At 38.0% G+C, this 97938-nt stretch carries 87 protein-coding genes; 33 read left to right on the top strand and 54 right to left on the bottom strand.

Going from position 1 to position 97938, the window contains the following annotated elements; genetic code table 11:
* Positions 1-888 precede the first annotated feature (888 nt).
* The 3 genes from secDF to ACVWYG_RS14875 all read left to right on the top strand — a co-directional run bounded on the left by secDF (position 889) and on the right by ACVWYG_RS14875 (position 6415).
* Complete coding sequence (gene secDF, locus ACVWYG_RS14885) at positions 889-3879, top strand: protein translocase subunit SecDF (RefSeq protein WP_457271084.1); 2991 nt, start codon at positions 889-891, stop codon at positions 3877-3879.
* 327 nt (positions 3880-4206) lie between these two features.
* A complete protein-coding gene (locus tag ACVWYG_RS14880) occupies positions 4207-5574 on the top strand; it encodes an NAD(P)/FAD-dependent oxidoreductase (protein ID WP_457271082.1) in 1368 nt (455 codons plus the stop codon).
* Positions 5552-6415, top strand: coding sequence for a hydroxymethylglutaryl-CoA lyase (locus ACVWYG_RS14875; protein ID WP_457271081.1), 864 nt, complete (start codon positions 5552-5554; stop codon positions 6413-6415). The genes ACVWYG_RS14880 and ACVWYG_RS14875 overlap by 23 nt, the downstream gene beginning before the upstream one ends.
* Positions 6416-6476: 61 nt before the next feature.
* On the opposite strand, the gene ACVWYG_RS14870 is transcribed toward ACVWYG_RS14875, so the two are convergent.
* The 3 genes from ACVWYG_RS14870 to fbaA all read right to left on the bottom strand — a co-directional run bounded on the left by ACVWYG_RS14870 (position 6477) and on the right by fbaA (position 8578).
* Positions 6477-6899: a GNAT family N-acetyltransferase gene (locus ACVWYG_RS14870; RefSeq protein WP_457271080.1), complete on the bottom strand. Its 423-nt coding sequence runs from the start codon at positions 6897-6899 to the stop codon at positions 6477-6479.
* Positions 6896-7366: a low affinity iron permease family protein gene (locus ACVWYG_RS14865; RefSeq protein ID WP_457271078.1), complete on the bottom strand. Its 471-nt coding sequence runs from the start codon at positions 7364-7366 to the stop codon at positions 6896-6898. The genes ACVWYG_RS14870 and ACVWYG_RS14865 overlap by 4 nt, the downstream gene beginning before the upstream one ends.
* A 132-nt stretch (positions 7367-7498) precedes the next feature.
* On the bottom strand, positions 7499-8578 hold the full coding sequence (gene fbaA / locus ACVWYG_RS14860) for a class II fructose-bisphosphate aldolase (protein WP_457271076.1): 1080 nt from the start codon (positions 8576-8578) through the stop codon (positions 7499-7501).
* 179 nt (positions 8579-8757) lie between these two features.
* Here fbaA and accD point away from each other — a divergent pair, with 179 nt between their 5' ends.
* A complete protein-coding gene (accD, locus tag ACVWYG_RS14855) occupies positions 8758-9603 on the top strand; it encodes an acetyl-CoA carboxylase, carboxyltransferase subunit beta (protein ID WP_457271074.1) in 846 nt (281 codons plus the stop codon).
* Positions 9604-9973: 370 nt separating this feature from the next.
* Positions 9974-11521: a M20/M25/M40 family metallo-hydrolase gene (locus tag ACVWYG_RS14850; RefSeq protein WP_457271072.1), complete on the top strand. Its 1548-nt coding sequence runs from the start codon at positions 9974-9976 to the stop codon at positions 11519-11521.
* Between the two features lie 99 nt (positions 11522-11620).
* Here the strand turns inward: ACVWYG_RS14850 and ACVWYG_RS14845 are convergent, their stop codons facing one another.
* The 3 genes from ACVWYG_RS14845 to ACVWYG_RS14835 are packed head-to-tail and all read right to left on the bottom strand — an operon-like array spanning position 11621 to position 13466.
* Positions 11621-11857, bottom strand: a complete 237-nt coding sequence (locus ACVWYG_RS14845) for a DUF1456 family protein (protein ID WP_457271070.1) — start codon at positions 11855-11857, stop codon at positions 11621-11623.
* Between the two features lie 52 nt (positions 11858-11909).
* A complete protein-coding gene (locus ACVWYG_RS14840; RefSeq protein ID WP_457271068.1) occupies positions 11910-13214 on the bottom strand; it encodes a DEAD/DEAH box helicase in 1305 nt (434 codons plus the stop codon).
* Between the two features lie 54 nt (positions 13215-13268).
* The gene (locus tag ACVWYG_RS14835) at positions 13269-13466 is read right to left on the bottom strand and encodes a hypothetical protein (RefSeq protein ID WP_457271066.1); all 198 of its coding nucleotides are present in this window, start codon (positions 13464-13466) and stop codon (positions 13269-13271) included.
* 224 nt (positions 13467-13690) lie between these two features.
* Here ACVWYG_RS14835 and ACVWYG_RS14830 point away from each other — a divergent pair, with 224 nt between their 5' ends.
* The 3 genes from ACVWYG_RS14830 to ACVWYG_RS14820 are packed head-to-tail and all read left to right on the top strand — an operon-like array spanning position 13691 to position 15207.
* Positions 13691-14164, top strand: a complete 474-nt coding sequence (locus ACVWYG_RS14830; RefSeq protein ID WP_457271064.1) for a ribonuclease H-like YkuK family protein — start codon at positions 13691-13693, stop codon at positions 14162-14164.
* A 12-nt stretch (positions 14165-14176) separates the two neighbouring features.
* Positions 14177-14704: a TlpA family protein disulfide reductase gene (locus tag ACVWYG_RS14825; RefSeq protein WP_457271062.1), complete on the top strand. Its 528-nt coding sequence runs from the start codon at positions 14177-14179 to the stop codon at positions 14702-14704.
* A gap of 32 nt (positions 14705-14736) precedes the next feature.
* Positions 14737-15207: an SRPBCC family protein gene (locus ACVWYG_RS14820; RefSeq protein ID WP_457271061.1), complete on the top strand. Its 471-nt coding sequence runs from the start codon at positions 14737-14739 to the stop codon at positions 15205-15207.
* Positions 15208-15244: 37 nt separating this feature from the next.
* Here ACVWYG_RS14820 and ACVWYG_RS14815 read toward each other — a convergent pair whose 3' ends face one another.
* The 6 genes from ACVWYG_RS14815 to ACVWYG_RS14790 all read right to left on the bottom strand — a co-directional run bounded on the left by ACVWYG_RS14815 (position 15245) and on the right by ACVWYG_RS14790 (position 22670).
* Positions 15245-15823 carry a DUF4468 domain-containing protein gene (locus ACVWYG_RS14815; RefSeq protein ID WP_457271060.1) on the bottom strand — a complete coding sequence of 193 codons (579 nt, stop codon included), beginning with the start codon at positions 15821-15823 and terminating at the stop codon, positions 15245-15247.
* A gap of 84 nt (positions 15824-15907) precedes the next feature.
* The gene (locus ACVWYG_RS14810; RefSeq protein WP_457271059.1) at positions 15908-16930 is read right to left on the bottom strand and encodes a porin; all 1023 of its coding nucleotides are present in this window, start codon (positions 16928-16930) and stop codon (positions 15908-15910) included.
* A gap of 47 nt (positions 16931-16977) precedes the next feature.
* On the bottom strand, positions 16978-18351 hold the full coding sequence (locus tag ACVWYG_RS14805) for an ammonium transporter (RefSeq protein WP_457271058.1): 1374 nt from the start codon (positions 18349-18351) through the stop codon (positions 16978-16980).
* 233 nt (positions 18352-18584) lie between these two features.
* Positions 18585-19805 carry a Na+/H+ antiporter NhaA gene (gene nhaA / locus ACVWYG_RS14800; RefSeq protein ID WP_457271056.1) on the bottom strand — a complete coding sequence of 407 codons (1221 nt, stop codon included), beginning with the start codon at positions 19803-19805 and terminating at the stop codon, positions 18585-18587.
* A gap of 57 nt (positions 19806-19862) precedes the next feature.
* Entirely contained in the window at positions 19863-21392 is a 1530-nt protein-coding gene (locus ACVWYG_RS14795; protein WP_457271055.1) for an ammonium transporter, read from the bottom strand.
* 333 nt (positions 21393-21725) lie between these two features.
* Positions 21726-22670: a TIGR01212 family radical SAM protein gene (locus ACVWYG_RS14790; RefSeq protein ID WP_457271053.1), complete on the bottom strand. Its 945-nt coding sequence runs from the start codon at positions 22668-22670 to the stop codon at positions 21726-21728.
* Positions 22671-22927: 257 nt separating this feature from the next.
* On the opposite strand from ACVWYG_RS14790, the gene ACVWYG_RS14785 reads away from it, so the two are divergent.
* Entirely contained in the window at positions 22928-24520 is a 1593-nt protein-coding gene (locus tag ACVWYG_RS14785; protein WP_457271051.1) for an alanine/glycine:cation symporter family protein, read from the top strand.
* 27 nt (positions 24521-24547) lie between these two features.
* Here ACVWYG_RS14785 and ACVWYG_RS14780 read toward each other — a convergent pair whose 3' ends face one another.
* A complete protein-coding gene (locus tag ACVWYG_RS14780; protein WP_457271050.1) occupies positions 24548-25966 on the bottom strand; it encodes an APC family permease in 1419 nt (472 codons plus the stop codon).
* A 248-nt stretch (positions 25967-26214) separates the two neighbouring features.
* Between ACVWYG_RS14780 and ACVWYG_RS14775 the strand changes: the two genes are divergently transcribed.
* On the top strand, positions 26215-28470 hold the full coding sequence (locus ACVWYG_RS14775; RefSeq protein ID WP_457271048.1) for a sodium-translocating pyrophosphatase: 2256 nt from the start codon (positions 26215-26217) through the stop codon (positions 28468-28470).
* A 148-nt stretch (positions 28471-28618) separates the two neighbouring features.
* Positions 28619-30142 (top strand): amino acid permease, encoded by a 1524-nt coding sequence (locus ACVWYG_RS14770; RefSeq protein WP_457271046.1) that lies wholly within the window; start codon positions 28619-28621, stop codon positions 30140-30142.
* Positions 30143-30176: 34 nt separating this feature from the next.
* On the opposite strand, the gene ACVWYG_RS14765 is transcribed toward ACVWYG_RS14770, so the two are convergent.
* Complete coding sequence (locus ACVWYG_RS14765) at positions 30177-30491, bottom strand: hypothetical protein (protein WP_457271044.1); 315 nt, start codon at positions 30489-30491, stop codon at positions 30177-30179.
* 48 nt (positions 30492-30539) lie between these two features.
* Here ACVWYG_RS14765 and ACVWYG_RS14760 point away from each other — a divergent pair, with 48 nt between their 5' ends.
* A complete protein-coding gene (locus ACVWYG_RS14760; protein WP_457271042.1) occupies positions 30540-31871 on the top strand; it encodes an APC family permease in 1332 nt (443 codons plus the stop codon).
* A gap of 41 nt (positions 31872-31912) precedes the next feature.
* On the opposite strand, the gene ACVWYG_RS14755 is transcribed toward ACVWYG_RS14760, so the two are convergent.
* The 5 genes from ACVWYG_RS14755 to ACVWYG_RS14735 all read right to left on the bottom strand — a co-directional run bounded on the left by ACVWYG_RS14755 (position 31913) and on the right by ACVWYG_RS14735 (position 38078).
* Entirely contained in the window at positions 31913-33079 is a 1167-nt protein-coding gene (locus ACVWYG_RS14755) for an RsmB/NOP family class I SAM-dependent RNA methyltransferase (RefSeq protein ID WP_457271040.1), read from the bottom strand.
* A gap of 36 nt (positions 33080-33115) precedes the next feature.
* A complete protein-coding gene (locus ACVWYG_RS14750; protein WP_457271038.1) occupies positions 33116-34357 on the bottom strand; it encodes an ABC transporter substrate-binding protein in 1242 nt (413 codons plus the stop codon).
* Between the two features lie 54 nt (positions 34358-34411).
* Positions 34412-35941, bottom strand: a complete 1530-nt coding sequence (gene guaA, locus ACVWYG_RS14745) for a glutamine-hydrolyzing GMP synthase (RefSeq protein ID WP_457271036.1) — start codon at positions 35939-35941, stop codon at positions 34412-34414.
* 192 nt (positions 35942-36133) lie between these two features.
* Positions 36134-36589, bottom strand: coding sequence for a deoxycytidylate deaminase (locus ACVWYG_RS14740; protein WP_457271034.1), 456 nt, complete (start codon positions 36587-36589; stop codon positions 36134-36136).
* A gap of 55 nt (positions 36590-36644) precedes the next feature.
* Positions 36645-38078 (bottom strand): MFS transporter, encoded by a 1434-nt coding sequence (locus ACVWYG_RS14735; protein WP_457271032.1) that lies wholly within the window; start codon positions 38076-38078, stop codon positions 36645-36647.
* Positions 38079-38218: 140 nt separating this feature from the next.
* Here ACVWYG_RS14735 and ACVWYG_RS14730 point away from each other — a divergent pair, with 140 nt between their 5' ends.
* Complete coding sequence (locus ACVWYG_RS14730; RefSeq protein WP_457271031.1) at positions 38219-38839, top strand: LysE family translocator; 621 nt, start codon at positions 38219-38221, stop codon at positions 38837-38839.
* 217 nt (positions 38840-39056) lie between these two features.
* On the opposite strand, the gene ACVWYG_RS14725 is transcribed toward ACVWYG_RS14730, so the two are convergent.
* The 14 genes from ACVWYG_RS14725 to ubiE form a co-directional block, all read right to left on the bottom strand.
* Positions 39057-40958, bottom strand: a complete 1902-nt coding sequence (locus ACVWYG_RS14725) for an amidophosphoribosyltransferase (protein WP_457271030.1) — start codon at positions 40956-40958, stop codon at positions 39057-39059.
* A gap of 149 nt (positions 40959-41107) precedes the next feature.
* Positions 41108-41935, bottom strand: a complete 828-nt coding sequence (murI, locus tag ACVWYG_RS14720) for a glutamate racemase (protein WP_457271029.1) — start codon at positions 41933-41935, stop codon at positions 41108-41110.
* A 137-nt stretch (positions 41936-42072) separates the two neighbouring features.
* Positions 42073-42645 carry an OmpH family outer membrane protein gene (locus tag ACVWYG_RS14715; RefSeq protein ID WP_457271028.1) on the bottom strand — a complete coding sequence of 191 codons (573 nt, stop codon included), beginning with the start codon at positions 42643-42645 and terminating at the stop codon, positions 42073-42075.
* Between the two features lie 55 nt (positions 42646-42700).
* Positions 42701-43228, bottom strand: coding sequence for an OmpH family outer membrane protein (locus ACVWYG_RS14710; protein WP_457271027.1), 528 nt, complete (start codon positions 43226-43228; stop codon positions 42701-42703).
* Between the two features lie 91 nt (positions 43229-43319).
* A complete protein-coding gene (bamA, locus tag ACVWYG_RS14705; RefSeq protein WP_457271026.1) occupies positions 43320-45875 on the bottom strand; it encodes an outer membrane protein assembly factor BamA in 2556 nt (851 codons plus the stop codon).
* A gap of 154 nt (positions 45876-46029) precedes the next feature.
* The gene (locus ACVWYG_RS14700) at positions 46030-46770 is read right to left on the bottom strand and encodes an isoprenyl transferase (protein ID WP_457271025.1); all 741 of its coding nucleotides are present in this window, start codon (positions 46768-46770) and stop codon (positions 46030-46032) included.
* A gap of 21 nt (positions 46771-46791) precedes the next feature.
* Positions 46792-47595 carry a type IX secretion system protein PorG gene (gene porG / locus ACVWYG_RS14695; protein WP_457271023.1) on the bottom strand — a complete coding sequence of 268 codons (804 nt, stop codon included), beginning with the start codon at positions 47593-47595 and terminating at the stop codon, positions 46792-46794.
* A 1-nt stretch (position 47596) separates the two neighbouring features.
* Positions 47597-48478, bottom strand: coding sequence for an NAD kinase (locus ACVWYG_RS14690; RefSeq protein WP_457271021.1), 882 nt, complete (start codon positions 48476-48478; stop codon positions 47597-47599).
* A 9-nt stretch (positions 48479-48487) separates the two neighbouring features.
* Positions 48488-49150 (bottom strand): CBS domain-containing protein, encoded by a 663-nt coding sequence (locus ACVWYG_RS14685; protein ID WP_457271019.1) that lies wholly within the window; start codon positions 49148-49150, stop codon positions 48488-48490.
* Positions 49150-49914, bottom strand: a complete 765-nt coding sequence (locus ACVWYG_RS14680) for an alpha/beta fold hydrolase (RefSeq protein ID WP_457271017.1) — start codon at positions 49912-49914, stop codon at positions 49150-49152. The genes ACVWYG_RS14685 and ACVWYG_RS14680 overlap by 1 nt, the downstream gene beginning before the upstream one ends.
* Before the next feature lie 164 nt (positions 49915-50078).
* Positions 50079-50522: a GatB/YqeY domain-containing protein gene (locus ACVWYG_RS14675; RefSeq protein ID WP_457271015.1), complete on the bottom strand. Its 444-nt coding sequence runs from the start codon at positions 50520-50522 to the stop codon at positions 50079-50081.
* Between the two features lie 29 nt (positions 50523-50551).
* Positions 50552-51316: an SDR family NAD(P)-dependent oxidoreductase gene (locus ACVWYG_RS14670; protein WP_457271014.1), complete on the bottom strand. Its 765-nt coding sequence runs from the start codon at positions 51314-51316 to the stop codon at positions 50552-50554.
* A gap of 69 nt (positions 51317-51385) precedes the next feature.
* A complete protein-coding gene (porT, locus tag ACVWYG_RS14665; protein ID WP_457271013.1) occupies positions 51386-52165 on the bottom strand; it encodes a type IX secretion/gliding motility protein PorT/SprT in 780 nt (259 codons plus the stop codon).
* Positions 52162-52893 (bottom strand): bifunctional demethylmenaquinone methyltransferase/2-methoxy-6-polyprenyl-1,4-benzoquinol methylase UbiE, encoded by a 732-nt coding sequence (ubiE, locus tag ACVWYG_RS14660; protein ID WP_457271012.1) that lies wholly within the window; start codon positions 52891-52893, stop codon positions 52162-52164. Before ubiE ends, porT begins: the two co-directional genes overlap by 4 nt.
* Before the next feature lie 134 nt (positions 52894-53027).
* On the opposite strand from ubiE, the gene yihA reads away from it, so the two are divergent.
* Genes yihA through ACVWYG_RS14645 form a run of 3 tightly spaced genes read left to right on the top strand, consistent with a single transcriptional unit; the run spans position 53028 to position 56282 of the window.
* Positions 53028-53642: a ribosome biogenesis GTP-binding protein YihA/YsxC gene (yihA, locus tag ACVWYG_RS14655; protein WP_457271011.1), complete on the top strand. Its 615-nt coding sequence runs from the start codon at positions 53028-53030 to the stop codon at positions 53640-53642.
* 43 nt (positions 53643-53685) lie between these two features.
* A complete protein-coding gene (locus ACVWYG_RS14650; RefSeq protein ID WP_457271009.1) occupies positions 53686-54552 on the top strand; it encodes a 4-hydroxybenzoate octaprenyltransferase in 867 nt (288 codons plus the stop codon).
* Positions 54553-54575: 23 nt separating this feature from the next.
* Positions 54576-56282 (top strand): M3 family oligoendopeptidase, encoded by a 1707-nt coding sequence (locus ACVWYG_RS14645; protein WP_457271007.1) that lies wholly within the window; start codon positions 54576-54578, stop codon positions 56280-56282.
* Positions 56283-56670: 388 nt separating this feature from the next.
* Here ACVWYG_RS14645 and ACVWYG_RS14640 read toward each other — a convergent pair whose 3' ends face one another.
* A complete protein-coding gene (locus ACVWYG_RS14640) occupies positions 56671-57885 on the bottom strand; it encodes an MFS transporter (RefSeq protein ID WP_457271006.1) in 1215 nt (404 codons plus the stop codon).
* Positions 57886-58134: 249 nt separating this feature from the next.
* On the opposite strand from ACVWYG_RS14640, the gene ACVWYG_RS14635 reads away from it, so the two are divergent.
* Entirely contained in the window at positions 58135-60096 is a 1962-nt protein-coding gene (locus ACVWYG_RS14635; protein WP_457271004.1) for an amino acid permease, read from the top strand.
* 310 nt (positions 60097-60406) lie between these two features.
* Here the strand turns inward: ACVWYG_RS14635 and ACVWYG_RS14630 are convergent, their stop codons facing one another.
* The 3 genes from ACVWYG_RS14630 to ACVWYG_RS14620 form a co-directional block, all read right to left on the bottom strand.
* Positions 60407-60811 carry a GxxExxY protein gene (locus ACVWYG_RS14630; protein WP_457271002.1) on the bottom strand — a complete coding sequence of 135 codons (405 nt, stop codon included), beginning with the start codon at positions 60809-60811 and terminating at the stop codon, positions 60407-60409.
* A gap of 56 nt (positions 60812-60867) precedes the next feature.
* Positions 60868-64527, bottom strand: a complete 3660-nt coding sequence (locus ACVWYG_RS14625) for a leucine--tRNA ligase (RefSeq protein WP_457271086.1) — start codon at positions 64525-64527, stop codon at positions 60868-60870.
* A gap of 288 nt (positions 64528-64815) precedes the next feature.
* On the bottom strand, positions 64816-65199 hold the full coding sequence (locus ACVWYG_RS14620) for a hypothetical protein (protein WP_457271000.1): 384 nt from the start codon (positions 65197-65199) through the stop codon (positions 64816-64818).
* 182 nt (positions 65200-65381) lie between these two features.
* Here ACVWYG_RS14620 and ACVWYG_RS14615 point away from each other — a divergent pair, with 182 nt between their 5' ends.
* The 6 genes from ACVWYG_RS14615 (at position 65382) to ACVWYG_RS14590 (ending at position 71865) form a co-directional block, all read left to right on the top strand.
* Positions 65382-66260 (top strand): cell division protein FtsX, encoded by an 879-nt coding sequence (locus ACVWYG_RS14615; protein WP_457270999.1) that lies wholly within the window; start codon positions 65382-65384, stop codon positions 66258-66260.
* Positions 66260-66487, top strand: coding sequence for a DUF3098 domain-containing protein (locus ACVWYG_RS14610; protein ID WP_457270997.1), 228 nt, complete (start codon positions 66260-66262; stop codon positions 66485-66487). Before ACVWYG_RS14615 ends, ACVWYG_RS14610 begins: the two co-directional genes overlap by 1 nt.
* A gap of 135 nt (positions 66488-66622) precedes the next feature.
* Positions 66623-67417 (top strand): undecaprenyl-diphosphate phosphatase, encoded by a 795-nt coding sequence (locus ACVWYG_RS14605; RefSeq protein ID WP_457270995.1) that lies wholly within the window; start codon positions 66623-66625, stop codon positions 67415-67417.
* Between the two features lie 159 nt (positions 67418-67576).
* On the top strand, positions 67577-68302 hold the full coding sequence (truB, locus tag ACVWYG_RS14600; RefSeq protein WP_457270993.1) for a tRNA pseudouridine(55) synthase TruB: 726 nt from the start codon (positions 67577-67579) through the stop codon (positions 68300-68302).
* Between the two features lie 75 nt (positions 68303-68377).
* Positions 68378-69388 (top strand): bifunctional riboflavin kinase/FAD synthetase, encoded by a 1011-nt coding sequence (locus ACVWYG_RS14595; RefSeq protein WP_457270992.1) that lies wholly within the window; start codon positions 68378-68380, stop codon positions 69386-69388.
* 263 nt (positions 69389-69651) lie between these two features.
* The gene (locus ACVWYG_RS14590) at positions 69652-71865 is read left to right on the top strand and encodes a cation:proton antiporter domain-containing protein (RefSeq protein WP_457270991.1); all 2214 of its coding nucleotides are present in this window, start codon (positions 69652-69654) and stop codon (positions 71863-71865) included.
* A gap of 62 nt (positions 71866-71927) precedes the next feature.
* Here ACVWYG_RS14590 and ACVWYG_RS14585 read toward each other — a convergent pair whose 3' ends face one another.
* A complete protein-coding gene (locus ACVWYG_RS14585; RefSeq protein WP_457270989.1) occupies positions 71928-74501 on the bottom strand; it encodes an ATP-dependent Clp protease ATP-binding subunit in 2574 nt (857 codons plus the stop codon).
* Positions 74502-75219: 718 nt separating this feature from the next.
* Between ACVWYG_RS14585 and ACVWYG_RS14580 the strand changes: the two genes are divergently transcribed.
* Positions 75220-75390 (top strand): hypothetical protein, encoded by a 171-nt coding sequence (locus ACVWYG_RS14580; RefSeq protein WP_457270987.1) that lies wholly within the window; start codon positions 75220-75222, stop codon positions 75388-75390.
* 436 nt (positions 75391-75826) lie between these two features.
* Positions 75827-77506: an energy-dependent translational throttle protein EttA gene (ettA, locus tag ACVWYG_RS14575; protein ID WP_457270986.1), complete on the top strand. Its 1680-nt coding sequence runs from the start codon at positions 75827-75829 to the stop codon at positions 77504-77506.
* Between the two features lie 73 nt (positions 77507-77579).
* On the opposite strand, the gene ACVWYG_RS14570 is transcribed toward ettA, so the two are convergent.
* From ACVWYG_RS14570 to glmM, 4 genes are all read right to left on the bottom strand, one after another.
* Positions 77580-78482, bottom strand: a complete 903-nt coding sequence (locus ACVWYG_RS14570; RefSeq protein ID WP_457270984.1) for an MBL fold metallo-hydrolase — start codon at positions 78480-78482, stop codon at positions 77580-77582.
* An 88-nt stretch (positions 78483-78570) separates the two neighbouring features.
* Positions 78571-78771: a hypothetical protein gene (locus ACVWYG_RS14565; RefSeq protein ID WP_457270982.1), complete on the bottom strand. Its 201-nt coding sequence runs from the start codon at positions 78769-78771 to the stop codon at positions 78571-78573.
* Positions 78772-78893: 122 nt separating this feature from the next.
* A complete protein-coding gene (locus ACVWYG_RS14560) occupies positions 78894-80042 on the bottom strand; it encodes a cysteine desulfurase family protein (protein ID WP_457270981.1) in 1149 nt (382 codons plus the stop codon).
* A 32-nt stretch (positions 80043-80074) separates the two neighbouring features.
* Positions 80075-81460: a phosphoglucosamine mutase gene (gene glmM, locus ACVWYG_RS14555; RefSeq protein ID WP_457270979.1), complete on the bottom strand. Its 1386-nt coding sequence runs from the start codon at positions 81458-81460 to the stop codon at positions 80075-80077.
* Positions 81461-81659: 199 nt separating this feature from the next.
* Here glmM and ACVWYG_RS14550 point away from each other — a divergent pair, with 199 nt between their 5' ends.
* The 4 genes from ACVWYG_RS14550 (at position 81660) to ACVWYG_RS14535 (ending at position 84374) form a co-directional block, all read left to right on the top strand.
* Positions 81660-82391, top strand: a complete 732-nt coding sequence (locus ACVWYG_RS14550; RefSeq protein ID WP_457270977.1) for a class I SAM-dependent methyltransferase — start codon at positions 81660-81662, stop codon at positions 82389-82391.
* Entirely contained in the window at positions 82388-82981 is a 594-nt protein-coding gene (locus ACVWYG_RS14545) for a phosphatase PAP2 family protein (RefSeq protein WP_457270975.1), read from the top strand. Before ACVWYG_RS14550 ends, ACVWYG_RS14545 begins: the two co-directional genes overlap by 4 nt.
* Positions 82982-83698 (top strand): ZIP family metal transporter, encoded by a 717-nt coding sequence (locus ACVWYG_RS14540; RefSeq protein WP_457270973.1) that lies wholly within the window; start codon positions 82982-82984, stop codon positions 83696-83698.
* A gap of 70 nt (positions 83699-83768) precedes the next feature.
* On the top strand, positions 83769-84374 hold the full coding sequence (locus tag ACVWYG_RS14535) for a Uma2 family endonuclease (RefSeq protein WP_457270971.1): 606 nt from the start codon (positions 83769-83771) through the stop codon (positions 84372-84374).
* Between the two features lie 208 nt (positions 84375-84582).
* Here the strand turns inward: ACVWYG_RS14535 and ACVWYG_RS14530 are convergent, their stop codons facing one another.
* The 8 genes from ACVWYG_RS14530 to ACVWYG_RS14495 all read right to left on the bottom strand — a co-directional run bounded on the left by ACVWYG_RS14530 (position 84583) and on the right by ACVWYG_RS14495 (position 90339).
* A complete protein-coding gene (locus ACVWYG_RS14530) occupies positions 84583-84738 on the bottom strand; it encodes a DUF5522 domain-containing protein (RefSeq protein WP_457270969.1) in 156 nt (51 codons plus the stop codon).
* A gap of 26 nt (positions 84739-84764) precedes the next feature.
* Positions 84765-85709 (bottom strand): exonuclease, encoded by a 945-nt coding sequence (locus tag ACVWYG_RS14525; RefSeq protein WP_457270968.1) that lies wholly within the window; start codon positions 85707-85709, stop codon positions 84765-84767.
* A gap of 23 nt (positions 85710-85732) precedes the next feature.
* Positions 85733-86338, bottom strand: a complete 606-nt coding sequence (gene coaE / locus ACVWYG_RS14520) for a dephospho-CoA kinase (RefSeq protein ID WP_457270966.1) — start codon at positions 86336-86338, stop codon at positions 85733-85735.
* A complete protein-coding gene (locus ACVWYG_RS14515; protein WP_457270964.1) occupies positions 86338-87285 on the bottom strand; it encodes a CdaR family protein in 948 nt (315 codons plus the stop codon). The genes coaE and ACVWYG_RS14515 overlap by 1 nt, the downstream gene beginning before the upstream one ends.
* 149 nt (positions 87286-87434) lie before the next feature.
* Complete coding sequence (yajC, locus tag ACVWYG_RS14510) at positions 87435-87749, bottom strand: preprotein translocase subunit YajC (RefSeq protein WP_457270963.1); 315 nt, start codon at positions 87747-87749, stop codon at positions 87435-87437.
* A 62-nt stretch (positions 87750-87811) separates the two neighbouring features.
* A complete protein-coding gene (locus ACVWYG_RS14505) occupies positions 87812-88249 on the bottom strand; it encodes a DUF1573 domain-containing protein (protein WP_457270962.1) in 438 nt (145 codons plus the stop codon).
* A gap of 17 nt (positions 88250-88266) precedes the next feature.
* The gene (gene nusB / locus ACVWYG_RS14500; RefSeq protein WP_457270960.1) at positions 88267-89214 is read right to left on the bottom strand and encodes a transcription antitermination factor NusB; all 948 of its coding nucleotides are present in this window, start codon (positions 89212-89214) and stop codon (positions 88267-88269) included.
* Positions 89215-89259: 45 nt separating this feature from the next.
* Complete coding sequence (locus ACVWYG_RS14495) at positions 89260-90339, bottom strand: Glu/Leu/Phe/Val family dehydrogenase (protein WP_457270958.1); 1080 nt, start codon at positions 90337-90339, stop codon at positions 89260-89262.
* Positions 90340-90446: 107 nt separating this feature from the next.
* Here ACVWYG_RS14495 and ACVWYG_RS14490 point away from each other — a divergent pair, with 107 nt between their 5' ends.
* The 3 genes from ACVWYG_RS14490 (at position 90447) to ACVWYG_RS14480 (ending at position 93617) form a co-directional block, all read left to right on the top strand.
* Positions 90447-92237, top strand: a complete 1791-nt coding sequence (locus ACVWYG_RS14490) for an ABC transporter ATP-binding protein (RefSeq protein WP_457270957.1) — start codon at positions 90447-90449, stop codon at positions 92235-92237.
* 68 nt (positions 92238-92305) lie between these two features.
* Positions 92306-92629, top strand: coding sequence for a DUF3276 family protein (locus ACVWYG_RS14485; protein ID WP_457270955.1), 324 nt, complete (start codon positions 92306-92308; stop codon positions 92627-92629).
* Positions 92630-92702: 73 nt separating this feature from the next.
* On the top strand, positions 92703-93617 hold the full coding sequence (locus ACVWYG_RS14480) for a serine hydrolase (protein ID WP_457270953.1): 915 nt from the start codon (positions 92703-92705) through the stop codon (positions 93615-93617).
* A gap of 17 nt (positions 93618-93634) precedes the next feature.
* On the opposite strand, the gene ACVWYG_RS14475 is transcribed toward ACVWYG_RS14480, so the two are convergent.
* Positions 93635-94093, bottom strand: coding sequence for a hypothetical protein (locus ACVWYG_RS14475; RefSeq protein WP_457270951.1), 459 nt, complete (start codon positions 94091-94093; stop codon positions 93635-93637).
* A gap of 192 nt (positions 94094-94285) precedes the next feature.
* On the opposite strand from ACVWYG_RS14475, the gene ychF reads away from it, so the two are divergent.
* Positions 94286-95386, top strand: coding sequence for a redox-regulated ATPase YchF (ychF, locus tag ACVWYG_RS14470; RefSeq protein ID WP_457270950.1), 1101 nt, complete (start codon positions 94286-94288; stop codon positions 95384-95386).
* Positions 95387-95396: 10 nt separating this feature from the next.
* Here the strand turns inward: ychF and ACVWYG_RS14465 are convergent, their stop codons facing one another.
* The 3 genes from ACVWYG_RS14465 to ACVWYG_RS14455 form a co-directional block, all read right to left on the bottom strand.
* Positions 95397-96011, bottom strand: coding sequence for an HAD hydrolase-like protein (locus ACVWYG_RS14465; protein ID WP_457270949.1), 615 nt, complete (start codon positions 96009-96011; stop codon positions 95397-95399).
* 10 nt (positions 96012-96021) lie between these two features.
* Positions 96022-97101 (bottom strand): class I fructose-bisphosphate aldolase, encoded by a 1080-nt coding sequence (locus ACVWYG_RS14460; protein ID WP_457270948.1) that lies wholly within the window; start codon positions 97099-97101, stop codon positions 96022-96024.
* Positions 97102-97712: 611 nt separating this feature from the next.
* Positions 97713-97938: hypothetical protein (locus tag ACVWYG_RS14455; protein WP_457270947.1), on the bottom strand; the 226-nt coding region annotated here is incomplete at its 5' end.

The raw sequence follows: 97938 nt of genomic DNA, 5'->3' as shown, positions 1-97938 counted from the left end.
CCGGCCATGTACTGCGGCCGGTGCCCCCTTATACTCGCTTGCGCTACTTTGACATCTCTTGTAAGAACTTTTATTCGCTTAACCTCACGGCAGCTTTAATATATCTTCAACAGTTGTTAAACTGCTTAAATCTTCTGTTTTTCAACCCTTCCCGACATCCGCCGTTCCGGTCTCTTTTCCCTTCCCTTTCGGTTGGGAGTGCAAAGGTAGACAAGTTTTCCGATTCTGCAAGTCTTTTCTTGATTTTTCCGAAACTTTTTTCGGTTCCGGATGTCCTATACCAAAAAAACCTCCACTCACCTTTTCTTATCCTTTGTAATGCTCCCCCCAGATCCCCAAGCGGGATGCAAAGATAGAAAAAATAACCGCACACAGTCAAAACAACATCCAAAATAACAGGCATCTCCCGCAAAACCCTCTGACATAGCACCTTCTTTTTCACCGCCGCCCGTAAGGAACCCGAAAAGCCGCCCCCGGGAGAATTAAATTAATCCTTTTCCAGCCTTTAAAGGCAAAAAAAACAACAGTGAAAGACCCGGAAAACCATAGCAATAACCATAATGCGTACCTTATATAGGTATGATTGGGATAAAATCTTCAAAAATTTTTGATCATTTAATTCTATCATTGTAAAGCTTTAGCGCTCCAGAAGCATATATCGTACGCTCATAATGGTAAATAAAACGGAGACCTATATATATGTATACCTATTTAACTTTTGGTCTAAACCCATAAACTTGAAAAAAAATAATGGATTATAAAGCTGTTAAACAACAGCTGACTAAATCTTTTGAAATTAATATCCTATCGGCTACTAAAAATTAAAAATTTGGTTAGATTTGCCGAATTGTTCAAAACCAAAGAAAGAAAATTATTTTACAACAAACTATGCAAGGAAAAGGTTTTATTAAGTTTATAGCGATAGTATTGGCTATAGTTTGTGCCTACGCACTGTCATTTACACTTGTATCTAAAAGTGTAGAAAAAGACGCCAAAAATTTCTCGAAAGGCGATTTATTAAAGGAGAAAGCGTATTTGGATTCTATGAGTGGCGAAAAAGTTTACCCTTTGCTGGGTTTCACTTACCAAGAAGTAAAATCTAAGGAGATTAATCTTGGCCTCGATTTAAAAGGCGGGATGAATGTAACCATGGAAATTTCGCTAGCGGAATTGGTTAAATCCCTTGGAGATAATTCTACAGACCCAAATTTTAACAAAGCAATTCAACAGGCACAAGTGCAGTTAAATGCTGGTGGCAAAGATTTCATCAAGCTATTTGTTGACGATTTCGAAAAATTGAGCCCAGGCGTAAAGCTTGCTGAGTTTTTCTCAAATCAAGACAATGCCACTCAACTTAAATTGAATGCGAGCAATTCTGACGTTGAAAAATTCCTTTCTACAGAGGCAAAAAGCGCCATTGATAGGTCATTTATAATTCTTAGATCGAGAATTGATGGGTTCGGAGTGGTAAGCCCAAACATGCAGAAGCAAGAAGGAAGCAATAGAATTCTTATTGAAATGCCAGGGGTACAAGATAAGGAACGCGTGTACAAACTTTTGCAAGGGTCTGCAGAACTGCAGTTTTGGCAAGTATTCCAAATCCAAGAGGTGACTCCAGTGCTAGAGAATATTAACAAAGTAATAGCTGCAAACGAAAAAAACACCAACCCCATTAAAAGTGATACTGCTACTGTAGTTCCTGCAGCAGGAGGAAAATTAGCAGGTTTGGAGAAAACTGCGAAAGACACAAGTAAAACAGATAGTAAAATTGCAGGTTTAGGCAAGAAAGATTCGACTGCCATGCTTGCCCAGCAATCTAAAGCAAATCCTTTATTTTCTATATTAAGTGTCCCTACTTATCAAGGAGAAAATGGTCAACAACAACTTAGACCAGGTCCTATTGTTGGTTGGGTACAGCAAAAAGATACTGCAAAGGTAAATGCTTATTTTAAAATGCCATTGGTATCTGCCACTATTCCTTCTAACATGAAGTTTATGTGGAGCGTTAAACCGATGGAGAAAAGTAAGGTATTTGAGCTTTACGCCATTAAGGTAACAAATGCAGATGGTAAGCCAGATTTAAGTGGTGATGCAGTTAGCGACTCTAGGGCAGATTTTGATCAAAAAAATCAGCCTGAAGTAACCATGTACATGACAAGCGAGGGTGCTGCAAAGTGGAAAAAAATCACCGCGGATGCTTCTGCCGATGCTCAAAATAAGAAAGCGATTGCAATTGTGCTAGATAATGCAGTATATTCAGCGCCAACTGTTCAGAATGAAATCCCTAATGGTGTATCCTCCATTACAGGAAACTTTACACAAGATGACACAAAAGATTTAGCAAACATTTTAAAAGCTGGTAAACTACCTGCACCTGCACGTATTGCGGGTAGCTTTATTGTAGGACCAACTTTAGGCGCACAAGCCATACACGATGGCTTGATTTCATTCATCATTGCGTTCGTTGTAATTCTGGTTTTCATGTCGCTCTACTATCATAGAGCAGGTTGGGTTGCGAACTTTGCCCTCCTAATCAATTTGTTTTTCATTATGGGTATTTTGGTGTCGCTCGGTGCGGTGCTTACTTTACCTGGTATTGCGGGTATTGTACTGGTCATTGGATTATCAGTAGATGCCAATATTTTGATCTTCGAGCGAGTCCGAGAGGAGTTGGCCCATGGAAAAACAACTAATATTGCCATTAAAGAAGGCTTTAAACATGCAATGCCATCTATTATAGATAGTAATGCAACTTTATTTATTTTGGGCGCCATCTTATATGCATTTGGTAGCGGTCCGGTTCAGGGTTTTGCAACCACACTGTGTATCGGTATATTATCGTCTCTTTTTGCAGCAGTTGCCATCTCTAGGGTTATATTCGATTCATTGATAAACCGAAAGATTGAGGTAAGTTTCGATAACAAATTTACACATGATGCTTTTAGACATATTGCTTTTAATTTTGTTGGCCGAAGAAAGATTTATTATATGATCTCTACCGTGATCATCATCATGGGTACCATATTCTATTTTAAAAATGGCGGACTAAACTTAGGTGTAGATTTTAAAGGGGGACGAACTTATCTTGTTCACTTCGATAAAAACGTAAATACTGAAGACGTTAAAGCAAAACTAACACCTGTATTTGACAATGAAACCCCAGAGGTTAAAACAGCAGGTGGCGATGATCAAGTTAAAATTACAACTACTTACCACATTGCAGATCAAAGTACAAAAACAGACAAGCTGGTTGAAGACGCTTTAAAGAAGGGTTTAGTTAGTTTAGAGAACAAGTATGAGATTGTAAGTTCGCAGAAAGTGACCCCTATTATTGCAAGTGATATTGTAAACGGAGCATTTTATGCGGTACTCATTTCGGCGCTATTTATGTTTCTATATATTGTGGTAAGGTTTAAAAAGTGGCAATATGGACTTGGTGCTGTAATTGCGCTCTTTCACGATGTGCTGCTTGTACTTTCCTTTTATACCATTTTGGATGGCGTTATGCCATTCTCGTTAGAAATTGGACAGGATTTTATCGCCGCGATTTTAACGGTAATGGGTTATACCATGACAGAAACTGTGGTTGTGTTTGATAGAATTCGAGAGAAGCTGAAAGAAGCCGGCAAGGTTGATTTGCATGGTAAGGAACGAGAACACCTTATTAACTTTGCGTTAAACAGTACTTTAAGTCGTACGATCTTAACCTCATTAACGGTATTCTTTGTATTGTTGGTAATCTTCATTTTCGGTGGGGACAGCATTCGCGGATTTATTTTTGCCTTATTAATTGGTAGGATTATTGGAACTTATTCCTCACTTTGTATTTCTACCCCTATCGTGATCGATTTAGGTAGCTCTGCAGAAAAGAGAGCTTAAGACTCTTGAGATTAAAATTTGAGGCATCCTAATTTAGGATGCCTTTTTTATTGGCTTCCAGTCGTATTCCACATCATTTAATCCCGCTTTCAACAATCATGTCCCTGAAGCGATTTTTAAACCCAAAAAACGCTCTGCAACAAGCGACCGAAAAAATAGACGCGTCTTTTTTTTTGATTTACGAAAAAATCTTTACCAAGTGTAACTTGTAAATGCGAATCGACTCGCTCAAAAAAAAATCAATTTTTGTCTATTTAACAGAAGCGCAGTTTTTATGATCTTTAAACTTTTTATGCGTTCATTTGTTACGCAATTAAACAAAAATACATGGATTTAATTTTTCCAAAAACAGAAAACCCTAGAGTAGTTATTGTTGGTGGAGGGTTTGGCGGCGTTGCGTTAGCAAAAAAACTAGATAAAAAGAAATTTCAGGTAATCATGTTAGATAAACACAATTACCATACCTTTCAACCATTGCTTTATCAAGTGTCTACCGGTGGCTTGGAGGCAGACTCGATTGCCTTTCCCATTAGAAAAATATTTAAAGGACAGAAGAACTACATCTTTAGGGTAACTAAAGTAACCGAAGTAATGGCACAAGAAAAGCGGCTTATTACAGATATAGGCCTAATAAACTACGATTATTTAGTAATTGCTACAGGATCTGACACCAACTTTTTTGGAAACAAAGAAATAGAAGCAAATGCTGTACCGATGAAATCTGTGCCTGAAGCGCTCGATTTAAGGAGCATGATTTTACAGAATTTCGAAAAATCGCTGATAGAAAAAGATCCCGAGAAGAAAGATGCCCTGTTAAATTTTGTAGTTGTTGGAGGTGGTCCTACTGGTGTAGAACTTTCTGGCGCAATCTCTGAGTTGAAAAAACATGTTGTGCCGCAAGATTATCCAGAATTAGATTTAGATAAAGTAAACATTTATTTAGTAGAAAATTCTCCAGAACTACTTGGCCAAATGTCTACACAGTCGCAAGAAAAGGCAAAGAAATTTCTTGAGCAAATGGGTGTTACCGTCATGAATAATACTCGGGTTTTGGCTTATGATGGTTATAAACTAACCATAGCAGATAAAATGCCAATAAATACTTATACCGTCATCTGGAGTGCAGGTGTTAAGGGTGAAATTATACCTGGTTTAGACAAAGCAGAAGTGGTTAAAGGCGGTAAATTTATGTGCGACGAATACAATAAAGTTGTGGGTTACGATAACATTTATGCGATCGGCGATGTGTCTTCTATCGTTACAGAACAGCATCCGCACGGCTATCCTGGTGTTGCGCCAACAGCAATACAACAAGGAAAACATTTAGCTAAAAATTTGATTAAATTGCAAGCGCAGCAACCCATGGACAAATTTAGCTATTTTGATAAGGGCACCATGGCTACAGTTGGTAGAAATAAAGCAGTAGTTGACATTAAAAAAATTCATTTTCAGGGCATATTTGCATGGTATACATGGATGTTTGTTCATTTGATGACTCTCGTGGGTTTCAGAAATAAAATTATTGTTTTCGTAAATTGGGCTTGGAGCTACTTCAGCTATGATAGGGGGACAAGACTGATAATTCGTACTTTTGCCAAAGATAGAAGTATAGATTATCGAGGAAAACAGCCGCAGGAGGGTGAAACAAAACTGGAAGAAGAAAAAGAAGAACATGCATCAGCAGGACAGATATAAACTTATAGAGTGCCCAAGAGATGCCATGCAAGGCATTAAAACTTTTATACCAACCCAGACTAAGATTGAGTATATAAATCTTTTATTAAAAGTAGGTTTTGATACACTTGATTTTGGTAGTTTTGTTTCGCCGAAATCAATTCCACAAATGGCAGATACTTCCGAAGTGTTGGCCAGTTTGGATTTAACTCACAATAAAACAAAGTTATTGGCCATTGTGGCTAATATTCGCGGAGCGGAGGAAGCCTGTAAACACATCGAAATCGATTGTTTAGGTTACCCGTTTTCCATTTCAGAAACTTTTCAATACAGAAATACAAATGCAAGCATAGCCAAATCAGCGCAAACCGTAGACGCACTTTTAAATTTGTGCGATAAATTCAATAAAAATGCTGTAATTTATATTTCTATGGGATTTGGCAATCCTTATGGAGATGTTTGGAATTATGAAATTCTTGAAGAGTGGGCTGCAGCGCTTATCGAAAAAGGGGTGAAGACGATCTCTTTGGCAGATACTGTAGGTTCCTCGACGCCATCGCAAATAATGGAAATTATGCCTAAGCTCATAAACCGATTCAATAAAACTGAAATTGGCATCCATTTACATAGTACCGCAGATAATTCAGCCGATAAGATCGAAGCGGCTTACAATAGCGGCTGCTACCGGATAGACAGCGCATTAAAGGGCTTTGGTGGCTGCCCTATGGCAGAAGATCAATTAACCGGCAACTTAGCCACCGAGCAAGTCATTGCGTTTTTAGAAAAAATGGGGAAACCACTGTCGCTAAATGTCGATTACTGGAACAAAGCAATGGCTTTTTCATCCAACGTGTTTGTATGACAAAAGCGTTTTTGTGTAACAGTAATTTCTGTCGCGATTTTAATGACTCATCAAAGCATTTTTAACCTTTCTTGACCATTTTATAATGCATTATTCCAGCCTCTTCAAAAGAGCTGCCTTCAGAGATAAATCCAAATTTTGCATACAAGCTAGTTGCATCGAGTTGAGAATGTAAGTAAATGTACTTTGCATCTTTTGGTAGATCAGATAATGCTTCTGCAATAAGCGCTCTCCCAACACCATGCTTTCTAAACTCCTTTAACACTGCAAATCTTTCCAATTTATACCCTTTCTCTGTTTTACGCCAACGGCAAGCCCCTACAGGCCTACCATTTATGGTTGCTAAAAAATGCGTTGATTCGTCTTCATGCTCCCACTCCAACTCAGGCGGACAGCTTTGTTCTTGAACGAAAACCACATTTCGAATTGCAAAAACCTGATCTAATTCATCTACTTGGCTAACTTTTTGAACTTGTAAACTCATTTCTTCTGTCTGTATTTTTTATATAACGTAGCTTTCTTCTCATGTATATCTTGTGCGGCATCTATCGAATGAGAACAGAGAATATCACCATCTTTTTTAGCAAATTTCGCAAGCGCTGAATAAAATTTATGCAAATTATTCAGTTCGTCCTCGGTTAAATCTTCTATGTTTACCATACGATTACTAGCCCCATCAATCGCAGCAATTAATTCATTTAACTTTAATTGAATGGCTTTTCCATCTTTATTTTGCGATTTCTGAATGAGGAAAACCATTAAAAACGTAATGATGGTTGTCCCTGTATTGATCACCAGCTGCCACGTCTCAGAATATTTGAAAATTGGTCCGGTAATGCCCCAAATTATTACAATGGCTAGTGCAGATAAAAATGCTACTGAACTGCCTGTAAACTTTGTTGCCGCGTTTGCAAACTGTTCAAACAATCCGTTTTTTTTTAATTTGCTCATCACTTATTGGGATCAAGTCAATAATTCAACAAAGAAAAACGCCATAAGTTTTATAATCTTATGGCGCCTTAAAGTTAAATTTTGTTAAGCTGAATCCAAACTATTAATGGAATCATTTTTAAAAATTTTTCGTTACAACTTACTGTTTACATCGATACAATTTAAGTCTTCGAAAGCAGCTTTTAACCGAATTACAAATGTGTCTTCTGCTTTTCTCAACCATACGCGGGGATCATAGTATTTCTTGTTTGGCTTATCGTCGCCATCAGGATTTCCAATTTGTGCCTGTAAAAAAGCCTCATTTTTTTGATAATACCCTAAAATACCTTCCCAAAATGCCCATTGCATGTCGGTATCGATGTTCATTTTTACTGCACCATAAGAAATTGCTTCTCTTATTTCTTCTTGTGAAGAACCGGAACCGCCATGAAATACAAAATTTATAGGTTTTTCGGGCGAAAGATTTAACTTTTCCTTCACATAGTCTTGTGAGTTTTTTAGAATAACAGGCTGCAATTTAACATTGCCGGGCTTATACACTCCGTGCACATTGCCAAAAGCAGCAGCAATGGTAAACCTAGGAGATACTTCACTGAGTTTTTCATAGGCATAAGCAACCTCACTAGGTTGCGTATATAATTTAGAACTATCTACATCACTATTGTCTACGCCATCCTCCTCACCACCTGTAACGCCTAATTCTATCTCGATGGTCATATTCATTTTAGCCATCCTTGCTAGGTATTTCGCAGAAATTTCCATATTTTCTTCAATAGACTCTTCTGATAGATCTAACATATGAGAAGAAAATAACGGCTTTCCTGTTTCGGCAAAGAATTTTTCACCATGATCTAAAAGACCATCGATCCAAGGCAATAATTTTTTTGCAGCATGATCAGTATGTAAAACTACCGCAACACCGTAGTGCTCTGCAAGTAAGTGGACATGTTTGGCAGCAGAGACTGCTCCCAAAATACATGCTTGTAAATTATCGTTATTTAAAGATTTTCCAGCATAAAATTGCGCACCCCCATTCGATAACTGTATCATTACAGGAGAATTAACTGCTTTAGCAGTTTCCATAACCGCATTAACTGTATTTGTACCAGTTACATTTACTGCTGGTAAAGCGAATTGATGTTTTTTTGCTTCCTCGAACAATTCTTGGAGCGCATCTCCATACACAACACCTTTATAATCTTTTAAACTCATTTTTTTGTTTTTTGTTGAGCCCGAAGTTAAAAAAAAAAACAATAATCTATATATTACAGCACCTCGATCACAAAATTATCTATTTAAAATTTAGGATATGAAAGTACAGTGGAATGTTAACAAATGGTTATGTTAAAATAATTTTTCGTTTCTTTGTAGTCCAATTTTTGCAGAATACTATGACTTGGTTCAAGAGAGAAAATAAAGGCATTATTACCACTACCCAAGAAAAAAAAGAAGCTCCAGACGGCTTGTGGAACAAATGTCCAAATTGTAAAAAGGCACTTCATCTTGGCGAGTTACAAGAAAATAAATATGTTTGTCATTATTGCGATTATCATTTAAGAGTAGGTTCAAAAGAATATTTTGAAGTCCTTTTCGACGACAATGCATATACAGAATTATTTGAAAATTTAACTTCTGGAGACCCGCTTAAGTTTAACGACAATAAGCCATACACGGAGCGTATTGCCGAAAGTCAGAAAAAGACTGGCTTAAAAGATGCCTTACGCGTTGCTACCGGTAAAATAGAACATCAAGATTTAATTATCGCGTGTATGGATTTTACTTTTATTGGAGGATCTATGGGTTCTGTTGTTGGTGAAAAAATTGCCAGAGCGATAGATTATAGCATTAAAAATAGGGTTCCTTTTTTGATGATTTCTAAATCTGGTGGGGCACGGATGATGGAAGCAGCTTTCTCATTGATGCAAATGGCAAAAACATCTGCAAAACTAGCTTTGCTAGCCCAATCTAAAATTCCTTATATTTCTTTACTTACAGATCCTACAACAGGCGGTGTTACCGCATCTTACGCAATGCTTGGCGACATCAATATTGCAGAACCAGGAGCGCTGATAGGCTTTGCTGGACCTCGCGTGATCAAGGAAACGATTAAAAAGGATTTACCAAAAGGTTTTCAAACTTCAGAATTCGTTTTGGAACATGGCTTTTTAGATTTCATTGTAGATAGAAGGGCATTAAAATCGAAGTTGGCTTCTTTTATTAAAATGATGAATAACTAGCATTAGTTTGAATTTTGATCTTGAAAATACGGCGGCTTCTTCTACCAACCTTTCTATACATTCCAAAGATGAAAACCTTGTTTTTATCAAGCTGTTCGCTTTCCTATTTTGCTCGGCCGCTTTGTTTTGAGCCGCACATTTGCTGTAGATAAACCTTCATTTAACAAAACTGGCACTTCATCCTTTTTTCTCGAGAAAACTGTTTAAATCTCGGGTCGCGTTTTCATGTCTATCAACAAAAACATTGGAGTCTTAAGTACTGTTTGTAGTAATCCGATGTTTTCCCCAAGTTTTCGTTGCATAGACAAGTTTGTTGCCAAATTTCTCCACGAACAATCCCTATATTAGCAAGTCAGATAAACTAATTGTTATGAACAAAAAACTATGCTTAGCTGCATTTTTCTTGCTGCCGTCTACCCTTTTATTCGCCCAAAGTGATAAAGTTATCAATCAAATGGCAAAAGAAGCTCAGGAAAACTCCCAATTAGAGGGAATGGCGCACCAACTTCTTGATGTAGTAGGCCCCAGATTGGTAGGTACACCACAAATGAAATTGGCAAATGATTGGGCATTGAAAAAATATGCCAGCTGGGGGGTTTTTGCCAAAAATGAAAAGTGGGGCGAATGGAAGGCTTGGGAACGAGGCATCACACACATTGATTTAATAAGTCCGAGAGTTAGAAGTTTAGAAGGCACACAATTGGCTTGGAGTCCATCTACCAATGGAAAAGCAATAAACGCTGAAGCAATTGTATTGCCAGAAATTAAAGACAGCTTAGACTTTGTAAAATGGTTGCCGACAGTAAAAAACAAAGTGATCCTTATCTCCATGAGTCAAATTTCTGGTAGGCCAGAAAGCAATTGGCAAGAACATGCGACGAAAGAATTGTTTGAAAAATATAAAAAGGAAAAACAGGATTCCATGAAATCGTTTTACGGCAACATAGCAAAATCTGGTTTAAGCAATTCTAAACTAATTGGCGCCTTAGAATCTGCAGGCGCTGCTGCCATCGTGATAAACAATTGGTCGCAAGGATGGGGCGTAGATAAAATATTTGGCGCCAATACCAAAAAAATCCCAACCTTGGATTTATCGGTAGAAGATTATGGCCTCGTTTATCGCCTCGCAAAAAGTGGAGAAAAGCCGATGCTTAGAATAGATGCCGATTCAAAAGATTTGGGAACCGCGCCTACCTACAATACTATTGCAGAAATTAAAAGTAAGGAGAAGCCTAACGAATATGTGATGCTTTCTGCACATTTCGATTCTTGGGATGGCGCCAGTGGCGCAACAGACAATGGATCTGGAACAATTATGATGATGGAAACTATGCGGATTTTGAAAAAATTCTACCCAAATCCTAAAAGAACGATATTGGTTGGACATTGGGGTAGCGAAGAGCAGGGCTTAAACGGATCACGCGCCTTTGTTGAAGATCATCCAGAGATTGTAAACAACCTTCAAGCACTATTTAACCAAGACAACGGAACCGGAAGAGTGGTAAATATTGGTGGACAAGGTTTTGCGAAGTCAAAAGATTATTTGACGAGGTGGCTTGCAAAAGTACCTGATTCTATCAGAAATCAAATTAAAACTGACTTCCCCGGTGTTCCGGGCGCAGGCGGCTCGGATTTTGCTTCTTTTGTAGCAGTTGGTGCTCCAGGATTTTCTTTAAGTTCGACAAGTTGGGATTATGGAACTTATACCTGGCACACAAACCGAGACAGCTACGACAAGTTAGTTTTTGATGAAATTAAGAGTAATGTAGTATTGGCTGCGATTTTAGTCTACATGGCTTGTGAAGATCCAGAAAAAACTTCAAATGAGAAATCAACAGATTTGCCAATGAACAATAGAACCGGAAAACCAACAACGTGGCCCGAACAGCGAAAATCGACTAGAAAGGGAGGATTCTAATTCTACATTTTACAGATAAATCAAAAAGGAGTTTGCAATGCAAACTCCTTTTTGATTGGCAGTTTTATGTTTAACAAAATGACCGTATGATTTTGTTGTTTATTTATCCTCCGGTGCATCTTTCCGACCACGTTTGTAAATAACCAAACCATTTAGAAAGTTCCGTAAAATCTGATCGCCACAAAGCTTGTAATTTGGGTGATCCTCATTTCTAAAAATATCCCCTAATTCTGCTTTGGTTACTTTAAACCCTACCAAATTGCAAATTTCCATAATCTGATCTGTTCTTAAGGATAGCGCGACCCTAAGCTTCTTTAAAATATCATTGTTGCTCATAATTATTTGATTTCTTTTATCAAAAAGTTAAATAGTTACTTTCGAAATCACTCTAACTAGCAATTTCTATCTTAACTTTCTTTCCTTTAATCTTTTCTCCGCTCAACAGCGCTAATGTTTTCTCCACCTTCTTCTTTTTAATCGCAAGATAACTGGCTTTGTCTTTAACGTCTATTAAGCCCAAGTCTGATTTATCTAACTTTCCTTTCTGTAGAAACAGTCCTACAATATCAACTTTGTTAACTTTATCCTTTTTTCCAAACGATAGGTAAAGCGTTTGCCATTCCGTTTGCTCAAAAGGTTTTAAATTTTTTGGAAGTGAAAATTTCTTCATATCATTTGGTAAGAAATCGGCTTCCTCGCTTTGCGTAACAAACACAAATACGTTTCCATCGGCATGCATTCTAGCTGTTCGTCCGTTTCTATGCTCAAAAATATTTTTTGAGTGTGGCATTTGATAATGTATAATATTTTCAATTTCTGGAATATCTAAACCCCTAGATGCCAGATCTGTAGTGACGAGGACATTAACGGTGCCATTTTTAAATTTGAACAACGATTTCTCTCGCTCAATTTGCTCCATTTTACCATGAAAAATTTCATGCTCTACGTTTTTATCGAACAGAAAATCACTTAAATAAAAAATCGTTTCTCGTTCGTTACAAAATATAAGCGTTGGTTTTTCAGCTTTATGTGCAAGCAACTTTAAGAGTAATTCGTCCTTTGAAAGCGTGTTTGCATCAAGCGCATAAAAATTTATTTGAGGCACATAATCTTCAACTTTAGAAAAATCGAGCGTTTTTGGATTTGTCAACTTAATAAAGGAAGGCAATTTCCCCATTTTTGTAGCCGAAGTAAGTAGCCGTTGATTAAGTGTTATTAACCGGCTTACTATGTAAGCCATATCTTCCTCAAAACCAAACTCCAAAGACTTATCAAATTCATCCAACACTAATAGCGTTACGGCTCTAGGATCGAAGTTTTTTCGTTCTAAATGGAAAGCTATTTTACCTGGCGTACCGATAAGTACTGCAGGTGGAACTGTAAAGTTATTTTCTTCGATGCGAACAGAATGCCCGCCGTAACAGCAGCTTATTTTAAAATCGCTACCTAATTTTTTAAATACTTCTTCTATCTGCAAAGCAAGCTCTCTTGATGGAACAAGAATTATCGCCTGTATCTTGTTAATTTTTATGTCTAGCCGCTCCAAAAGGGGCAGCAAAAACGCCAAAGTCTTCCCAGACCCTGTAGGCGCGTTAAGAATTAAATCTCGTTTTTGATTTATTAGCTCTGCCGCAGCTATTTGTATATTGTTTAAAGAAGATATGTTTAACTTTGCAAGGGAGAATTGATTCATTTCAACTCAAAGGTAAACAATAATTAATTTTTGCGCCTAATTAAAAGATTGGGTTTATTTTTTCAACACAAAAAATTTTAATTTTTTTTCTAGCATCTCCATCATTTGTCCTTCCTTAGCAATACCGTTTGTAAGTCTTTTTTGCACAGATTTTACAGATTTCAAAAGTTTTCCTGTCCATTCGTCTGAAACTCTATAACACCTACTTCTCTGAAGTAACATTAGTTCTGCAATCATTTCGCTCTTCATCATAATTCTCAATTTTTTTACCTTCCCTCTAATCTAGGTATAATTATTATATATCAAAAGTAATCGAGACGCAAACATACGGCCACAGAAATTTACCGTTGCTCCTAACTAACCTGTTGACAATTAAATAATTGTTAGAAAAAAAAGACATTCAGCATTTCTATATTGCTAAACAAATAGCTTAAATTTAGCAAGAGGTTAGACAAACTACTTAGAAAATACATGGTATGATCTGGAAAAAATTTAGTGGAGAAACAATTAAAACTCCGATTTTGGAGGAAGTGGAACGCGCAATTGTTAGAGAAACCCGTAACGGCTATAAATTAAAAGTTTGCATCGGAACGGATTCCCAAGTTAAAGGAAACATTATAGATTTTGCTACCGTGATTGTGTTGGTACGTGAACATCATGGCGGTTTTATGTACATTAACCAGGATAAAAGTTCATTGCACATGACTATTAAAGAACGCATGCTTATGGAAGTCCAAAAATCTATTGAAACAGCTTATGCCGTGTGCAATTTATTAGATTTGTACGACGTAGCATTAGAAGTACACGCAGACATCAATACAAATCCATCATTTAAATCAAATAAAGCTTTAAATGATGCTATGGGATACATTTTAAGTATGGGGTTTATCTTTAAGGCCAAACCCGAAGCATTTGCCAGTTCTACATGTGCCGACAAAATGGTGCATTGATAAAAATATCAAATGATAAAAAAAATAATATTAGTTGCGATATGCACTTATTTTAGCATTGGAGCGATCGCTCAAACCGACCAAGATACTTATACAAAAGTTGGCGACCAAGTTCCGGCCTTTACCTTTCAAATTGACAAAGCAACAACCACCTCTATAGCTGCTTACAAAGGTAAATTAGTCCTTATAAATCTGTTTGCCACTTGGTGTCCGCCATGCAACACAGAACTGCCAAGGGCACAGAAAGAGATTTGGGAGAAATATAAGGACAATAACAATTTTTCTTTTTTAGTATTTGGTAGGGCCCAGAATTGGGATGTACTTTTGCCATATAAGGAAAAGAAAGGTTTTACTTTTTCGATTTTACCAGATGCCGATCGGACAATTTTTAGCAAGTTTGCCAAGCAATCTATTCCTAGAAACATTTTAGTGGACGCCCGTGGAAAAATCATCTATCAGTCTATCGGTTATAGCGCTGATGAATTTGATAGGTTATTAGATTTAATTGGGCAAAATCTAGACAAACCATCAACAAAATGAGCATTTATCTGTTATAGCGTAAAACCACTATTTTGAAGACATACCGTTTAGAATTCAGCCAAAAAGTCCCGATTGATATTGATAAAGCTTGGGATTTTTTTTCTTCGCCTTTAAATTTATCAAAAGTTACGCCAGCATCTATGGCTTTTGATGTAACTACGCCAAACATGGAACATACTAAAATGTATCCTGGTTTAATTATAACATATAAAGTTTCGCCCTTATTGGGCATTAAATTAGATTGGGTTACTGAAATAACCCATGTTAAAGAAAAGGAATATTTTATAGATGAGCAACGTTTTGGTCCATTTGCTTTTTGGAATCACAATCATCGTTTCGAACAAATTGAAGGTGGAACAATTATTCATGATTTATTACACTACAGCGTTGGTTTCGGCCCTATTGGGCGACTTGCAAACGCAATATCAGTGCACCACAAAGTTCAAGAGATATTTGATTTTCGATTTAAAAAGGTGGAAGAACTTTTTGGACTAATGAAATAATGCAATTATTTAAAGCGATTAGTGTTAATACATTCATTTACCAGTCAGACTTAATAACAACTTTTGGCGGAACAGATGCCGAAGAAGTAGACCGCTTTGCTGCCATAAATTTCTTTAATTCCTCGCCCAGTTGCTTAGCTTTTATGAAGGTTGCAGCTAAAATACCCTTCCACTCTGCAGCTTTTAGGTTGCTTGGATGGCTTTCTAACGGCTTTCCAAAATTTGTTTTTGGAACAAAGCTCCCATATCTGTCTCTAATGTAAGGCGTGTAAATAAAATCATCAAGCCAGAAACGATAACGACCGTCTTTGGCATTAAAATAAAATTTAAATGCTACTTCCCCACTCGGATGACTCGCAACCAAAATTGTTTTATCAATAATAATTTTACCTTCTGCGGCAAGCTTGTCGTTATCAATAGACGTAATTTTTAATTTTTGGTCATCACTTTTTTTTAAAAAAGTTTCTGCTTTCTGCATCAATTTGTCTTTGACCGCGCTAGTGTCTTTCACTACTTCATAATAAATATATTTATGATCATTGCTCATGGTGAGTAGCTCTTGCGAAGAGCCCGGTTGGGCAAGTAATAGGAAACAGATAAGTCCAAGTAATTTCATTTTTATTTAATAAAGCAAATACAAAGTTAATAGAAAAGCCGCCGAATTTCCGGCGGCTCTCTTATTCAATCCTCGAGACAAAGATTAAAATGCATAGACTGCAGCAAGCGAAAATTGACCTGCATTAGGTACTGACATCCCTCCTTTATCGAGAAACGGCTTTTCGCCACTATGGTCTAGTCTAACTTCCGGAATAAAAGTTAGTCCACCAGATTTTAGATTAGCAGTTAGCGTAACGGCTGTATAAGAAGACCCAGTCACATTGCCGTTATCTTTGGTTTTAAAATATTCTCCTCGCAAACCTACTGCTAGTGCATCAGTAAGAGCATATTGAGGATAAAGTGCAACTCCAGCATAACCACCTGCATCGTTGTTTGCATCATAATTGGCGGCATTTAACCCCAATTTAAATTTAGGATTGATTTGATAGGCTGTAGTTAAATCTTCGATTGTTCCATAGCCGTTTGGATCTGCACCAGAAAGTACGTTCAAGTAAGCTGTCCAACCCTCAACCGGAGAAACTGTTAATTGACCTCCAATACTAGACACTCCACGCGTTGCTTTATACACATTCCAATCATTAAACAACCCAGCCATTAGGCTTATTTTATCAGAAAATTTATAAGTGCCTTTAATTCCTGCGTTTTGAAATGGGCCACTGGTAAAAAGATAGGAAGTAGAGTAATTAAAATTGCCTACCGGCGATATTACTTCGTAACCGATAAAAGTTCCCATATAGCCCGCTGTCATTGAAAATTTATCGGTAAAATCATAGTTTACATATAAATTTTGAATGTGAAAGGATGAGTTTCCGTTTGCAGCATCAGGTATCGATTGTGATTGCCCCCTCGGGCCAAAAGAAAGTTCCCCAACAAAAGATGCTTTACCAGTTTTCTTTTTCAATGCTAAATCTAGCATTCCAAGCGAAACTGAGTTATGATCATTTGCAAAAGATGTATTAATGTTTGCTCCGCGCTGCGCAAAATCATATTTATAATACGTATCTACTGAGCCGGAAAATTCTAAGGGCGACGGCGTAGACTCTTGCGCCTGGGCTGCACAGGTAGCTATAAAAGCGGGAATAATAAGTAGAGATTTCAGTTTCATAAAAGCTTGGTTTAGTTTCTAATTGATTGAGTTTGTACTAATTTGATTTAATTAAAATTTTCGATTTCCTGACCGTTCGTTACGACCAGGGTTCCCTGAGAGTACTTTTCATTATGCTGTGTTGCATCTAGACCTTCTTCCTCATCTTCAGAACTTACTCTTATCGGCTGAATTAGGTTAATAAACTTAAAAATCGCGAAGGAAACAACGAAACTGAACAACACCACTATAACTACCCCTTTCAATTGAGTGAAAAAGAATTCAGGGTTTCCATAAAACCAACCGTCAACACCGCCACTATTCACAGTTTTGGTGGCAAAAATTCCGGTTAGCAACATCCCAACTATCCCACCGATTCCGTGGCAGGGAAAAACATCTAAAGCATCATCTAAACGTGTTTTTTGTTTCCAAGAAACGGCAAGGTTTGAAATGACCGATGCAATAACCCCAATAAATATAGAAGAAGGAATACTTACAAAGCCTGCCCCGGGAGTAATTGCCACGAGACCAACTACGGCGCCAATACAAAATCCTAACACAGACGGCTTTTTCCCTCTCGCAGCATCGAAGAACATCCAACCCAATCCTCCTGCACCCGCAGCGGTGTTTGTGGTTAAAAATGCCGAAACAGCTAAACTGTTAGCGCCAAGAGCAGAACCCGCATTAAATCCAAACCAGCCAAACCATAGTAAGCCAGTTCCGATTAATACATAAGGAATATTTGCGGGTGGAATTTCCCTATGTTCGATATGAGTTTTTCTACGTTTAAGTACAATTGCACCTGCAAGTGCTGCCATACCCGCTGAAATATGTACAACCGTTCCTCCTGCAAAGTCCAAAACACCCATTTTGAAAAGCATTCCCTCTGGATGCCATGTCCAATGTGCAAGTGGAGAATAAACAAATAGGGCAAAAAGAACAATAAATAAAATATAAGAGGTAAATCTAATCCGCTCGGCCACTGCACCAACTACCAATCCAGGAGTAATAATGGCAAACATTAATTGGAAAACTGCAAATAAAGATAGTGGAATGGTGGCTGCTAAAGGCCATGACGGACTAGAATTAACGCCATGGAAAAACAGATATGTCATTGGGTTCCCGATTAGACCATGAATGGAATCGCCAAAAGCGAGACTAAAACCCACAACTACCCACAATACGGTAATTACCCCAGCTGCAACCACGCTCTTTATCATGGTTGATAAAATATTCTTGCGATGAACCATGCCTCCATAAAAAAAGGCGAGCCCAGGAGTCATTATAAAAACTAGGGCCGTGGCAATAAGTACGAAAGCGATGTCTGGGCCGCTATATTTACCTTCATCAAAATTAGGCAACAAAGGAACAAAGAGCGCTGCAATTGCGAAAGCAGAGAGGATAGCAAAAGGACCCCATTGATTGAATAATTTTTTAGCCATAATTTTTAGTCTATCTAGTTGTTTATTTAAATTTCTGCTAAACTATAAATTAATTTTAATAAAAAATGGTAAATATTTGAATAAGCATCTGAAAAAAGAACAAATAACAGGTTTTTCATATAGTTATTGCCAAAAGCTGAATAAAAAGGAATATTTTAACCTTATAAAATGGATTATTTTTTAAAAAAACGGTTTTGTAAAATGAATAATTAATAAAGCACAAGAAATAAAAGCTAATTATATCTAGAAACAGAAATTTGAGAGAATATTGATTGCCAAACCTTAAAAATATTGCCTTTTATAGCTGTTTTCCTAATTCCCATCGCAAAAAAGTAAACGACGCTAATTACAAGAGACGCCGCAACGGAAACAATAATTGCAACCTTGGCAACACTTTGGAACTGCTCATTTTTAAACGCCAACATCCCTGTAAAAATAGACATGGTAAAACCGATACCAGCTAAGACTCCCATCCCTAAAATCTGTTTCCAGGAAGTGTTCTTAGGCAAGCTGGCCACTTTTAACGCAACCATAAGTCTGCTGAACAGGAAAATACCCAAAGGCTTACCTATCACCAAGCCCGCAACAACTCCCATAGCTAATGGACTTTCTAATGCTTTGCCAAATTCTTGCGGCATTAGTATCGCCGTGTTTGCTAAAGCGAATAAAGGAAGTATTAAAAAATTTACGTAGCCATGAATGGCTCGCTCTATTTGCGGCAAAATATTTATAGGAAGTGCAAAAGCGACTAATACCCCAGCGATGCTTGCCTCAACACCAGAGTTGAATATTGCAAACCATAACAGCAAGGACAAAACAATATGAATGGCGCCAAATTTTACTTTTGAATAATTTAGCATCAATAGACTGCCAAATAATAAACCTGCAACAGAAAGAAATATTAGGTTTAAATGCCCCCCATAAAACAAGGCTATAACCAAAATCGCTCCTAAATCATCGATAATTGCTAACGCCATAAGCAAGACTTTTAAAGCAATGGGCACCCGTTTCCCCAATAGAGAAGCAATTCCAAGAGAGAAAGCAATGTCTGTTGCTGTCGGTATTCCCCAACCCCTGGCATATCCCGTATGCACGTTTAAGGCAAGAAAAATAAGCGCGGGAACGATCATACCTCCTAAAGCTGCTCCGAAAGGTAATGAAGCCTTTTTAAACGTAGACAACTCTCCACTAATTACCTCACGCCTAATTTCCATCCCGGCCATCAGGAAAAAGAAAGCCATCAAAAAGTTATTAATCACACTTTTAAAATTTTCCGGTAGACTAACTATAGAATGTTCTGGATTCCAAGAAGAAGACCAAATAATTTTGTAAACGGATTGGAAGCTGGTGCTATTGGCTAAAAACAACGAAAGGATGGTGCAGGCAATTAACATCAGACCGGTAAATCGCGTATCGTTAATTAATAGTTTTAAGGGATTTAGTAACTTATCCATCGAAATTTATTTATCTGAAAACATCTGGATACCTAAAGTACCCAGATGCATAATTATCTAATCTACGTAGCCTCTAACACCCATTTCAGGAATATCCAATCCGCCAATTTCATCTTCTGGCTTTACCCTGATCGGGGTGATTTTATTTGATATTTTAAAGAAAAAGTACATCACAACAAAAACGAAAATACAGCAGGTAACAACACCTATCAATTCTGCAACAAACTGACCCGAATCCCCGTAAAACCAGCCAGTCACATTTCCTTTTACTCCGTTCCAACCGTCGCCATACGAACCATCTGCAAATAAACCTAGTGCCAAACAACCCCAGGCACCGTTTGCGCCGTGAACAGCAACAGCTCCAACGGGATCGTCGATTTTAAGCTTTACGTCAAGAAAGTTATAGACATATACTACTAAAATCCCAGCTATGGCACCAATTATTACAGACGATAACGAGTTTACAAAAGCACAGGGAGCGGTAATCGCTACAAGGCCGGCGAGCAGCCCATTACAAAGCATACCTGGATCTGGTTTTTTACCTTGAATATACAATACAATAAGAGTAGCCAATGTTGCCGCGGTTCCTGCCATCATGGTGTTTACAGCTACTATAGAAATCCTAAAGTCGTTGCCTGCTAGCGTAGATCCGGCATTAAAGCCGAACCAACCTAAAGCCAAAATGAATGTACCCAATAAAGCCATTGGTATATTGTGCCCCGGTATAGTATTAACAGAACCATCCTTGCCGTATTTGCCAATTCTTGGCCCAATAACTATTGCGCCAGCAAGTGCAGCAACACCACCAACCAAATGCACCACAGAAGATCCTGCAAAATCTACATGTCCATGGCCTAAACCGAAGTTAGTTCCTAAAGAAGCCAACCAGCCGCCTCCCCACACCCAATTGCCGTAAATCGGATATACAAACATTGAGATAAAGAAACCAAAGATTAGAAAAGATTTAAAAGACCATCTTTCTGCCATTGAGCCAGTTGGAATAGTTGCTGTTGTATCCATAAATACCATTTGGAACAAGAATAAAGCATATACGCCTACATCATAAACCTTACTATTTAAGAAAAAACCTGCATAACCTATAATCCCAAAATCATGCCCCAAAATTGACACTACATATTCGTGGGGAATAACTCCGGGAGCGCCACCCAGACTTGCGGCATTTAAACCCCCTCCAAACATGAAGGCGAACCCACATATCCAAAAACCCATCATTCCTACGGCGTATACTAAAAAATTCATGCCCATGGTATGTGCAACATTTTTCTTTTGGGTAAATCCAGTTTCAACAAGGGCAAAACCCGCCTGCATAAACATTACCAAAAACCCTGCAATTAGCGTCCACATAATATTCGTGGCAATTTTATTGTGCCCTACAGCGGCAGCCACTTCGGCTGAAGTAGGAGATCCGGGCTTAGCTGCTGCAATATCTGTTATACCACCAGTATGAGCACCGGTTGGATCTTGAGCAAACACACTACTAAAACTAAAAACAAAGATAATTAGCACTAAAAACATACCGTAGTATAGGTATGAAGGAATTTTTTTTGGTAAATTTCTTAATTTCATAACGATTTTTTAGGTTAAATGATATTATATTTAAAATACTAGTTTATTTAATTACTATTTTCTATAAAAATACAATTTATTGTAAATAATAATGAAATAAAAAATCAAATTTAACAAAATAATATTTTTTAACTAAAAAAATAATTAAAAATCACTAATAAATAGATAAAAATAGCTTTATAATAACTTATTTTTATAAAAATTATCGAATAATTAGATAAATATAATTTAAACTGATTATTTAATTTAGAAAGATCAATAAAAATGGATATAAAAAAGAAAATCCCATAAAAATATGGGATTTAAGGGCAATATTAAATTTTTTATACGTTTTTATTCAAATTCAGAACCTTGAATAATACCTTTTTTTTCTAAAGCTTTATCTATATAACTCTGAATGGCAGATTTATTTAATCCCCAATTGGGCGCAATAAGTAGATCCCAATCAGAAATACCGAAAAGCCGCTGAATTACAATGTCGGGTCGCAATTTTGGAATTAACTTAGATAGCAAGTCAGTATACTCCTCGAGCGAGAACAGTTTGAAGGGGTGTTTTTTATACTTTGCTCCCATTATCGAACCTTCTACAATATGTAAATGATGAAATTTAACAAATTTAATTTGCGGAAATCGGTTAATTTCATCAATATAGGCCAACATCATTTCTTCGGTTTCCCAAGGAAACCCAAAAATGGTGTGTACACAAAGATCCAACTTAGAATTGTCCAACAACTTTACTGCCGCAATAAATTCTCCATGGCTACAACCTCTATTTATTTGATTTAATGTCTCATCGTATATAGACTCCATGCCCATTTCAATATCGACATCAAATCTATCAGAATAACTTTCTAAAAGCGCTACTTTTTCCGCATCAATACAATCTGGTCTGGTTCCTACAGAAAACCCAACAACATCTTCAGTGTTTATGGAAAGTGCTTCATCATACATCATTTTTAAATAATGTACCGGCGCATAGGTATTGGTATTAGGCTGGAAATAAACGATAAACTTATCTGCTCGGTAAAAACTTTTGCCGCGCGCCATTCCCTGCTCTAGTTGTTCTCGTATTGTTGGTAATTTTCTAGAAAGCTCGGGAGTAAAAGAATCGACATTACAGTAAGTACATCCGCCGTAACCTTTGCTTCCATCTCTATTTGGACAAGTAAAACCTCCGTCAACAATTACTTTGAATACGCGTTGACCTTTGTATTTCTCGCGCAGATGCAACCCATAATTGTTATATCCTTTTATACCTAAATCTACTTGTGTGCCCATTTCATGCAAAAGTAAGCAAAAAAGACGACCTCGTCGAATGGCCATAAATAGGAACTTCTCAAAAACGTATAAGCAGGATATTTTAACTAAAAGCCCTTCAAAACAATTTAGCGGACAAGATAAACCATTTGAGTTGTAGAAAAACATTATAAAGGCATGAATTAAAAGCGAGAAAAAACCGAAAAACCATCTTTTTCTATTTTTTTTATAGCATCTTGGCAAATTGACCGGAATCAAAAAACCTATTTATTAGAATTATGAAAAGACTTATATTGTTTTTTTTCGCATTTACAGCGCCTTTTTGTGTTGTGGCACAAGAACTTAGCTTAGACACGAAAATTGATAAAGTTTTTGGCAATGCCACAGGCTGGTTTGTGGATGCGATATTTTATCAAATACCATTTACCGCCGACATCAAAATTTATTGGGTGCTTTTCCCTCTCATTTTAGGCGCATGCTACTTTACTTTTTATTTTAACTTTATCAATTTTAAAGGCTTTTTTACCTCCATAAAAATTGTACAAGGCAAGTATGACCATGTGGAAAGCCGAAAAGAACATAAAGTCGAGATAGAGAAATCTAAATTTTCTGGAGAAGCGGACAATCCTGATACGATTAGAGTGGAAGGACAAATGGGGGAAGTTTCTCATTTTCAAGCGCTTACCGCAGCCCTATCCGCCACAGTTGGGCTCGGCAATATCGCCGGTGTAGCAATTGCAGTGTCTATTGGCGGGGCGGGAGCTACATTCTGGATGATTGTTGCCGGGTTTCTGGGGATGGCATCAAAGTTTGTAGAATGTACGCTCGGTGTAAAGTTTAGAGACATTGCACCAGACGGCACTGTTTATGGTGGCCCGATGTACTACCTCACAAAGGGATTAAAAGAAAAGGGCCTGACAAACCTCGGAAAATTTTTGGCAGTTGTTTTTGCAGTATTTGTTATTGGCGGATCTTTTGGAGGAGGAAATATGTTTCAAGCAAATCAGGCTTTTAAACTTGTGGAACATATAAGTGGTGGAGAAAATTCGATACTCGCGGGAAAAGGCTGGGTTTTCGGATTGATTATGGCCGGTTTAGTTGGCATCGTCATCATCGGAGGGATAAAGAAAATTGCTAAAGTAACAGATAAGATCGTACCTTTTATGGTAGTGATCTACGTTGCAGCATCGCTATTCGTAATTTTTGCAAATTATCAAATGGTTGGCGAAGCATTTAGACAGATTTTTGACGGAGCTTTTACTCCTGTTGGCGTTGCTGGAGGAGCTGTTGGAGTTTTAATTCAAGGATTTAGAAGGGCAGCGTTCTCTAACGAAGCAGGCATTGGATCTGCGTCTATCGCCCACTCGGCTGTAAAAACTAAATTTGCTGCAAGCGAGGGCATGGTCGCTTTGTTAGAGCCATTTATAGATACCGTTGTAGTATGTACAATGACAGCTTTGGTATTAATTATTACTGGAAATGTCACTTCTGCAAACTCTGGCCTAGACGATGCGCAAGCTATTTTGTTAACCTCTGGCGCATTTGCATCCGTCATTTCTTGGTTTCCATATGTGCTCACCATTGCTGTTGTATTGTTTGCCTTTAGCACCATGATTTCTTGGTCTTACTATGGATTTCAAGGCTGGGCGTACCTGTTTGGCAGATCTAAAAAAGCGGAATACACCTATAAGCTTCTGTTCTGTATTTTCGTAGTAATTGGGTCTGCAGCGAGTTTAGGATCTGTTATTGGATTTTCTGACGCCATGATTTTTGCCATGATGATTCCAAATATGGTCGGATTAATTATTTTGGCCCCTGTAGTGAAAAAAGAGCTTAGTAGATATTTGGCTGCCATTCGTGAAAAATCGTAAACTGCATATAAACGAGTTAATGAATTATTACGTTTGTTCTACTTTTTTTGTGATGTAATATATAGGTATCCCCGCCAGCATAATGGCCACACCCCAGCCGCAAGTGCTCGTTTTAAAAATTAGCAAAGCGATGCATATTGCGGTGGCAACAACAATATAAATGCTTGGAAGAAATGGGTAGCCAAATGCCTTATATGGCCGATTTGCATGTGGCATTTTTTTGCGGAGAATAAAGATCCCTATGATGGTTAAGATGTAAAAAATCAACACAATGATGATGACAAAATCTAACAGATCGCCGTACTTTCCCGTTAAACAAAGTGCCGAGGCCCAAAAACATTGGATCCAAAGCGCCCAAGCAGGTACTTCAAAGCGGTTTAGCAATCCAGCTTTTCTAAAAAAAAGCTTATCTTTTGCCATGGTGTAATAAACCCGAGCACCGGCCATAATCAACCCGTTATTGCATGCAAATGTAGAAATCATAATCATTACCGCAATAACAATTGTTCCTTGGGCACCAAAAATCGGTTGTGCGGCAGCAACGGCTACCCGATCATCTGCAGCTGTAGCTATTTGTTGTAGCGGCAACACTGCGATGTACATCAGGTTTGCCAAAATATAGATTAGGCTCACTATAAACGTGCCTAAAAATAAACTTAAACCTACGTTTCGTTGAGGGTTCTTTATTTCTCCCGCAATAAAGGTTACTCCGTTCCACGCGTCGCTACTAAATAAAGAGCCAACCATTGCTGCCGCAATTCCAGAAACTAGCGCTTTCCCGCCAATTGTCGACCAAGTATCAGACTGCAGATCGAAAGATCTAGGATTCCATGCATTTGTCCAGTTTGCATTCCAAATATCTGCCTTTGCTGCCAAAGTAAAACCAAAAATAATCAAACCAAACAAAGAAAGAATTTTAATGATGGTTAGCACCGTCTGTAAAATCTTGCTGTCTTTTACGCCTCTACTATTTATGTATGTGAGTAAAACAATTGTAACAATGGATACTAATTGTGCTGCATTTAAATTAAACCAGCCTGTCGAAAACAATATATGCTTATCGCTAACCGGCGGATAAAGATAGGAGGCAAACTTAGAAAAAGCAACACCAACGGCCGCAATAGTTCCTGTTTGTATCACCGCGAAAAAGCTCCAACCAAATAGAAAAGCAACTAATTTATTGTAAGCTTCTTTAAGATAAACATACTGTCCACCCGCATTTGGAAACATTGCACTAAGTTCGCCATAACTAACGGCAGCTATCATTGTTACAATGGCCGTAACAACCCAAATGGCAATTAACCAGCCTGCTGATCCGACTTGTCTGGCGATGTCTGAACTGACAATAAAAATCCCTGAGCCGATCATAGAACCAACTACCAGCATCGTACCATCAAAAAGGCCTAAGGCCCGTACAAAAGAGTGTTCTTCAGCTTGCTTTTCCATTAACTAATTTGCTTTGCGCTAAATTATTTAAAATTTTAGCTTTTTGATTTAAAATTTATAAAAAATAATTTATTTTGCCACCGAGAAGATTTTCATACAGTAGTAAAATAATTTATTACCTTGCTAAGCTTTCATTCAAAAAATAAGCACTATTTTAATCAGCGCAAATGTGAGTGAGAAAAGCATTGTTGCCTTGAACAAGAAAAACTTTAAAACAACTTAACCAAATATTACACAATAATTTAACTATGGATTTTTTACAACAGAATTTAATTTATACCGTTCCTGCACTCGGGCTTGTGGGTATTCTGGTAATGCTCTTTAAAAGTGCTTGGGTAAGCAAACAAGATGCCGGCGATGCTACCATGCAAGAATTGGCTGGCTATATTGCAGACGGCGCAATGGCTTTTTTGAAAGCCGAATGGCGCGTTTTAAGTATTTTTGTTGTGATCACAGCGGCTCTTTTGGCGTATTCAGGCTCTGTTACAGAAGTTAATGGAATTGCGCTCCATTCCAGCTGGATCATTTCCATATCATTTATAATTGGTGCGGTACTTTCTGCAACCGCTGGGTATATTGGTATGAGAGCAGCCACAAAAGCAAATGTGCGTACCACTCATGCCGCCAGGACTAGCCTGAAAAAAGCTTTAAAGGTATCTTTTACCGGCGGAACAGTAATGGGATTAGGTGTAGCCGGACTAGCAATTTTAGGTTTGGGGAGTTTGTTTATCATATTCTTAAAAGTTTTTAATGTTGTTACAGTCGATAGCAGTGAAATGAGAACCGCAATTGAGGTTTTAACCGGCTTTTCTCTTGGCGCAGAATCTATTGCATTATTTGCGCGCGTTGGTGGAGGCATTTACACTAAAGCAGCAGATGTTGGTGCCGATTTGGTAGGAAAAGTAGAAGCTGGAATTCCAGAAGATGATGTGAGAAACCCAGCAACAATTGCTGATAATGTTGGAGATAATGTTGGTGATGTAGCTGGTATGGGCGCCGATTTATTCGGATCTTACGTCGCTACTATTTTGGCGACAATGGTATTGGGGCAAGAAATTCACGTGACAGATAAGTTTGGCGGCATGTCGCCAATTTTGTTGCCCATGGTAATTTGCGGTCTAGGTATTTTATTTTCAATTGTCGGAACCTTATTTGTAACCATTAAGGACGAAACTTCTAGCGTACAAAATGCATTGAATCTTGGCAATTGGTCGTCTATACTCATTACGGCAGTGGCATGTTACTTTATTGTAACTTGGATGTTGCCTGATACACTTGTTTTAAGAGGCTATGAATTCTCTAGCATTAATGTGTATTATGCCATTTTAGTAGGTTTGGTTGTTGGTACCATTATGAGCGTGGTAACTGAATATTTTACCGCAATGGGAAAAGGCCCTGTAAATTCTATCATTCAACAATCATCTACGGGTCATGCAACAAATATTATCGCAGGTTTGGCCGTAGGAATGAAATCGACGGTAATTCCAATTCTGGTACTGGCAGGTGGAATCATGGCTTCCTATCATTTTGCAGGCCTTTATGGAGTTGCCATTGCAGCAGCGGGCATGATGGCCACAACAGCAATGCAACTGGCAATCGATGCCTTTGGACCGATTGCTGATAACGCAGGCGGCATTGCAGAAATGAGTCAATTGCCACCAGAAGTGAGAGAACGTACAGACAACCTGGATGCAGTAGGAAATACGACTGCGGCTACCGGAAAAGGATTTGCCATTGCATCGGCCGCACTAACCTCTCTAGCATTGTTTGCCGCATTTGTAGGTATTGCCGGCATCTCTTCTATCGATATTTATAAAGCGCCTGTTTTAGCCGGCTTATTTGTGGGAGGAATGATTCCTTTTATCTTCTCCGCTCTTTGTATACAAGCAGTTGGTAAGGCAGCGATGGATATGGTCCAAGAAGTTCGCCGTCAATTCCGAGAAATACCTGGGATTATGGAATACAAAGCAAAGCCTGAATATGATAAGTGTGTTGCCATTTCTACCAAAGCTTCTATTAGAGAGATGATGATGCCGGGAGCAATTGCTTTAATTACACCGATTATTATAGGCTTTATTTTTGGTCCAGAGGTTTTGGGTGGGTTGCTTGCTGGTGTTACAGTTACCGGGGTGCTTATGGGAATTTTCCAAAGCAATGCCGGTGGTGCATGGGATAATGCCAAGAAATCTTTTGAACAAGGGGTGATGATTAATGGTGAAATGCACTACAAAAAATCAGAACCGCACAAAGCTTCGGTAACAGGAGATACAGTTGGCGATCCTTTTAAGGATACATCTGGTCCTTCCATGAATATCTTGATAAAATTAATGTCTATTGTTTCCTTGGTCATTGCACCCTATATTGCAGTAAGAAGTGATGTAAGGGTTGGATCAACCAAGATAAAAACTGAAATTACTACACCAAACAGCACTGCAAAAACAGTGCTTTTCCAAGAACATTATACGACAAACAAAGTAGAGACGAAGTTCTTAAAAGTAGATTAAAAAATAAATTGCCTTATTATTTATTCAAAAAACACAAAATAACTATAAGAAACTTGGTTCAATAGGGATCTCATTTGGGAATCCCTATTTTTTTTACCAAATTTTTTATTTACGTTTGAAATTCTCTAAAACAAACTAACGAACCTATATGAGTCTATTTGCAAAAAAATCAATTGCTGTTTTACTGGCGGAAGCCTCTGAATCAGATAAAACGCTCAAACGAACCCTCTCCGCAGGCTCATTAGTTGCTTTAGGAATCGGAGCCATTATCGGTGCGGGATTATTTGTTCGTACTGCATCTGCGGTAGCGCAGAATGCTGGGCCGTCTGTAACTTACGGCTTTCTCTTAGCATCGTTGGGCTGCGCTTTCGCGGGTTTGTGTTATGCAGAATTGTCTTCCTCAATTCCAATTGCGGGTAGTGCTTATACCTATACTTATGCAACCATGGGTGAATTAATGGCCTGGATTATTGGATGGGATTTAATTTTAGAATATGCGGTAGGTGCAGCAACAGTGGGTATTGCATGGGCAGAATATTTCAATAATTTACTTGTCGAGGTACTTCATATGAGTCCCGTCCCCTATCAATGGTGTCATTCTCCTTTCCAAACCAGTGTAGACGGCGTTAGTGGGATTGTAAATCTACCAGCTCTTTTTATCGTTACTGTTATCAGCCTACTATTAATCAAAGGAACACAAGAATCTGCTTTCGTTAACGGGGTAATTGTAATATTAAAAGTAGCTATCGTAATATTGATTATTGGTTTTGGCTGGCATTACATCAACCCAGTTAACCATACGCCATTCATCCCTGAGGCAACAAAATACACAGATAGAGAAGGATTAACCTTTAATTATGGTGGTTTTTGGGGAATTATAGGTGCCGCAGGAACCGTATTTTTTGCTTTTATTGGTTTTGATGCCGTGAGCACCGCGGCGCAGGAAACGAAAAATCCGAAAACAGCAATGCCAATTGGAATTTTGGGTTCTCTAATCATTTGCACGGTATTGTATGTGTTGTTTTCTTATGTGTTAACAGGCCTCGCTCCGGTGGAGTTTTTTAGAACAAGTGGAAAAGAAGCTTCTGTAGTGGCTGCAATCAATGTGTATATGCCAGGTTACCAGTGGTTAGGCACTCTAGTTACAATTGCAATTTTAGCGGGCTTTTCATCCGTAATATTGGTAATGCTTTTGGGTCAGAGTCGAGTTTTCTATTCAATGAGTAAAGATGGGCTAATGCCTAAGATGTTTAGTGATCTGCATCCAAAATATAAAACCCCCTATAAAGCGAGTTTAATGATTTTAGTGTTGGTTGCGCTTTTTGCCGGTTTTGTTCCGGGTGATATTGTAGGAGACATGACCAGCATTGGAACTTTATTTGCCTTTATATTGGTGTGTATAGCGGTGTTGGTTTTACGTAAAACTGAACCCAACATGAAACGAGAATTTAAAACTCCATGGGTACCTTTCGTACCTATAATGGGTATTCTAACTTGTACGGCTATGATAGCAGGCTTACACTGGTCTAACTGGTTGAGGCTTATTGGCTGGTTAGCTCTAGGGTTTATCATCTATTTCGCGTATAGTAAAAAACATTCTGTCCTAGGTAATACCGGAAAAACTGTTGAACCAGAAGATCCACCTAGACCTCAAATGCCAGACATAGAGTAAAACATATGGGCCTTCGCAAATTGCGAAGGCCTTTTTAATTTAATCGCTTGTTTTTCTTTGCCTTTTTCTTCCAACCCTTTTTAAGCTTTTTATAAGCCTTCTTATCTACTTTGCTTTTCTTTTTACTCCGCGATACGCCTTTCTTTCTACGAGCATTGATGTTATTTACTAAAGAATTTTTAACACCTAACTTGTTTTTCTTTAGTTTTTTTTTCACAGACTTCTTGTTCTCTTTTTTGGAAACCTTATTTTTTCTCTTTTTCCCCATAATATTGCTTTTACCTACAACACCATTTCTAACAAAATGGTTTATCCTCAACATCGATTGACCAAGCATTACAGACATCATAAAAATTTATTTAATTTGCATCAAAAATCAGAAAACACAAAGCGATAGATGGAAACACACCCGGCAAATAGGCTAAAGAAAGCGCTTGGCGTAAGCTTCGGAATTGCCATTTTAGTTGGAGGTACTATTGGCGTTGGAATTTTACGTAATCCAGGCATCATCGCTGGAATGCTAGATAACTATTGGCTTATCATTCTCTGCTGGATGTTAGGTGGTGTTTATGTGTTACTTGGCGTTGGATCCTATGCAGAATTGGCTACAATGTTACCAAAAGCCGGTGGTTCGTATAATTATGTTAAACGTGCATTTGGAAATTATGCAGGTTTTTTAACAGGGTGGTTCGACTACATTACTAATTGTATTGCACCGGCTTTTTTTTGCATTGTGATTAGCGAGTATTTAGTCATTCTTTTTCCAATCCTAAAAAACCAAGCCTCCGTCATCGCCATTGCATTTCTACTTGGATTTACCATGTTACATGCAACTGGCGTTAAAGGAGGAAGTATTGTTCAGCAGGGCACAAGTTTGTTTAAAGTAGTGCTTTTCGTTATTTTCATTTTAGCCTGTTATCAATATTCTGGTCTAAAAATCGCACCTATTAAAACCACTGCACCTGTGGTTGGTGCAGGAATGGCTATTGCATTTTTTAAATCGCTCCAACTCGTTTTAGGAACTTATGATGGTTGGACGGCGGGGAGCTACTTTGCTGAGGAAGACGAAAATCCCGGCAAAAACATTCCGAAATCTCTTTATACTGGGGCAATTATTCTAATAGTAATTTTTGTGCTCACAAATATGGCTTTCTTTTCAGTACTTCCGGTAAGCAGACTGGCGCACTCCCCACTTGCTGCATCAGAAGTTGCATCCGTAGTTTTCGGGAAATATGGCGCTTCGGCAGTTACGATTATTGCCCTATTTTCTCTTATTAGTATTTTAAATGCCTATATGATGATCCCCTCAAGAATATTGTTTGGCCTAAGTAGAGATGGTTTCTTTTTCTCAAAAGCGACCACAATCAACAAAGGTGGTACGCCAATAGTTGCTTTGTTTTGCTCTTCACTATTTTCATTTGTACTAATTGTAATAGGTTCTTTCGAAATCCTATTTTCATTGGCAACGTTTTTCTCTATTGTTGTTTGGGGACTGGCTTATGTTTCTTTGATTAAACTTCGAATTTCAGAACCGAATCTCCACCGACCTTACCGAGCGTGGGGATATCCATTTACCTCCATATTAATGGTTCTTTTCTCTCTAGCGCTTTTGTTGGGATTTGCATATAGCGATAGAAAAAGTCTTATAACAATTGCAGTGGTTACACTGTGTTCATTTCCTATTTTTTTGATGATCAAAAGGCATTTAAAAAAGCAAGAAAACAATTAAATCATTTTATGAATAGAAAAATAGCAACTGAATTGAACGGTTTAAGTATTCTGGCTGATTAGCCTTGCAACAAACATTGTGTCGGCTGCGTGTTTAAATCCTTTTATAATTTCGACATCTACTACCTTTAATGCCAAATTTTTCTCGCAAAATGTTACTATTTCTTCATTTTCCTCCGCAAATGCCGAGCAAGTGATATAGATCAGTGGCTTACCCGGCTTTAAGTATTTTACCACATTTACGAGGATTTTTTTTTGGAGATTTGTATATTGAGTAATCTTGCTAACCTCAAAAAAACTAAGCATTTCAGGTGTCCTTCCCCAAGTGCCAGAACCCGAGCACGGGGCATCTACAATAATGCCATCAAACTGATAATGATGTAAAATTTGATCGTTGTTTGAGAGCAGATCCATTTCTTTACGCTGATATTTTTTCACGCCAGCAAGGCGAAAACGAGTTTCTAAATTGTCTAATGCCTGCGGACGAAGATCAGTTACCAATAAGTCTAAATCCTTTTCTAAGCTATTGAGAAGTAAGCTTTTACCACCAGAGGCCGCGCAGCAGTCCCACCATTTATCATGTTTTACAGGTTTAAAATACTGACCAGTTTGTTGCGATGAAAAATCTTGAACTTGATAAGTACCCGCTTCTAAAACAAGTTCTAATTTGGTACCATTCAGAAATGCAAAAGTTGTATCAGTTAATTGTTCGTAAGCAATCTCTGCCGCTTGTAAACGGCTTAATACGGCTTGCCTTTCCGCATCTCGTACACGAATAAATAACTTCGGTTGTATTAAAAACGACTTGAAGAAAGTACCTGACTCCACACCTGAGGCAAGCTTCTCTTCAAATTGAAAAATATCGCTCAACTTAAAATCTAAATACTCAGATGAAATAATCGCTACTTTATCTTCCAATGGCAAAAAAGTTTTGTCCTTAAGATGAGATAATTTATGCTCACCCACTAAACTAAAATCACTATGGCATAGAAAATCGGCAATAGCGACCCTATTGTGTATCGGTAAATTTGGAAGCGCTTTTCCAAGTCTAAAAAAACTATAAATATATCGTGTTGCCCACCGCCTATCAGACGAGCCCATCTGCTTATTCTTTCGATAATAAATTGGTAAAAATCTGTGTAACGGCATTAGCCCGTCGTACGCTGATAAAATTTGATCGAACGCTCTTAGCTGATGTTCTATTTTCATAAACTTTTTTTTCAGATGATTTATCAGCTAACATTTCTATTTTACCACATCGAGCAAATAGTCGTGGTAACGCAACAACATAACATGAGTATTTGAAAAGCCAGTTTGAGGATTGAAAATAAAATTAAAACCATTATGCAAACCTTTATAACTCTCTTTGGTAATGTATTCGCGATAATCAGTTCCATATTTGGCCAACAATCTGCCGAAATAAAAACCAACATCAAATCCTTTAAATGCATATTCGCCGGGTTCGAAACCGAAACGAGTGCGATAATTTTTTATAAATTTAATAACGTTGCTGCTTTTGTACTCTATTTTGTAACTGCTAGTAACAATGGTATTTAAATTTTCCAGCTGATCTACCGGATAATTCTGCTTTAACCAAACCGGATGGCCGAATAGGTTAATGTCATACTTTGCAACAGGGTTATTTTTCAGACGAAACAGTTTTTCTATCGTTGGCAGCACAAAAGCCCTGTCAGCAGAAGTTACCACAACAGCATACCGTTTTCCTTTCACCAAGCTTCTTTCAAATGCATAGGTAGAAGTGTATTCCTGGACAATAAACTTATTTCCCGAAACTTGTTTAAAAAATGCTCTAATCGGTGCGGCAAAATTCTCGTCTTCGGTTTTTTTCGTATTTATCAAAACTACAATCGTATTTGAAGACTCATAGTGCTTTGAGATATAATCGGCCAATTTAATTGCGTGTTGATCTAGATCGCTGGCAATGGAAACTAAATTGGGATTGTTAAAATCAATAGGATTTGAAGCAGCTAATGGCGAAACAACGATTGTATTTTGCGCTTTACTATATTCCGTTATCGCCTTAATTCCTTTTGGAAAAACTGGTCCGACAATTAAATTGCTATTGGCAAATACTCCGTTTTTGATTAAAGTTGCAATTCGACCTTGGTCATCTTGTGTATCAAACACATTAACTTTAAAGTTTAAGCCAGCTGATGCAGCTGAATCTATACCGACATTAAACCCTTGATAAAAATCAATTGCCATTGCATGGCGCTCAATGTCTGCTTTTGTTGCTATTTTTAAATTTATTCTATTCAAATCGAACGGAATCAATAGAGACACGTTTGCATCTGTAAAACGCTTTTTTACCAGCTTTTTATCCGCAGCATCATCCTTAGGCTTACTAGCTTCATTGTCAGCTTGTGTCGTTTTAGGCTTTTTCTTTGTAGGTCGTATTTTTGATGAACAGCCAACAATCAGGATGCTTGCAACGAAAAATAGGAGGTAAACTAATTTAAACTTCATTGTCAATTTTTTTACAAGAACGATTCATCATTTAATTTGAACGGCAACTGTATTTTATTCCCATTCTATCGTCGCAGGTGGTTTGGAGCTAATGTCATAAACAACACGGTTAATTCCTTTAACCTTATTTATAATCTCATTACTTATTTTTCCCAATACTGGATAGGGTAAATGGCACCAATCTGCTGTCATCCCATCTACTGATTCAACCGCACGTAGGCAAATAACATTCTCGTAAGTACGTTCATCTCCCATAACTCCTACAGACTGAACCGGCAAAAAGATAGCGCCAGCCTGCCAAACTTTATCGTATAAACCCGCAGCTTTTAATTCTGAAATATAAATGGCATCAGCATCTTGTAAAATAGCAACTTTCTCGGCAGTTACATCGCCCAAAATTCTAATAGCCAAACCAGGTCCCGGAAAAGGATGTCTACCTAGAATTTCATCTGAAATGCCTAAAGTTTTCCCGACACGTCTTACCTCATCTTTAAATAGCGTATTGAGAGGCTCCACTACTTTCAATTTCATAAAGTCTGGTAGGCCACCGACGTTGTGATGGGATTTTATTGTTGCTGAAGGTCCGTTTACCGATACAGATTCGATCACATCGGGATAAATTGTTCCCTGTCCTAACCATTCTACACCACTTACTTCATGTGCAGCATCATCAAAAACCTCTATAAAAACACGCCCAATTGCCTTCCTTTTCAATTCGGGATCTTTTATTCCTAGCAACTGAGTTAAAAAACGATCTTTTGCATCAACACCTTTTATGTTAAGCCCCATGTGTTTGTATTGATCCAATACTTGTTCAAATTCACCTTTGCGCAACAAACCATTGTCTACAAATATGCAATGTAAGTTCTTCCCTATCGCTTGATGCAGCAAAACTGCTGCTACACTACTATCAACCCCGCCAGACAGACCTAAAACCACTTTTCCTTCTCCAATTTTTTCCTTTAAATCGGCAATAGTTGTTTCGATAAATGCAGTAGAAGTCCAGTTTTGGCTACATCCACAAATATCTACCAAAAAGTTTTCTACAAGTATTTTCCCTTCTATGCTGTGGGTCACTTCCGGATGAAATTGTATTGCGTAGGTTTGCGAATCCTTAATTTGATAAGCCGCTACCTGCACATTGTCTGTACTTGCAATAAGTTCAAAATTGGCAGGCACGTCTTTAATCGTATCTCCATGACTCATCCAAACTTGAGAATCTATGTGGATGTTTTTAAATAGTTTATTGCCTTGATTTAACCAACTCAAATTCGCTCTGCCATATTCTCTTGTAGATGAGGGTTGTACATCGCCACCCATTTGCTGGGCAAAATATTGTGCCCCATAACATACTGCAAGGACAGGATATTTTAAATGAAAAGAAGATAAGTCTACTTGCGGGGCATCGGCCTGTCTAACCGAATAAGGACTGCCGGACAGAATAATGCCTTTTACTGCATCATCAAAAACTGGTATGTTGTTAAATGGATAAATTTCGCAATACACGTTAAGTTCGCGCACTCTACGTGCAATCAGCTGGGTATACTGAGAACCGAAATCGAGGATAATGATTTTTTCAAGCATGGGCAAAGCTACCAATTTGCAGGGAGATTTAAAGCCTAGCTAAGAGAATTTAAAAAAAACGGAAGTGTTTTCAACGACTGAAAATGATCAAACAACCATATTCTAGTTTTTCACCCAACAGCGTCATGTTATTTTACAAACAGTTCGAAGCCTAAAAAAAAACTGACCTGATTCGGGAAATTTATCAACGTGCTAACAGGCTAATAACCTAACTTCTACCCCAAATTTTCGAAGAAAATCTACACCTTCATCACTTGATAATCCTTTATAGGTCGCGTATGACTTTGAATAATACACTAGTGTAATGCCTGACGATAAGATTAACCGAGCACATGCTATACAAGGCGAAAGCGTGGTATACAAGGTTGCCCCTTCTACCTTTGCTCCATTTTTTGCCGCATACAGAATTGCGTTCTGCTCTGCATGCAGGGCTAGGGAACAACTGCCCTTGCTGTCTCGAGCACAACCATCTTTAGGCCACTCATCATCGCAATTATGCGTACCAGCAGGGGGACCATTGTAACCAATGGAAATAATACGGGTATCTTTTGCGAGCACTGCGCCAACGTGCGCTCTTACACAATGTGAACGATCGGCTAGCTCAACGGCCAACTTCATATAGATTAAATCAAAACTTGGTTTCTCCATTTGAAAATAAAAAAGCCACGGAATTTATCCGTGGCAGTACATTTAAATTAAAAGTTTAGTGACCGCCGGCAACGCTTTGATCGAAGTTGATGCCTTGTTTGCGAAGCAGACCTGCAACCCGCCATCCATAAAATGCTAAATAAGTGAAGCAAACTACGCCAACAAAATAACTGTACTGTATGCCGGTAAATTCTGATATATATCCTTGAAAAAAACTCACCAATCCACCGCCCATAATCATCATAATTAGGAAACTACTTCCCTGACTAGTGTGTTTGCCCAATCCACTTACTGCCAATGTAAAGATACAAGGCCAAAGGGTGCTACAGAACAATCCCACACTTGTAAATGCATAAACACTAACCATCCCGTTGGTAGACATTCCAATAATTAATGCTAAAATACCTAATGCAGAGAATATCACCAACATTCTTGCCGGGTTTCCCTTGCTCGCAAAATCGGCTCCGATGAGTACCAGAATAACCAACGCATATACATAAAAGTGACTTAATTCATGCTTTGCAATTGCATTAACGACTAAGAATACTCCAAACGCAAGATATGGCGCGACAAAACGTAATATTTTTTGAGTACTAACTTTATCTGTGAAAGCTTCAACTGCTCCTGTCCAACGTCCAATCATTAAGCTGGCCCAATATAAAGAGACATAAGGAGCAATGTCTTTAATCGCAAAACCCAATTTGGTTTCCATATACGCAGGCAAATTACTTGCCGTAGATACTTCTACCCCAACATATAGAAAAATGGCAATCATTCCCAGTATCAACTGAGGGTACTTCAGGGCAGATCCCTTTACATTGGGATCTACGTTTTCTGCTTCCACTAAATTCGGCTTATCCGGCAATGATGAAAGCTTTAAAAAAACTGCGACCGCCAAAAATGCAACACCCAAAACCAAGTATGGAATTTTAACGCTTTCTATACTAATTGTTGTACTTCCTGTACCCACTGAACCAAAAATGGCAAAACTGACAATTAAAGGGCCGATAGTGGTACCAAAATTATTTATACCGCCGGCCATTATTAAACGCTGTGATCCAGTTTTTAGTGGGCCTAATGCAATTGCCAACGGATTTGCAACAGTTTGTTGTAACGAAAACCCTAGAGCCACGATGAACAATCCTGACAACATAAGCGGGAAAGAGTGAAGATTTGCAGCAGGATAAAATAACAATGTTCCCAATGCGGAAATACCAAGCCCAAGTGCTAAGGAATTTTTATAACCTAGTGTGTTTACAATATCTTTGCCCATAACGACCGAAATACCATTGTAGATGAGTGCACCAACAGTATATGCAATATAGAAAGCGAGCGATACCAACTGGCTTTCTGCCTGAGATAGGTTGAAAGCCTGCTTAAAAACAGGAATTAAAATATCGTTACTAGCTGCTACGAAGCCCCAAAAGAAAAAAACTGTAGCTAATGGAATAAACTGCGCCCACTTAGTCTGTGTCTGGTCTGAATTCATTGTTTATATTAAGTTTTACGGCGATAAACTTAGATAAAAAAAATGTAAATGTACTTACCGTGTTACGTAAATATTAAAATAAAAGTCAATGTTTTTAGCTATAAAATTGCATATTCGCACTTTAACAAAAGAAGCAGTAGATGTTCGAAGCCATTTTATTGGGTTTAGGTGCGGGTGTAATTTCGTCGTTTTTAACTGGACCGGTTTTCTTTGCTATGATTAAAACCAGCATAGAAAAAGGTTTCAAAGCTGGGTTTTCCTTAGCTATCGGTGTGATCATCAGCGATGTAATTCTAATAACTATCGTCTTATTTGGCGCTCAATTTTTTGAATATAAAACAGAATTCGATAAATATGTAGGCATTATTGGCGGAGTGTTTTTACTTGCCGTGGGCGTTTACTACCTTGTATCTAAACTTACGGTAAACTATAAAAACAAGTTAGAGAAGATAAACAAGCGCGGTTATCTAATAAAGGGATTTCTGATGTGCATCCTAACGCCTTCTACGCTAATGTTCTGGATTATTGTGAGCGGAATAATTTCTGTGAAGCTGAACAATAGGCTCGATGAAAAGCTTTTTTGTTTATTTATAGCTATGGCGACTCAATTAAGTATAGATGGAGGTAAATGCTATTTTTCTAGCAAATTAAGGTATAAAATAAAGGAAGATGCGTTAAGAAAACTTAACAAAATAGCGGGAGTCATAATTATTTTGTTCGCCATTTGGCTCATTGTGAAGACTTATTTGAAGTTTTATTAATCGGCAAAGCTTTCCATTTGAACTTTAATATTTTATTTTTTGGGTATACCGCTTAGTTGAAAAAAAAGTTTAACTAACGTTTTTAGCAACTCTATTTTTATTTTTAATGTACCAACTAAACTAGCGCTTAGCGTTCGGGGGTTCACTAGTAGATGGAAGACTTTAAAAACCCTTCAGCTGCCAAACTAGACGTCAAACTTAAATGCACCTTAGTAATCTAGTAAGCTCTTTGATTATTTCCTTCTTTCCAATTTATAAAAGCGCGGTTTACCACTCTGTTTCCACCCGGAGTTGGGTAATTGCCAGAGAAATACCAATCTCCCTTATTTTTAGGACAGGCAATATGCAGATTTTCTAGCGTTTGATAAATCACTTCTACTTCGGCCACAGTGTCTTTTGGAGTAATAATTCTTGCTATTTTCTTAGAAATTTCTTCCGGTGAAAACGGTTTGTAAATTTCTTTTACATGATTCACAATTTCTTCTTTGGGCAATAGCATTGACTCTATACATTTCTGATAAACATCTTCGATCAGTTGCCACATACCTCGCTCAGTCAACAGTTGAATTGCGGCATCGAACGCAACAAATTGGCCCATTCTGCTCATGTCTATCCCATAACAATCCGGATAGCGAATTTGGGGTGCAGAAGAAACAATAATTATTTTTTTGGGATGAAGTCGATCAACAATCTTGATAATACTTTGTTTTAGTGTGGTACCCCGCACGATAGAATCATCTAAAGCAACAAGCGTGTCTTCCATATTCTTTACGATGCCGTAAGTCGTGTCGTACACATGGGCCACCATTTCTCCCCGGTCTGCATCTTGTGCAATAAAGGTGCGAAGCTTAACATCTTTTACTGCAAGTTTCTCCACACGTGGATTCATCGACAATAGCTCCTCAACTTCTTCATCGCTAAGCGCGTTCCGTTTCTCTCGCATTATCTTTTTCTGATAATTGCGCACGTATTCATGCACGCCCTCAACCATTCCAAAAAAAGCAACTTCTGCCGTATTTGGAATAAAAGAAAAGACGGTATTTTTAAGATCATATTTTACAGCACTTAAAATTTGATCGCAAAGCAACTGCCCAAGTTTTTTACGTTCTCTATAAATTTCAACATCGCTGCCTTTAGAAAAATAAATCCGCTCAAACGAACAAGATAGTCTTTCTGTTGGCTCGCGGAATTGCTCCATACTTACTTCACCATTTTTCTTAATGATTAAAGCATGTCCAGGTTCTATTTCTTTTACATTTTTAAATTGGATGTTAAAAGCCGTTTGTAACGCCGGCCGTTCGGATGCAGCCACTACAATTTCATCATCATAGTAATAATAAGCTGGGCGAATACCTGCAGGATCTCTCATAATAAAAGAATCGCCATTGCCTACCATACCGCAAATGGTATATCCACCATCCCAAGTTTTGGAAGAACGGCGCAAAATATTTGCAATATTTAAGTTATTTGATATCTTTTTGGTGATGGTAACATTGTCGAAACCTTCTTTCTTGTAAGCATCAAATAACTCTTGATTCTCGTCGTCTAGAAAGTGGCCGATTTTCTCTAAAACAGTAACGGTATCTGCTTTCTCTTTTGGATGCTGACCAAGCTCATACAATTGTTCTAAAAGCTCATCTACATTAGTCATGTTGAAGTTACCGGCTATAACTAAGTTTCTGGTCATCCAGTTGTTTTGCCGTAAAAACGGATGACAGCTTTCTATGCTGTTTTTGCCGTGGGTGCCATAACGCAAATGCCCCATCAGCACTTCTCCAATAAAACTTACGTTGGCTTTAAGCCATTCCGGATCTTGCATCAACTCAGGTTGATTCTCCTGAATGTCTACAAACTTCTTTTGCACATATTCAAAAATATCAGCAACAGCGTTAGACGCCATACTTCTATATCTACTAATATACCTGTGACCGGGTTTCATATCTAATTTAACAGTTGCAATGCCGGCGCCATCTTGACCGCGGTTATGCTGTTTTTCCATTAAAAGATATAACTTGTTTAATCCATAAAGTGCGGTACCGTACTTCTGGTGATAATAAGAAAGTGGCTTCAGTAGGCGAATAAAAGCAATTCCGCATTCGTGTTTTATCTGATCACTCATGTTATGGTTTTAGAGCCGCAAAGGTATCTTTTTAAAACTTTACAACCTAACCAAAACTGGGTTTTTACAGCAACATGGTTTTTTTCGCAGAACATTTGCTAGAGCTCTTTTTGCGGTTGCTGCCTTTAATTGTGAAAAATTAAATGGTTTTATGGTAAAACTACTTTATTTGCAGATATCTCTTCCCCGAAGAAATCCGACGCATGCTCGTCAAAACTCAACAAGTCTCCACTGGTATAAAACTTTTTTTGACAATTTTTACTCAGCGATTCTTCCATTTTTGGGTGACGAACCAAATAGTCTGCCAGACTATTAGCTACAATAATTCCTTGTGACAGAATTTTTATAGTTGGCGGGAAAACCTTCTGCAGTTTTGGCAGTAGTAAAGGATAATGCGTACATGCCAGTAATACACAGTCAATTGCTTCTTCTTGAGCAAGGAGTGCGCTGCAATATTCATCCACAAAAAAATCGGCCCCAGGTTGTAAATATTCATTGTTTTCGATTAAAGGTACCCACATTGGGCAGCTTTGCTGAAAAACCTTTAGCTGAGGAAAAAATTTTTTGATTTCTAATAAATACGAGCTAGAGTTTACCGTACCGCGTGTGCCCATAATACCGACATGCTTGGTTTCTGTAAAGTCACCTATAACTTCGGCCGAAGGCCTAATTACCCCTAATACCCTTTTGGTTGGATACTTTCGAGGCAAGTCTTTTTCTTGGATGGTTCTTAGCGCTTTCGCAGATGCTGTATTACAAGCTAAAATAATCAATTCGCAACCTTGAGAAAATAGCCATTCTACGCATTGGAGCGTATACTTATAGATTACATCAAAAGGCTGATCGCCGTAGGGAGAACGTGCATTGTCGCCCAGGTAAATATAATCATAGGCCGGCAATCGATCTGCAATCGCTCTGAAAACGGTTAAACCTCCGTAGCCTGAGTCAAATATCCCAATGGGCGCATTTTTTTGCATATCCTTTTAGTTTACAGAAAAAGCAAATATAATCGTTTTAAATAAACCTTATAGTCGATTTTCGATGCCGATAGTTTAAAAAAAAACAGACCTAATCTTCATTAGGTCTGTTTTTGTTAACTGAGCTTAAATTTGCTCTATTTCTTAGGCGCAGCCTTAGCCGTTGCAGAAATCCCTAACTTAGTCTTAACCGCAGCGGTAATGTCGTCTCCACCTTCCCAATAAACTAAATTGTTTCCACCTTGACCATTTGCGATGTCGAATACGTAAGCCAAACCTTTTTCCTTAGCAACAGCAGAAATTGCAGTCGCAACTTTAGCCTGGATAGGCTGGAAAAGTTCTCCTTGTTTGGTACTAACCTCTTGAGATGCCTTTGTACGGGCATCTTCAACCCTCTTTTGTAGATCTTGTAATTCTACGCCAGCAGTTTGTAATTGTTTGCCAACTGCTTCCTTATTAGCCTCACTTAATGTTTTTTCTAATGCCTGTGCGGTAGAAAGCTTAGTTTGGTACTCTTTAACCATTCCATCAATTTCTGCTTGCTTTGCCTTGCCTAAAGTTTCTAAGGTAGTTTGGGCCGTTTTAGCCTCCGGAAGGTTAGAAAAAACTTCCTCAGAGTTAAGATGACCAAGTTTTTGTTGTGCACTTGCAATATTAGTTGTTAGCATTAATCCTGCAGCTACAAACAATACGTTAATTAATTTTCTCATTTCTATTATTCTTTTGTTGTGTTGTTTTCTTTTAAAAATTTAAGGGGCGAATATACTAATTATTTGTACCAGGTTTGTATCCTAATTTAACAATTACTTCTTTGCTTAGGTCGTATCCGGTACTTGCATAAATCATCATCGTAGATTCGCTACTTTTATCGAAGATGAAATCTAAAAATTTAGCTTTTGCAACCTGTTTCACTGCATCCGATACCCTTTCTTGAATAGGTTTTAGCAACTCTACACGTTTCTGAAACAATTCTCCACTTGCACCAAATTTCTCTCTCTGAAATTCTTTTGCTTGTTTCTCTTTCTCGATTATTTCATTCTCGCGTCGTTTCCGCATATCGTCAGTTAGTAAAACCTTATCGGCTTGGTAAGACTTATACATTTTATCAATGTCTGTAAAGTTTTGATCAACCTGTTGTTGCCACTGCTTAGAGGCAACATCTAGAGTGTTTAGCGCTGCGGTGTATTCTGGTATTTGCTTTAAGATATATTCTGTATCAACGTAAGCAAATTTTTGAGCAAAAGCCCCTGCTGAGCTAAAGAGCAGAAAGGCTATAAAAAGATATTTCTTCATTTGAGTGTATATTAAGTGTGCAAAACAATTTAAATGCTTAGCAAAGCTATCTAGTTCTAGTACATAAGTTATGCCAAAGGTCTACAAAGTTCTAAAGTCCACCTAATTGTTGCGCTATGCTAAATTGAAACTGCCCTTTGTTGGCATCAGCTATACCGGGTATCTTATCAAAACCATATCCATAATCTATACCGAGCAAGCCAAATATGGGTAGGAATATTCTAGCCCCGATTCCCGCTGAACGGCGAACGTTAAACGGATTAAAGTCGCCAAAGTTATTCCACGTGTTACCTCCTTCTGCGAAAGCCAATACGAAGGCCGTTGCTTGTTGGCTTGTGATTACAGGATATCTAGCTTCTAGAATGTATTTTGCAAAAAGCGGGCTACCAGAGTTTTGAGCAATATTTGGATTTGATCCTACTGGGATCACAGAATTGTTCGTATAGCCACGCATTCCAATAATCTCAGATCCTTGAAGGAAATCAAAACCCTGCATTCCATCACCACCCAACTTAAAGCGCTCAAACGGCGACTGCCCTACCGCAGAGTTATACTGACCGAGAAATCCGAATTGAGCTTGAGCCTTGACTACTAAATTCCCTGCAACGCGCTGAAAATATTGAGAGTCGAATTTCCATTTATGGTATTCTGTAAAACGATAGCGTTCTTTATCAGAAGCTGTGGCATAGTTGGTATGATTAAACAAAGAATATGGTGGCGTTGCTTGGATGGTAAAACGCAAAAACGAGCCAGACTTTGGAAATATAGGAGAATCTCTCGAATCTCTACTGATTTCTTGCGTTAGATTGATGTTGTATGAAGTTCCCGTGCTAAATAAGAATCCATTATAATTCTGTAAGATATACTGTTGAAAACTTAACGCATGGCTAAGTTGGAAATAATTATCTGGCCAATTTAATCGTCTACCCAAACTTACCGTAACACCGTTTAAGCGAATTTTTTGATCTAACGAACTACTTACGCCAGTTAAATAATTATAGGGTACGTTTTGAGAAGACGTAAAAGCACTTACTCCAAAACTAACCGGTTTCTTCCCCCCAAACCAAGGTTGCGAAAAAGAGAAGCTATAAGATTGGTAGTACTTTCCATTAGTTTGCCCCCTTAAGCTCAATTTTTGCCCATCGCCTTTTGGCAATGGCTTATAAGCACTTCCATTAAACAGATTTTTTAGGGAGAAATTATTAAAAGTTAAACCTAGCGTACCAATGATACGCCCACCGCCAAAACCTCCAGAAAGCTCTATTTGATCTGACGGTTTCTCCTCTACCTCGTAGGTAATGTCAACGGTACCGTCCGCAGTGTTTGGATCTACTTTAGGATTGGTCTTCTGCTCGTTGAAATTACCGAGTTGTCCAATTTCTCTAATCGTCCGAATTAAGTCAGATTTATTAAATTTTTGACCAGGTTTAGTTCGTACCTCTCGCAATACCACTTTATCATTTGTTATGGTATTTCCAGTTACACCAATCCTATTATTGGTATATTGCGGGCCTTCAGCTATGCGTAATTCTACATCAACAGTATCTTGGTAAATCCTCGTTTTAACAGGATCTATTGCAAATGTGAGGTAACCATTATCCGTATATAAGCTATTGATGTCTCCACCGTTTTCGCCGCCACCATTAAGCTTCTTACTTAGACGCTCTTCGCTAAAAATATCCCCTTTTTCGATCGTTAATACCTTATTTAAGATACTATCTGGATAAATGGCATTTCCCGCCCAAGTAATCTTCCCAAAGTAATATTTATTTCCTTCGTAAACATTCATCAAAATATTTACTTTCTTATCGTTATATTTATAAATACTGTCGCTACGCAATACTGCATCATAATAACCTTTCTCATGCATTTTGCCTACCATTTTCACCTTATTTTCTTCATACTTTTGCTTATCGAATTTTCCAGAGCCCCAAAACCTCCACCATTCAAATTGTTTTGGACTTTTTAAGAATTTCCTAAGCTTAGCTGCCGAAAAATCCTTATTGCCAGTAAAATCTATGTGCTGTACCTTAACGCGATGTCCTTTATCGACGTTAACTTCTAACACAACACTATTTTCTGCATTTGGATCTTTACGTGTACTATATTTGATCTCAGTAAAATAAAAACCTTTATCCAATAGGTATTTTTTAATAATCCCAGACGTCGTATTGTACAAGTTATCATTTACAATTTTGCCGGGCTTATCATTAAGCTTTTCTTGCAATGCTGTTTTGGTAGATTTACCTACACCTTTAAGGTCTATCGAACTTAAACGAGGAAGCTCAACTACGGCTATTTCAAAAAAAACAGAGTCACCTTCAATCTTTTCTACATTTATTTTCACGTCATCAAACAATCCTTGTGCCCAAAGTGTCTTAATGGCATCTGAAGTCGCTTCTCCGGGTAAAACCACCTTATCTCCCTTGTTCAATTTTGATAAAGTAACTAATACATCTTTATCAAGATACTTGGTGCCGGTAATTTTGGTGCCGCCAATAATAAACTCTTTTGGGTTAAAATAATCTAAGTTAAGGTTACCTACTTTTAGTGTGGGCGTGGCAGGAGTTTGGCCTGATGGACGAATTTGAGAAAACGCTGGCAGGGCAAAAATTAAAAGGATAAAAACCTGAAATATTCTTTTCATTAAAATACGTTGTTCGGTAAAAGGCACGAAGATAGCAATGTTTTCTTAAGGATGGTTTTGCCATTCTTTTGGCACACATCAATTTTATAGTTTCATGCTATAAACATGGCGCTAAGTTAGTTTAAAGGCTTGTTAAAAAGTGTTAAAAGAAAAATTAGTTTAGTTGTTCGCTAATTTTTCCGAACCGGCGCTCGCGCTTTTGATAATCGACGATGGCCTCAAAAAGATTTTTGCGTCTAAAATCCGGCCACAAAACATCGGTAAAATAAAACTCTGTATAGGCCATTTGCCACAGGAGATAATTGCTAATTCTGTGCTCGCCACTTGTACGGATCATTAACTCTGGATCTGGAATATTAACCGTAGTAAGTTTGGAAGCGAAAAAGTCCTCAGTAATTTGATCAATCTCTATTAAATTTTCTTTTACAGCTTGAGCAATTTTCTTGGTTGCCGCTAAAATCTCCCATTTTGCACTATAACTTAATGCCAAGGTAAGCGTGCATTTTTTATTATGGGCCGTTTTTCCCATGGCTTCGTTTAAGTCGTCGATACATTCTTGAGGGAGCGATTCTATATTGCCAATGGCATTTAACTTCACCTCATTTTTATTTAACGTTTCTGTTTCCTTGTTTATGGTCGATATAAGGATTTGCATCAATGCGTCGACCTCTTCTTTAGGTCGATGCCAGTTTTCTGTAGAAAATGCATAAAGCGTTAAATATTCAATTCCAACTTCCACGCAGCCTTCTACAATATCTTTCACAGACAAAACTCCTTGCTCATGACCGAAAATGCGCATTTTTCCCTGATTTTTTGCCCATCTACCATTGCCATCCATTATGATAGCAATGTGTTTTGGTAACCTACCTAAGTTTATTTTTTCTTTAAATCCCATTTTTCGAAATACAAAAACCACTTAAAAAGAATAGCATTTTGCGGAAACAAAGGTAATAGATATGCCAACACTAACAAATAGGTACGTATCTCTTTTCCTTAAGTCGCCACGCTGGGTACCAGGCACCCCAGATTTGTTGAAAGAGGGATCTGAAAAATTTATAAATTCTTCACCTTTTTTTACAAGTGCAGGATTTTCGCTGTATAAACCGCTTACATCGTCTAGATAGTCTGTATTTGCTGTTCGATAACCAATCTCAGAAAAAATGCTAAACCCACCGTCCCGCTGATATCTCAATCCCAAACCATAGGGAATGGTTAGCGTTTTTCTGGCATAAGGTTTCTCCTGTCCCTCAGTTTTCAACTTAGCTAATTTATAGCGAGTTCCATCGTATTTTACGGCTGGATCAAACAAAACTATACCGGCACCTGCAAATACGTAAGGCGTTATTCTACGGTCGTCGCCATTTAAGCCAAATCCAATAAAATTAAAATCGGCGATGGCGCTTAACTCATTCATATTTGTCGTAAATGCCAGATTTCTATTTCTAAATTGCGCGTTGTTAGAATTCGCATCATTCCCATTAATTTGCCCGAAAGTATAGTTAAGACGTGCTCCTAAATATTCTGAAAAATTTCTCTTTACATAAAGGCCTGCAGAAACGCCGCTTAACAACAACGGATTATTTTGGTTCAAGTCGCCTATATAGCCGGCGCCACCTGCCGCCAATCCTAGCTCCCAATTACTGTAACGTGGCTGCGCGTAAACAAAATTGGAGAGCAAAAAAACCGCTACCAATACAAATGTCGCTTTCAGTTTTGCCATATTAGTAATTTCGGGTATCTATGCCCCACAACAATTTGTTCCTCAGCGTTTTTAAATAAGTCTCATGATTTAAACGAATTAGGTTTAACCCGAAAGAAGCGCGCTTTAAGGTAATTTTCACAGACCTTTCTACGGTGACAGTTCTGCTGTCGCAAGACACCAAAAACTTAGATTCCCTTGCTTCAACTTCAAAAGAAAGGGTATTGGCATCTGGCAATACCACAGGCCTAACGTTCAAATTGTGTGGCGCAATGGGTGTAACGACGAAATTTTCTGAGCCGGGGTAGATGATAGGCCCCCCACAACTTAGAGAGTAAGCGGTAGAACCGGTGGGTGTGGCTATAATCAGACCGTCTGCCCAATAAGAATTTATAAATTCTCCATTCATACTTGCGTGTATAATCATCATTGCCGAAGTATCTCTCCTATGAATGGTTACATCGTTTAGGGCGAAATTCTCTCCACCAAACAGCCCGTTATCAGACTCAAGCGCCAACAATGATCTACTTTCTAGGGTAAATTCTCCTTTTATCAACTCGCTAAGTGCGGTTTTAATTTCATTTTTACTAACACTTGCCAAAAAGCCTAAACGTCCAAAATTTATACCTATTACAGGTATACCAGAATCCTTAATAAGCGTAAGCGTATCTAGCAACGTTCCGTCGCCGCCAAGGGTAAGCAATATATCTGCTTGCGCCTTTAACTCTTTATTGTTGTGAAAAATGGTTGTATTTTTTGGAAGTTTAACCTTGTCCTGCAAAAAAAGCTTGAACTTGGAATAAATGACAGGATAGATTTTGAAACCTTCCAACTGGTCAAAAATTTCTTGAACATAGGGTAATACTGTGTCGTTGAAGTTCCTTCCGTAAATTGCTATCCTCATAAAATGGCCTTAAACATTTAAATAGTTCATAAAAGAGTCGAATCTCTCTTGACTTCCATCATCTATTTTGATGTTGTTGTACACTTCCTTAACATGATAATTATACCTTTCAAAAGAAGCGACAAGTCCGGTAATGTCTGTTTTATTAATTTTAAGCGTTAATTCTAAACGCGTAGTATCTGCAAAAGCATTTACAGAAGAAGATAGAACTTGTGCATTATCGGCTTCGACAATTTGGGCAATGTGTGCCAAAGAATTATCGCGATTTCCAATTTCTAACACAATAATCCCTCCGGCTTCGGTTACAGCAAACTGTTCTCCAACGGCATCTATAACATCATTTATAGAAATTATGCCTAAATATTTTTTTTGTTGGTCGAGTACAGGAACGGCTGTAAGGTTCATTTGGCTCATCAACCTAATCACATCATATGTATGAGCGGAACTCAATACAAAAGCGTTAATCAAGGTAGAGGGTATATCTATTACTCTTGTGGAATGATCTGCAACTTCTAACAAATCTTCTTCCATTAATAACCCTAAAAAAACTCCAGAATTTACGACTGCAATATGTTTGAGTTTAAATTCGTTTAGCCTATCCAATGCAACCTGAACAGTTTGCTCAGGGACTAATGAAGGTATGTGATTTGATATGAGTTCTTCAGCAAACATTATTTAAGTAAGATCCTATTTAAAAATTTATCTAAATATGCATTAAAAATAGCGGGATGTTCCATCATCGGTACGTGACCGCATTTATCAACCCAATTTAATTCTGAATTTGGCAATAGTGCATAAAATTCTTCAGCAACTTCTGGCGGTGTAACTGTGTCATTTCTCCCCCAAATTAATGAAGTAGGAATGGTAATTTTTGAAAGTTCTTTCGCCATATTATGCCTTATAGCTGACTTTGCAAGGGTTAATATTCTAATCACTTTCGATCTATCGTTCACTGTAGCAAAGATTTCGTCTACCAGTTCTTTGGTAGCAATCTTTGGATCATAAAAGGTAAGCTCTACCTTTGTCTGGATGTAATCATAACTTTCTCTGCGAGGAAAAGAGCCACCGAAAGCATTTTCATACAGACCAGAACTGCCGGTTAATACCAATGCTTTTACAAATTCTTGGTGCGAAGTGGTAAAAACAAGTCCAACATGACCTCCGAGTGAATTGCCAATTAAAACCACCTGACTGAGGTTCTTAAATTTTAGAAACCTATGCACATATCTGGATAATGCTTTAACGCCTAATGTTAATACAGGCAATTCATAAATGGGCAAAATTGGTACAAGAACACGATAATTATCTTTAAAGTGATCTATAACGTTTTCCCAATTACTCAACTCGCCCATAAGTCCATGTAGCAATACCAATGTCTCTCCCTTGCCCACCTCCACATATTTAAATCCGTCCTCTTCAATAATCTGGTATTTCATAGGGTATGTTAATAGTATTTGCTACTAAGGTAGTAGAGTAAATCTAAATTATTGCATCTAAACCCGTTTTTTCTTTTAAAAAGATGAAAACAAAAACAGCGAAAAGGAGGCTTTTTCTAGGCTTCGCACTAAAGCGATTTTAAGATAATTACACTAAAACAATCTTAGGCCAATCTTTGCTTTATAATTTCTGAGATGAGTTTTCCATCAGCCTTACCAACCAATTGCTTATTGGCTAAACCCATTACTTTACCCATATCTTTCATATTTGTTGCGCCGATGTTCTTAATCACTTCATCTACAACAAATTGAACTTCTTCTTTAGACATCTGTTTCGGTAAAAACCGACTAATAACTTCCATTTCTTCCACCTCCACTTGATATAGATCATCTCTGTTTTGAGCTTTATAAATGTCCGCCGATTCTTTCCTTTGTTTAATAAGCTTTTGAAGAATTTTTAATTCGCCTTCTTCATCGAGATTAACAGCATCTTTTTCTGTTTTTGCCACCAAAAATGCGGCTTTAATTGCCCTTAAACCACGTAACGCTGCATTGTCTTTTGCCAACATTGCGGCTTTAATTTCTTGATCTATTGTTGTTAAAATCATAATAATATTGTCCTATTTTTATTTCGTGTTTATGTGCTGCTTCGCTGAATTAGTGTAGCGGTAGCTTGCGCGGTTGGCATAATAAGCATATCGTTAATATTTACATGTTTCGGTCTGCTTACTATGTACCAAATTGCATCAGCGATGTCATCTGCAATAAGGGGTTCTAATCCATCATACACTTTTTTGGCCCTATCTGCATCTCCATCAAACCTAATGAGCGAAAACTCTGTTTCTACCATACCAGGATTTATTGCTGAGACTTTAATTCCATGTGGCAATAAATCTATTCTCATCGCTTTGCTCAGCGCATCTACTGCATGTTTAGTGGCGCAATATACGTTACCGTTTGGATAAACTTCCTGACCAGCGATGGATCCAATATTGATGATATGACCACTTTTACTTTTGATCATCCAGTTAGAAACAATTCTTGTAACGTACAAAAGCCCCTTTACGTTGGTATCTATCATCGTGTCCCAATCTGCTATTTTACCGGCGTTAATGGGATCTAATCCTCTGCTTAAACCGGCGTTGTTTATTAGCACGTCTACGTTTTTCCAGTCTTCCGGAATACTTTCTAATTCAGCCCTCAGCTTGCTTTCTTCTCTCACGTCCGCAACGATCGAGAGAATCTGTACATCGTATTTATCTGCCAAATGGCCAGAAATTTTTTCCAATTGCTCTTTACGCCTAGCTAATAAAACGAGGTTATAGCCATGTTGGGCGAAAATATGAGCACATGCCTCACCTATGCCAGAGGTTGCGCCAGTAATTAATGCTATTTTATCCATTTCTTTATCCTTTAAAGTTATGACAACACAACAGTTAAGATTCGTTTTTGATTTCTATAGTTTATTAGTTTATTGAAAAATCAAACTAAAAGTAAGTTGCCGCTGGTTTAATTTACTTATTGGTGTCGCAAACGCAGTGTTATCGTGCTGCAAAACATCATTTGGGGTATAAGAAAGCTTAATCTCTGGAGACACTTTTATGTATTCGAAATAAAAATCTAATCCAAGTGCAGCTTCGTAAGAAAACGAACTTCTTCTCACCTTCAAAAACTTATTAATTTCGGATTCCCCCTCATCGAAAGTTTTCTTTTTTGACGCCAGATCAAAAGACATCTTTGCTCCACCAAGAAAATAAGCCCTCACATTGTTCACCTTATTAGACTGAAATTTAAACGACAATGGGAGTTCAAACAAGGTAGCCTGAATTTTTTTTTCAATGGACGAATCGAACTGTCTTATTTGTCCATCTGCGAGGGTATCTGGATCAGTTGCCTCATAATCATACCTCATAATCCGATCAGAAAGCACCATAGACGGAGTTGTACGTATTTGGAAATTTTCAGTAATTCGTCGAGATATTAAAAACCCAAGCCCAAAACCTGGCTTTGGCGTACTAGAAATCGCTGTTAACCGAGGCGTTATTTGTTCGCCAAGTATATTTTCTTTATAATCATAAAAGGGTTCTCGCCAATTGGGGTTTTTTAAAATCTTATATTCGGCAGACACATACTGAAAAATATACCCGAAACTCCAGTCTTCATCGTCAGCGGCACTTGACCAATTTTGCGCGTTGGCAGAAAGCTGAAGCACGCAGATAGCCATGGTGAGAAAAACAAATTTTTTCCTCATTTTATACCAACGTAAATAGAACTTATGCCAAAGGTAAGCTCTTGCTGCTTAGTTGCTTTAAAGCCAACTTCTTTAAGCATATTCAGAAATTCATTGCCATCTGGAAAGGCGGCGACAGATTCTGGCAGGTATTCGTAAGCACGTTTATCTTTAGAAAAAACTTTCCCAAAAAATGGCGTAACCTGCTTAAAATAAAATTGATAAGCCTGCTTTACCGGAAATGCTTTAGGTTTTGAAAACTCCAAAATTACGATTTTTCCATCAGGCTTCAACACCCTGTACATGTCGGCAAGTCCCTTATCTAAATTTTCGAAATTTCGCACTCCAAAGGCAACCGTGATGGCATCGAAGGTATTGTCTTCAAATTGTAGCCCTTCGGAATCTCCTAGCTGAACCGAAAAAACAGTTTGGAGGTTTCGTTGTGAAATCTTTTCTCTAGCAACATTCAACATGCCTTCAGAAATATCCACACCGACCACTTTTTCTGGATTAAGTTTCTTGATTGCCTCGAACGCGAAATCGCCTGTTCCCGTCGCTACATCCAACATTACGCGTGGTTGTATGGAAACCAATTCTTTGATGGCCTTTTTGCGCCATAAAATATCTATCCCAAGTGAAAGAAAATGGTTTAAAAAATCATAAGTACCAGAAATGTTGTTAAACATGGTGGCAACCTGATCTTTTTTGGTTGTATCGTTTAATTGATATGGGGTGATTTGCTGTTTCATGTTTAGTGCCAAAGATAAAGAAAAACTCGGGGAGTCGGAACGCACAGCAAATAAGCGGCAAAATTTACATTATTGCTAAACTTCGGTAGCACTTGATCGGCAATACACTAGAAACAAATTTCTACCTTTGCAAGATGATTATCAAAAAGGCAAGTTTTGTTTGCAGCAACACACAAGTATCGGCTTTGCCGCTTCCTAATAAACCAGAATATGCTTTTATAGGAAGATCTAATGTGGGGAAATCTTCGTTAATAAATATGTTGGTTAACCAGCATGGATTGGCAAAAACCTCTCAGCGGCCCGGAAAAACGCAGCTTATCAACCATTTTTTAATAAATGAAGAGTGGTATATTGTAGATTTACCTGGTTATGGTTATGCAAAAGCATCTAAAACCAGTAGAGAGAAATGGGAGAAATTTATTAGAGCCTACCTCACAAAAAGAGAAAGCTTACAGTGCATTTTCGTATTGATAGACAGCCGATTGGAGCCTCAGCAAATCGATTTGGAATTTTGCTATTGGCTGGGCGACAAACAAATTCCCTTTACACTTCTATTTACAAAAGCGGATAAACAAGGCGGTGGCACCACGGGAAAACACGTGGCTGCCTTTAAAAAGAAGCTGAGCGACTGGTTTGAGGAAATACCAACTACTATTGTAACTTCTGCAGAAAAAGGCACTGGTAAAGAGGAAGTATTAAATTTCATCCATGAAGTGAATAAAGATTTTGCAATGCCTGTTATTGATTAATCAAAGCTAGATCGGACGAACCTAATCTAAGTATAAAACCTCTATGAAAAAATATTTTTCGTTGGTGCTTTTTGCACATTCTATATTTGCGTTGCCCTTCGCAATGATCGGGTTTTTTTTAGGAGTAACCACTACAGAAAGTCCGTTTTTGTGGCAAAAATTAATTCTTGTTCTACTTTGCATGGTTTTTGCCAGAAATTCTGCCATGGCTTTTAACAGATATTTAGACAGAAATATTGACGCAAAAAACCCAAGAACGCAAATGCGAGACATTCCGGCCGGCAAGGTTTCTGCAAAGCAGGCCCTCATATTTGTAATTGTTAATTGCGTGCTATTTATTATAGCAACGTTTTTTATAAACAAACTATGTTTTTTCCTCTCTCCTATTGCCCTTTTCGTCGTTTTATTTTACAGTTATACAAAAAGGTTTACCTCACTTTGTCATTTTGTTTTAGGACTTGGTTTATCGCTTGCACCAATCGGCGCTTACATTGCTGTAACTGGTCACTTTGGCCTCGTACCTGTTTTATATTCCTTGGCAGTATTGTTCTGGGTAAGTGGATTCGATATTATCTATGCGCTGCAAGATGAGGGTTTTGATAGGGAAGAAAAGCTTTTTTCTATTCCTTCTGCGCTTGGGATAAAAAATGCTTTAAATGTTTCCATAATGCTTCATTTTATTTCTGCAGCATGTGTAATTTTACCCATATTTTTATTGCCAAATGCCTTTAGTTGGGTGTATTATATAGGAGTTGCGTTTTTTTGTAGCGCATTGGTCTATCAACATTTATTGGTAAAGCCTAACGACATAAGCAAAGTTAACCGTGCCTTCGCCACCACAAATGGCATGGCTTCTGTCATTTTTGCAGCCTGTTTTCTAATCGATGCACTTCTAAAAAACTTTAGTTAATTTTCCTTAAATCATTTTTATCTATGCAAATCGCAAAAAAACAACGAAACTATATTCCCGAAAATTTAAACATCAGATGGGAAAGCTTAGAACCTATTTTAAACGAATTAAAAGTTAGAGAAATTGGCAATGTTAAGGAATTGGAAAAATGGCTTAGAGATCGTTCAGAAATAGAAGCTGCGTTAGAAGAAGATTTTGCGTGGCGTTATATAAAAATGAGTTGCGACACCGCAGATGAACAACTGGTTAAGGATTTTCAATATTTCGCGACTGAAATTGAGCCTAAAATATCACCGTTAGGAAATGAACTAAATGAAAAATTTGTTGCAAGTCCTTATGTGGATGAATTAGAGGAGCAAAAATATTTTGTCTATAAACGAGGCATCACGACCGCACTACAACTTTATAGAGCAGAAAATATTTCGCTTTTTACCGAGTTGCAGGTAAAGCAGCAAAAATATCAAGCCATTACGGGCGCCATGTCGGTAGAGATAAACGATCAAGAATATACCCTGGAGCAAGCTTCTATTTTTATAAAAGATATAGACCGCAATGTTAGAAAGAACGCGTGGGAAATAATTCAAAATCGCCGACTTGTTGATAAAGCCGCATTGAATGTCCTTTTCGATGAATTGGTTACATTGAGGAATCAAGTTGCGTTGAACGCTAATTTCGAAAACTATAGAGATTACATGTTTCAAGCCTTGGGACGATTTGATTATACTGCGCACGATTGCTATGATTTTGCAAATGCAATAGAGCAAGAAATTGTGCCGATTTTGAGAGAACAGGCAGAAAAACGCCAGATTGCTTTAGGTTTAGACGAATTACGTCCTTGGGATATGGATGTAAGCGCGAGCGGAAAACTGGCATTAAAACCATTTAATAATGGCGCTGAACTTATTGATAAAAGCATTGCATGTTTCAACGCAATCGATCCAAAACTGGGCGAAAAATTAGAAGCAATGAAGGCAAACAATTTATTCGATGTAGAAAGCAGAAAAGGAAAGGCCCCGGGCGGTTATAATTACCCGTTGGCAGAAACTGGAGCTCCATTTATTTTCATGAATTCGGCGAATTCGTTACGAGATTTAACAACTATGGTACACGAAGGTGGCCATGCGGTCCATACTTTCTTAACTGCAGATTTAGAGTTAAATGACTTTAAACATTGTCCATCAGAAGTGGCAGAACTTGCTTCTATGAGCATGGAACTCATTTCTATGGATTTTTGGGATGTCTATTTTACCGATGCTGCGGAATTAAAGCGCGCCAAAAAGGAGCAGTTGGCAGATGTTTTAAAAACATTACCTTGGGTTGCTGTAATCGATCAATTTCAGCATTGGATTTATACCAATCCGGAACACAACGCCGATAATAGAGAACAAACTTTCAAGCAAATTTACGAGCGATTCGGTGCTGGTTTTGTAGATTGGAGTGGTTTTGATCAACAGTTTGGAAATGTTTGGCAGAAACAACTTCACTTATTTGAAGTACCGTTCTATTATATAGAATACGCCATTGCACAATTAGGAGCCATTGCAGTTTGGAAAAACTATAAAGAAAATCCTAAAAAAGCTTTGGAGCAATATTTAGCTGCGCTATCTTTGGGATACACCAAACCGATCAATGAAATTTATGAAACCGCAGGTATAAAGTTTGATTTTAGCGCCGAATACGTAAAAGAATTGGCAGATTTTATAAAAGAAGAATTGGCTAAATTAGATTAGAGGTTTAGGGGTGATTCATCAAACGTTAACTTGTGTTAGTGCTTTACATTTTTGGGCGCTTTTACCCGCTTTCCGCTAAATCTTTTCCCCTGCTGAAAAGCAGGGGAAAAGTATATCGCTGCAATCGGGAGCGCTCGCATGATGGAATAATATAAAACAACGAATTACATTCGGATTAAAAATCGAAAGCTAGAAATTGCATTCTAATTTCTGCTGACCGACTTTGTGGTGGGTATATTGCGTGGCTTGGTAAGAGCCTACCGCAGAGCCGGATAAGTTTTTCCTTTACTCAAAAAACTTAACGCAATCACTGAACAGCCAGATACTGAACGGCACCCCAAAGTTAGTACAGTTGAAAGTTCTAGAACGACATTATATTTGAGCCCAGTTAGTACAGAACCTTTTCTTTCCTCTTGAACTTTAAAATCATATACATCACCACTATCGATAAAACAATCATGATTAGGTAGCTGTAACTTAGATTGGCTTCGTCTTTAGCGGGCACTATGCTTACAATTCCGTAGCTCAAGAAAGAAACAATCACGTAGGTTACGCCACCGGTTAAGCCACCAGAAATCCCACCATTCTTAGGGAATTTCGCCAAGCAAAAGGTAAAATAATTATTAAACGTAAACCCTGCACAGATATGAATGACAAAAGCAAAAGCAATCATCGAATACAAATTACTGATAAAATATACGCTTACAATCATTAGGATCACAAATCCAAGTTGCATGGCAATGTTTGCGGCCATGCGTCTAAAAAAAGGTTTATTAATGGTTGCCTTACCAATAAACCCGCCGACCATCCAAGCAAAACCTAAAATGAGTGAGCTGTATCCCGCCACTACAGGTGTTAAATTTAATTGGTGTTCAATAATAAAAGGACCGGTCATATTATAAACCATAACCATGCAATAAGCCAAACCAAGCATTATAATACCTAAACTAAAGCTTGTTGTTTTTATCATGCCTAAATAAATTCGAGCTATGCTTTTAAATTTAAATGCCATGAAGTGAACGAGTGTTTCCCCTCCAAAAATAACCTCCAATAATACAAAAACCGTAGCAAAAGCCCCAAGAAAATAAAAGTTAGATTCCCAACCAAATACAGTTTGTAAATAACCACCAACAAATGGCGCAACAATTGGTCCGGTAGACCAAATGATGGTAAATAAACTCAGGTAATGCTTTAACTTCTCGCCTTCAAATTTATCTACAAAGTAAGCTCGTTTAGATACAACGATTGCGCCGGCTGTAACGCCATGCACTGCACGTAGGAAGTAAATGAAATATATATTATGCGTATTTGCGATAAGAAAACTTGCCAATGCAAAAGCAACTAGACACCATAAACCAATTTTATAACGTCCAAAACTATCCAAAACACTTCCAATAAAAAGCTGGGAGACGCCATAGCTAATCAAAAAAATACTCAATGTAAGCTGTATATCTACATCACTTACCCGCAGTTGTCCGGCCATAGTTGGCAGAGACGGAATGTAAATATCTGTCGCAAAACCTGAAAGCGGTATCAAGCCAAAGGAAACCAACGTTGCTATTGATATCTTTTTGTCTTTCGTTTCTATTGCACTTCTTTGCATGATTTCCCCTTGTAAATAATCTTCTAAAAAACCCTAGAAGGGCTAAATGGGCTGCAAAAGTACCAATTTAGGTCAACACAACATCTCTTATTTTTATTAATGACAATTTACAAAGGATTGGCTGAACTTAGTGAAAAATAACAAAGACATTTAGCTGCATTCTAACAGTTGAGCGCAAAATAGTTGTCACAATATCTGTTTTTACGTGATAATTTTTTATGTTTGAATAACACAAGAACCAAAATATCGATGTTCGACAATCTTTTCAGAAAGAAATCTATTGACAAAATATTAGAAGATGCGGCCAATGGATACGGCGATCATGAAAATTCCCTAAAAAAAACACTCGGCGTTAGAGATTTAACGGCTTTTGGGATTGCTGCGATTATTGGAGCAGGGATTTTTAGCACCATAGGTAAAGCCAGTGCAGACGGCGGCCCTGCAGTAATATTTCTATTTATCTTCACGTCCCTAGCTTGCAGCTTTGCAGCATTTGCCTATGCAGAATTTGCATCTATGGTACCAGTGTCTGGCAGCGCTTACACCTATTCCTATGTAGCCTTTGGCGAATTGGTGGCTTGGATTATCGGCTGGTCGCTGATTATGGAATATGCCATTGGGAACATTACGGTAGCCATTTCGTGGTCGGATTATTTTACCGGACTGCTCTCCTCCATTCGAATACCGGCGCTCGGGATAGACGGCATAAATATTCCCAGCTACATGACAATGGATTATTTATCTGCTTCAAATGGCCATCAGCATGCGCAAGCTTTGATAAATGCAGGGAAAAGCTTAACCGCTCTTGATCCGGCAACTTCATTGGCAAATAGCGCTTGGTTGGCAGCCCCTACCATTGGCGGATTCCATTTGGTCGCTGACTTACCTGCTTTGGGAATTATTATTTTAATTACCTGGTTGGTTTACAGAGGTATGAAAGAAAGTAGAAATGCAAGCAATGCCATGGTTGTGGTAAAATTAGCTGTTATATTATTAGTGCTTTCGGTTGGGGTATTTTATATAGACACAAAGAACTGGAATCCTTTTGCGCCTAATGGCGTTTCTGGCGTATTAAAAGGTGTCTCGGCGGTATTCTTTGCTTACATCGGTTTTGACGCCATATCTACTACGGCCGAAGAGTGCAAAAATCCACAACGAGATTTGCCAAGGGGGATGATGTGGGCCATTATTATTTGTACCGTTTTATATGTGGCGATTGCGTTGGTGTTAACTGGAATCGTTAAATCTGATACCTTGGCCGTTGGCGATCCACTTGCTTTTGTATTCGACCAAATAAATTTAAAACTAATGAGCGGCATTATTGCAGTGAGTGCTGTTTTTGCCATGGCGAGCGTCTTACTCGTTTTCCAAATGGGACAGCCTCGCATTTGGATGAGCATGAGTCGAGATGGCTTGTTGCCTAAGCGATTTTCTAAAATTCATCCAAAATATAAAACGCCATCTTTCGCTACCATCGTAGTGGGATTTGTAGTTGCTGTTCCTTCACTCTTTATGAACCTTACCATCGTTACAGATCTTTGTTCTATTGGTACGCTTTTCGCTTTTGTACTGGTTTGCGCAGGTGTTTTGGTGTTGCAAAACAAGCCAGATGTTAAACGTGGTAAATTTAGAATTCCTTACCTAAATAGTAAGTTTATCATTCCGGTGGTGTTTATAGCCTCAATCGTCTTCGGTTTTGTTAAATACGGTAAACAAACCGAAGCTTTTTTATCCAACAGCCCAAAAACAATCGAAACAATCAGTTTGGTTACGTCACTGAATAACGGAGAATTAAAAGTATTGAAAGAAGAAATTGTAAACAGTGCCGATCCAAAAATAAGATTAGACAGGTCTGTCGATGCAGAATCTTACTTAAGTAGTTTGCCTCCAACACGATACGAACAATTTATAGCTGCTTCTTCTCTACCGGTTGAAAAGCGCTATGAAAGTGGGTGGGGTTTGTTTAAACACAAAATACCCATGTGGATATTTTTATTTATCTGCGTAGTTATGTGTTATTATTGTTTTACAAAAAACTTAAGTCTCATTCCAGTATTGGGATTATTAAGCTGCCTTTATATGATGTGCGAATTGGGTATTTCTAACTGGATTGGCTTTGGCGTTTGGCTAATAATCGGGCTCGTTATTTACTTTATGTACGGGTTTAAGCATAGCAAACTGCGTAAAGAAAATCAACTGATTGTTTCTTAAGTTCCATTGAGATATTGGTTCGGGCTTTTCATCTGGATAAATCCCGGCCTTATTACATCTAACGCTCCTATGAAGCTTCTAAAAAGTGCCATCGGCACGACCGATTTACTATCCTAGGGTTTTAACTCTAGACGTAGAGTCTTTTTTCCATGGGGATAAATCCCGACTTTATTACATCGGTCGCTCCTATGGAGCTAGAACTAAAGTGCAACCGGCACGACCGAATTACTATCAAGACCCCGACTCGTCTGAACTATGATTCGTATTGATTTTTTGAAGGCTATGATTTTAATCAACAGAAATTCCAGGCTTACGCTGACTTCCTTGGCTTCATTACTCTCTTAAATTGCAAAGAAGGGGATCCAAAATTTATTAATAATCCAATTTCCATGTGGTAAGCTTCTAAATAGTTTATCGCTTGTGCAAGATGTACATCTTCTAGTCTTATTACCGCTTTAATCTCCACCATTATCTTTTCGGAAACAAAGAAGTCAACTCTTCGTGTGCCGATGTCATGTCCTTTGTACTTTAATGGCATCTCCTTCTCTCTCTCATGCGAAATTCGTTGTAGAGAAAGTTCTATCGATAATGCTCTTTGATAAACTACTTCTTGGAAACCGTTGCCTAAATGCTTGTGCACCTCCATAGCGCACCCGATAATTTTACCTGTAAGTTCGCTATCAAGATAATCCCTGTTGACAAAGTACTCCGTCATAACACCATCATCATAGTCCTCATATCATCATTTAAAATCATAGTTCAAGACATTACCTAAACCACCACGTTCATAATCTTTCCTTTTACAAAGATGATTTTTTTGATAGCCTTGCCATCCAAATATTTATTGAACTGTTCATTTGCCAAAAGCGCTTCTTCCGCTTCAGCTTGAGTCAATGTCAATGCCAAAGGAAGATTCATTTTCATCTTGCCGTTGATCGAAACGGGATATGCAAATTCATCCTCTAAAAGATGAGCAGGATTAAAAGTTGGATAATCTACGAAAGATAGTTCTCCGGCCTCATTGCCTAATAGTACCCAAAGTTCTTCGCAAATATGAGGTGCATAAGGTGATAAGGTAATAACCATGTCTCGCAAAATACTTCGCTTGTTGCACTTTAAATCCGTCAACTCGTTTACCGCAATCATAAAGCTCGATACCGAAGTATTAAACGAAAAACGTTCTATGTCTTCTTGAACTTTTTTGATTATTTTATGTAGCGCTTTTAATTCTGCTTTAGTAGGCTCGACATCTGAAACGCTGAAATCCCAAGTCTCGTTGTTGTGGAATAACCGCCAAAACTTACGCAAGAATTTAAATACGCCTTCGATACCATTGGTATTCCAAGGTTTGCTTTGCTCCAACGGACCTAAAAACATTTCGTACATCCGCAAAGTATCTGCGCCATAACGTTCAATCAAATCATCGGGATTAACCACGTTGAACTTTGACTTAGACATTTTTTCTACTTCAACACCACAGATATATTTGCCGTTCTCTAAAATAAACTCAGCATCTGCATATTCTTCTCTAGAAGACTTAAATTTAACTAAATCGAGGATCTCGTTATCCACAATGTTTACATCAATATGCAGGGCAGAAGATTTATATTCTTTCCTCAATCCGGCAGAAACAAAGGTATTCGTAGGCCTTCCATCTTCATCTGAGATGCGATACACAAAGTTACTTCTTCCCTGAATCATCCCCTGGTTGATCAACTTTTTAAAAGGCTCTTCTTGATTTACATAACCCAAATCTTTCAAAAACTTGTTCCAAAAACGACTGTAAAGTAAATGCCCGGTAGCGTGCTCCATACCACCGATGTACAAATCCACATCTTGCCAATAATCTATTGCCTTCTTATCAGCGAAAGCGCCATTATTATTTGCGTCCATATATCGGTACCAATACCAACTACTTCCGGCCCAACCTGGCATGGTACTTAGTTCGTAAGCCCCACCTAAATCCTCCCCTTTAGGGAGGACTTTATCCCTTGCAACTATTTCCTCAATCTGCATGATTTTTAAGTCTTTCATTGAGTCGAGTTTTTGCTCGATTTGTGCAACTACACCTTCAGGATTTCCTATAACTTCTTCGTTTTTAAATCGAATAACTTCATAATTATAGAGCGACAACACTTCTGTTCGCTGTTTATCTTCTTCAATTATTGAATCATGATATTTCCCATCAACCTCCACAACTAAACCTTTCCTAAGAGAAATAAAATCCACTATATACCTGTCTACAGGATGCTGTCTCCTAAACTTGACCCCAGTTTTGTCACCTCTTAAAAGTTGCCACAAGATATTCTCGGCCTCGGTTGGTTCTGAACGATTTTGTTTCGCGTGTTCTTTTAAGTCGCCATAATACGCCGGATCTGCTTTTGCGCGGTAGGCGTCTTCCAACACCCTCTCCTCCGGGGAGGGTTGGGGTGGGGCGTTATAATTCCAATCTTCTGCTCTTGCCAAAGGTGGTTCGCCAGTTTCTGTAGGCAAATATTTGTCTATCTCCGGAAGCACCAATGGAAGTTCTTCCTCCTTAATTAAATAAGGTAAACCGTCTTTAAAGTAGATAGGAATTGGCTCACCCCAGTATCTTTGTCGGCCGAAAACTGCGTCTCTTTGGCGGTAGTTTATCTTTGCCTTACCTGCGTTATTTTCTTCTAACCAAGTGTTTAAAAAGGGAATTGCTTCTGCGTAAGTCATTCCATCTATAAACCCTGAATTGATGTATTTTCCTTCTTTAGTTGGGTTTGCTTGGATATCTAAACCAATCTGTCCGTCTAAAATCTGTGGAATAGGCAAATCGAAATGTTTCGAAAACAACCAATCGCGTTGATCGCCGCTTGGTACCCCCATAACCGCACCTGTTCCGTATCCCGCCAATACATAATCGGCAATCCAGATGGGAACAAGTTCTTCGTTTACTGGATTGATTGCATAACTGCCGGTAAAAGCACCCGAGACAGTTTTTGTATCCGCCATGCGGTCCAGTTCGGATTTCTTTTTAGTATCTATAATGTATTTCTGTACGGTTTCTTTCTGCTCTGGAGTAGTCAAATCTGCCACCCATTCATGCTCTGGCGCAAGCACCAAGTAGGTAACGCCAAAAATAGTATCTACTCGGGTGGTGAAAACTTCTATCCCCCTAGCCCCCGAAGGGGGAATGGCATGCAGGGTTTCCCTTAGAGTCTGTAAGACTTTTTCAACGTTGTTTAAAACCTCCTCGTTGGTAAAACGAATTACACTAAATCCACTTTCATTTAAAATTTTTGTCCTTGCTTCGTCTGCTTCAATTTGTGTATCATGAATTTTCCCGTCAACTTCAACAACTAATTTTTTTGATAAACAAACAAAATCAAAAATGTAATCATCGATTAAATGCTGTTGTCTAAATTTAAAGCCTAGCGCTTTGGACTTTAATCTTTGCCACAAAATACTTTCTGCATTGGTCGGATTATTTCTCATCTCGACAGCATGAGGCAATAGCAAATGCGAATCATTGCCTCCAGTCATGTAGCCCGGTTGTTTCGACGCATTATCCCCCCCTTTGGGGGCAAGGGGGAACTTAACTAATGCCCCAATACTTTTTCCGATCCAGTTGCGCTGCATTTCTTTAACTGGTTCGGGCCAATCGATGGTGTTTAAACCTTGCAACAATCTATCCGCATATGCAGTAATTCGCATACTCCACTGCATCATTTTCTTTTGCTCAACCGGATGTCCTCCTCTTTCGGAAAAGCCATCCTTTACTTCGTCATTTGCCAACACCGTCCCCAATGCGGCGCACCAGTTTACCGTACTTTCTCTTAGATAGGTTAAGCGATATTTTAAAAGTTCTGTTTGCTTTTCTTTCTCCGTAAAAGTTGCCCAGTCGCTTGGCAAAAATGTTTTTATATCATCGTCGCAAACGGCTTTTACATCTGCTGTACCTGCGTTATTAAATTTCGCTATTAGTGCGCTGATGTCTTCTGCCCTATCATTTTCTACGTTGTACCAAGAATTAAAAAGCTGCATAAAAATCCATTGTGTCCACTTGTAATAAGAGGAATCACTGGTGCGCACTTCTCTGCTCCAATCGAAAGAAAATCCTATTTGATCCAGTTGCCTGCGGTATGTTGAAATATTTGTCTCTGTGGTAATTGCCGGATGTTGACCAGTTTGTATGGCGTATTGTTCTGCTGGAAGACCAAAAGAATCATAGCCCATTGGATGAAGAACGTTAAAACCTTTTAACCTTTTGTAACGGGCAAAAATATCTGAAGCGATATAGCCAAGCGGATGACCAACATGCAAACCAGCTCCAGATGGATATGGAAACATATCTAGCACATAATATTTTGGCTTGTCTGAGGAATTTTCTACTTTAAAAGTCTCGTTTTCAGCCCAAAATTGTTGCCATTTCTGTTCTATTTCTTTAAATTGATAATCCATTGCACCGGTTAATTTTTTGAACGGCAAAATTACGCAAAATTAAGGCAATTTAGGAAACGGAGGATGATTTTAAGGAGCTTAGAAAGTTGAGAACCGAAAATTTACGTTTCACATTTAACGGTGAAATGTATATTGGACTGAAGAATAATAGTTAAAGTTTAGCTAAACACATGACATGTTGAAAGCGCCGAAAAAACGACAACATTTACAATCAGCTAACCTGATGTTCCAAAATAAAAAATGCACTTTAGATAGGCCCAAAGTGCATTTTTAATGTTCTATTTAATTCTAACGCGCTAAATAATAAGTCCTAGTCTCGTTCGTTTTATCGTTTTTACCATCAAATTGCAAGGTATTTGCATTAATAACCACATTCGTGCAATAATAATTAGCATCGGCAAAGCTCATATTGAACGTGTTATCAACCACAATATAACTTCCAACTCTAGTCTCACCGTTTAAACTGCGTTCAAGTTGATCGTCATTGTTAGAACTAAAACTGAAATAATCATTGTTAGTTATTTGTATTGATATCAAATCTGGACCAACAATTTTAGTCACATTCCACTTGCCAATCAACTGTGATTTTAATGAGGTGGAATCTTTTTTACAAGCAACGAAACTTGTGGCGACTGTTAATAAGATAACAATAAGGATATTTTGCTTTTTCATTAATGGGTATTTTTTGTTTGTTTAATTTAATAACGTCGGCTTCTCAAATTTCGTACCGCTTTGACATAAAACTATTGTTTTTAAACTAAACCTGCCTAATCGACGTTAAAATTGCAAACTCTAGTGTTTTGTTTCGACTTATCCGTCTATAATTTATATTTTCGCAGAATAAAGATAAACACATGGAAGAATTTGAAGTTAGTGATGCCTCCAGAAAAACCAAGACGGTTTATATTTCTACCATTTTTAGCATTGCATTGGTGCTGCTAATGTTAGGCCTACTTGGGTTAGTCCTGGTGCACGCCAAAAATTTATCCAACTATGTTAAGGAAAACATCGTTTTAAATATTATTGTAGATGAAGGTGCAAAAGATGCAGATGTGCTTGCTTTTCAAAAAGAATTAAAAGCGAACCCAGCAGTAAAAGAAACCCAATATGTTAATAAAGAACTTGCCGCACGAAATTTAACGAAAGATTTGGGCGAAGATTTTGTGAGTTTCTTAGGATACAATCCGCTCACGTCCACTTTTGACGTATACCTTAAAGCAGATTACGCAAATACCAAAAGCATAGAAACGCTTAAGGCTCAAATTCAGAAAAATCCACTTGTAAAAGAGGTGGTTTACCAAAGTTCTTTGATAGATATGGTAAATAAAAACATAAGCACCATTAGCCTTTTTATTTTAGCTTTTGCAGCAATTTTATTGGTAATTGCAGTGGCACTTATAAATAACACTATTCGGTTGGCCATTTACTCACAGCGCTTCTTAATAAAAAGTATGCAACTTGTCGGTGCAACTAAAAATTTTATTAGACGTCCTTTTCTATTATTTGCGGCACTGCACGGTTTAATCGCCGCATTTATAGCCATCATTATTTTGTTGGTTACTTTGATGTACGCCCGCAAAGAAATACCGGAAATAATTATACTTAATAACCCAACAGAGTTTGGTTTTGTATTTTTACTTTTAATGCTAATTGGCATTTTTATTACCGGCTTAAGCACTTGGTTTGCGGTAAGCAGATATTTACGTTTAAAATCTTACAATCTATATAGATAATGGTAGAAAAAAATTACAGACCTGCAAAGCAGGAAAATGGCGATCCAAGTCTTGTTTTTGGTAAAAAAAATTATCAATTACTGCTCATTGCAATCGGAATTGTAGTGGTTGGTTTTTTATTAATGATGGGAACTACAGACATTTACGACTTTAGGAAAACACTTTTAGCGCCCATGGTTGTGCTTGCAGGTTTTGCATTTGGGATTTACGCCATTCTGAAAAGATAGATCTTGCTCAGTTACCTGAGATACCCAATTTCGCAAAATCGATTTTAACACCGGATCGTTTTTTAAGCATAAATAACCGACGGTGTAAAACGCATTAAATTTTATCAAACCTAATTTTTCTGCTCCTGTTTAAAAATGAATTACTTTCAAACCATAATTCTTGCCATTATAGAAGGATTAACAGAGTTTTTACCAGTTTCTAGCACTGGCCATATGATTGTTGCATCGTCTGTAATGGGCATAGCAAGCGATCCCTTTGTAAAGCTGTTTACCATAGCCATTCAGTTAGGTGCAATTTTGGCAGTTGTGGTTCTTTATTTTAAAAGATTTTTTAAAACATTAGACTTTTATCTAAAGCTTTTGGTAGCATTCCTACCGGCAGCGTTTTTTGGACTGCTGTTCAGTCACCAAATAGACGATTTGTTGGAAAGCCCACTTACCGTTGGCATTATGTTATTTGTTGGTGGCATAATTTTGTTGTTTGTAGACAAATGGTTTAATAAGCCCATCGTTCACCAAGAGGAAAATGTAAACTATGCAACTGCTTTAAAAATTGGTTTCTTTCAGTGTATCGCAATGATTCCCGGTACATCTCGTTCGGCAGCGACTATTGTAGGCGGCATGAGCCAAAAACTGGATAGAAAAGTAGCGGCAGAATTTTCGTTCTTTCTTGCTGTACCAACAATGTTCGCCGCAACCGGTAAAAAAATATGGGATTTTTATAAAGCAGGTTATACCATTAATCATCAAGAAATAAACTTGTTGATTGTGGGCAATATAATTGCATTTGTTGTGGCGCTAATCGCTATTAAGGCTTTTATAGACTTCCTAACCAAACACGGTTTCAAGCTTTTTGGTTGGTACAGAATCATCGTTGGACTTGTAATTATTGTGATGTTATTGATGGGTCACGACTTAAAAGTGATTTAATGGCGTGTTACGTAGACCATGCCAAATACACCAATAATTGGGGCGTTACCCCAGAAAAAGGGGTCGCGCTTTACGTTACAATCTTTTTGCTCGCTCCTCGCAAAAAGGATTTTCACTGCAATCGCTAACCGCAAAAACCACATAAGCCAAAAAAAAGTTTTGATCGAAAAAAAACCTATCGAAGATTTAAATTTCGCAGAAGGCGAGCTTTTACTTTTTAACAAACCCTACAAATGGACTTCGTTTGATGTGGTGGGGAAAATTAGAAACTCGCTTAAACCGCTTAAATTAAAAGTAGGCCATGCTGGCACTTTAGATCCATTGGCAACAGGACTGCTCATACTTTGCACAGGTAAACTAACCAAACAAATAGACAGTTTCCAGGCCGAAGAAAAAGAATACGTAGGTACAATGATTCTTGGCGCCACCACTCCGTCATTTGATCTAGAAACTGCGATCGATCAAATCTTCGACATTTCAAATATTAGTACCGAAGACATTCTTTCTGTTAGAGATTTTTTTCTTGGAGAAATCGTTCAATACCCACCAGCCCACTCTGCTGTAAAAATAAATGGTGAACGATTGTATGTAAAGGCCCGTTTAGGAGAGGAAGTAGAACTGAGGCCGCGTTACGTCACAGTAAGCGAATTTGAGATCACAAACATCAATTTTCCAGAAATAGAATTTAAAGTGGTTTGTAGCAAGGGTACTTACATTCGTTCAATTGTTTCTGACTTTGGAAAAAAACTTCAAAACGGCGCTTATTTAAGCAAGCTTACACGTACAAGGAGCGGGAAATTTTTACTGAGCAATGCCTATGAAGTGCAAGATTTTGTTGCCCAATTAAAAACAATTAAAGAGACAAACAAATTACTTGAAACATAAAGGCTTTTAAACAAAAGCGCCCAATTGATGTTGTAAAGCCACAGTAAATCATTAAATTAACCTTGTTATTCACTCGTGAAAATCTATCATAACCTATCCGAATTTAAAACGATAAAAAATGCCGTGGTAACAATTGGTACGTTTGACGGCGTCCACATCGGCCATCAAAAAATCATAAAGCAAGTAGTAGATTGTGCTAAAGAAAAAGGTGCTGAAAGTGTTATTTTGACTTTTTTCCCGCATCCGCGGATGATCATTGATCCGGAAAATCAACAGTTAAAAATGATCTCTACTTTAGATGAAAAATCAGAAATGATCGCTGAGCTTGGTATTGATCATTTAGTTATCACTCCATTTACAAGAGATTTTTCCAACCAAACACCCGCAGACTATATAAAAAATATTCTGGTAAAAAACATTGGCACAAAGCACATCATCATAGGCTACGACCATCGCTTTGGCAAAAATAGATCTGGAAACTTAGCGGATTTGAAGCGTGCTGGCTTAGATTATGATTTTACGATAGAGGAAATTGCAGAACAGGACATTCATGATGTAGCTGTAAGTTCCTCTAAAATACGAGAAGCCATTTTGGCTGGTGATGTAAGTTTGGCAGCCGACTATCTCGGATATCCCTTTTCTATATTCGGGCAAGTAATAAAAGGGGATAAAATTGGTAGAACCATTGGGTTTCCTACGGCTAATATTTTTGTAGAAGAAACTTACAAATTAATTCCATGCGATGGAATTTATGCCGTAACGGTAGAAATGGAGGAAAAGGTGAAAGGTGAAAGCTCGAGGGTTGAAGTTAAATCGCAAAAGCCCTATCCCCTAAAGCCTAAATCCTCAACCTTTACCGGTATGGCTTATATTGGCCAAAGACCCACCATAAACGGAATGACTAAAAATATTGAGGTGAACATATTTAATTTCAATAAAGAAATTTATGGACAGAGCATCAAAATGAATTTCTTAAAGTTTCTCCGTCATGATGAAAAGTTTACCAATTTAGATAACCTAAGAATCCAATTAGAGGTGGATAAAAAAAATACGTTGGAGTTTTTTGCACTTAGAAATTCTATTTAAGTTGCATTTATTCATACTCATTTTTGCCATCTATCCTATTTACAACTTTTGTTTTTTGTCAGCGAATGGCTAGCACCTTACTTGTAGAACATAACTAACCTAGATGATATTAACCATTTCTTTTAAAATCTAAATTCTAGGTCACATATCTATTGGATATTTACAATTTTTAGCAAATCGAAAAGTGCTAGCTTATCATTTTTATGGCTTTAACCTATGTTTCTAATAAATAGGGCAAATATTTTTAATTATATTTACCCAACATGCACCTACCCTATCTCATTTCAGATCTTGGTTTAATTCTCGCTGCAGCAGGGATAACAACGCTTATTTTTAAGCGAATTAAGCAACCCTTGGTTCTGGGATACATTCTAGCAGGACTACTTGTTGGGCCTCATTTAGACTATTTTCCCACCGTTACCGATTTAAAAAGCATTAACATTTGGGGAGAAATTGGCGTTATTTTTTTACTCTTCAGCTTAGGGTTAGAATTTAGCTTTAAAAAGTTAGTAAAAGTGGGAGGGTCAGCTTCTATTACGGCAATTGTGAAAGTACTATTTTTAATGGGTGCCGGATATTTGGTGGGAAAAATGCTTCGTTGGAAAGATATGGATAGCCTTTTTTTAGGTGGAATTCTATCTATTTCCTCTACCATGATTGCCATCAAGGCATTCGAAGAGCTGGGTCTTAAGCACAAAAAATTTGCCGCCCTAGTTTTCGGAGTTTTAATAGTAGAAGACTTGGTAGCAATTTTACTGCTCGTGCTCTTTTCTACTCTAGCTGTAAGTCAACAATCTGCCGGCACAGAAATGTTTTTCTCCATTTTGAAACTAGGATTTTTTCTAGTTTTATGGTTTTTAGCAGGGATATTCTTAATCCCATCATTTTTAAAGGCTACAAAAAAATTAATGAACGATGAAACGATGCTGGTCGTTTCATTGGCGCTCTGTTTGGTTATGGTTATTTTGGCAGATCGAGTTGGTTTTTCTCCTGCGCTAGGTGCATTTATAATGGGTTCTATACTTGCAGAAACCACACAAGCAGAGCGGATAGAGCATTTAACAAAATCTGTAAAAGACCTATTTGCAGCAGTATTTTTCGTGTCAGTTGGCATGTTAATAGACCCATCTATGTTGGTAAAATACGCTATCCCAATCGCCATAGTGAGTTTTGTGATTATTTTCGGAAAAGTAGTTAGCACCGTTTTTGGCGCACTTTTATCTGGCCAACCACTAAAAACATCGGTGCAAGCTGGAATGAGTTTGGCTCAAATTGGCGAATTCTCTTTCATCATCGCTTCTTTAGGGCTCAGCCTAAAAGTGACGAGCGGATTTCTTTATCCAATAGCTGTCGCAGCATCGGCCATCACCACTTTCATCAGCCCTTATTTGATGAAACTGTCGGAGCCCTTCTATAACTTTTTAAATAGAAAACTGCCACAAAAATGGCTAAACGCTATCGATAGCTACAGCTCTAGCACCGAAGGAATTACAAAATTAAGCGATTGGAGACTTCTGTTACGCGGATATTTAAGCAATACCATCATTCATGGCGTGCTGATCACTTTTATCATTACACTATCCTTTACATATCTAGAGCCTTTTTTGAGCGAAAATATAACCAGTTCAGTTCAGGCCAAAATAATTGGCGTTGTTGCATCGTTTATTGCAATTGCACCTTTTCTTTGGGCGTTATCTTTTAGAAGAATTCAAAAAAAAGCGTATTCTCATCTATGGTTAAATAAGAAATATACCCGCGGGCCTTTAGTTGCCATAGAGCTAGTTAGAGTTTTACTGGGAATAGCATTCGTTGCCTTTTTAATTTATAGATCGTTTGATACATGGGTTGGAGGTACAATTGCAATCGCTTTAATGATTGTTGGAATGGTAATTTTTTCGAAAAAACTGCAATCGTTTTATGATCGACTCGAAAAAAGGTTTATGTTAAACTTGAATGATCGAGAAATGCAGCGTCCCGATATCCTTCCGTGGGATACGCATTTAACGGAGATTACGGTTTCACCAGAATCTGAGGTTGTCGGGAAAACGCTTGCTAGTTTAATGATTAGGGAAAAGTTTGGCGTTAACATCGCCATGATAGCGCGCGGACGAAATACCGTCCCAACACCTGGTAGAGATGAGGTGCTTTATCCAAATGACAAATTACTTCTTATTGGCACAGATACGCAGCTGGAAGAGGTAAAAGCTATTTTAGAAGTAGATTTACCAGAACAGGAAGATGAAACTCAGTTTCCAGACAAGGAAATGAAATTGCAGAAAGTTTTGGTGCATGCAGAATCTAGCGTCTTTGGAAAAAGCATAAAAAACGCAGGAATTAGGGAGCGAGCAAAAGCACTAATTGTAGGAATAGAGCGCGGCGAGGAAAGGATTTTAAATCCTTCTTCTGAGTTTATCTTTGAGAATGGCGATGTAGTTTGGATTGTGGGGAATTATAAGAAAATTAAGGAAGTGATTTAAATTTCCTAAATCTTTAAAAAAAAGCCAAAAAAAAATCCCGACTTGCATCGGGATTTTATAACTTATTTACTTGAAGAATCTTCTTCTTTCGGCTCTTGTTCTTTACTATCCGACTTTTTGTCTTTCTTTTTCGTTTCCCCTTTTTTACGAGAGATAGAAATAAGTTCTGTTTCTTTATCGTAATCAATAGACATGGCATCACCTGCAATTAATTCCCCTTTAAGAATTTCCTCAGCAATTGGGTCTTCCAGATACTTCTGTATAGCTCGTTTTAACGGTCTGGCACCGAAGTTGGCATCAAAACCTTTATCAGCTATATATTCTTTCGCATTTTCGGTAAGCAGAATATCGTAGCCTAAATTATGAACTCTTCCGAATAGGCTGTTCAACTCAATGTCTATAATCTTAAAAATTTCGTCCTTACCTAAACTATTAAATACCACTACATCGTCTACGCGATTCAAAAACTCAGGTGCAAATGCACGTTTTAAAGCATTTTCAATTACGCCACGACTGTGTGTGCTTGCCTGATCAAGTTTTGCTGAAGTAGAAAAACCTACCCCTTGCCCGAAATCTTTTAACTGACGAGCACCAATGTTGGAAGTCATGATAATGATGGTATTCCTAAAGTCAACCTTTCTGCCCAAACTATCTGTCAACTGACCTTCATCCAAGACTTGTAGTAAAATATTAAATACATCAGGGTGTGCCTTTTCAATCTCATCTAACAGAATAACTGCATAAGGCTTTCTTCTAACCTTTTCGGTTAACTGTCCGCCCTCTTCATAACCAACATATCCTGGAGGCGCTCCCACCAAACGCGAGACGGCAAACTTTTCCATATACTCGCTCATGTCAATTTGAATGAGAGAATCATCCGTATCAAACATAAACCTAGCAAGTTCCTTGGCCAATTCGGTTTTACCAACTCCAGTAGGGCCTAAGAAAATAAATGAACCAATTGGCTTTTTAGGGTCTTTCAGTCCGGCGCGCGTACGCTGTATGGCTTTTGTTAATTTCTTAATGGCTTCTTCCTGACCAATAATTTTTTCCGCAACCTTATCATACATGTTTAACAGCTTAACGCTATCCGTTTGTCCAACACGCTGCACAGGAATTCCTGTCATCATCGCCACAACTTCTGCAACATTGTCTTCTGTAACTTCGTATCGCTTCGTCTTAGTTTCTGCCTCCCAATCTGCTTTGGCGACATCTAACTGCTCTATTAAGTTTTTTTCAGTATCACGTAATTTTGCCGCTTCCTCATACTTCTGGCTGCGCACCACCTTATTTTTTTCTATTTTTATATCTTCTATCTTGGCCTCAATATCTATGATGGCTTGTGGCACATGAATGTTGGTTAAATGAACTCTAGATCCTGCTTCATCTAAGGCATCAATCGCTTTATCGGGTAAGAAACGATCTGAAATATATCTAGACGTCAAGCTTACACAGGCCTCTATCGCTTCATCAGTATACGTAACACCGTGATGCTCCTCATACTTGTCTTTAATCCTAGTTAAAATTTCTATGGTTTCTGCGGGAGTTGCAGGTTCTATCATTACTTTTTGAAAACGACGATCTAACGCGCCATCTTTTTCTATGTATTGACGATATTCGTCCAAAGTAGTGGCTCCAATACATTGGATTTCGCCCCTCGCTAAAGCTGGCTTAAACATGTTAGAGGCATCTAAAGAACCAGATGCACCACCTGCGCCAACAATAGTATGAATCTCATCTATAAATAAAATCACGTCAGTAGATTTCTCCAGCTCGTTCATCACGGCTTTCATACGTTCCTCAAACTGACCTCGATACTTAGTTCCGGCAACAAGTGAAGCCAAATCTAATGTGACAACACGTTTTCCAAAAAGCACTCTAGAAACTTTACGTTGCACAATCCTCAGCGCCAAACCTTCTGCAATGGCTGACTTACCTACTCCGGGTTCTCCAATTAAAATTGGATTATTTTTCTTTCTACGAGAGAGAATTTGCGAAACACGCTCTATTTCCTTTTCACGACCAACAATTGGATCTAACTTACCTTCTTCTGCCTGACGCGTTAAATCTCTACCAAAATTGTCTAATACAGGCGTTTTCGATTTTATGTCAGAAACTTTTTTTGGTGCAGTAAAAGCGTCGTCATCTCTGTAATCATCATCCCCGGTAGACGCACTGTTGCTTACATCATCCCTAAATCCGTTTCTGTTTACCTCTACTTCTTGTTTAAAAATATCGTAAGTAACACCGTACTGCAACAAAATCTGCGAAGCAATGTTGTCGTCATCCCTCAGCACGGAAAGCAGTAAGTGCTCAGTACCAATTAAATCACTCTTAAAAATTTTTGCTTCTAAATAGGTAATTTTTAATACTTTTTCTGCTTGTTTGGTAAGCGGAATATTGCCCAAATTAACCGTAACACTACTTGTGCCGCGCACAGCATCCTCAATAGATCTACGTAATTTGCTGGTATCTACTTCCAAAGAACGCAATATTTTAATCGCCATCCCATCGCCTTCGCGAATAAGACCTAACAATAAATGTTCGGTACCGATGTAATCGTGGCCTAAACGCAATGCCTCCTCTCTACTAAAAGAGATAACATCTTTAACCTGTGGTGAAAATTTTGCTTCCATAATATCTTTCTTAACAGCCGCCTCTAAACTATAAAAATAAAATTATAAAAAGGCGTGCGACTGTTTTGTTTATTTTATCAACAATTACGCCATCTAGATGGATAAAGGTTATTGAAATAACGCCCATCGCAGGCAAATTGTTTATCTAGCCCAAACCAACTTGCTTATTTTAAGTACGTATTGTTAACAATAATAGGTTTCTTAAAGTTAAAAAATGTTTATTAGCGCCCTTTAATGCCTTTGTCTGTTTTGTGCAACAAAAATTTTAGCAAAAAATAATGACAAAATGCTAGGGTTTTTCATGGTTTAGGTACATTTTGACAGTTGATCTTGAGTTGTGGGTTCCGGGTTATAAGTTACAGGTCTGGGTTCAACATTTACCGTTACTAACCCGCAACTCATAACTTGTCTCGTATTTCTGTGAAAAGCAAAACATCTACTATTAAATTCAGCCCCGTTTTTTCCGTTAAATCCCTCCTGCGTCGGGGATATCGCTGCTACCGGGTTTAGATATGCGGGGCGAAATAAGAAACTCAGAAAACTCTGACGCCGTCAATTACACTTGCTAGCGCTATCGATCGGAATTATCTTATGCTGGCAAAAACATAAAATGGACAGCATATAAAAGTGTGTCTCGCTTCTGGCAAAATTTCTATATTTGTGAAAGAATAATTTTTTTAAAGGTTTGATTGTTCTAATTGGTATTGCAATTACAATAATGCTCTGGCTTAATCTAAATAAACCAACTAAAAATATCGGGAGGTATGTCTTTAACACTGGAGGAATAATAATTGACACCATAAACGGAGATTGTTATGAATGGACAGATAAAGGCTACACTAAATATTCTGGCGGAAAACAAACCTTTGTAGAACATCTCCCTAATTAACAACTGGAAAAAGCCAAATAAAATATAGCGCTTTCGCAGCAAGTCAATGTACTTGTAAAACCGAAAAATAGGCTCTTAATAACCGCTAGCTCTATTTATCGAAATGATATTTCTTGTTGACTTTTTCTGGCAGAAAGATATAATCGATAGCCGGTAAAAGTTCCCAAATTATATTATAAACTGAATTTAAGTTGGAGTCCATGCGACCTATCATCCACATTATTATTTCTGTCTTCCGCTAAATCCCTCCTGCGTCCGGTATATCGCTGTTACCGTGTGCAGGCAAGCGGGGCGGAATAAGAAATACAGAAAAAACTGCCGAACATTTAAATTATTATTAGGCAACCGGACTATTAACACATAACCCGCAACTTTTAACTTTCTACTTTTAACTTTCAACTTATAAACTCCATCTTTGTAAAAACACAAAATAATTATGGCAGACGAAAAAATAATCTTTTCTATGGCAGGTGTAAACAAAATTTATCCGCCACAAAAACAGGTTTTAAAAAACATATACCTTTCTTTCTTCTACGGTGCAAAAATTGGTGTTATTGGCCTAAACGGCTCGGGAAAATCTTCTTTACTGAAAATTATAGCCGGGTTAGACAAAACTTATCAAGGTGAGGTAGTCTTTTCACCAGGTTTTTCGGTAGGATATTTGGCGCAAGAGCCGATTTTAGATCCAGAAAAAACAGTTCAAGAAATTGTGGAAGAAGGCGTAGCAGATGTTATCTCTCTATTAAAACAATATGAAGACGTAAACGAAGCGTTCGGTTTGGAAGAGAATTACAGCGATGCCGATAAGATGGACAAGCTAATGGCGCGTCAAGGCGAGTTACAGGATCAAATAGACGCGGTGAATGCTTGGGAAATTAATACTAAACTAGAACGCGCTATGGATGCGCTTCGTTGCCCTGATCCAGATGCCAAAATTGGAGTACTTTCTGGTGGTGAACGTAGACGCGTTGCCATGTGTAGGTTACTTTTACAAAAACCCGATGTGCTTTTATTAGACGAGCCAACCAACCACTTAGATGCAGAAAGTATAGATTGGCTAGAACAATTTCTACAAAATTATGAAGGAACTGTTATCGCGGTAACGCACGATAGATATTTCTTGGACAATGTTGCTGGCTGGATTTTAGAATTAGATCGTGGCGAAGGCATTCCTTGGAAAGGCAATTACAGCAGTTGGTTAGAGCAGAAAGCAAAACGTTTATCGCAAGAGGAAAAAACAGAGAGCAAACGTCAAAAAACGTTAGAGCGCGAATTAGAATGGGTGCGTATGGCGCCAAAGGCAAGACACGCAAAATCTAAAGCGCGTTTGGCCAACTACGATAAACTAGCGTCTGAAGATGGTAGAGAAAGAGAAGACAAATTAGAACTTTTTATTCCTGCTGGCCCGCGGTTAGGCAATGTAGTGATAGAAGCCAATAATGTAACCAAAGCCTACGGCGACAAAGTTTTATTTGATAATTTAACATTTTCTCTTCCTCCGGCAGGAATTGTAGGAATTATCGGCCCCAACGGTGCAGGGAAAACCACATTATTTAGGTTAATTACAGGACAAGAAGAGGCAGATGCCGGAACTTTCCGTGTTGGAGATACGGTAGAATTGGGTTATGTAGATCAAATGCATAACGATTTAGATGCTGAAAAAACTGTTTATGAAAATGTTACAGATGGGTTGGAAAACATTCAACTTGGTAATAAAGCGGTAAATGGGCGTGCATATGTATCTAAATTTAATTTTAATGGCGGCGATCAGCAGAAAAAAGTAGGTGTTCTTTCTGGTGGAGAACGGAATCGGGTCCACTTGGCCATCACTTTAAAGAAAGGCGCAAATGTACTTTTGTTAGATGAGCCCACAAATGATATAGATGTAAATACACTTCGATCTTTAGAAGAAGCGTTAGAAAATTTTGGAGGTTGCGCAGTGGTTATCAGTCACGATAGATGGTTTTTGGACCGCATTTGCACGCACATTCTCGCTTTCGAAGGAGACTCGCAGGTTTATTTTTTTGAAGGCAATTATTCAGATTACGAAGAAAATCGTAAAAAACGCTTAGGCAATATCGAGCCAAAGCGCATTAAATATAGAAAGTTGGCTTAAGCTTACTACATCACAAAAGGCGCAGAAAATATCTGCGCCTCTTGCTTTTAACTCTACTCTGTTCCTTTAATTATTAAGCTGCGCCCGTTAACTCTTCATAGGCAGCAGTCAGACTTCTCTCTATACCGTCGCCTTTCCACTCCGGCGCACCTGGAATTTCAGTTGCCTTCAAAATGTCTTCTTTAGTCTTACCATTCTTTATCTCTCCACCAACAAAAGCAAGCAGTTTTGAGAGGTAATTCTGAAATGCTTTAATGTCTTCTTTATTTCCTATAACCTTTTCCGGATCTAAACTATGTCCCCAAATAAACAATGTGTCATTGTCGAATTGACTGTTAATTTTATCTAAGGCAGTGATCCAATTGCCAATATTTGCACCGTTTGGCCTGTCGATATAAGGATATCTCCTGTTAAAAACGAGATCGCCAACGTGCACAATGTTTGCGTTTTCAAAATGGTAAACGGCATCGCCATTGGTATGTCCGGAACCATAATAAAACGCCTTCATTTGTTCCTTGCCTACCTTATCTTTCCAACCCTTGCCAAAAGTAACATTGGGCAGCAGTTGCTGTTCCAAATTTCCTGCTTTTTCTGCTGCTTTGGTTTGATTGATTAATGAATTTTGGTGCGCAACTACATTTTTTGCTAAACCTTTAAACGCAATATTTCCGGCAGTATGGTCGCCATGGTGATGCGTATTGATCAAATATTTAAAAGGCTTATCTCCTAATTTTTTGAGCTCCTCAATTACATGCGGAGCTGTATTTGGAAACTGAGAATCTATCACGACATAGCCATCGCTTGAGTTCAACCATCCGATGGTTCCGCCCTGTTCTATAAAAATGCCGATGTCGTTTCGCAAAGGTTTAAATTGATAAGAAGTTTGCATAAAGCTATCTGCAAACGCAGCTGACCTGGACAGCGACAGTACAGCTAAAGCCAAGGCAGAGTTTTGAATAAAAATTCTTCTTTCCATGTTAGATAACTAAAAAACTACAGCGAAAACACTGTAGCTCAAAATAATTATAATTTTTAAAATAAACCAATACTTTTATTTTTCCTTTTTAACCGCCTGCTCCAGGTTCGTGACCCGGTCCAAAAGCTTTGGATGTTCTATGATGATCTTTGCTGAAAAGATTCGTAGAGACATTAGAATTTTCGGTCTTCTCCAAAGTCTCATCCAATCTTTCATCGTCGGCGGTTTTTTCCAACAATTCATTTTCAACGACAGCTTTTTCTTTTTCTTTATTTTTATCAGTTTCCATAACTTTAGTTTTTAACTGTGCAATTAAAAGAATAACAGCTGATAGAAATTTTTGTTTCGAACTTTATAATAATCTAGTTAAAAAACTAAATATTTCCTACTTAACAAAACAAAAACCAACTTTTAAACCTTGGCATTCTGCGCAACAACGGTCTTAACCTTATCTATTACAAAATCTATCTCTTCTTTAGTGTTGTATTTACTAAACGAAAACCTAACAGATGGTCTGTCGGGATCTGCATTAATGCCATTTAAAACATGGGAACCAATATTAGAACCCGAAGAACAAGCGCTCCCACCTGATGCACAAATGCCATGAATATCCAAGTTAAACAACAGCATGTCTCCCATATCCATCGCCGGAAACGAAACGTTTAATACGGTATAGAGACTTTTTTCTGCATCCGTCTCGCCGTTGAAGGAAATTCCAGAAATCTCCAAGACAAGTTTTTGCTTAAAATAATCTTTCAGTTCTTGGATATACGTTTGATGTTCGTCCATTTCTGCGTACGCAATTTCCAAAGCCTTTGCCAAACCAACAATTCCATACACATTTTCTGTCCCCCCACGCATGTTACGTTCTTGGGCGCCACCAAAAATCATAGATGGGATTTTTACATTGCTATTAACGAAAAGAAAACCAACTCCTTTGGGGCCGTGAAGCTTATGTGCTGCACATACAATGAAGTGAGCTTTTAAGTCGCGTACATTATGTTTGTAATGGCCCATCGTCTGGACTGTATCTGAGTGATAAATGGCGTCATATTTTTCGCAAATAACTCCTACTCTTTGAATATCTGTTAAGGTACCCAGCTCGTTATTTGCGTGCATAAGCGAAACTAAAGAACGATCATTTTCCTTTAACAATTCTTCTAATTGCTGGTAATCTATGTTTCCTTTAGCATCAACATCTACAAAACTCAACTTGTTTATTTCGCCATTTTTCAAAAGCGCATCTAATGTGTGTTCTACTGCGTGATGTTCTATTCTTGAAGTAATGGCATGTTTAATTCCGTAAGCTTGAATGGTTCCTCGTATCGCCATATTATCGGCCTCGGTACCACCAGAAGTAAAAAAAATCTCAGAGGGCGACGCATGTAGCAGCTGTGCTACCGATTTTCTAGCCTTCTCTACCAAAGTGCGTACTTCTCTACCCATCGCATGGATGGCAGATGGGTTGCCATATTGGTTTTTCATTACAGCAGTCATTTCATCGATCACCAATGGATCAAGTGGAGTGGTTGCTGCGTTGTCTAAATATATCCTGTTCATAACTTTTACAAGTTGTAAAATTTTAATCCGAACTATAGGTGTAAAATTTCCTTAATGTCTGATATGATTTTTTTGGCTAAATTCTCGGCCACGGTTTCGTTTTCTGCTTCGCTGTAAATCCTAATAATAGGCTCTGTGTTTGAACGTCTGAGGTGTACCCAAGTTTTGTCGAACTCAATTTTTAAGCCATCTATTGTGCTGTGTGGTTGATTCTTATAGCGCTCTTCCACCTGCTTTAACAAATGGTCGATATCCATTTCTGGAGTGAGCGTTATTTTATTTTTTGAGATGAAGTAGGCTGGATAACTACTTCTTAACAAAGATATCGGCTTGCCAAATTTCGCTAAATGGGTTAAAAACAGCCCTATACCCACCAAAGCATCTCTGCCATAATGCGATTCTGGATAAATAACTCCACCGTTTCCTTCACCCCCAATAATTGCGTCGGTCTCTTTCATCCTATTAACTACATTTACTTCGCCTACGGCGGATGCATTGTATACGCCCCCATTTCTCTCGGTTACATCTCGAAGTGCTCTTGTAGAAGAAAGATTAGATACCGTGTTTCCTGGCGTGTTCTTCAATACATAATCAGCCACTGCAACCAACGTATATTCTTCACCAAAAAAACTGCCGTCTTCGTTTACAAAACATAAACGATCTACATCAGGATCAACCACAATACCCAAATCGGCATTTTGCTTCTGAACCACCTTAGCAATTTCGCTTAGATTCTCGGGCACAGGCTCCGGATTATGGGAGAAATTTCCATCAGGCGTACAATACAATTCAATAATGTCTTTAACGCCCAATGCATTAAGCAAAGCCGGAATAAAGATGCCTCCAGTAGAGTTTACGCAATCTATTGCTATTTTGAAATTAGCATTTCTAATGGCTTCCGCATCAACCAAAGCCAATGCTAGCACCTTGTCTATGTGCTTTTGTAGATAGGTGTCGTTTTTAATAACCTTCCCGAGCTTATCTACTTCGGCAAAATTAAATGCCGCATTTTCTGCCAGTTCTAAAACTGCTTTTCCTTCTAAATCGTTTATAAATTCGCCTTCGTTATTTAATAATTTTAAAGCATTCCATTGTTTTGGGTTGTGGCTAGCGGTTAAAATAATTCCACCGCCTGCATCTTCCTCTGGCACCGCTATTTCTACTGTTGGCGTTGTAGATAAGCCAACATCTACCACATCTATTCCCATGCCCTGTAGTGTTCCTACAACTAAATTGTTAAGCATTTCTCCAGACAAACGAGCATCTCTACCAACCACAATTTTTTTAATTCCGGTTTTATCTATCACCCATTGCCCAAAGGCAGCAGTAAATTTTACAATGTCTACTGGTGTTAAACCGGCACCCGCCTGCCCCCCAATGGTTCCTCTAATTCCGGATATAGATTTTATTAATGTCAATTTGATGGTTTTAAATTTCAAGCAAAATTAACAAAATTTGCGAGCTACTCATGTAAAGGTTAGTCGGTTTATATAAAAAGGTTCCTCTGAAACAGAAAAATAATCCTCAAGGTGAAACACCTAAAAATGCTTCTCCGCAAATTAAAACCAGAGGTTTGAGACATTTTTTATAAGTTTGCAGGCACAAAAAGCCGTTATAATGCAGCGTAAATGGTTTCAATACTGGTTTAATTCACCGTACTATCACATTCTCTATCAACAAAGGAACGATGCTGAAGCCGAGTTTTTTATAGACAATCTTACTAAATACTTAAAACCGCCTCTAAAAAGTAAAATTTTGGACATAGCCTGCGGAAAGGGACGTCATGCCATCTATTTAAATAAAAAAGGTTTCGACGTAACCGGCATAGACCTTTCTGAGCAAAGTGTGCGTTATGCCAAACAATTCGAGAATGATTATTTGCATTTTCTAGTTCACGATATGCGACAGTTGTTTTACATCAATTATTTCGATATCGCGGTTAATTTATTTACAAGTTTTGGTTATTTTGAGACAGAATACCAACATGTTAAAGCTTTAAAAAGTTTTAGAAAAGCTTTTAAACATGACGGGTGTTTGGTTTTAGATTATTTTAACGCTGAAAACATCATTCAAAATTTAAACAGCCGAGAATTAAAGGAGATAGACGGTATTCACTTTGAAATTGTAAAGACGGTTGTTGAAGGTAAAATTATAAAGGGAATAAATTTCGAAGCAGAGGGTAAGAAATACCACTTTGAGGAGCGAGTACAAGCATTTACATTTAATGATTTTAAGCGAATGTTGCTTGCTGCAGGTATGTACATCGAAAAAACTTTTGGAGACTATAATTTAAATGATTTTGATGAAACTAAATCTGAGCGACTTATTTTAATTTGCAGGAAAGCATGATTGTGGAAATAGCAACTGTAACCAGCACTTTAGAGACCATTAAACAATTAGATGTAGAGTTGTTTTTATCGGTCCACAGAGGAATGTCAAATTCCTTTTTTGACTGGCTAATGCCCTTAGTAAGAAACAAATTTTTCTGGGCACCGTTGTATCTTTTCATCATCGTCTTTTCAATCGTTCAATATAAAAAGACCGGCTACTACATCATTGGAGGGCTCATATTTACTTTCGCCATGGGCGATTTAATTTCCTCGCGCCTTATTAAGCCAATGGCCGGCAGGTTACGGCCCTGCAACGAGCCCAGCTTGGCAAATGACATTATTCACCGCGTAGGTTGCGGCACCGGACAAAGCTTTCCATCTTCCCATGCCACCAATCATTTTGCCATAGCTGTTTTTTTAATTTGCCTATTCTATAAATATTGGAAGCCGATTTTGCCACTAGGCTTAACCTGGGCGACTTTAATTTGCTTTGCTCAAGTATATGTAGGCGTGCACTATCCAATAGACGTGACAGTAGGCGCTTTGCTTGGCGCCTTAATTGGCTACCTTTGCAGCCGATTGTTTAACTATTTACAACCCTCTTTTTAAATGGAAATCTGGAAAATTTGCGCGCTCTTTTTCTGTGCCTTTTTTGGCGGCACTGCAATCTTTTTGGTTAAAAGCGATAAATCTAAGCTACTAAAGTTAATTCTTGCGTTTAGCGGCGCGTTTCTATTTGCCATCACGGTGTTGCATTTAATTCCGGATGCCTATAGTGGAACTGATAGCAAAGAAATTGGCCTATTTATTTTATTAGGCTTTTTATTGCAGATTGTCTTAGAACAATTTTCTGAAGGAATTGAACATGGACATATTCACAAACATAACGAAGGCCATATTTTCCCTTTCGGAATTATGATCAGCCTTTGTTTACACGCTTTTTTAGAAGGTATGCCGCTTGCTAAAGATCAGCATAATGAACTTATATTTGGGATTGCCTTACATCACATTCCGGCTGCATTTGCGCTAGCAAGCATCTTTTTGCAAAATGAGTTTAAGCGCGCTGCCATTATTTTTTACATTATTCTTTTTGCGTTGATGTCGCCACTTGGATATTATGTAAGTTTTGGATTGAGCAATGGAAGTATTGGAGGCTTAGATCAGTATTTTAATAAAATTATGGGTATCGTAATAGGAATATTTCTTCACATCTCTACCACCATTTTATTTGAATCTAGCGCCGATCATAAAATTAATTTCCGTAAAATGATTGCCGTACTTTTAGGAATTGGCATCGCATTAATCGGTTTTTTTACGGGGCATTAAAACATTTACATCACATTGAACTATCATAAAAGCACATTGGATTTTCGGGTTTAATTAGGTAATTTCGGTTATGGAAAATCTCACTAAAGAGCCGACTACAGCTTCCGAAAAAAGACATTTTTCTCCTCAAGAATATTTAGAACTAGAGCGTCATGCGACCGAAAAACACGAATATTTTGATGGTGAGATATTTGGCATCGCGGGAGCTGAACGACCGCACGTTAGGATAGCTATGAATATGTCAGCAAATCTTTTCAACGAGTTAAAAGATTCTCCATGTTTTCCCTACGGTAGCGATATGCGGCTGCACATTCCAGAAAATACGCTTTATACCTATCAAGACATATCTATTTATTGCAAAGAGCCACAGGAAAGTGAATTAGATGATGCCAGCTTTATACTTCCGACGGTTATCATCGAAATTTTATCGCCATCAACAACAAGCTACGATAGAGGCGATAAATTTAAATTGTATAGGGCAATTCCATCGTTAAAAGAATATGTTATGGTTGATTCAGCATCTGTTTCTGTCGAAGCTTTCTTCCTCAACGAAAAAGCAAATTGGGAGTTGGATGAACACAATAGCCTCGACGATTTACTAAATTTCCGCTCATTAGCGATCTCTCTACCCTTGTTAGAAATCTATGCAGGACTTAAATTTGAAAAGAAATATTAGGCCTCCGGCCGACTTGGTAGAAAGTGTTTTTCCGAGTAAACGATAGATTAAAATCCACCGCTAACATTTCAGCCGAAGCTACATATCTATAAATATAGGCATTATGTTTTGTTCCGGGCTTTAACCGAAAATGAAACAAAAAACCATCACGCCGACAATACAGGTAGGGTTAAATCTATCCATAAAGCGACCCAAACTCCATCAAAAACTACTTTTCATCTTTCCGTTTTCGCTTTTTCCTGCCGTAATCCCAGGGGCAGTGTTTGCAAACACTCTTACAGCACGTTCCGCGCTTTAAATGGTAAACTTCCGTCATCACCATAAAGCCATCTTCATTAAAATAAAAATCTATGCCCTCTTTCATCGGTATGTTCAGCCATTTACGCTATCTCATTGATTCAAAATTCTAACTTCTAATGCACCATCGAAATGTTGCTTAAGTTGACGACCATCCCCGTGCAAGGTCCATACTTGTTTTGGATTAACTCGTTTGATAGTTTCTAAAATAGCCTGCCAATCGGCATGATCTGAAATAAATAACGAAATCCCATTCCGTTCCTGCAAATTTTTCCATCCAGAGGCAAAGGCTCTGACCACATTGGTTGCCCGAAAATAATTATTAAAAACAATGGGCGGCACAATATATACTTGGTTTTCCTTTTCTTGCTTCATCGTTTTCCTATCGTACAACTTATAGCTGCCCAAATGGATGCCAAAATCCTCGTAAATCTTCGCTATTGGGGCAATATTGTGGTGTAGCATTATCATTTTGCCCTCACAATGAGCATTTAACAACTGAACCATTCGCTGTCCTTTACCCAAGGAGTAAGCACCAAGCATAATGTTAAAGTTGGTTTCGTTTAGTTTTTTTACTTCTTCGGCTGCTGCCGGATGTTTGGTAGACGGATCTGCAAAAGTACTTTCTGTTATAAACACGTCAGCTTCTACAAATTCTAGCGGCTCACAAGTAAAATCTTCCTCAAGTTTATAGTCTCCCGAATACAAATACCTTAGGCCTTTATAGATCATCAAAACTTGTGCAGAACCTAGCATGTGGCCTGCCGGGTAAAGTATAATATGCACCTCGCCAATCATAAACTCTTGATGGTAATTTTTAATAGAAAACGCTACTCCGGCAGCTTTCCGATAACGATGCTTCATAAATGCAGCTGTTGCTGCGGTGCAATACACTTGCTCATTTCCACGCACAGCATGATCGCCGTGGGCATGCGAAATGACAGCAGTCGCAACCGCCTGTTGCGGATCTAAGTAAAAATCGCCGTAAGGACAATAAAGCCCAATACTGTTTATGGTAATGAAATTATCTAAAATCATGTTAGAGATTAAGAAAAGACTAACTACTTATTCGCTGACGCAATCTTCAAAAATCGATTGTGTAGTGCCAACACTTGCTCTATAAGGCTATGCTTGTCATCGTTTGTGATCTGAAAGTCGGCAAGACTCGCTTTATGTTCGTCCGTAAATTGCTTTTCCACTCGAGCCATAACTTGTTCCATAGATACTTTGTCTCGCTGGATGACCCGATCTAATCTTAAAGTTAGCGGTGCGAGTACCACCACTGTCACGTCGCACATTTTATCTGAACCACTTTCGAAAAGAAGTGCCGCTTCTTTAACGACGTAAGGCACTTTCTTATCTACGTTGTTACACCAGTGCTTGAAGTCTCTAAAAACTGCCGGATGTACCATAGCATTTAGTTTTTCTAATGCTGCGCTGTTGTTAAAGACAATGTTTGCAATCCATTTGTTATTTAACTTCCCGTCGTTAAAATAACTTTCCCTACCAAATGCACTCTTAACTTCCTCCATTAATGTTTTATCAGTCGTCATTAAACGCTTAGCAGCGTCATCTGCGAAAAAAACAGAAACATCTAATTGCCGGAAAACGTTGCAAACCAAAGTCTTACCGCTCCCTATTCCACCCGTTATTCCAACTTTGTACATTATTTTTCTACAATAAAATCTACTTTCCCCGGCGAAACCTTGATAAGCTTACAATAATCAGGAAAGTCTATTATTTTAACTGTGAATTGATTGTGATGCTCATTTTTCCACTCGGTAACATCTACAGCAGCTTGGATAAAATCTTCATCTACTTGGCTATAATTATTCAAAGCAACTAAAAAGGTTACCTTTACCTTTTTTGGGTAAAGCATAATGCTATTAAATCCTTTATTGTTGATCATTTTTAAGGGAACTTCGATTGTTTTTTCCGTAAATTCATCTACAGGAATTTTAACTTCCACCCTAGCAGGATAAATATTTATATTTTTAGAATGTGTTTGCTGCATCCCAATCCGGATCGAGGCATTGTTTGATAAATTATTTAAAGAAAGCGTATCTGTATCCCATACGGAAATCTTCTTTAAATCTTCTAGCGGCCCGGTTACCGTAACATATCTTGGGGTTAACATAATATCATTAGAGAGGCCAAACTGATTTGCGAAACTAATTTTTTTGACGAGTTTAATTGGAACTTTCTTTACCGATCTTTTGGTGAAATCAAAATACAATGTGTCTGGCCTAACAGAAATAATTTTTTGTGAACTCACAAACTGCTTATTTATCCCGTTGATTTGATTTGAAAAAACGATAAAATCTTTCTTATTCAATGGCTCTAAATCCACAGGAATAGATTGCGGTTTTATACGTAACCGAGAAAACAACAATTGCCAACCTGAGCCTTCTACCTGTAAATCTACGGTGTCTGACTGTAGTGGATGGAATGCTCGCTCTAAAGGGAAATTTTTGTAATTTAATACGGTTTTGGCAGTGTAGACATATTTATTGTTCAGAGCCATAAACAACCAAGCAGCAATGGCAAAACAGAGGCATGCAAACATTCCAACCACTCGCCTCTTCTCTATCTTCGTAAGTTTTATTATTGCCATTTGCTAATTAGACCTTAAAAAACATTATATGCTATCGCAAATATAGCCAAAACAAACTCAGCAAAATCTACAGTATGGCTACATTTGCAAACAACACCTCAAATAAAAAAAGCCGGATCTACCGGCTTCTTTGTATAGAAAAATGCTATTTATACTTTTGGTAATACTGCTTTCGTAGCATCTAAAGAAACCGCAGACTTATCAAAACGAATTTTTGTTCCACCTTCAACTTCTATCAAGAACGTAGTGTCATTCATCTCGATAATTCTACCGTGTATGCCAGCGGTAGTTACAATTTTATCCCCTTTTTTTAATTCTGCCACCATCTTCTTAAGGTCTTTGGCTTTTTTTACTTGTGGACGAATCATAAAGAAGTAAAATACCACCATAATCAACACCATTGGCCCTAAAGTACCTAACATCCCAGCCCCGGGAGCCGCATCTAAAATTACTGTTAACGTCATTTCTATTATTTGTATTGGTTTATAAATCTTTACTTAAAATCAATTTTATCTTAGCATAAAGCCTACTTAGCTCTAGGCACAACCTCACCCACCAAATGTACGGTGTTAATATTTGGGCTGGCGTTGCTGTTTACTGTAATAACTTTATCATTTATTCCTGATTTACCTGCACTATTAAATACAACTTTGATAAAGCCATCTTTCCCGGGCAAAATAGGTTCTTTTGGAGGTTCTGGAATGGTACAACCACAAGTTGCAGTAGCGCTAGAAATTATCAGCGGACTTTTGCCCACGTTTGTGAATTTAAAATCATACTCTACCTTTTCACCCTCTTTAATTTTTTCGAATTGGTGAACATCCTTCTCAAACTTTATCACCGGTGCACCTGCCGTTGCAACGGTATTTGAGTCTGTAGACGACCCATCTTTAACTTGTGTATTTGCATTGTGGCAAGATGCAAGTGCCAAGGAAGCGACACAAAAAATCAACAGCTTTTTCATTTTATTTCTTAGTTAGATTATTCTATTAAACCGCGTCCTATCTTTTTAATCGATTTAGATTTTTGAAGGTCGCCTAAAATTTTGTCCAAAATACCATTTATAAACGAATTACTCTTCGGTGTACTGTAATCTTTAGAAAGATCCAAATATTCGTTTATAGTTACCTTAACGGGAATGGAAGGAAAATTCATCATTTCGCAGATGGCCATTTTCATCAAAATTGTGTCCATCAGCGCAATACGCTCTGATTCCCAATTCTTCGTCCTTTCCGCAATCAGCTCCTGATATTTGCTATCGTTTTGTAAAGTATGTACAAATAAATCCTGCACAAATTTGCTATCTTCAGGCCAATCAGCACTTATTTCTGTAAGCTTATTCTTAGAAGGATCATCAGAGTTGAAGTTTTTCAAGGTTTTGGCTACCATGCCCTTCATCACCTCATGATCTACTTGCCAATTGATAAATTTTTCTTCAAACACTTGTATAATGCCTTGGTTTTTAAGAATGATTTTCCTGAAAATATATTTAATAATGTCTTTTGATGACTCTAGCGTTTCATTTGGATCTGCAAGATACTCAGTATATTCTTTTGACACTTTTAGACTATTATAGATGGTCTTCCGAATTTCTGGATCGAAACTCCACTCTACCTTATATTTCTTTATAGCTTCTAAATATTGTGGATTTTGTTGAAGCATTACACTAAACTTATTGTTTAACAACTTTAAGTTAGGGTTAATGTCCTCCTCTTTTTTTAAGAATTTATTGGCTCGGTCAGCAGCGTCATTTGCTGTGTATTCCGTCACTTCTACCAATAAAGAAAGCATCCAAATATACATTTCGTATACGCTATCAATGCTTTGCATAAGGATTTTAAGATCTCCTTTAATGTCTTTTCTGTCTGCTAAATGCCAAGCAAAAATATTTTGCAAAGCTTTTATACGTAGGTGCCTTCTGTTTAACATGAATGTAAGAACGGGTTTGGTAATGTTTACCTTTAATTATATTATTTATTTTATTTTCTTTAAATCAGCAATTCTTTTTTCTGCAATGCGATTTGCTGCAACAATTGTCGGGATATTTTCTGTTTTACTTAATCTTATCACATTTCTAGTCGCATCATAAATATTTTCTGTTAACTGTATGGCGCGCTTTTTTCCATAACCTGTCAATTCTGAGTAACAGGCAATTAACCCGCCGGCGTTTATCAAATAATCTGGCGCAAATAAAATACCTTTCTCCAACAACAGCTTTCCATCTAACGATTCATCTCGCAATTGATTATTTGCAGACCCTGCAATAATTGCAAAATTCATTTTTGCGATGGTGTTCTTATTTACCGTGGCGCCCATCGCACAGGGTGCATAAACATCTGCAACAACGCTAAAAATTTTATCTGCAGCAATCGGTTTTGCGCCGTACTTTTTCACTACGTAATTTAATTGTTCTGCGTTAATATCACTTACCATCACTTCGGCGTTTTCGCGTCTCAATAAAGCTACCAGCTCTTCACCCACACTTCCGATGCCTTGCACAACAACCGTTCTGCCTGCAAGTGTATCAGTGCCAAACACCTCTTTCACACTTGCTTTTATACCAAGATAAACACCCTGCGCAGTAAAAGGTGCAGGATTGCCTGCTCCGCCCATAGATTCTGGTACTCCAGTAACATGTTTTGTCTCCATACGGATATACTCCATGTCTTTTGTATCGGTTCCTAGCTCTTCGGCTGTAATAAATTCTCCGTTTTGATTGTCTATATATTTGCCATAGCTGCGCATCAGCGCCTCTGTTTTATCTTTTCTAGAATCTCCAATAATAACCCCTTTTCCACCACCAAGATTTAACCCAGTTATTGCGGCTTTGTAGGTCATGCCACGAGACAACCGAAGCGCGTCCTCTAAAGCCTCACCCTCGGTGGCATAAGTCCACATACGTGTACCGCCCAGAGCCGGACCTAAAGTTGTGTCATGTATAGCGATTATGGCTTTTAGGCCAGTACTCTCGTCATTACAAAAAGTCAACTTCTTATGTCCATACAACTGCTGCTGAGCTAAAACGGATGTGTTCGGAGTCAAATCTGTTGCCATGATGCGTTAAACGGTGAATTGGGACAAAATTAAAATAAAAAACCGTTAATACTCGTTTTTAACTTAACTATAAAAAAATTAGCGAGTGTTTAAGTAAGTTTGCATAAATGAAGCACCTCAAACGATTAAATAAATATTTCTATAAATATAAGTGGTGGATTATACCGGGGGTGATTTTTGTAGTAATTGCCAATGTTTTTGGTGTCATTCCGGCACAGGTTATTGGCTACGCTTTTGATATCATTACAGAGAACATTCAAATTTACAACCTATTTGAGGGTTTTAACCGCCAACAGGTCATGTATGATATTTTTGGAAATAGTCTGCTTTATTTCGGTTTTCTCGTGGTACTTCTTTATCTTATTAGAGGTATTTTTTTATTCTTGATGCGGCAAACGCTGATACTAATGAGCCGCCATATAGAGTTCGACCTGAAGAACGACATTTACAAGCACTATCAAATTTTAAGCCTCGGTTTTTATCGGCGGAACAATACCGGCGATTTAATGGCGCGCGCCACAGAAGATGTAAACAGGGTGAGAATGTATGTTGGTCCGGCGATTATGTATGCCGTAAATACATTTGCACTTGCGGTATTAATTGTCTACGCGATGTTTAGTGTAAATGCAAAGCTTGCAATATACTGTTTGCTTCCGCTTCCATTTTTGGTTGTTATCATTTACTATGTAAATACGGTAATCTTTAAAAAAAGCGGGAAAATTCAGCAACGTTTATCAGATTTGTCGAGTTTTGTTCAAGAACGCTTCTCGGGCATTAGGATTATAAAATCCTACGTGCGAGAAGATCATACCCGTCAACTTTTTGAGTTGCAAAGCGATGCTTATAAAAAGGATTCGCTTAGCTTGGTAAAAGTTTCTGCTCTTTTCTATCCTACAATGCTCCTGCTGATTGGGTTGAGCACCATTTTAACCATTTATATTGGCGGCATTCAAGTTATAAACGGGAGTATAACAGCCGGCAATATTGCAGAGTTTATCATCTATATAACGCAACTTACTTTTCCAGTAACCATGTTGGGATGGGTAACCAACTTAATTCAAAGGGCCGCAGCTTCACAACAGCGGATTAATGAATTTCTGGACATTGAGCCAGATATACAATCGACCAATAACGAGGAAACAACTTTACACGGAGACATTAAATTTAACAACGTCAATTTTACTTATCCTGATACAGGTATTCGCGCGCTAAACAATGTTAATTTCGAAATTAAAAGTGGCGAATTTGTTGCAATTATAGGTAAAACAGGTTCTGGAAAATCTACATTGGCTAACTTAATTATGCGCATGTACGATGTAAGCACAGGTAGCATCGAAATTGATGGCGAAAATATAAAACAAATCAGTCTTGGTCATTTTAGAAATCAAATCGGTTTTGTGCCTCAGGAGGTTTTTTTGTTTTCTGACACTATTAAAAACAACATTGCCTTCGGCTTAAATAAAGCGATAGATGAAGAAGTATATGTAGCAGCCAAAAACGCATCAGTTTATCAAAACATCGTTGATTTTGACAAGGGATTTGAAACCATGTTGGGAGAAAGGGGAATTACGCTTTCAGGCGGCCAAAAACAGCGCGTATCAATTGCGCGCGCTTTAATTAAATCTCCAAAACTACTAATTTTTGACGATTGCCTATCCGCCGTTGATACAAAAACCGAAGAGGATATTCTACAGAATTTGGGCAAGTTAATGAAAGATAAAACCAGCATTTTGATTGCACATAGAATTTCTACCATTAAAAATGCAGATAAAATACTGGTTTTAGAAGATGGACAAATAAAGGAGCAGGGCACACACACTTCTTTACTGGCGCTAAATGGTATTTATACGGATATTTACAATAATCAGCTCTTAGAGGAGGAAAGCCGCAAGGTTTAATGGGAAATTCTGTTTTGAACTTTAAATAATTGCTTTATATTTACCCAATAAAACTACAAAGACCACGCATGGGAGATTTTGACAACAGAGAAAGAGAAGAAGTTTTTTCTAAAAAAGTAAGAGCTGGTAAAAGAACTTACTTTTTTGATGTAAAAGCAACGCGTTCTGGCGATTATTACTTAACGCTAACCGAAAGTAAAAAAAGATTAGAAGACGGTGTATTTGTAAAACATAAAATTTTTGTTTACAAAGAGGATTTCGAAAAATTTACTGAAGGCCTAAACCAAACCATTGACTATATTAAAAACAACCAAGAAGTAGTAGAGAAAAGATACGAATATAATGAGAATGGAGACGGTAGTTATAAACCGAAAGAAGATTTTTCTTCTTAAATCCCTCTTCAAAATTAGTTAGGCTGTTGTATCCACAATGGCCTTTTTTTTTGCCATTTTAAAACGCGCCATTATGAAACAATTTTTAGGAGCCATTTTAATGATACTTTTTACAGCCAGCTTATCGGCTCAAGAAAAGATTGATAAAAAGCTACAATATAAAATAGCGGATCTTTCGAAAGGATTTAAGGGGACTGTTGGCATCTATGTTAAAGACCTAAAAACAGGGAGAGTTGCAGTCTTAAATGCCGACACCATTTTCCCAACGGCAAGTATGATTAAAGTACCAATTACTTGTGGTATTTTTAATAAGATAGAAAAAAAGGAAGTGGATTATCATGCCATTTTAACCTATCGGGATAGTTTATTGTACCCTGGCGAAGACATTTTAGGTTCTTTTAAAGATAGTGCGCAAATTGCCCTGAGCAAAGTATTGATGTTGATGATTACCACGAGCGACAATACTGCTAGTTTATGGTGCCAATCAATGGCCGGAGGAGGCACCCAAATCAATGCGCTGATGGCGCAATATGGATTGAAATATACGAGGGTAAATTCTCGTACAGAGGGCAGAAAAGAGAATCAACAAAAATACGGCTGGGGACAAACTACACCTAGAGAAATGGCGACGCTGGTGAGGATGATCAGAGATGATAAAATGATTAATGCTGCTTCTTCTGAGCGTATTTACAGGAACCTAACAAGAATATATTATGATTCTGAAGCGCTGTCAGAAATCCCACCAACAGTTCAGGTGGCTTCAAAATCAGGAGCGGTAGATGAGGCTCGGTCTGAAGTATTGCTGGTAAATGCCCCCCATGGAGATTATGTCTTTTGCATCACCACAAAAAACATAAAAGATACTTCTTGGAAATATGATAACGAATCTTGGACGCTTATTAGAAATTTGAGCAAATTGCTATGGAATTACTACGAACCACATTATGGCTGGCAAAAACCAATAGAAATGGACAAATTTGACAGATAAATTTTGCGTATTAAAACCTACTTTGCTAGGCCGCTGCCAACCAAAATTACCAACAACACATAGGCTACAATTATTACAAGCGTAATAATCCCCCAAAACTTAAAGAGTGATTTCATCTGGAGCAAAGTGCTGTCAAGGTTTTCTTGATCGCCGAAAAGCACAGCCTGTTTACCTCTTGCTGAAATCCTGCCAAGCAGCATACTTGGATAAAAATAAAAGGCTGCAATCAGTAAATAAATTATAGATATTAACGTAGAACCACCTTTTGCCAAAGGACCCAAAGCAGCAAGCGCCGACGGATTGCTGTTTAAAAGCGAGCCGATACTAAACGAGCCAAGCAAAAGCAATATGGCAACCGCATAACCAATTATAGATAAGAATTTTGCCCATTTGGTAATGTCGTAAATGTAACTACGCATTTCCTCAGTTACTATTAATTTAACCGCTGTCGGTTCTGCTGTTTCTAAATCTTCCATAAAAAATGTTCGGCAAACATATATAAAATATCTAATTAAGGCAACCACTGCTTTTAAAATGAGGTTTTAAAAACATATCTTTGCGACTTTTAAATCGAACTGCGATCAGTCGGAATTGCCAAAAACATACTCCTTTTGATAAGAGTCCAGAAATAGCATACAAACAATTTTATCAATTTTATAAATTCGAGCATGGCGTTACAATGTGGCATAGTTGGGTTACCCAATGTAGGTAAATCTACCCTCTTTAATTGTTTATCTAATGCGAAAGCACAAGCGGCTAATTTCCCGTTCTGTACTATTGAGCCAAATATTGGGGTAATTACAGTGCCCGATGAGCGCTTAAACAAACTTGCAGAACTAGTTAAACCCCAAAAAGTACAACCAAATACGATCGAAATTGTAGACATTGCGGGCTTGGTAAAAGGAGCTTCGAAAGGAGAAGGTCTGGGAAATCAATTTTTAGGTAATATTCGCGCTACAAATGCCATTATTCACGTGTTACGCTGTTTCGACGATGGAAATGTGATTCATGTAGATGGTTCTGTAGACCCCATTAGAGATAAAGAAATTATCGATACAGAATTGCAACTAAAAGATTTGGATACCGTAGATAAGCGCATTCAAAAAGTGGAAAAAATAGCCAAAACTGGAAACGATAAGGAAGCTAAAAGAACATTTGAAATTTTAACTGTTGTTAAAAAGCATTTGGAAAACGGAAAATCAATTCGTACGGCAGCTGTTTCTCAGGAAGATTTAGACTTTATTGAAAATCTAGGGTTACTTACTCAAAAACCGGTGATGTATGTGTGCAATGTAGATGAAGCATCTGTTGTTGACGGAAATTCATATGTCGAACTTGTAAAAGCCAATGTTTCTGATGAAAAAGCGGAAGTGTTAGTCATCTCTGCGAAAATTGAATCTGAAATTGCAGAACTGGAAAGCTATGAGGAGCGCGAAGAATTTTTAGGAGATATGGGTTTGAAAGAATCTGGTGTACACAAGTTAATCAGATCGGCCTACAGATTGTTAAATTTAAGTACATATTTTACTGCCGGCGTACAAGAAGTTCGCGCTTGGACAATAACCAACGGGTTTACCGCTCCGCAGGCCGCAGGCGTTATTCATACCGATTTTGAAAAGGGGTTTATCCGGGCAGAAGTTATTAAATACACAGATTTTGTTGAGCTAGGTTCTGAAAGTGCCTGTAAAGAAGTTGGAAAAATGGGTGTAGAAGGAAAAACCTATATTGTGCAAGATGGAGACATTATGCACTTTAGGTTTAATGTTTAACGTTGTTTATTTACAACGTTAAACCCATTTCAGCTAACTTTACCTTAGTACTTTCATAATCTTTGTGCATAATGCCTTTTAAGCCAATATCGTCTGCGACTTGAACAAAAAGCTTTCTATCGTCTATGTAAATGCTATTTTCAATATCGCACTGAGAAATATCTATTGCCACTTTGAAAATATCAGCATCTGGCTTACGAAAATGCACAAAGCTAGAGGAAACATAAAAATCTACAAATTCATTTAGATTGAAGGTATCGATTCGATACTGATTTAATTCTCGCCCTTCGTTGCTTATCACTGCAACTTTTAAACTGTACTTCTTTTTTAAATCGCTTAGCAACTTAATCATCTGGGGAAATGGCTGTGACTTACTGAACATAAATTCCTTAAAATCGTTCTCTGAAAAATCTCGTTCTTCATAAAACACTAGCCTGTGGAGATACTCATCAAGCGTAATTTTCCCAACTTCGTAGGTATCGAATGTAAGATGATGGCGTTCTTCCAGGTCTTTTTTATCCAAGCCAAATTTTTCTACTGCTTCTGCTCGCGCATTTCTATCCCACCCATTCGTTAGCAATACACCGCCTATGTCTGTAAAAAGAGTTGTAATCGTAGTTTTCATGTTTTATAATTTAAGCGACGGTGATTTTCTGTTCCAAATATACATCTTGAATGCTATTGAGCAATTGTATGCCATCTTTAAAACTCTTTTCGAAGGCTTTTCTACCCGATATAACGCCGGTACCGCCAGCTCTTTTATTGATTACCGCAGTTTTTACTACGTCCAATAAATCTTTATTCTTGTCACCAGACGAAGAACCTCCAGAATTAATTAATCCAGATCTGCCCATAAAACCATTTGCCACTTGGTAGCGACAAAGATCTATTGGGTTATCACTGCTCAACTTAGTATACATCCGTTTATCAAACTTGCCATAACTTTCCGTTTTAGTGCTTAAAGCTTGAAATCCGCCGTTATTCTCTGGAAGTTTTTGCTTTATGATATCTGCTTGAATGGTTACACCAAGATAATTTGCCTGCGCAGTTAAATCTGCACTTAAAGTATAATCCGTACCATCCGGGCTAAACGCCGAATTTCTTAAATAGCACCAAAGTACAGTTGCCATTCCTAATCGGTGTGCTTCTTCAAAAGCTTTTGAAACTGCTATAATTTGTCTGTCGCTTTCCTCCGAGCCGAAATAAATTGTTGCACCAACCGCCGCAGCACCTAAATTCCAGGCGCCATTAACAGAAGCAAACATAATTTGATCGTAATGATTTGGATAAGTAAGCAGTTCGTTATGGTTTAACTTTACAATAAAAGGAATTTTATGCGCGTACTTTCTTGCAACTGCGCCTAACGTTCCATAGGTAGAGGCTATTGCATTACAACCGCCCTCTATAGCCAGTTGAACAATATTTTCAGGGTCGAAATATTCTGGGTTTGCAGAAAAAGACGCGCCCGCACTGTGCTCGACTCCTTGATCTACAGGCAAAATAGACAGATAACCGGTACCTGCCAACCGTCCATTACCAAATATCGCATGCAAATTCCGCAAAGTTTGTATGTTCCTATCGCTAACGGAAATTACATCGTTAATGAAATTTGAAGAAGGCAGATGCAAATTTTTCTTGTCGATTGTTTTGCATACATGCGATAATAGGCGACTATTATCCGCGCCCAAAAGAGTTTCTATTTGTTGATAATCCATAACATCGAGAATAATTACTGATTTTTTTCTATTGTGAATTGTTTTCGTAATTGCTTTGAAGGCGTGTATTTATTGAGTTTTTTAGCTGTGAAGTTTCGCATAATGAAATTGTTGAGCTATAAAATTGTTAAATTATTGGACTGTTATTTGCTCAGTTTGACTTTAACAAACGAAAGCCAAAAAGGTGTAACTTTCTTTGGTTTTAATTTTACAGTACCGGGTGGGATATTTTTAAAACTTGAATGCGCGTTAACAAGTGCGTATAAGCAATATCCTAAGCAGAATGACAGCCGTTCGGTGCTTTATGTGACAAGTAAAGATACAAAGGACAGCGTGTAAAAGCGCCCAAATAATCCTCAACATCATGAACGTTAAAAAATTCAATGAGTTTTTAAATGATTTGGGCGTTCCCCTGAAGAGGGTCGCGCTTTACGTTTCAATCTTTTTGCTCGTTCCTCGCAAAAAGGATTTCCAAGCAATACACACATGCTAGGTCTTGCGCTAACGATGGGAATGGCATCCTTTTTTTGGCACCTTAAAGCCAATTAAAGATACAATGGACAGCGTGTAAAAGCGCACTAATAAATATCAACATCATCAACCTTAAAAAGCTAATGAGTCTTCTCATAATTTGGGCGTTCCCCTGAAGAGGGTCGCGCTTTACGTTGCAATCTTTTTGCTCGTTCCTCGCAAAAAGGATTTCCTCTGCAATCGCTAACCAAATTTTGCGACTCAACTCCGAGCGCTAACGATGGGAATGGCATCCTCCTATGTTTGAATAATAATAATTTATCATCAAATTTATAGAAATAAGTGAAGAGGCGAGAGAGTGAGTTG

It is taken from the genome of Pedobacter sp. UYEF25, assembly GCF_054061655.1.
This window is presented reverse-complemented; position numbering and strand designations above follow the sequence as displayed.

Excerpts from the sequence above, each read along its gene's own strand:
- secDF (WP_457271084.1), top strand. The coding sequence starts at position 889 with ATGCAAGGAAAAGGTTTTATTAAGTTTATAGCGATAGTATTGGCTATA.
- ACVWYG_RS14880 (WP_457271082.1), top strand. The coding sequence starts at position 4,207 with ATGGATTTAATTTTTCCAAAAACAGAAAACCCTAGAGTAGTTATTGTT.
- ACVWYG_RS14875 (WP_457271081.1), top strand. The coding sequence starts at position 5,552 with ATGCATCAGCAGGACAGATATAAACTTATAGAGTGCCCAAGAGATGCC.
- ACVWYG_RS14870 (WP_457271080.1), bottom strand. The coding sequence starts at position 6,899 with ATGAGTTTACAAGTTCAAAAAGTTAGCCAAGTAGATGAATTAGATCAG.
- ACVWYG_RS14865 (WP_457271078.1), bottom strand. The coding sequence starts at position 7,366 with ATGAGCAAATTAAAAAAAAACGGATTGTTTGAACAGTTTGCAAACGCG.
- fbaA (WP_457271076.1), bottom strand. The coding sequence starts at position 8,578 with ATGAGTTTAAAAGATTATAAAGGTGTTGTGTATGGAGATGCGCTCCAA.
- accD (WP_457271074.1), top strand. The coding sequence starts at position 8,758 with ATGACTTGGTTCAAGAGAGAAAATAAAGGCATTATTACCACTACCCAA.
- ACVWYG_RS14850 (WP_457271072.1), top strand. The coding sequence starts at position 9,974 with ATGAACAAAAAACTATGCTTAGCTGCATTTTTCTTGCTGCCGTCTACC.
- ACVWYG_RS14845 (WP_457271070.1), bottom strand. The coding sequence starts at position 11,857 with ATGAGCAACAATGATATTTTAAAGAAGCTTAGGGTCGCGCTATCCTTA.
- ACVWYG_RS14840 (WP_457271068.1), bottom strand. The coding sequence starts at position 13,214 with ATGAATCAATTCTCCCTTGCAAAGTTAAACATATCTTCTTTAAACAAT.
- ACVWYG_RS14835 (WP_457271066.1), bottom strand. The coding sequence starts at position 13,466 with ATGATGAAGAGCGAAATGATTGCAGAACTAATGTTACTTCAGAGAAGT.
- ACVWYG_RS14830 (WP_457271064.1), top strand. The coding sequence starts at position 13,691 with ATGATCTGGAAAAAATTTAGTGGAGAAACAATTAAAACTCCGATTTTG.
- ACVWYG_RS14825 (WP_457271062.1), top strand. The coding sequence starts at position 14,177 with ATGATAAAAAAAATAATATTAGTTGCGATATGCACTTATTTTAGCATT.
- ACVWYG_RS14815 (WP_457271060.1), bottom strand. The coding sequence starts at position 15,823 with ATGAAATTACTTGGACTTATCTGTTTCCTATTACTTGCCCAACCGGGC.
- ACVWYG_RS14810 (WP_457271059.1), bottom strand. The coding sequence starts at position 16,930 with ATGAAACTGAAATCTCTACTTATTATTCCCGCTTTTATAGCTACCTGT.
- ACVWYG_RS14805 (WP_457271058.1), bottom strand. The coding sequence starts at position 18,351 with ATGGCTAAAAAATTATTCAATCAATGGGGTCCTTTTGCTATCCTCTCT.
- nhaA (WP_457271056.1), bottom strand. The coding sequence starts at position 19,805 with ATGGATAAGTTACTAAATCCCTTAAAACTATTAATTAACGATACGCGA.
- ACVWYG_RS14795 (WP_457271055.1), bottom strand. The coding sequence starts at position 21,392 with ATGAAATTAAGAAATTTACCAAAAAAAATTCCTTCATACCTATACTAC.
- ACVWYG_RS14790 (WP_457271053.1), bottom strand. The coding sequence starts at position 22,670 with ATGGGCACACAAGTAGATTTAGGTATAAAAGGATATAACAATTATGGG.
- ACVWYG_RS14785 (WP_457271051.1), top strand. The coding sequence starts at position 22,928 with ATGAAAAGACTTATATTGTTTTTTTTCGCATTTACAGCGCCTTTTTGT.
- ACVWYG_RS14780 (WP_457271050.1), bottom strand. The coding sequence starts at position 25,966 with ATGGAAAAGCAAGCTGAAGAACACTCTTTTGTACGGGCCTTAGGCCTT.
- ACVWYG_RS14775 (WP_457271048.1), top strand. The coding sequence starts at position 26,215 with ATGGATTTTTTACAACAGAATTTAATTTATACCGTTCCTGCACTCGGG.
- ACVWYG_RS14770 (WP_457271046.1), top strand. The coding sequence starts at position 28,619 with ATGAGTCTATTTGCAAAAAAATCAATTGCTGTTTTACTGGCGGAAGCC.
- ACVWYG_RS14765 (WP_457271044.1), bottom strand. The coding sequence starts at position 30,491 with ATGATGTCTGTAATGCTTGGTCAATCGATGTTGAGGATAAACCATTTT.
- ACVWYG_RS14760 (WP_457271042.1), top strand. The coding sequence starts at position 30,540 with ATGGAAACACACCCGGCAAATAGGCTAAAGAAAGCGCTTGGCGTAAGC.
- ACVWYG_RS14755 (WP_457271040.1), bottom strand. The coding sequence starts at position 33,079 with ATGAAAATAGAACATCAGCTAAGAGCGTTCGATCAAATTTTATCAGCG.
- ACVWYG_RS14750 (WP_457271038.1), bottom strand. The coding sequence starts at position 34,357 with ATGAAGTTTAAATTAGTTTACCTCCTATTTTTCGTTGCAAGCATCCTG.
- guaA (WP_457271036.1), bottom strand. The coding sequence starts at position 35,941 with ATGCTTGAAAAAATCATTATCCTCGATTTCGGTTCTCAGTATACCCAG.
- ACVWYG_RS14740 (WP_457271034.1), bottom strand. The coding sequence starts at position 36,589 with ATGGAGAAACCAAGTTTTGATTTAATCTATATGAAGTTGGCCGTTGAG.
- ACVWYG_RS14735 (WP_457271032.1), bottom strand. The coding sequence starts at position 38,078 with ATGAATTCAGACCAGACACAGACTAAGTGGGCGCAGTTTATTCCATTA.
- ACVWYG_RS14730 (WP_457271031.1), top strand. The coding sequence starts at position 38,219 with ATGTTCGAAGCCATTTTATTGGGTTTAGGTGCGGGTGTAATTTCGTCG.
- ACVWYG_RS14725 (WP_457271030.1), bottom strand. The coding sequence starts at position 40,958 with ATGAGTGATCAGATAAAACACGAATGCGGAATTGCTTTTATTCGCCTA.
- murI (WP_457271029.1), bottom strand. The coding sequence starts at position 41,935 with ATGCAAAAAAATGCGCCCATTGGGATATTTGACTCAGGCTACGGAGGT.
- ACVWYG_RS14715 (WP_457271028.1), bottom strand. The coding sequence starts at position 42,645 with ATGAGAAAATTAATTAACGTATTGTTTGTAGCTGCAGGATTAATGCTA.
- ACVWYG_RS14710 (WP_457271027.1), bottom strand. The coding sequence starts at position 43,228 with ATGAAGAAATATCTTTTTATAGCCTTTCTGCTCTTTAGCTCAGCAGGG.
- bamA (WP_457271026.1), bottom strand. The coding sequence starts at position 45,875 with ATGAAAAGAATATTTCAGGTTTTTATCCTTTTAATTTTTGCCCTGCCA.
- ACVWYG_RS14700 (WP_457271025.1), bottom strand. The coding sequence starts at position 46,770 with ATGGGATTTAAAGAAAAAATAAACTTAGGTAGGTTACCAAAACACATT.
- porG (WP_457271023.1), bottom strand. The coding sequence starts at position 47,595 with ATGGCAAAACTGAAAGCGACATTTGTATTGGTAGCGGTTTTTTTGCTC.
- ACVWYG_RS14690 (WP_457271021.1), bottom strand. The coding sequence starts at position 48,478 with ATGAGGATAGCAATTTACGGAAGGAACTTCAACGACACAGTATTACCC.
- ACVWYG_RS14685 (WP_457271019.1), bottom strand. The coding sequence starts at position 49,150 with ATGTTTGCTGAAGAACTCATATCAAATCACATACCTTCATTAGTCCCT.
- ACVWYG_RS14680 (WP_457271017.1), bottom strand. The coding sequence starts at position 49,914 with ATGAAATACCAGATTATTGAAGAGGACGGATTTAAATATGTGGAGGTG.
- ACVWYG_RS14675 (WP_457271015.1), bottom strand. The coding sequence starts at position 50,522 with ATGATTTTAACAACAATAGATCAAGAAATTAAAGCCGCAATGTTGGCA.
- ACVWYG_RS14670 (WP_457271014.1), bottom strand. The coding sequence starts at position 51,316 with ATGGATAAAATAGCATTAATTACTGGCGCAACCTCTGGCATAGGTGAG.
- porT (WP_457271013.1), bottom strand. The coding sequence starts at position 52,165 with ATGAGGAAAAAATTTGTTTTTCTCACCATGGCTATCTGCGTGCTTCAG.
- ubiE (WP_457271012.1), bottom strand. The coding sequence starts at position 52,893 with ATGAAACAGCAAATCACCCCATATCAATTAAACGATACAACCAAAAAA.
- yihA (WP_457271011.1), top strand. The coding sequence starts at position 53,028 with ATGATTATCAAAAAGGCAAGTTTTGTTTGCAGCAACACACAAGTATCG.
- ACVWYG_RS14650 (WP_457271009.1), top strand. The coding sequence starts at position 53,686 with ATGAAAAAATATTTTTCGTTGGTGCTTTTTGCACATTCTATATTTGCG.
- ACVWYG_RS14645 (WP_457271007.1), top strand. The coding sequence starts at position 54,576 with ATGCAAATCGCAAAAAAACAACGAAACTATATTCCCGAAAATTTAAAC.
- ACVWYG_RS14640 (WP_457271006.1), bottom strand. The coding sequence starts at position 57,885 with ATGCAAAGAAGTGCAATAGAAACGAAAGACAAAAAGATATCAATAGCA.
- ACVWYG_RS14635 (WP_457271004.1), top strand. The coding sequence starts at position 58,135 with ATGTTCGACAATCTTTTCAGAAAGAAATCTATTGACAAAATATTAGAA.
- ACVWYG_RS14630 (WP_457271002.1), bottom strand. The coding sequence starts at position 60,811 with ATGACGGAGTACTTTGTCAACAGGGATTATCTTGATAGCGAACTTACA.
- ACVWYG_RS14625 (WP_457271086.1), bottom strand. The coding sequence starts at position 64,527 with ATGGATTATCAATTTAAAGAAATAGAACAGAAATGGCAACAATTTTGG.
- ACVWYG_RS14620 (WP_457271000.1), bottom strand. The coding sequence starts at position 65,199 with ATGAAAAAGCAAAATATCCTTATTGTTATCTTATTAACAGTCGCCACA.
- ACVWYG_RS14615 (WP_457270999.1), top strand. The coding sequence starts at position 65,382 with ATGGAAGAATTTGAAGTTAGTGATGCCTCCAGAAAAACCAAGACGGTT.
- ACVWYG_RS14610 (WP_457270997.1), top strand. The coding sequence starts at position 66,260 with ATGGTAGAAAAAAATTACAGACCTGCAAAGCAGGAAAATGGCGATCCA.
- ACVWYG_RS14605 (WP_457270995.1), top strand. The coding sequence starts at position 66,623 with ATGAATTACTTTCAAACCATAATTCTTGCCATTATAGAAGGATTAACA.
- ACVWYG_RS14590 (WP_457270991.1), top strand. The coding sequence starts at position 69,652 with ATGCACCTACCCTATCTCATTTCAGATCTTGGTTTAATTCTCGCTGCA.
- ACVWYG_RS14585 (WP_457270989.1), bottom strand. The coding sequence starts at position 74,501 with ATGGAAGCAAAATTTTCACCACAGGTTAAAGATGTTATCTCTTTTAGT.
- ACVWYG_RS14580 (WP_457270987.1), top strand. The coding sequence starts at position 75,220 with ATGCTCTGGCTTAATCTAAATAAACCAACTAAAAATATCGGGAGGTAT.
- ettA (WP_457270986.1), top strand. The coding sequence starts at position 75,827 with ATGGCAGACGAAAAAATAATCTTTTCTATGGCAGGTGTAAACAAAATT.
- ACVWYG_RS14570 (WP_457270984.1), bottom strand. The coding sequence starts at position 78,482 with ATGGAAAGAAGAATTTTTATTCAAAACTCTGCCTTGGCTTTAGCTGTA.
- ACVWYG_RS14565 (WP_457270982.1), bottom strand. The coding sequence starts at position 78,771 with ATGGAAACTGATAAAAATAAAGAAAAAGAAAAAGCTGTCGTTGAAAAT.
- ACVWYG_RS14560 (WP_457270981.1), bottom strand. The coding sequence starts at position 80,042 with ATGAACAGGATATATTTAGACAACGCAGCAACCACTCCACTTGATCCA.
- ACVWYG_RS14550 (WP_457270977.1), top strand. The coding sequence starts at position 81,660 with ATGCAGCGTAAATGGTTTCAATACTGGTTTAATTCACCGTACTATCAC.
- ACVWYG_RS14545 (WP_457270975.1), top strand. The coding sequence starts at position 82,388 with ATGATTGTGGAAATAGCAACTGTAACCAGCACTTTAGAGACCATTAAA.
- ACVWYG_RS14540 (WP_457270973.1), top strand. The coding sequence starts at position 82,982 with ATGGAAATCTGGAAAATTTGCGCGCTCTTTTTCTGTGCCTTTTTTGGC.
- ACVWYG_RS14535 (WP_457270971.1), top strand. The coding sequence starts at position 83,769 with ATGGAAAATCTCACTAAAGAGCCGACTACAGCTTCCGAAAAAAGACAT.
- ACVWYG_RS14530 (WP_457270969.1), bottom strand. The coding sequence starts at position 84,738 with ATGAAAGAGGGCATAGATTTTTATTTTAATGAAGATGGCTTTATGGTG.
- ACVWYG_RS14525 (WP_457270968.1), bottom strand. The coding sequence starts at position 85,709 with ATGATTTTAGATAATTTCATTACCATAAACAGTATTGGGCTTTATTGT.
- coaE (WP_457270966.1), bottom strand. The coding sequence starts at position 86,338 with ATGTACAAAGTTGGAATAACGGGTGGAATAGGGAGCGGTAAGACTTTG.
- ACVWYG_RS14515 (WP_457270964.1), bottom strand. The coding sequence starts at position 87,285 with ATGGCAATAATAAAACTTACGAAGATAGAGAAGAGGCGAGTGGTTGGA.
- yajC (WP_457270963.1), bottom strand. The coding sequence starts at position 87,749 with ATGACGTTAACAGTAATTTTAGATGCGGCTCCCGGGGCTGGGATGTTA.
- ACVWYG_RS14505 (WP_457270962.1), bottom strand. The coding sequence starts at position 88,249 with ATGAAAAAGCTGTTGATTTTTTGTGTCGCTTCCTTGGCACTTGCATCT.
- nusB (WP_457270960.1), bottom strand. The coding sequence starts at position 89,214 with ATGTTAAACAGAAGGCACCTACGTATAAAAGCTTTGCAAAATATTTTT.
- ACVWYG_RS14495 (WP_457270958.1), bottom strand. The coding sequence starts at position 90,339 with ATGGCAACAGATTTGACTCCGAACACATCCGTTTTAGCTCAGCAGCAG.
- ACVWYG_RS14490 (WP_457270957.1), top strand. The coding sequence starts at position 90,447 with ATGAAGCACCTCAAACGATTAAATAAATATTTCTATAAATATAAGTGG.
- ACVWYG_RS14485 (WP_457270955.1), top strand. The coding sequence starts at position 92,306 with ATGGGAGATTTTGACAACAGAGAAAGAGAAGAAGTTTTTTCTAAAAAA.
- ACVWYG_RS14480 (WP_457270953.1), top strand. The coding sequence starts at position 92,703 with ATGAAACAATTTTTAGGAGCCATTTTAATGATACTTTTTACAGCCAGC.
- ACVWYG_RS14475 (WP_457270951.1), bottom strand. The coding sequence starts at position 94,093 with ATGGAAGATTTAGAAACAGCAGAACCGACAGCGGTTAAATTAATAGTA.
- ychF (WP_457270950.1), top strand. The coding sequence starts at position 94,286 with ATGGCGTTACAATGTGGCATAGTTGGGTTACCCAATGTAGGTAAATCT.
- ACVWYG_RS14465 (WP_457270949.1), bottom strand. The coding sequence starts at position 96,011 with ATGAAAACTACGATTACAACTCTTTTTACAGACATAGGCGGTGTATTG.
- ACVWYG_RS14460 (WP_457270948.1), bottom strand. The coding sequence starts at position 97,101 with ATGGATTATCAACAAATAGAAACTCTTTTGGGCGCGGATAATAGTCGC.